Here is a 115,343-nt window from a genome sequence, read left to right as displayed (position 1 = left end):
AACATTGGCCATTGCCACATTACTGGGCATGTCTTTATACAGCCAGGCCAGCCTGGCGGAAGTCAGCGCCAACATCGGCGTAACCAGCAATTATCTGTGGCGCGGGGTCACACAGAGCGCCGACAAACCTTCGGTTTCCGGCGGCCTGGACTATACCGATGAGAGTGGCTTCTACGCAGGCACCTGGATAGGCTCCGTGGACTGGGGAAATGGCGGTGGAACCGAAATGGACTGGTACGCCGGATTTGGCGGCGAGGCGGGAGCCTTCGGCTACGACGTCGGTTATATCTATTACTACTACCCTGAAGAGGAGTATGACGACTCCAATTTCGGCGAAGCCTATTTCAACGGCACCTTTGGTGATTTTGGCTTTGGACTGGCCTATACCCTGAACAGCGATGCTGATGATGACGCCCCGTTTGGCCAGGGGGATCTCTATTACTACGCGTCTTACAGCTTTGCCCTGCCACAGGAATATTCCCTGGGACTGACCTACGGCTACTATGCCTTCGACGAAGACGAAGCAGTCTATGGAGACGTGGACTACGGTCACTTCCAGCTCGACCTGAGCAAGGGGGATTTCACTTTTACTCTGTCCAAGGCCGATGATGAATCCGGCGACGATGACACCAAATTTGTCGTCAGTTGGGGAACCAGCTTCTAATTTTCCTGTCACAAGCCAGGACAGCCATGCTGCCCTGGCCTTTTTCCACCTTGAGATTAACCGCACATTTTGTGCGCCAGGGGCAGTTGTTCAAACTTTCAACTAACGTATAATAATGCGAGTTGGATAAACTCTTCGGTAATCTTATGTCTGGCAAAATCAGGATGATGTTGACGGCGGCAACAGGCCTGACCCTGGCGTTGACGTGGTCTATATTGGCCCCTGCCTCTGAAGGTACCCTGGCGTGCAGTTGTAATTCAGGTATTGAGCTGGATCACAGCCTGCCCCTGAGTCACCCCCTCAACCGTTGCGCTACAGGCCAGCAGTCAGAAGTCAGTTGGTCATCCTGGCTGAAGGGCGGCAATGAGCTGACCCAGTTCCATTTTCTGGATTTGCTTGAACTGCTGTCCAGATATCACGATGAAGCCCAAGATCAGCAAACCTCTTCCTGATGCCTGATTCCAAACCTTCCTGGTTTCAAATCTTCAAAAGCGTGGCAGCCAGTGCCTTTGGGGTACAGAGCGATAAAAACCGTCAGCAGGATTTCGCACATCACTCTGCCCTGCCCTTTTTGTTGGTTGGCGTCCTGTTTGTGGTCCTGTTCGTTGTGAGTCTGATACTGCTGGTCAACAGCCTGGTTTAAGCTTCCGGCGCAGGACTGAACAGGGCCAGCAGTTCGTTGACCTTGCTGCGCTTGTGGCCTTTCTGACTGATAAAACGCCCCACCTTGAGCAATGACAACTCTGCTCCTGCATAGAGATCCCGGGTCTGCTCCGTATCGTGGTTGCTGATCAATACCCTGATGCCCTGTTCGGCCATGGCCCTGGCATGATCCGCCAACCGGCTCTGCTCCGCCATGGAGAAGCCATTGCTGGCATAGCTGGTAAAGTTGGCCGTGCGACTGACGGGGGCGTAAGGCGGATCGCAATAGATCACATCCCCTGGCCTGGCCATCTGGAAAACCTCGGCAAAAGGCTTGCAGGTAAACGTCATTCCCTGGGCTTTCTCGGCAAAACGATAGAGTTCTCTTTCGGGAAAGTAAGGTTGCTTATAACGTCCGAAAGGCACGTTGAACTTACCGGACAGGTTGTATCGGCACAAGCCGTTGTAGCCATGCCGGTTAAGATACAGAAACAGCAGGGAGCGGTGATAGGGATCGGCGCTTAGATTGAATTCCTCGCGCAGGGCATAGTATTGGTCGGACTGATTGTTCTGCGGTACAAACAATTGTCGGGCGTCATGCACATATTGTTGCGGGCGGATCTGCAAAATGCGATACAGGTTGACCAGGTCCGGATTGATATCATTCAACAGATAGTCAGGATAATGGGTATTGAGAAACACCGATCCGGCGCCGACAAAAGGCTCAATCAACCGGCTCCCCTCGGGTAACCGGCTGCTGATTTCATTGACCAGAGTGTATTTGCCGCCTGCCCACTTCAGGAAGGCGCGGCATTTCTTATTATCCATCCGGGGCCACTGCTACCGCACAAAGGCTGGATTGTAACTGAATATCCGGCCTTGTTGAGACAAAATTATTCCGGCTCCCGCAAGATCTCACTGCGGATCTGCCCCAGGGTCTTGGCGAAAGGACTGGCAGCCTGAACGGTCTGAGGCAACCCGGACACGGCAGCTCTGGCTTCCTCCAGACTGGCAAAGACCTGATTGCTAAGCAGAACATGCCAGGGACCGCCATACCTTTGGGTCTGGTAGCGCCAGGTCTTGTCTGCCAGTCCCAAATCCCGCACCGCTGCTGCCAGTACTTGTGGATCGCTGGCGGCGAAAAGCTGCAGCAGGTAACTGTTTTCCGGCAAGGCCAGCAGCTTCTGTTCGTCCCAGAGCCATTGATTGGGGGTGGGGACACTGTCATCTAGCTGCTGCCTGCCCGGTTCGGACGCCTCTGGCTCTTCAATAACCGGTGACGCGGGAAGCTGTGCAACGGGTTCGGCTGTTTGCGGCCCAGTCTCTTTGATTTCATTCAACGCCTGGGCTGCCGGCTCAGCTTCAGCCTTGGGTGATTCCTTTAATTTCTGCTGCATCTTCTGAACTTCTTCTGCCCAGTCAGTCACAGTCTGCCCCTCGTCTTCGACCTGGGTTGGAACGGGGTCGGGTCGCGACTCGACGGCGGGGGGCTGTTCTGTTGGCGCTGTTTCTGCAGCCTGGGTTGCTTGCGGGGCGGACAGTGGCCGCGTGTTTGGCGTCGGCGTCTTGGTTTGGGCACTGTCCGGCCACAACAGATTCAGAGATTGTGGATACAACCATATGAGCAGGGCAGCAAAACAGGTCAGAAAGGCAAACAGGATCAGGACGCGAAACCACACCCTGGCTGTTAGGGGGGCCGGTGCATCAAGGGGGGCAATCTGCCTGTTTGCCAGTCGCTGATTGAAGGCCTGGCGCTTCTGTGCAATCAATTGATCCAGTTCAGAGAGCTGTTTTTCTGCTGCGGCATCGAACTCCACGTTCAACAGCACGGGCTGTCCCGGCGACGGGAGCTTTTCCCGGGCCGCCAGCGCCCACGCCTTACTCCCCAGTAAAATAACACAGAAAGCCTTCCCCCTGGCAGACTGGTGCTGGACCATGGCCCACAGTTCCTGCACCAGGCCACCGGACAAATGCTCTGCGGCAGAAATGGCGATCATCACTGCCTGATCCTGCTGATCACAAATCTTCAACAGGGTCTGGGTCAGAGGACGTTTGCTGTCAAGGCGTACATTACCCACCAACTGGCTGATGAGCTGATGCCGGTACGCTGCATCTTCCCGGCCTTCTGCAGCCCTGAGCAACGCAATATTGGTAGAGGGGTCCTGTTCACCAAGGAACTCTGTTGCGAAAGCCTGCTGCCGGTTTCTGTCCTCGCCGGCCAGCAGCACCAGACCGGCAGCAAAGCTGGTCAGATGTTGCAGTCTTTTATGTAGGTCAATAAATGCCGCTTGCACTGCCTGGTTCCTTAACTGCCGGTCAGTATTCCACCGTTGGATTGACCGGATTAGGACGAAGCGTTCAGCAGATCTTTGAGGAGGGCTTCTTCCACTTCGTCTGTGACTACAGCGCTGCCTATCCCTGTGGGAATAACAAAACGGATCCTGCTGTCCTGCACTTTCTTGTCATGCTTCATATGCCGGACAAATTGCTCATAACCCATTCCCGTCGGCGCAGTCAGAGGCAGCTCAAAAGCACCCAACAGTGTTTTGACCCGCCAAACTTCTGACTCTGTCATCCATTCCTTACGCTGTGCCACTTCGCAAGCAAGAACAATGCCCGTTGCCACGGCTTCCCCATGCAGCCAATTCCCATAGCCTTGTTCGGCCTCAATCGCGTGGCCAAAGGTATGCCCCAGATTCAACAAAGCACGCAGACCATGCTCTTTCTCATCCTTGGCGACAATGTCTGCCTTGATTTCGCAGCAACGATGGATCATTTGCTGCAATAGTGCCTGATTCTTGCCCTTCAGACCCTGTTGATTTTCCTCCAGCCAGCGGAAAAAACTGTCATCATAAATCACCCCGTACTTGATGACCTCCGCCATGCCAGCGGCGAACTCCCGTTTGGGCAGGCTGCACAGGGTCATGGTATCGATAATGACGGCTCTGGGCTGGTAGAAAGCCCCAATCATATTCTTGCCCAGCGGGTGATTGACAGCGGTCTTGCCGCCCACCGAAGAGTCCACCTGTGAAAGCAGGGTGGTGGGCATCTGAATAAAAGGTATGCCGCGCTGATAACAGGCCGCCACAAAACCCGTCAGATCGCCAACCACTCCACCGCCCAGGGCGATGAGGGTCGTGTCGCGGGCAGCCTGAATCTCAAGCAGGTGGCTGATGATGGACTCGAAACTGGCCAGGGATTTGTATTGTTCACCATCAGGCAGGACCACAAATTCCACCGACACCCCATCCAGCATATCCCTGAGCAGGGCAGCATAAAGCACGTCCACCACCTGATTGGTAATGACCACAACCTTGTCTGTTTTCAGATACTGGCGTAGCAAATCGGGCTGGTGCAGCAGATTGGCACCGATATGGATGGGGTAGCTACGCTCACCCAGTTCAACTTGCAAAGTATTCATGAGCGCAGCCCTCCGATAGGACAGTGACTAGAGGCCGATTTTTTCGATAATCTGGGTGGCCACCGCACGGGCGCTCTGATCGTCCGTCTGCACCACATAATCGGCCACTTCTTCATAGAGCGGATTACGCTCTTCGGCAAGATTGCGCAGCACGGTTTCAGGATCATTGTTCTGCAGCAGAGGACGACGCTTGTCCCGCTGTGTGCGGGCCACCTGCTTGTCAATCGTTGTCTGCAGGTAGACGACAATACCTCTTGCCGCCAGCCGGTTGCGAACATTCTTGCTGATTACCGAACCACCACCGGTAGCCAGGACAATCCCCTGCATCTCGGTCAGGTCATTGATCACATCTTCTTCGCGCAGGCGAAAGCCTTCCTCCCCTTCCAGATCGAAGACCCAGGCAATGTCGGCTCCCGTACGGCGCTCAATTTCCTGATCCGAGTCATAAAAGTCGAGGTGAAGTTCGTCTGCTAGATGTTTGCCTATGGTGCTTTTACCGGCACCCATGGGCCCTACTAAAAAGATATTACGTTTTTCGGCCATGTCTGTTTATGTCACACAACTATAACTGGTTAAAAATGGATAAACTCAACCCCCGGTCGAATTTCAGGAGCGCGATTATCTCAGCTTAGTTGGCAAAGATGCAAGTCTTGATGCACCCGGCGGTATGCCGGGTGCAATGGGAAGTTGAGGCTGGCGCAACGCCGCTGAATCAGAGCGACTCCGTCATGATTCTGGGGGTAACGAAGATCAGCAGCTCACGCTTTTCGTTAAAGTCGCTGGTGTTCTTGAACAGGTTACCCACCACCGGCAAGTCGCCAAACAGGGGGATTTTACTCACCGCAGTGGTCTGATTCTGCTGGAAGATGCCCCCCAACACCACGGTTTCGCCGTTTTCCACCAGTACCTGGGTGGCAATCTCCTGAGTGTCGATAGCCACAGCTGGACCGGTCGAGGTCGAGACTGTGTCGCCACGGGTATCCTGAGTCACCACCAGATCCAGAATGATACGGTTGTCCGGGGTAATATGCGGGGTCACCTTGAGGCTTAACACTGCTTTTTTGAATTCCACCGAGGTGGCGCCGCTGGAGGTTGCCTGCACGTAGGGAATTTCTGTGCCCTGTTCGATATAGGCTTCATGCTGGTTAGCCACCGTAATACGCGGACTGGCGATGATTTCACCTTTGTTTTCCTGCTCCAGGGCGGAAAGCTCCAAATCCAGTATGGTCCCGTCAGCCAGTCTGGCGATATGGAAACCGATACGTCCTGCATTGGTGCCGGTTACCGGCAGATTAACGTTCAATCGGTTGGCCAATGAGGGGATCTGGCCCCCGCCAATGGTTTCGGCTCCTTCCAGAGAGCCGGATACACCATCCGAATCCTGCTGGTCACTGAATCCCCATCTGACTCCGAGCTGCTCGTCAACATTGTCGCGAACCGTGACCATACGTGACTCGATCAACACCTGTTTAATGGGAATATCCAGTTCCTTGACCATGATTTTGGCTTCTTCGATGGACTCCTGAGTGTCACGTATCAGCAGAGAGTTGGTCCTGTTGTCTACATTGACAGTGCCTCTCTGGCTGAGAATACCGCCCTCGCTGGACTTGAGAATGGTGGCCATTTCAGCCGCCTTGGCGTAGTTGATCTGGATAGTCTCAGACTTCAATGGCGCCAGATCCTGGACCTGTTGTTCCGACTGCAGGCGCTGTGTTTCCCTTGCTGCCAGTTCTTCCGCCGGCGCCACCAGCAAGATGTTGCCCTCCATGCGTTTATCCAGCCCTTTAATTTTAAGAATCATGCTCAGGGCCTGGTCCCAGGGGACATTACTCAGGTTAATGGTGACATTGCCGCTGACCGTATCGGTGGTGACCAGGTTGAAGCCATTGATCTGGGCAATCACCTGCAGTACCTGCCTGACGGGCACATCCTGGAAATCCAGGGAAATGGGCGCGCCGGTAAAGTCACTCTGCGCGGCGGCAGTGGCTTTGACAGCACCCCGGACCGGCTCCACCTCCACCACCAGATTGTTGCCGGACTTCTGGTGCCTGAAGGCCACTTCACCCTCGGTCACCATCAGTACCCTGGCGCTGTCCTTCTGTTGAAAGGTTTCCAGCCATTGTACCGGGGTGCCGAAATCCATTACGTCCAGCTTATAGAGCAGCTCGTCCTGTAAACGGGTACCAGGTAACAACAATTCCAGACCTCTGGGGGTTTTTGACAAGGCGGCATCAAAGTTCTCTCCGTCGAACTGAATAGACAGCCTGGCGCTGCCTTCTGCCCCCCGATGAAACTCCAGATCCGTCATCCGGTTTGTCATCAGCAGGTTCTGCTGAGCATCGGGATCTACCAGAGGCATATCCTGGGCCTGAGCCGACAGGGCTTTCATGCCCAGTGCAGCCAACAGCAAAAGGGTCAGTCCGGGCAGTAATCTGCTGCGCCGATTGAGTTTCTTATTAAAAATATACCGCTCAGACATTATTTTGCTCTCCTGCCGCTTGTGACATGGTCAAACTGGCTTGCTTTTCCTGCCAGCACCCCGTGCCATCGGGCAGCATTTCAGTGAAGAAAACCTTTCCATCGGATATCGATGTAATACGCCCAAAGAAGAGTCCCAGCCTGTCGCCGCGACCCGCCTTAAATAAACTGCCATCATTGGTCTGGATCAGGGCCCAGGTCTGATCATTCCTTGCAAAGAATCCTTTGACCGCCAGCGCATCCGTGCCGTAACGCTCCAGGGGCTGCTTGGTTCTGGAGAAGTCGGGCTGAAGACAATTCGCCTTGCTGGTCTGCACCGTTTCAGCAACGATTCCCCTTGGCCGCTGGAACGGACTTCTCAGTGTCCCGGCCTGATATTCGAATGCCGGGGTCTTGCTGAACTGGGGGTAGGGTTCAATACTGACGGGCGTGTTCTGCTGTACCTGCGCCACGAACTGCTGCAAATCGTCCAGTTGTGCCTGGCACCCGCTCAGCAGCAAAGCAGGCAGAATGATCATCCAGCGCCGGTTCATGGTGTCTGCTCCTGAAAACCTGTCGATGACGTTCTGTAGGTCTTGGCCTGGAGAGTCAGTCTGAGGTTGTTGCCCTCATTGGTCATATCAAAATCATGGACAGTGACAATCCTCGGCAACGCCGCCACATCGGACAGAAAGCGACCGAACTCATGGTAGCTGCCACTGACTTCCATCTGAATAGGCAACTCGGTGTAGAACTCCTTGGGGATCTCTTTCTGCCAGTTGAGCAACTTGAAGTTCAGTCCGGCCGAGGTACCCACGAAGGTGATATCATCCAGCAGACCTGGGGTTTCGTTGCTGGTCGGCAGGGACTTGAGCATGGAAGAAAAGTCCTGCTTTATCCTGGCCAACTGCTCCTCATAGGCGCTCAGGTTGACTGCAATCCGGTACTTGGCCTCATAGGTCTGCCGCAGCTCGATTTCCTTCTGCTCAGCACTTTCCAGTAAAGGCAGCTTGTCATTGACCAGCAGGTAATAACCCAGCACGCCAACCAGCACCACGGTAACCAGGGTGACGACCAGTTTGATTTCGGAAGGCCAGATGGCGACCTGTTCAAAATCAAGCTCGTTCATTTCCTTAAGTTTATTGAAATCAAACTTCATGATTTGCCTCCCTGGGGAGCCACGGCAATTTCTGGTGCAACGGTGGGGCTAATATTGAAGGTCAGTTTGAATTCACTGACCGCATCTGTCTTACTGGTGTCGGCCACAATGGAGGACAGATCGCCGGTGGTAAAGACCTTTGACATCTCCAGCCGGCGCATGAATTCAGACAGCCGGTTATTGGATTCACTGACGCCCAGGACTTCCAGGCGGTTGCCCTTGCGGTTCAGGCTGCGAAACGCGATACCGGGCGGCACAATCTGCGCCAGTTCATCCAGCACGTTGGGCGCGACATTACGGTTGGCCTGCAATTGTTCTATCAACGCCATCCGCTGCTCCAACTGGCGCTTCTGATCCTTGATGTCTTTGATCTTGGCGATCTGGGTGTCCAGCAGGCCAATCTGCTGCTGAAGGAAGTTATTTCTCTGTTGCTGGGCGGCGATCATACTTTCAACCACCGAACCTATGGTCCAGAACAGGGCCAGCGTCAGCAGGGCGACGGCAGCCAGCATCACCACATACTGAGTCTTTTGCTGTTGGCGTTGCGCCTCGCGCCAGGGCAACAGGTTTATATGTGCCATGGGCTGAAACTCCTGTCGGCCAGTCCGACTGCAATGGCCAGTTGTGGCGCCAGTTTCATCAGGGCGTCTGCATCCAGATTGTCCCTGATCTTCATATGACAGAGGGGGTTGAATACGTCTACCTTCAAGGACATCTCTTTTTCCAGTTCCTGGGCCAGGCCCGGCAGGTTGGCCCCACCTCCGCTGATCAGAATTCTGGCAGGCCGGTCGCGATTGGTTGAACTGACATACATCTGCAGTGCACGATTGAGCTGCTGCTGAAGATTGGCGACGAACACCGGCAGGCTCTGTTCCCGCCATCCTTCAGGCAATTCGCCCGCCACCAGTTGCTTGGACACTTCGAAGGGATCCATTCCCAGCACCAGGGACAAATCCCGCACCAGGTTATCCATACCGAAACCATGTTCCTTGCTGTAGATGACCCGGTCCTGCTGGACAACGGTAACGATCAATTGCGAAGCGCCCAGGTTGATACAACACAGGGGCGCACCCTCTTCTGGTTGATCTGCATAGTTAAGCAGGGCTGTTCCCAGCGCATAGCCGTCCACATCGACGACTTTCGGTTCCAGTTCCAGCTCGCGGAGCAGGGTCACGCGGCCATCGATCATATCTTTGTGCGCTGCGCTGAGCAGCACATCCACCTTGCCAACGTGGGTCTTACTTTCCCCCACTTCCTCAAAATCCAGGTACACTTCGTCAAGGGGATAGGGAATCAGGCTGTCAGCCTCCACCTCAATCTGGCTTTCCATTTCGAAATCCGTCTGGCCCGGATCCATAAAAACCACTTTGGTGATCACCGTAGAACCTGAGACGGCCACCGCGGCGGTCTTGCATTTGCTCTTCACTGACATCTTGGCCTTGCGAATTGCCGCACTGACTGCATCGAAATCTTTGATTTCACGCTCGGCAAAAGCGTTACCCTGGATGGGTTCACAGGCATAACCAATGATCTGGATCTGGCCGCCCGAATTGCTCAGCAGAACGGCCTTGACAGACCGGGTGCCGATGTCCAATCCCAGCATGGGCGAAACTTTTTTGCTGAACAACTGATTAAGCACGAGGGCTTCCTATTGTTTTTTGGTAAACTGCCAGGGAACCATTATTCACCAATTTTTAATACTTAATGGTTCTAATAACCGTACATAGGTATAAAATATAAGCCATTTCTTTAAAAATGCTCTGGTAACATCTGTTTTTGTGAAGTACGTCAAACCCTTAGTATTATTCTTTTTCACCTCTGCGCTGATCGGGATTATCTGCGTGATTTCCCTGTATTTTTACATCAGACCAGAACTTCCAAGCGTTGCCATATTAAAAGATGTGCGACTGCAAACGCCAATGAAAGTTTACTCGCAGGATGGGGTGTTGCTCTCCCAGTTTGGGGTGAAGAGACGCATCCCTTTGGAATTAAAAGACATACCTAAGCCATTAATCCAGGCGGTCCTCGCCACCGAAGACAGTCGTTTCTATGAACACCCCGGTGTTGATCTTATCGGCGTCGCACGGGCTTTCGTTAACCTGCTGACAACAGGTGAGAAAGGCCAGGGTGCCAGCACCATCACCATGCAGTTGGCGCGCAACTTCTTCCTCAGCCGGGAAAAGGCCTGGATGCGTAAGGTCAAGGAAACCTTTATTGCCTGGCATATCGAGAAATTACTCAGTAAGGATGAGATTCTTGAGCTCTACCTGAACAAGATAGAGTTAGGCCACCGGGCCTTCGGCGTCGGCGCCGCAGCGCAGGTTTACTTCGGTAAGGACATTAAGGATTTAACCCTGGCCCAGATGGCAACTATCGCCGGCCTGCCCCAGGCACCCTCGGTGTTGAATCCCATCAGTAACCTGTCCCGTTCACAGCAACGGCGCAGGATTGTCCTTGCCCGCATGCTCGATGAAGGATATATCAGTCAGGCCGAGTTTCAGCAGGCCGCCGGTGAAGACATTAAAGCACGCAAACATGGCGCCGAGATCGAGCTGAGCGCCCCTTACCTGGCCGACATGGCCTACTCGGAAATGATCACGCGCTATGGCAGGGAGGAAGCAGAAACAGGGGGATTCCAGGTTTATCTGACCGTTCCGTCCGATTTACAGCGCGCGGCCCAGCAGGCGGTAATCCGTAACCTGCACGACTATGATGAACGCCACGGCTATCGCGGCCCAATCAAGCGATTGTGGAACGCACCAGCGCCTGTCAGTGATGAAGTTGCTTCTGATGTTGCCGGGCCACTTACCGAAGAACCGCCGGCAGCCTGGAGCCAGCAACGGATGGCCGAATATCTGGCGGAACAGGCCAGTTACCATCCCCTGTATCCGGCCATCGTCACAAGGGTCGACGAGCAATCAATCCAGGTATTCAGCCAGCAGGGCGAAACCCTGCAGATTGGCTGGGATGGCCTGGCCTGGGCCAGGCCCTTTATCAGCGATACCGTGCAGGGCGATGAACCCAAAAACGCAGCGGACATCGTCAGCCCCGGTGCGCATATCTGGATTCGTTTCAATGACGAATTACAACAGTGGCAGTTGTCCCAATTCCCGGATGCCAGCGGCGCCCTGGTGGCTATGGACCCGGATAATGGGGCCATCCGGGCCATTGTAGGGGGTTACAGCTTCTACCAGAGTCAGTTTAACCGGGCGACGCAGGCCAAGCGTCAGGTCGGCTCCAACATCAAGCCGTTCGTCTATTCCGCCGCCCTGGAAAACGGCTATACCCTGGCCAGTATCATTAATGACGCTCCAATCAATCAGTTGAACCAGAGTTCCGGCACCGCCTGGCGGCCGAAAAACTCGCCGGAGGTCTACGACGGCCCTATCCGTATGCGGGTGGCGCTGGGCAAGTCCAAGAACGTCGTGTCGGTCCGCCTGCTTCGGGGGGTCGGGCTGGACCAGTTGATTCAACATCTGGCGAAGTTCGGCTTCAATCCCCATGACCTGCCAAGGGATGAGTCCCTGGCTCTGGGATCGGCTTCACTGACGCCCCTGGAAGTCGCCACCGGCTTCAGTATTATTGCCAACGGCGGATACGCCGTCCGTCCCTACTTTATCGACAGAATTGAGGATGAACGGGGAGAGATCCTCTGGCAGGCCGAGCCCGCCGTTGCCCCAGATCCGATGACCGCGCAGCCAGAGATGACGATGAGTGGACAGGATGAGGATGGGGAGCTGGTCTCCTCTGTACCCCCGTCCTACGCGCCGTCAGTTATCTCGGCACCGAATGCGTTTCTCACCCGTGAAATGATGCACACGGCCATAGAGGGCGGCGGCAACTGGAGTAAAAAAACCTACTGGCAGGGCACCGGCTGGCGGGCCAAGACCCTGATGAACCGGGAGGACCTCGCCGGCAAGACGGGCACCACCAACGACTCAAAGGATACCTGGTTCAGCGGCATGGGCGGTGGCCTGGTGGCTACCACCTGGGTTGGGTTTGATGATATGAGCCGCTCCCTGGGCCGTACCAGTCGGAACCAGCATCTGATCAACCGCAATCCACAGAAGTTTAACTGGATGGGCAATGCCATGGTCGGCGGGGAAGACGGCGCCAGGGTGGCCCAGCCCGCCTGGATCCGCTTTATGTCCCGGGCCCTGGAGGGCGTACCTGAACAATATCCCCCCGTGCCGGAAGGCATTGTGACGGTGAGGATAGACCGGAGCACGGGCAAACTGACCCAGCGGACCGATCACACTTCCAGGTTCGAATACTTTATAAAGGGAACGGAGCCACAGCAGTATGTGGACGAAGAAGAATTTGTCGATCCCTTCGAGCAGGACCTGCCGCAGGAACAAACCGAAGATATTTTCTGAGCGGAAATGCCGGCAGGAGAGCGGTGCCTCCCACTGGCCTCAACGCTTTGTCAGATGTTCATGATCAGCACTTTGGAATTTCGCTGGTAGTTGTACAGGCGTTTCTTGCCCTCGGGCAGTTCGTCCACCGTGGAAGGCAGAAAGCCCTGCTCCCGGAACCAGTGGCCGGTCACGGTGGTCAGCACAAAGATCTTCTGCAGGCCCAGCGACTTGGCCTGTGCGATTATCTCATTCATCATCCGCTCACCGCGATTGGATCCCTGATAATCCTTGTGGGTCACCACACAGGCCAGCTCGCCCATGCCTTCATCCACGTAGGGATAAAGGGCCGCACAGGCGATGACCATGCCATCCCGCTCAATCACGGTAAACTTGTGGATTTCGCTTTCCAGCAACTCCCTGGAACGCTTGACCAATACCCCTTTTTCCTCCAGTGGGTTGATCAGTTGCAATATACCGCCCACATCTTCAATATTGGCCTGGCGCAACTGCTCGTAATACACCTGTGAAATCAGCGTACCCGCCCCGTCCCGGGTAAACAATTCCTGCAACAGCGCGCCATCCTGGCGATAACTGACGCAATGACAACGTCCTACCCCGGCGTCCAGGCTGTTGGCGATGGCATTGAGCACATTGGCCTGGGGCCGGTAGTGGGGGTTGTCCAGCATGGCCTGCAGTCTGCGCCTGTCCAGGTTGCGCACCAGGGCCCCTTCCTCATTGAGCAGGCCTTCGGCTTCGGTAAAAATAATCAGTTTGTCGGCTTTGAGCTGGATAGCGGTCTGGGTCGCCACATCCTCATGGGACAGGTTAAACACTTCACCGGTGGACGAATATCCCATAGGGCCGAGCAGGACGATGGAGCCGTCATTGAGATGGTCATTCAGACCGTTGACGTCAATGCGTCTGACCAGACCGGTCAGCTCGTAATCCACCCCACCCTTTACGCCAATGGGCATGGCCACCACCAGATTGCCGGAACAAACCCGGATCTGGGCGCCGTGCATGGGCGAATTGGCCAGGCCCATGGTCAGCAGGGCTTCCACCTGGGAGCGAACAGATCCAGCGGCGTCTTTAACCGATTCGATGGTTTCCTTGTCCGTAATGCGGATCTCGTTGTGAAATCTCAGTGGCCTGTTGCGCAGGGCCTCGCGCTGGTCAATCTGCGGTCTGGCCCCATGCACCAGCACCAGTCGTACGCCCAGACTGTTCAATAGCGCGATGTCGCTGATGATATTGGCAAAGTGGGCTTCTTCGACGGCCTCGCCGCCAAACATCAGCACAAAGGTCTTGCCCCGGTGCGAGTTGATATAGGGGGCCGAATTGCGGAACAGCTTGACGCTGTCGTTCACAGATAGAACCATGCCTGTTCCTCCCTTATGGGTTCTGCTTAATGTCAATACTGGCCAGCTCCTGTTGCAACGCGGCAGTGACGGGTGCCTTGCCAGTCCCACCCAGGACATTGCGCTTGTCCACCAGGTACTCCAGTTGCAATACCTGATATACGTCTTCTTCGATCAGATCCGAAAACCCGCGCAATTGTTCAAGGGGCAACTCTTCAATGGCTTTACCTTCTGCCAGCGCCGCCAACACCACCTGGCCGGATATATCATGGGCGGTGCGAAACGGTACCCCCTTGCCAACCAGGTAATCGGCCAGTTCCGTGGCATTGGCATACCCCTGCTGGGCCGCCTGTGCGCAGCGGGCCGCATCCAGTTCAACACTGTCTACCACTTCGCAGGCGATCATCAGACAGATATGCCACTGGTTGACCGCATCGAAGGCACCTTCCTTGTCCTCCTGCATATCCTTGTTGTACGCCAGCGGCAGGCCTTTCATGGTGACCAGCAGTCCCTGGAGACTTCCGAATACCCGTCCGCACTTGCCACGAATCAGCTCAAGGGCATCGGGATTTTTCTTCTGCGGCATTAAGGAGGAGCCCGATGTCACCTGGTCCCCCAGGCGCAGGAATCCGGCCTCGCCCGAGTTGAAGAAGATCATGTCTTCGGCCATCCGCGACAGATGCATCATGCTGGTGCTGGCGCAGAACAGCAGCTCCAGTACGTAGTCACGGTCTGAGACGGCATCCAGGCTGTTCAGACAGGGTGAAGCAAAGCCAAGCTGTTCGGCGATTTCCTGTCTGTCGATGGCATAAGTCGTACCCGCCAGGGCGCCACTGCCCAGCGGACACTGGTCCATGCGGCGCATCAGATCGTCAAGGCGGCCCATATCGCGCTTAAACATCTCCACATAGGCCAGGCACCAGTGGGGATAGCGAAGGGGCTGGGCACGTTGTAAATGGGTATAGCCGGGCAGAATCACCTGCTGATGACGTTCCGCGGATTTCACCAGGCTGCGGTGCAACTGGCGCAGGTCCTGCTGCAATTGTGCACAATGCTCCTTAACCCACAGCCGGAAGTCGGTGGCCACCTGATCATTGCGGCTGCGACCAGTGTGGAGCTTGCGGGCCAGATCGCCCAGCTCGTCGATCAGTGCTGCTTCCACAAAACTGTGAATATCTTCTTCCTGACTGCCGGCAAAATCCAGTTCGCCGGCTTCGGCGCGCACCAGCAGACCTTTGAGGGCCCGCTCCATGCGGGCCTGTTCTTCGTCGCTCAGTACGCCTGCCCTGGCAATGGCCCGGGACCAGATGATGGATCCACGAATATCCTGGCTGGCCAGAATCTGATCGAAAGGCAGCGAATCATTCACCTGCCGGAACATCTGACTGCTGCCGCCCTGGAAACGTCCTCCCCAGAGCGCCATCAGTTGTTGCCCTTCTCTTTAAGGGCCTTGATGCGGCTTGACAGGCTGTACAGGCGGATAAAGCCTTCGGCGTGACTCTGATCATAGACATCGTCGGCACCAAAGGTGGCAAAGTCTTCTGAGTACAGAGAATTGGGCGAACGGCGCTGCACCACAGTGGCCTGTCCTTTGTAGAGCTTGACCACCACATCCCCGGTAATCTGACGAGCAAAAGCTTCGGCACCGGCCAGGATGGATTCACGCAGAGGGGTGAACCAGCGTCCGTCGTACACCAGATGGGAAAACTCCAGGCCCAGCTGCTCACGGAACTTCAATGAAGTCTTGTCCAGCACCAGATGCTCCAGGGCCTTGAACGCCGCCATCAGCACTGTGCCTCCGGGCGTTTCGTAACAACCGCGGGACTTCATGCCCACCAGGCGGTTTTCCACTATGTCCAGTCTGCCCACGCCATGGGCTGCCGCCAGTTTGTTCAACTCTACCAGCGCCTGGTAGGGGCTCAGTCTGTCACCATTAACCGCCACCAGACGGCCCTGATCAAAACTCAATTGGACACGATCGGCCCGTTCAGGAGCATCCTCCGGATCCACCGTCAGGGTCCAAACCTGTTTGGAAGGCTCGCACCAGGGATCTTCCAGCTCACCGCCTTCGTGTGAAATATGCCAGGCGTTGGCGTCGCGGCTGTAGATCTTGGTAGCCGAGGCACTGGTTTCAATCTTGCGCTTGGCCAGATAGTCGAGCAGATCCTCGCGGGAATGCATGTCCCACTCACGCCAGGGCGCAATGACTTTCAGATCAGGAGCCAGGGCGGCAAAAGCCCCCTCGAAACGCACCTGATCGTTGCCTTTGCCCGTACAGCCGTGGCACAAGGCATCGGCGCCCACTTTGCGGGCCACCTCCACCTGGGCCTTGGCGATAATGGGTCTGGCCATAGAGGTGCCCAGCAGATACTGGCCTTCGTAGACCGCCCCGGTCATGACAGTGGGATAGATATAGTCGCTGACGAAGTCTTCCTTCAGATCCATGATATGACATTCGCTGGCGCCGGTACGCAGCGCTTTCTGTTCCAGGCCTTCCAGTTCTTCATCCCCTTGTCCCACATCTGCGGCAAAGGCCACCACTTCGCAATCATAGTTCTCTTTCAGCCAGGGGATGATGGCCGAGGTATCCAATCCACCCGAATAGGCCAGAACGACTTTATTGATTTGCGGCTTCGACATCTTTTCTCCTTTGCCTAGCTGGCGGGTTGGCCAAGCAGGCTGATTAATATGGCATTCTGTGCATGCATCCTGTTTTCCGCTTGCCGCAGAAGAAGTGAGCATTCACTGTCAATGAGTTCACTGGTAATTTCCAAATCCCTGTGTGCCGGCTGACAGTGCATTACATGCCCGGCGCCGGTTCTTTCCATCAGAGCCCTGTTCAACTGATAGGGCATAAACACTTCCCTGGCCTGCTCTATGGGCGTCTTGTCACCCATGGAGACCCAGGTATCGGTATAGAGTACATCGGCCCCTTCAGCCGCCGCCAGATCCTGGCTGAAGACCAGCCGGCCACCGTTCTGGCTGGCCAGGTTCTCGGCCTTGTCGCGGATCCAGGCAGCAATCTCATGACCTTTTGGCGTGATGACCCGGACTTCTGTACCCAGGATGGCGCCCAACAACAATAGCGAATGCGTGACATTGTTGCCATCGCCTACATAGGCCAGGACGGGCTCTTGCACCTCGTTGTAGACTTCCTTGAGGGTCAGATAATCGGCCAGCGCCTGACAGGGATGGTACAGATCACAAAGTGCATTGATAACAGGCACCCTGGCGGTCTCCGCCATTTGTTCCAGGGTTTTATGGCTGTAAACCCTGGCGACGATAGCGTCAGCCCAGCATGCGAGGTTGGCCCCCATGTCATGGGCTGCTTCGCGTCCCGACAATTTACCGGCCTGGCTGTCCAGGTAGACCATATGGCCACCTAACCTGTTGATGCCTATGTCAAAACTGACCCGGGTCCGCAGGGAAGGTTTTTCGAACAAGGCCACGACGGACTTGCCCTCTAGCGTCCGCCCATAATCCTGCGGTTTTTGCTTAACCCGCAAGGCCAGCTCCAACAGGGCCTGCAGCTCGGCTTGGGGCCAGTCACAGAAAGTCAACAGATCCTTCTTCATCAGGGTCTCCACAATATAGGCCAGTGGCCGGTTCAGGTTATTCGGGATAGATACGGGTACCCGCAGACTGATTGTCTATCAGGCGCAGCAGTGCCTCCGGTTCTTTCCAACTGGCGATGGTGACCGGCTGTCCGATGCTGCTGGCCGCTGTCATGGCCGCTTCGACCTTGACCACCATGCCATCGCGGATGACCTGCTGTTCAATCAGCCTGGCGATCTGCGACGGATACAATTCGGCCAGCAGCCGCTTATCTGCATCCAGCACGCCGGGTACGTCCGACAACAGCAGCAGTTCGCCATGCAGAAGCTGGGCAATGACCGTGGCGGCCTGATCGGCATTCACATTCAGCAGGTTGCCGCCCTCATCGGCACCGATGGAGCTGATGACCGGCAAAAAGTTCTCGCTCAACAGCACCGTTAGCAGCGTCGCCTGATTGGGCGAGACGGATCCCACCGCCCCATATTTGGCGTCCATCGCCTGGCACCTGACCATGGCGCCATCGGTGAGCGCCAGGCCAACGGGATTCATGCCCACGGCAATAGCCTGGGCTACCAGCTGTTTGTTGGCAGTGCCGGCCAGGGCACCGACAATATAGGGCATCTGCTCCTGCGTGGTGACGCGCAGGCCGTCGATCTTGACCGTCTTGAGTTTCAGCGCCTGCATCCACTGTTCGACTATCGGGCCGCCACCATGCACCAGCACAACCGGACGCTTGTTGGCCAGTTGCCTGATCACGTCCAGCAGCAAACGGGCGGCGTCGGCATCGCCGATAAAGGCACCGCCTACCTTAACAATCAGGGGTTTCATTGCCTTTCCTCCATCAGCCCCAACGCGGCGGAGAAGCCGAATCTCAGGTTGGCGCATTGCAATGCCTGTCCGGCGGCGCCTTTTAACAGATTGTCGATGGCACTGGTGACCACCAGATGTCCGGAGGTTTCGTCCAGCTTCCAGTAAAGATCCACAAAGTTTGTGCCGGCCACTTCGTCGATTTTCGGCCAGCTTTTACGCAGACGAATCAGGGGATTGTGAGCGTAAGCCTGCTCATAGGCAGCCTGTACATCCTGTAACCGGACGCCGTCTTTCATCTTACAGGTGATAGTGGCCAGAATACCCCGTTTGAAATTGCCCAGATGGGGCGTAAAGATCACCTCTCTGCCCAGGTGGCTGGCGATTTCCGGCTGATGCCGGTGGCCCAGCACACCGTAAGCCTGCAGGCTGACCTCACAAAAGCTGCTGTTCAGGGCAGCCTTGCGTCCGGCGCCACTGACCCCGGAAACGGCGTTGATGACCGGCCATTGGGCGCCATCGAGCAGGTCCGCCTCATGCAGGGGTTTGAGCGCCGTCAGGGAGGCTGTCGGGTAGCAGCCCGGCACGGCAACCAGATCGGCTTCGCGGATTTGCGCCATGTTCCAGTCCGCCAGGCCGTAAACGGCTGTCTTCAACAGACCGGGTTGATGATGCTCGAATCCGTAATAGCGGGCGAAAACCGCTTGGTCCTTAATACGGAAGGCCCCGGACAGATCCATAACCACCGCCTGTTTGCCGACCAGCTGAGGCATCCAGTCGTGGCTGGCTTCATGGGGGGTGGCCAGGAAAACCAGTTCAAACTTGTGGCCCAGTTCAGACAGTTGCTGTTCATCCAGAGGAATCAGCGGATAATCCAACAGACCGGCATAGCGGCCGTAAAGCTCGCTGAGGGATTTGTTGGCGTCCTGGCTGCCTGCTGACACGTACAGCGTCGATAACTCAAACTCAGGATGTCGGGCGAGCATGGCGGCCAGTTCAGCCCCTGCGTAACCACTGGCACCCACAATAGCTGTTTTGATCATAATCCTGTGGCTTCTATGTCGGTTAAAACTATTAGTGTAGCGTATGGAGAAAGAGGTCCGTGGCGGAGGACCCGCCAGGACAAACAGCTAGCTTCGTCGCTCTGGCAGGGAAAAATTCTGTGTATTTAAAAACTGCTGCATTGGGTCAACGAGATGAACTAAAGTAACAACTGTGTGATACTCTGCCACTGGTTAGATATTTATTCAATATTTCAGCATATTTATTTTGTGAATAATTTATGAAAACCCTGCCTTTCCTGGATTTCTACAAACAGATCATTGCCATCCCAACTATCAGTGCGGTAGACGAAAAGTGGGATCAGACCAACCTGCCGCTGCTGCAGCACCTCGGGACCTGGCTGGAAGATTTCGGCTTCTCAATAAGTATTCAACCTGTACCCGGAGCCAGGGCCAAGTTCAACCTGCTGGCCAGGCTGGGCAGCGGTGAGGGGGGCCTGTTGCTGGCCGGTCATTCCGATACCGTTCCCTACGACGAAGGGCGCTGGCAGCATGATCCCTTTAAACTGACGGAGAAGGATCAGCGCCTGTATGGTCTGGGCACCTGTGACATGAAAGGCTTCTTCGCCTTTGTGCTTGAGGCGCTTAAGGAGATGCCCCTGGGCAATCTGCGAAAACCCTTGTATATCCTGGCCACCGCAGATGAAGAGACCTCCATGGCCGGGGCGCGCTTTTTTGCCCGGCAGAACCTGATCAAGCCGGATATGGCCATTATCGGTGAACCCACCGCCCTCCGACCTATCCATAAGCACAAGGGACATATGGCCCACAGCCTCGACATCCAGGGCCAGGCGGGTCATTCCAGCGATCCTGATCGTGGGGTCAACGCCATTGAAATCATGGTTCAGGCCATGGAAGAACTGCTAAAGCTCAAACAGCAACTGGCCGTTCAGTACCGGGACGATCAGTTTTCCGTGCCCCAGACCACCATGAACCTGGGCCATATTCACGGTGGCGACGGCGAGAACCGCATCTGCGGCCACTGCCGACTGAACTTTGACTTGCGTGCGGTGCCCGCCCTTGCCGACGATGACGCCATCCGCCGCATCGATGAGGCGCTGGCGCCACTTGGTAAAGCCTATCCCGGCAGGCTGAGCCGCACCCTGATGTATGACACGGTGCCGGCATTTGCCAGCCAGCAGCAAACCCGGTTATTCTCGCTGGTCGAAGAATTGACCGGCCACGCTGCCACCAGCGCCAACTATTGCACCGAGGCCCCCTTTATCAGCCAACTGGGCTGCGACACTCTGGTACTGGGGCCCGGTAGCATAGAGCAGGCCCATCAACCGGATGAGTATATCGACCTGTCTTATGTGCAGCCTACATTGAGGCTGTTGAGGCAGATGATTAACCAGGTTTGCCTGACACAGGGTCACTAAGTGGAGAGGGATTTGCCGACAGAAGCAGTAATTTTCGATATGGATGGCCTGCTGATTGATTCTGAACCCCTCTGGCGGCTGGCCGAACAGGAGATCTTTGCCACGGTGGGCATCAACCTGACCGAGGACATGTGCTTTGAGACCATGGGGCTCAGTACCCGCGAGGTGGTGGAATACTGGTACCGGCATTTTGACTGCGACCGTGGGGATATCGGGGAGGTTGCCGGCAGGCTGGAAGACCGGATGGTGGAAATGATACGAGAAGAAGGCGAGCCCCTGCCCGGTGTGTATGCCCTGCTGGAACATTGCCGGCAGGCGGGTCTGACCCTGGCAATTGCTTCAGGATCCGTGGACCGGCTGATCGAGGCGGTGGTCGAGCGGCTCGCTCTCAAGCCCTATTTCAGCCTGTATCACTCGGCACAGCACGAAGCCGCCGGAAAACCTGACCCGGCCGTTTATCTGGGGGCCCTGCGGCGCCTGGACCTGAAGGCCGGTCAGTGTGTGGCATTCGAAGACTCCTTACGGGGGGTGCAGTCCGCCAAAGCAGCAGGTCTGTATACGGTGGCGGTACCTGAGCCGGGCATCAACAGGCGGGAATTTGTTATCGCCGACAAGGTCCTGCACAGCCTGGAGCAGGCCCTGCAACTGCCCTGGCTGAACGGCAGAACCCTTAAGTTGCAACCCTGAGCGGAGGACAACATGAAAAAGACCCTGGCGCTTGTCGCCCATGATCACAAAAAGCCGGAACTGATCGACTGGGCCAAGGCCCACAAAACCATACTGGCAAAATACAAACTGGTGGCAACCGGCACCACCGGCGGCTTGCTAAGCGAAGCCCTGGATCTGCCGGTACTGAAGTACAAAAGCGGCCCGCTGGGTGGCGATCAGCAAATTGGCGCCCTGATTGCTGAAGGCTCCCTGGATGCCCTGTTCTTTTTCTGGGATCCACTCAATCCCGCCCCCCACGACCCGGATGTCAAAGCCCTGCTCAGGCTATGCTCAGTATGGAATGTGCCGGTGGCCTGCAATGAGGCCACCGCGGATCTGATCATCAGTTCACCCAGGTTTGATGACCCCAACCAGTATCGCAAGATCCCGGTTTATTAGCCCCGTCGGGCTGGGTGGCCGCCTTTGTGGCCACGCCCCTGCATTCTCTCCCTGTGCTGAGCCAACTGCTCACGCTGCTCGTCATTGAGTAGTTGATAAAACTGATGGCGAAAAGCCAGTTCCTGCACTGCCGAGCTGAGAAACCCGTCCTCATGGCGGCTGTATAATGCATTCCAGCTTGCTTCGCTGAATTCCCCTTGTTGCAACAAGGCCAGTTGAGCGGTTCTGAAAGCCAGATGGTTGGCCTGTTTCTGCTGCCGCTGTACCTCCTGTTCGGCCTGCAGGGCGGCCAGGGCCTGTTGCTGATCGTCATTCAGTTTTAGTCTGTCAATCATGTGTTCCCGATGCACCTGCCGGCTTGTGCGGGGAGCAAGGGATTGTACCTGGGCCTGCCAGGCCTGCTGCTGCCCGGCATTGAGCAGATTCCAGATCTGTTGCTGCAACAATGCCTTTTGCCACATTGCCTGACGCCTGTCTTGCTGTGTCCGCTGCAACAATAGGGTGGCTTGGTCAGGATCCCAGCTTTGGGCCTGCACCAGTTGGCTGATTGCCTGATGTTCCGCCTGCCGGTCGGGTTTTAAAGCCTGCCGCTGTGCTCTTTGTTGCTTGAGCAACTGGCGGATATCCTGGCGTTGCTGGCGGGACAAGTCGAGTTGCTCCAGCACCTTGTGAATCCCTTCCGGATCTTGGGGTGGGTGGGCCTGGGCCGGCCCAACCAGGATCAGGCCCAGGGTCAGGGCCATGAGGGACTTCTGCAGAGATTTCATACTTGCTCCTGTCATTCAACGAGTTCAGGAAGAGTCTAACCATTGCAATGCAAAGTAACGCAAAGGCAGTGTAAAGCTTGTGTAAATGAACCCTGCTGTGACTTTGACAATTCAGCCACAGGGATTAGCATCCAGTCATGCCCCACCGAGTTTCAAGCCATGGCCCAAAAATCCCTGCTTCTGATCGATGATGACACTGAACTGAGTGCGTTGCTGAAGAACTACCTCGAGCCCCAGGGCTACCGCCTGACGATGGCCCATACGGGCCCGGCCGGGCTGGATCTGGCCACTGGCGGGCAGCACTTCGACTTGATCCTGCTGGATGTAATGCTGCCTGAGACGGACGGGTTTGAGGTACTCAAAACCCTGCGCAGAACCCATCTGACACCGGTGCTGATGCTGACCGCCCGGGGGGACGATTTTGACCGTATCCTGGGCCTGGAGCTGGGCGCCGATGACTATTTGCCCAAGCCCTTCAACAGTCGTGAACTGTCAGCCCGGATCAAAGCCATCTGCCGGCGCATGGAACTGCTCCCTGCCAGCAGCCAGCAGCAATGTCTGGCGATCGATGAACTGTTGCTCGATCCCGCCACCCAGAAAGCCAGTGTACAGGGACGGGAACTGGCGCTGACAGGCACCGAGTTTGCCATGCTGCATCTGCTGATGGCCAATCAGGGCAAACTGGTCAGCAAACAGCATCTGAGCGAAAAGATCATGGGAAGGCGCCTATCGGCTTTTGATCGCTCCATCGACATGCATGTGAGCAACCTGCGCCGCAAACTGGCTGATGTCCAGCCCAAGGAGCGCATCCGGACCCTGCGGGGATCGGGGTATATGCTGGTGGAAATTCGGTGAGGGGATCCTGGCTGAGTCGGCTGAATCCGCTCAACTCTCTGTTTGGCAGGATATTTCTGTGGTTCTGGCTGACGACAGTGATCATGCTGGTCACCACCATCTGGATATCCCGGCAGATGACTGACCAGATCCGCTACGAGCCTGCCAGAAAGTTCCAACAGGAACGTTTGCAGCAAAGTGCCGACAAGCTGCAACGGCTGGCCGGTCGCAGACGCCATGATTCCGCCCAGTTGGATGAGCTGTTACGGCGTGTCGGCATGCGCGAGCATCTGGGTTTGATGCTGCTTTCCCCGGTCGACGGCAAGGCTCTGTTGAGCTTTCCCGGTTCAGACAGACTGGATCTTGCCCCATTTTGGGCCCTGCAGGACCAGCAGGCCGTTTTCAGTATTGACGGGCCAGTCTGGCAGTTTACCGGGCCCCGGGCCCTGATCCTGGAAGATAAGCGCTATCTGTTGTTTGTCGGCCGGTTCAAACCCCCAGGCCCCTTTTTGTTTGCCCGCCAGCAACCCTGGCTGATGGGGTTAGTGATACTGCTCACCAGCGCAGGGCTTTGTGCCCTGCTCGCCTGGTCTTTGCTAAGACCCATCGGCAATTTGCGTGAAGCTACACGCGCCATGGCCCGCGGCGATCTGCAGGCAAGGGCCGTTAAGGTAGCCTCCCGGCAGGACGAAGTGGGCCAACTGGGACGGGAATTTAACCATATGGCCGAACAGTTGCAGCGGCTCGTCGACAGCCAGAAACGTATCCTGGCAGATATTTCCCATGAATTGCGCTCGCCCCTGGCCAGACTGCAGGTCGCCATAGGTATTGCCCAGCAGGAAGGGAACGAAGACTCCGTTCACCTGTTGCGGATAGAGCAGGAAGCCGGCCGAATCGACCGGATGCTCGAAGATGTGCTGACCCTGGCCCGGCTGGATAGCGGTCAGCAACACCTGCACTGGGAGATCCAGTCGCTGGAGGCTTTGCTGGGTCAGTTGTGTGACGATATCCGCTTTGAAGCCCGGGCCTATGGCAAGGAACTGACCGTCCAATACCCGGGTGAGATTAAGGTCAGGGTGGACATTCGTCTGTTCCTCAGCGCCCTGGAGAATGTGCTGCGCAATGCCCTTAAATACGCAAGGGCGAGAATCGGGCTTACAATTACCGCCTCCGGCAACGGACTGGCTATTCGTATTCTGGATGACGGGCCAGGGGTGGCGGACGATCAGTTGTCGCGCCTGTTCGATCCTTTCTATCGGGTATCCAGCGCCCGCAATCGTGAGACCGGCGGCACGGGACTGGGGCTGGCCATCGCAGCTGGCGCCATTGCCTCCCAGGGTGGCACAATAGTGGCCAGCAACCGGGCAGAAGGGGGATTATGCGTGGCCATTCATTTAGCATCTGTCCAGTGGGACGCGGATTGATGTTCCAATTATTGACCCGTCACCTGTCCCTTCTGGTACTGTTAATCTTTTGTTCCGCGGTACAGGCGATGGACTACTATTTTTCTGATGAACAGACCCTGAGGGAAAACTATCCCACCCTGATTCAGGGCTTCTGGCACAACCAGGTTCAAACCGGCACCTTCAAGGGCCGGGAAGAACTGGATATCGCCTATGCATACAGTCTGCATCCTGAGGCACGGGGCACCATAGTGATCAGCAGCGGCAGGATTGAGGGTTACCTTAAGTATAAGGAGATACTGTTCGATCTTTACCAGAACCGCTATTCGGTGTTTATTCTCGATCACCGGGGGCAGGGCCTGTCGGAACGCATGAATGATCATGCCCATCAGGGTTATGTGCGCCACTATGATGATTATGTGGCGGATCTGAAGCAGTTTTATGACCAGATAGTCCTGCCAAACAGCCGGCATAAACCCGTTCTGCTGGGTCACTCCATGGGCAGCGCCATCGGCACACTGTATCTGTCAGCCTATCCGCAGGATTTCAGCAAGGCGGCGTTCAGCTCTCCCATGTACGGTATAAAGTCCCCTCTCCCTTTGTGGCTGGCCAGGGGCCTGGTCAGCTCCGGACAAAGCCTGAATCGCTGGTTTGCGTCACGGCCCTGGTATTTTATCGGCCAGGGGGATTATCTGGCGGTGCCATTTGCCATCAATACCCTGACTCACAGCAAAATCCGTTACCAGATCTTCCGTGACGAATACGAACAGACCCCGCGCCTGCAATTGGGCGGGGTGACCTTCGACTGGTTGCAGGCTTCACTGGATGCCCTGGACAGGCTGGAAGATCTTGCCCCAGAACTGCAAACCGAGATTCTGGTTCTGCAGGCTGGCGGTGATCTTGTGGTGGACAATGGCAGACAGGATCATCTTTGCGCCCTGATGCCTCGCTGCCAGCTACGGGTAATAGCCAAAGCCAGGCACGAGTTACTGATGGAGGCTGACCCCTATCGTACCGAGGCTATGACCCGGATACTGGATTTTTTTCAGGCAGAGTGACCGAGATGGGATCCTGATGGATCAACACTTCGGCCTCCGGGATCTGCCGGCTGACCGCCTCTTCCACTTTGACCGTAATGTCGTGGGCGTCCACCAGCTTGAGATTGTCATCCAGCTCCAGATGGAACTGAATAAAAATGGTCCGGCCCGACTGACGGGTGCGGATATCATGCACCCCATGCACTCTGGGGTCGGCCCTGACGATTTCCTCGATCTGGGCGCTGTACTCTTCGGGCAGCTCTTTGTCCATCAGGGTTGCCATGGATTGCAATCCAATATCCCGCGCGCCCCACATCAGGTACAGGGCTATGCCGATGGCAAACCAGCCGTCCATGGCCAGATAACCCTGACTGCTGAGCCACAACGCCAACAAGACGGCCAGGTTCATCAAGAGATCTGACTGATAGTGCAGGGAATCTCCTTTCAGGGCCACCGAATTGGTCCGCCGGATGGCCAGCCTTTGCACTGACACCATTACCAGTGTCATAAAAACACTGAAAATCGTCGCATAGACCGCCAACTCAGGGCGATTGAGGGCGGTGGGGTATTTCAGTTGATCCACACTGTGTAATATCAGCAGCAGAGCAGAACCGAAAATAAAGGCAGATTGGGCCAGGCCCGCCAGGGATTCAGCCTTGCCATGGCCAAACTTGTGGTCCTCATCCGGCGGCATCAGCGCATAACGAAGGACAAAAAAGTTAATCAGGGAAGCCGCCACATCAAAAAAAGAGTCGGTCAGGGAGGCCAGCATCACAGCAGAGTCGGTGCGATACCAGGCCCAGGTCTTGACCAGGATCATGCTCATCGCCGCCAGCAGGGTAAAAGAACTGGCCAACTTGACCCAGTAACCGTATTGATCTTTCTTTTTTGCTGTCATTGACCCGGATAGCTGCCTGTTTTGTTGATCAGAGTATAACCCGGAGATGCGTTGCGATGCAGTGGGGGAGTTAATACCAATCGGATTAGTATAAGATGTTATTCTTTGGCTTCAATCGGTTACCCTCGTTTATCATGCTTGACGTCCTGCTCTATCAACCGGAAATACCGCCCAATACAGGCAATATCATTCGTCTTTGCGCCAATACCGGCTTTCGTCTGCACCTTATTGGTCCGCTGGGCTTTACCTGGGATGACAAGAGATTACGCCGGGCGGGTCTCGACTACCATGAGTTTACCCGGGTGGGCCGTCATGACAGTCTTCAGAGCTGCCTAGAGCAGGTAGAGCCCCGGCGCCTGTTCGCCTGCACCACCAAAGGCAAAGTCCACTATGCACAGGTGGCATTTTCCAGGGGGGATGCCTTACTCTTTGGGCCAGAAACCCGCGGTTTGCCAATGGAGATTATCGAGTCTTTGCCCCCCCAGCAGAGGCTGCGCATACCCATGCTGGCACAAAGCCGCAGTATGAACCTGTCCAATGCGGTAGCGGTGATGGTGTTTGAAGCCTGGCGGCAACTGGGTTTTGAGGGTGCTCTGTAAAAGTTGGCAGAAAAATTCTACAGTTCAATCGCTTAAGTCAAATTTTCTCCTCACTGAGAACTGCCAACTTTCTTACTCGAACTTTTTTTCCCGACCCAGCAGGGCCAGTGCCGCATCTTTGGGCGACTTGCCCGCGTAGAGCACCTGATAGATCTGTTCGCTGATAGGCATTTCGACCCCCTGGCGTTTGGCCAGCAGATAGACTTCCTTGGTGTTGCGGTAACCTTCCACCACCTGCCCTATGCTGTCCATGGCCTGCTGGACTGTCATACCCTGGCCCAATGCCAGACCAAAACGCCGGTTTCGGGACTGGTTGTCCGTGCAGGTCAGGACCAGATCGCCCAGGCCGGCCATGCCCATAAAGGTGCTGGCTTCAGCGCCCATGGCAACACCCAGGCGGGTCAGCTCAGCCAGGCCTCGGGTAATCAGGGCTGTGCGGGCGTTGGCGCCAAAGCCGATGCCATCGGCCAGTCCGGCACCAATGGCGATGACGTTTTTTACCGCGCCGCCCAATTGGACGCCAATAAAATCACTATTCTTGTACACCCTCAGCGACTTACCGCAATGCAGCATATCGGCGATATCGTCGATTAGCTTGTCATCGGCAGAGGACAGGGAAATAGCCGTTGGCAGGCCCGCCGCCATCTCTTTGGCAAAGGTGGGACCAGACAATACAGCCAGGGAGATCTGGTCGCCTAATATACGACGGGCCACGTCCTGCAACAGGCAGCCGGTATCAGGCTCCAGTCCCTTTGTGGCCCAAAGTACCCGATGCCCGGGGCTGAGCATGGGCTTGATCTGCTTGAGCATGGCGGCAAACCCGTGACTCGGTACCACTACCAGAATATTGGGACTGGCGGCAATGGCTTTGGCAAGATCCACCTCGATGCGCAGGGCATCCGGAAAAGCCGCCCCCGGCAGGTAACGCTCGTTGACCCTGTCTCTGGCCATTTTGGCCATCTGCTTCTGGTCACGTCCCCACAAGGTGGTGGGAAACCCGTTTCTGGCAAAACAAAAAGCAAGGGCGGTGCCATACGACCCCGCCCCCAGTACCGTCATGCTCCGGACATTAGCTTGCATCAGGCCTCTTGGCTTTGTGCCGCCTGCTGAGCCTGGGCATTCTCGGCGCGCTTTTGCATATATGCGGCAAAGATGGCGTCAAAGTTTACCGGTGCCAGGTTCAGTTGCGGGAACGTGCCCCGGTTCACCAGATTGGACACACATTCGCGTGCATAGGGGAACAGGGTGTTAGGGCAGAAAGACCCCAACACATGAGCCTTCTGGGAATCGGCCATATCTGCCACCGTAAAGATACCAGCCTGTTGCACTTCCACCAGGAAGGCCGTTTCTTCACCCGCCTTGGCGGTGACAGTGACAGACAGCACGACTTCGTAATTGTTGTCGTCCAGTTTGCTGGTACGGGTATCGATATCCATCTTCACTTCCGGCTTCCACTCTTTCTGGAAGATGGCCGGGCTGTTCGGAGACTCAAAAGAAATATCCTTGGTGTAGATACGCTGAATGGCAAATTGAGGCTGCGTGGCCTGACCGTTTGCTGCAACGTCTGCGCCGTTGCCTTGTACTTCATCTGTCATGTTCTTTCCTAAGTGGTTTGTGGCCTAAGCGGCCAGTAATTCATCCAGCTTGCCCCGGGATTCCAGAGCCAGCATGTCATCGCAGCCGCCGATATGGGACATATTGATGAAAATCTGTGGCACAGTGTAGCCACCCTTTGCCCTCTGGATCATCTCATCGCGCAGTTCGGGCTGGCGATCGACAGGATATTCCTGATAAGCGACCCCTTTGCTGTCCAGCAGTTGTTTGGCGCGGACACAATAGGGGCAATATTGTTTGGTATAAATCTCTACCTTGGCCATAAGTCTCTCTGCAACTTTGCCCTGCCGACCTACTTGGCGATGGGCAGATTGGCGCTGCTCCAGGCATTCATGCCGCCCTTAAGGACAGACACCTGGCTGAACCCTGCCTTGAGCAACTGCGTTGCCGTGCGCTTGGCCGTCATGCCCATGGCACAGACCACAATAATGGGTTTGCTCTTATGGTTTTCAAGGGAAGAGAAATCCCCTTTGTTAAGTTTCTCGCTGGCGATCTGTTTCGCCCCCAGGATATGACCCTTTTTGAACTCATTCTGGGCACGGATATCCAGTACCAGGGCATCCTGCTTATTCATCAACATGGTCACTTCATGGGTGCCCAGTTCCTTGATAGGAGAAAACCGGCCACTGACCAGGCTGTAAACCAGCAAAACTGCCAGTGCCGCCCAGGCGCTGGACAGGAGATAATGATTACCGACAAATTCGATAAACTGCTGCATAGAATCGTTCGCCCTTGTACGTCAAACTGAATTCCGCCGCCGAAGGCAGGCAAAAAATGAGTGCAAAGTATATAGAAACTGCGCGCAGAAACCAGCCTCAGATTGGTGCCCGCCTCAGGGCGGGAGAAAATTCGTGACTAATAAATAACTTATTGGAATTGCGACGATTGCTATTAACTATTGGAATTGGCTGCTGGCCTCCCGTACCATTCAGGACGCCGAATTCAACAATATCCCTATTCAGCAAGGAGTTTTCCCATGAGTCAGCAAAAGCATCCCCTGGTATTGATCATTCTGGACGGCTGGGGCTATCGGGAAGACAGGCAGGACAATGCGATTGCGCAGGCCAATACACCAGTGCTGGACAAGCTGGGGAAAACCTGTCCCAAAACATTGATTTCAGGCTCAGGACTCGACGTGGGACTGCCAGAGGGACAGATGGGCAATTCCGAAGTGGGCCATGTCAATCTCGGCGCTGGCAGGGTGGTGTATCAGGATTTCACCCGTATCACCAAGGCGATTAAGGATGGCGACTTCTTCGACAATCCTGTGTTGGTGGACAATCTGGACAAAGCCATTGCCAAGGGCAAAGCGGTGCACCTGATGGGACTGATGTCGCCCGGGGGCGTCCACAGCCACGAAGATCACATCCTGGCCATGATCGAAATGGCCGCCAAGCGGGGCGCCAAACAAATTTATCTGCATGCCTTTCTGGATGGCCGCGACACCCCCCCTCGCAGTGCCAAAGCTTCCCTGGAAAAGGCCGATGCCCTGTTCGAAAAGCTGGGTGTAGGCAGAACTGCCAGCCTGGTGGGTCGCTACTATGCCATGGACAGGGACAATCGTTGGGACAGGGTTCAGGCCGCTTATGATCTGCTGACGCTGGGCAAGGCATCCTACCAGTCTGACAGTGCCGTGGCGGGTCTCGAAGCGGCCTATGACAGGGAGGAAAACGATGAGTTCGTTAAACCCACCCGGGTCGGGGAAGCCGTGACCATTGAAGACGGTGATGCAGTCTTTTTTATGAATTTCCGCGCCGATCGCGCCAGACAGATCACACGGGCTTTCGTGGAGGCGGACTTTGATGGTTTCCAGCGGCAGAAGATCCCTGCACTGTCCGGCTTCGTGATGCTGACTCAATACTCGGCCGATATCGATACCGACTGCGCCTACCCCCCCGAACCGCTGACCAATGTGATGGGCGAGTGGCTGGCCAAGCATAACAAGACCCAACTGCGTATCTCGGAGACAGAAAAGTACGCCCATGTGACTTTTTTCTACAGCGGTGGCCGGGAGGAGCTGTTCGAAGGAGAAGATCGTATTCTGGTGCCCTCTCCGGATGTGGCCACCTACGACCTGCAACCGGAGATGAATTCCACCGAACTGACAGACAAACTGGTCGCGGCCATCGAGTCGGGCAAGTACGATGTCATTATCTGTAACTATCCCAACGGCGATATGGTCGGCCACACCGGCGTCTTCGAGGCAGCCGTCAAAGCCTGTGAAGCCGTGGACCATTGCATTGGCCGGGTAGTGGATGCCTTACAACAGGTAGGAGGAGAATGCCTGATTACCGCCGACCACGGTAATGCAGAACAGATGAAAGACCATCAGTCGGGCCAGGCTCATACGGCCCATACCAGCGATCCCGTGCCCTTCATTTATGTGGGCCGTCCGGCCACAGCCAGGTCCGGCGGTACCTTAAGCGACGTGGCGCCCACCATGTTGCATCTGATGGGCATGGAACAGCCTGAAGAAATGACCGGTAAACCCATTGTGCAACTGTCTGACTAACTATGTTCTCCAACCTGGCACCCAAGCACTCCCGGTGGCATCCTGCATGCCTGATGCTACTGTGCCTGCTTGGCCTGCCCCTGTCCGCCCAGGAGCAGATTGACGAGCAACTCAAGAGCCTTCAGGCACAAATAAGGGAACGCCAGCAGGCCCTGGACGTTAAGCTGGCCAATGCCAAGGAACTGGAAAACACCCTGAGAAAGGCCGAAAAGCAGATTGCTGTTTTGATCAAGGATCTCAAGCAGACCCGCCGTCGTCTGGACAGTACCGAGCAGGAACAGAAGCGCTTGCAACGGGAGCAGGCGCAGCTCAGGCAGCAAATCTCACAGCAGCAGGATGCCCTTGCCGATCAATTGCACAGCGCCTATATGACCGGTCAGCATGATTTCAGTAAGATGCTGCTCAATCAGGAGGATGTCTCCAGACTGGAGCGCATGCTCAGATACTACGGCTATCTTAACCAGGCTCGTCTGGAGCAAATCCAGCACTTCACCGAGTTGGTCACCAAGCTTAAAAGTGTTGAGACCGACCTTGAAGGCAAACGCCGGGAGCTGGCCAATCTGGTGCAGGTCCAGGAAGCCCAGCGCCAGTTGGTAGCATCAGAGCAGGATAAACGAGAGGCGACGCTTAAAGAACTGGAGAGTCGCATCGACACGGATGCAGCGCAGATTGAGCAGTTGCAAATCAACGAACAGAATCTTATCCAGACATTGCAGCGGGCCGCCGAAATGGCCGCCCGTCAGCCTCAGGATCTCAAAGGCCTCGACGGCCTCAAAGGCAAACTTCTGCGCCCCACCGGGGGCAGGCTGCGGGATCTGTATGCCAAAAAACGTCAGGGGCAGATTCGATGGAAAGGCGTGTTGTTTGACGGCAGTCTGGGCGATTCGGTCCGGGCCATTCACCATGGCAAGGTCCTGTTTGCAGACTGGTTGCGGGGGTTTGGCCTGGTCACAGTGCTGGATCACGGCGATGGTTTTATGAGCCTGTATGGCTATAACCAGGCTCTGCTCAAGGACGTAGGCGAGCAAGTGGAAGCCGGGGAAGAGATAGCCCTGGTGGGCCAAAGCGGTGGTCAGTCCAGCCCCGCCCTGTATTTTGAACTGCGCCATAAGGGTGATGCCATCAATCCGGCCCAATGGATAAAGGATTGATACCCAAGACTGTCTTAGGATACCCCCTCTGCTTGGACATGGGGCGCAAAACTGGCATCCTAGGTAGGATAAAAAGATAGAGAATAAGAATTGCCCGCTTGAAACACTTTCTTTTAGCCATACTGCTGTGCCTGATCACGAATTCGACCACAGCCGGCAATATTGCCCTGATTATTGACGATATGGGCTACCGCAAGCAGGACGAGGCGGCCTTTGCTCTTCCTCCCCAAGTCACCTTCGCCATCCTGCCACATACTCCCTATTCCACCCGCTACTCCGTCCGGGCGTCAGAACAGGACCGGGAGGTAATGCTGCATATGCCAATGGAAGCTCTGGCAGGAAACCGGTTGGGACCGGGTGCCCTGACAGCGCAGATGACGGAACAGGCGATTACTCAGGAGCTGGGGCTCGCCCTGAACTCCGTTCCCCATGCGATTGGCCTGAACAACCATATGGGCTCCAAGCTGACCCAACTCAGTTCACCCATGCGCACTACCATGAATTTTCTGCAGACCCGGCAGATGTTTTTTGTCGACAGCCGCACCACCCGTTACAGCAAGGCTGAAAAAATAGCCGCCCTGCAGGGGGTGCCAAGCGCACACAGGCATGTATTTCTGGATCACTTCCAGGACGAGGCCCATATGCGGCAGCAGTTCAACCGCCTGATCCGTATCGCAAAAAAGTACCGCAACGCTGTGGGCATCGGCCATCCTTATGAAGAGACCCTCAGGTTTCTTCGCCAGGCGCTGCCAGAACTGGCAGGCCACGGCATCCGGCTTATTCCGATCAGTGCACTGATGCAGGAAAAGGCACTGGCCCTGGCGGATCAGCCCGTCTCCACCAATCATACGGAGTAAGGATTCCTGATGGACCTGCAAGGCAAACGAATCTGGCTGACCGGCGCCTCAATGGGCATAGGCGAGGCCCTGGCCCGGCAACTTGACCGGGCAGGGGCGCAGTTGATCCTCAGCGCCCGTTCTGAAGACAAACTGCAACAGCTTCGGGACAGCCTGAGCCACTCAGAACTGCACCAAATAGTGCCCCTGGATCTGTCCGTACCTCACAACCTGCCCCGGCTTTGCGACGAGACCCTTGGCACCGCTGGGCTGGACGTGCTGATCAATAACGGCGGTATCTCCCAGCGGGGGCTGGCCAGAAGCACGGCGCTGTCGGTCCAACGCCAGGTAATGGAAGTGAACTACTTCGGTACCATCGCCCTGACCCAGGCGGCCCTGCCGGCCCTGCTGAAAAACTGCGGTATGGTCGTTAATATCGCCAGTGTGGCGGGTAAGGTTGGTGGTCAGAGCATGTCCGGCTACTCCGCCTCCAAGCACGCCCTGATCGGCTACATGGATTGTCTGCGCGCCGAGGAAGCCCGTCATGGTCTCAAAGTGCTGAATGTCTGTCCTGGCTTTGTGCAAACCAGTATTTCAGTTAATGCCCTGACCGAAGACGGCCAGAAGTTTGGCAAGGTTGCCCGCTCCATCGCCTCGGGCATTACGCCATACCAATGTGCCGAAGCCATAGTCAGGGCCATGCAGCGGGAAAAGTACGAGGTGGTCATTGGCAAAGGATTGAGTGGCTGGGCGCCGACTATCAAACGCTGGTTTCCGACCCTGTTTACCCGCCTGGCAGCAGGTAAAAATATACGCTGATTCAAAGAGATAGAAGTTACTTTTACAGTCTTAGGTTGCCATTTGTTGAGAATGTTATATTATAACGTTCTCCTTAACGGTAAACCTGAGTAATGATGGCTCGCAGCAACACAAACAATCTGTTGGACAAAATGGGGATCTGGACTTCCAGCCTCTGTGCCCTGCATTGCCTGCTGCTGCCGATTCTGGTTCCGTTGCTGCCTTATGTGGGCGCGACCTTTTTCGCCGACAGCTGGTTTGAACGCAGCATCCTCACCGTTTCCCTGATGATAGGTTTCTGGGCCCTGCTGTCCGGCTTCTACCGTTATCACCGTCAGCTTTACCCCTTATACAGTCTGGTACTGGGTGGACTGATCTACTGGAACAAGGATATGTTTGGCGAAGCGTATGAGCCCTTCACCATCGCCGTGGGAGCTGTACTGATTATTGCCGCCCATGTAATTAACCTGAAGCTTTGCCAAAGCTGCCGTCAGTGCGACGACCACTAGAGCTGTTCGGGGACCTGGGGCTGAGTGACAACAGGCTGTCGCAGATGCGCGATGGCCCTGTCCGGCATGTTGGTAAAAATGCCGTCCACTCCCCAGGCCCTTAACATATCCATATCTTCCACTTCATCCACCGTATAGACATACACCTGCAGGCCCTTGTCCTTGGCGTCAGCCACAAAGGCCGGATTAACAAAATCCAAATAGATATGAATAGAAAAGGCCTGCAAAGTGTGGGCAAAAGCTGCGTAGTCGAGAGGACAGGAAGCCGTAAGGGCACCGGTCAGCAATTCGGGACGTATCTGTTTTATCTCGAAAAGCAGATGATGGTTGAAGGACGACAACAACAACTGGGAATAATCGAAACCCAGTTCCTGAACCGCTTTGTCCAGCAGCCTGAGGATCGGGATGACATGGGTGACGCCCTTCAGTTCGATATTCAGTGAGCACTGTCCACGCACCTCCTGCATCACTTCCCATAGGGTGGGAATGCGCTGGCCCTGGCCAGCATCCAGTTCACGCAATCTGGCCAGACTGAAGTCTGTCAATCTTCCGCGCACCTGAGTGGTGCGATGCAGCCAGCGATCATGAATGACCAGATGCTCATCTTCCACTTCGTGCACGTCGATCTCGATACCGTCCACCCCCATATTGATGGCCATTTGCATTGCCAGCAGGGTATTTTCGGGCGCCACCGCACTGGCTCCCCGATGAGCGATCACTAGCATGATATATCCTTAACGTTGTGCCGGATCAGGACGTTTTGAATGCAGTTTATTGGCGTTTATTGTTTCGTAAATCGCAGCACAGATCACTAACATTCCACCCACCAAGGTCTGCCAGTTCGGTTGTTCATTAAGCACCAGCATGGCCATGATGACGCCGTACAGGGGTTGCATACAGGCGACCAGAGAAAAGGTCTTGGCACGAAGGTGGATCAGGGTAAAGGCCACCAGTGCATGGGGGGCCGCCGTGCAGACAGTGCCCAGCAACAAGAGTAGCAGGTAAGTGTGCTGGGAAGCCTGATACAGCTCCTTTGAACCAAACCAGAGCAGGCAACAGACAATCACGAAGGTCTGGTAAGCCATAGCCTGGGCCCCACCGTAATGGGAAAAGTACTTTCGGTGCACCAGATTGCGCATGGCATACAAAAAGGCTGACAGTACGCCAACCGCAATGCCCAGGGTAACCTCATTGCCCAGGGACGCCTCAGGCACAATCAACCAGATACCCCCCAGCACCACCAGGGCACTGACAATATCCTGCCAGACCAGCCGAATCCCCTCAAAGAAAGGTTCCAGCAGCACCGTAATCACCGGAAAAGTGAACAGGGCAATCATGCCGACCGAAACGGAGGAGTATTGCATGGCGGCGAAGTAAGTCACCCAGTGCACTGCCATCAGCGCGCCGAGCAACAGGGCTATCCAGGCGTCCCTTTTACGGAAGAACTGCAGGTTACCGCCGGTCAGCTTGACCAGAAAAGCCAGCACTACAAAGGCGATCACCGCCCGGCCCAGGGTGATATCCAGGGCCGACAGTGGGATAATACGGGAGAACAGTGCCGTGGCACCCAGCAGGATGACCGCCAGGTGCAGCGACCAGAGACTCTTCTTGACGGGATCCACGTCAGGCTTTCAGGGTCGCAAAAGGACTGCCCAGACGAGTGACAAAGCCGGGACCGATATCGTCCAGTTCCAGCATATCCGCCTCGAACAACATCACCACAGTTGACCCGAGCTTAAACAGGCCCATTTCCTCACCCTTTTTCAGGCTGATGGCATTATGGCCACTGGCGGGATACTGCCAGCGTGTAACTTTGTTGCCGGTAGGCGGCGTGATGGTGCCGGCCCATTTGGTTTCTATACTGGCGACTATGGTGGCGCCCACCAGCACCATGGCCATTCGGCCCTTGTTCGTATCAAACAGACAAACCACCCGTTCGTTGCGGGCAAACAGGCCGGGCACATGCTCAGTGGTCAGGGGGTTGACAGAAAACAACTCTCCCGGCACATAAATCATGTCGGTCAAACGACCATCCATCGGCATATGGATACGATGATAATCCCTGGGCGACAGATAGATTGTCGCGAAAGTGCCGTCCTTAAAAGGCGGGCAGAACGACTCCTCGCCACCCATCAGGGCGTTGAGACTATAGTTGTGGCCTTTGGCCTGAAAAATACGATCCTGATCGATGGGACCGGCCTGGCTGACGGTGCCATCCACCGGATAAGCCAGGCGGCTTTCATCCTGCACGATCTCCCTGACCCCTTCTTTCAGGGGTCGGGTAAAGAACTCATTAAAGCTTTTGTATTTTGCCGGGTCCGACTGCTGCGCTTCCTGCATGTCCACTTTGAAGTGGCGAACAAAAAGCCTGATCAGCCAGGTGGTAATAAAGCCGGCTTCGGCGGCCGCCAGCCAGCCAGCCAGGCGAGAGACGGCATGTTTGGGAAGAAGATACTGTAGGCTGACCTTGATTGGCTGCACTATGTCATTCCTGCGTTGAAAGTCCGGGCGGATTGTACCCTAAGGGCCACTGGCAATTAAAATGGTAAAAGGATCTATCCTAGTCAAGCTTCTTGGTTCCGGTCACTGCGTCAAATGTCAGACACTGAGCCTGGCCTGCCTATTTGGGTGGCTTACTGTAGGAAGGGCGCTGTTCAGCCATTCCGGCCAGTATCTTGTGATAACTGTCGAACCGCTGCTGGCTGATCTGCCCTGTGCCGACGGCATCACGCAGCAGACAGCCGGGGTCATCCCTGTGTTTGCAGTCACGGAATTTGCAGCCGCCGAGAAACTCCCGGAACTCGATGAACCCCCAGGTCAGGCGCCCCTCAGGCAGGTGCCAGAGTGAAAACTCCCGCACCCCGGGAGAATCGATAAGACTGCCTCCGCCCGGGAAGCGTAACAGCTTGGCCGCGGTGGTGGTGTGCTGACCGAGGCCGGAATTGTCCGAGATGTCGCCAATGGCTTCTTCGGCGTCGGGCAACAACTGGTTGATCAGACTCGATTTGCCCACCCCTGACTGACCGACGAAAACACTGGTCTTGTCCTTCAGCAACGCCGCCAGCTCATCCATGCCCTGCCCGGATTTACAGCTCACCAGCAACACCCGGTAACCGATGTCGCGATACAGGGCCAGTTGCTCCTGCACCTCTTTGTGCTGCTGCTCATCGAGCATATCCACCTTGTTCAGCAGGATGATGGGTTCAATATGCACATCCTCCGCTGCCACCAGGTAGCGGTCGATAATATTCAGAGACAGGGCCGGCACGACCGCACTGACCACGATAATCTGATCGATGTTGGCGGCCACCGGCTTTATGCCGTCATAATAATCCGGGCGGGTCAGCACGGATTTTCTGTCTTCCACTGCTTCAATCACGCCGCTGACGGTCAGGGTCTGATCCTTGCCGGGACGAAACAACACCTGATCGCCACAGACCACCGAACTGATATTACGGCGCATATTGCAGCGATGCACTTTGCCCTGTTCATCTTCCACATCCGCATGCTGACCGAAACGACCAACCACCAGTCCCGCCTGAGACGGCATCAGGGTGTCGTCAGCCGGTCCACTGTCGCTGCTGGTAAGCCGTTTCTTCAGGTTGCTGGAAACCTGTCTTTTCTGCCTTTGTGTGAGCTTGTTTCTTTTTGCCACTGGGGTTCTGAATGCTTTATATTGGAGGCCGGATTACCGGGGACCAGATGGGCAATATATATCCGTCCGGTGCTCTAGTGTACCCTGGCCACCCGCAAATACCAAAATTTTAAGGTTAGTCAGCATGACTCAAAACAACAGTAACCTGGTGTGGATAGATATGGAAATGACCGGCCTGGACCCGGAAAAGGAAAGGGTGCTGGAAATCGCCACCATTGTTACGGACGCTCAGTTGAATGTGCTGGCGGAGGGTCCCGTGGTGGCAGTGCATCAGTCCGACCAAGTACTTAATGGCATGGACGAGTGGTGCACAAGGGTCCACGGAAATAGCGGCCTCACCCAGCGTTGCCGGGACAGTCAGCTCAGTGAAGCCCAGGCAACCCAGCTAACCCTCCGCTTTCTCGAGCAATGGGTGCCCAAGGGCGCCTCGCCCCTGTGTGGCAACAGCATAGGTCAGGATCGCCGTTTTATGGTCAGACATATGCCCGAGCTGGAGGCTTATTTTCACTACCGCAATGTGGACGTCAGCACTATTAAGGAGCTGGTCAGGCGCTGGAAACCGGAACTGCTGGACGGCTTCCAGAAGCAGGGCACCCACCAGGCCCTGGACGATATCCGTGAGTCCATTGCCGAGTTGCAGTATTATCGCCAGCATGTGTTCGCAATCTGAATGGTCAAAAAAACACCGGCAGGATGGGGTTTTCTAAAATACCACTTGCGTCTGACAGGTATTTTTGTAAAATGCGCCTCCGCTTGAGGTCGAAGCTTTTTTGACTCGAGTGTCAGGCAGAGTGCGGAACAAAGTTGTCTCAAACAATTTTGACCATCACCAGGCGATGCCCGAGGGACAAAACACAGGAGGTGTTTTGTAATAGCTCAGTTGAGCGGTCAGAACCGCTTAGTTTTGTTATTTGCCACAGGGAAGGTTCAGAGTGCGGGAATAGCTCAGTTGGTAGAGCACAACCTTGCCAAGGTTGGGGTCGCGAGTTCGAGTCTCGTTTCCCGCTCCAACTCTGAAAGCCTCATGGGAGGCAGATCAATTCTGTTCGGACACAGATGTCTAAGCGTCGGGTTCAACAGCCAAATGCGGGAATAGCTCAGTTGGTAGAGCACAACCTTGCCAAGGTTGGGGTCGCGAGTTCGAGTCTCGTTTCCCGCTCCAAATCTTACCTTATTTTTTAATCTTTAATTAGTCACTGTATCCGTCCATGGAGCTGAGTCCAGCCATTCATCCCTGAATGTCGTTCACCAGGCTGCTTTATGCCACCGGCATAAAGGTCCTGCTTCACCCCGCTCCAAATCTCATCTTAATTTATTAGTCTCTAAGTATTCACTGTATCCATCCGTGGAGCTGAGTCCAGGTCGGCCATCCGCGGCCTCCCGTTCAGACCTAGCCGAGCTGCGCGCCCTCGCTCGTCTCTAGACGGTCTTCACCCCGCTCCAAATTTTATCTTCTTTGTTTTACCAGTTTCCCTTCAAACCAACTCCCCTTAGATGCCGATCCAGACTTGTTATTCTGCGATAGAATAAAAAAATTTGCCGATGAATAACTATTCCTGACAACCTGCTATTTACAAACTTCCCCTATTCCTCTTACAAGCTGTTAAGAAATAGTCACTCTGGCCCCTGATAATCAGGAGGAGGGCAATTCTGCATAAACATTTTGATTACCTGCATTTTGATTCAAATCCATCCTACAGGACCCGTTGATCGTGAAATTTTATCGTGCTTATATGACACTAATTAGGATAAATAACATAATCACAATACCAAGAGGCAAAAAGCGAGTATGGGCACAAGACAACTATTCAAGCCAAACCTGCTGTCCTGGACGATAGCGTCATTAATGGCCGGCTCCTTACCAGTCGCCGCACAGGAAGAAGCAGCCCCTCAGGCAGAGGGCGGCATCGAGAAGATTCAGGTCACGGCGACCCGTCGCGCAGGAACGGTCCAGGACGTGCCGTTAAATATTACCGCCCTGAACGATGACGTGATCCGTGAACAGAATATCGGCGATCTCGAAGATGTCGCCCGCTGGGTCCCGGGTCTTACTGTAACCGACCAAGGTGGGCGGGAAGGGTCGCCGGTCATTGTGCGAGGTTTGAACACCACCTCGTCTGACAGAGCAACCGATGCCGGCACGGTAGCCAAATATCTGGGTGAAATTCCACTGAACATCAACCTGCGCCTGACCGATGTGGAGCGGGTGGAAGTCCTGATTGGTCCTCAGGGAACCTTGTATGGGGCCGGTACCCTTGGTGGGGCTATCCGTTATATGCTCAAAGCACCGGTGATGGACTTCACCGAAGGGGAGATCAGCGGCGATCTCTTTACTCTGGCCCACAGCAGTGATGTGGGGGGTGAAGCCGGCTTTGTATTCAATACCCCTATCATCGATGACGAGCTGGCGGTGCGTGCCAGTCTTAACTATTACGATCGCCCAGGATATGTGGATTACAACTATGTAGTGCGTGATCCTGGTGTTTCTCTGCCAGACCCGGACTGGTCAGATCCTGCTGCAGTTGAAGCCAATCTGCGTAAGGTGGAAGACGCCAATGACGAAAAGATCTTTACCGGCCGCGTGTCTCTTCGCTGGACACCCAATGAGGACCTGGACGCGACCCTGAATTATTTTTATCAGAGAGCGGAACATGAGGGTAACTCCATTGTTCAGTATCAGTCCATCAGTGATCTCAATCCTATCGGTGAATTGATTGGTCCCTATGAGTCGGCCTACCGTTACGAAGAGCCCAATGAGCGGGACGACGAATTGCTGAGTCTGGAAGTAAAATATGATTTGGGCTTTGCGGAGTTGGTCTCTGCCACAGGCTTCAGTAGCTATGACCAGGTTGGACAGCGGGATCAAACAGACTTGCTATACGATATTTACTCTGGCTATGCCGATTTTCCAGCCTTTGCCGCCTATACCCGGGATACCGGGGAAGATGAAGTCTTCACACAGGAAGTCCGTTTAGTCTCCCAGGGCGATTCTGACTGGAACTGGATAGTCGGTGCCTTCTATAACCATGCCGAGGGTAGCTCAGATGACCGGGAATACACCCCCGGGCTGACCGAGTTCTGGAGGGGCGCACCCGATGGCCAGCCCAATATTGAGCAGGACCTGGAATACATTGCCCTTAGCGATTTTAAAGATATCGAAAGGGCCCTGTTTGGTGAAGTGGGCTATCAGGCTACTGAGGATCTCAGCCTCACAGTCGGAGCACGTTTTTATGAGTATGATCTCTGGTCACAGTCTGGAAATGCCACCCCACTCTATACCAGTGAGCCTGTGGACAGTCTAAGTGATATTACCCTTACGCCTACCGGGGCGAAGGATAATGGCAACCTGCTTAAATTTAACGCCAGCTATAATCTGAACCGGGATGCCATGGTGTATTTTACGGTCAGCGAGGGATTTCGGTTAGGTGGCTCTAATGGACTGCGGGCCTGTACCGCTGAAGACTTTGAATCACCTCAACAGTCGGTATGTGCTTCACCCGGTGAAGAAGATTATCAGCCTGATACTACTACTAACTATGAGTTGGGTGTAAAGAGCACTTGGTTTAAGAACAAGGTCCATTTTAACGCTGCCCTGTTCAATGTGGAATGGGACGATGCACAAGTACAAACCACCTCGGCATTAGGGGCAGAAATCATTACCTCTAATGCTGGTAATGCACGCTCCCGGGGCATCGAACTGTCCACTCGTGCGATTCTGGGCGATAACCTGACAGCATATGCTACCTACTCTTACGCAGACGCTGAACTCACGAGCTACACAGAGGGACTGTTACTGCCACGTAGAGGAAGCAGATATTCCCCAGAGGTCCTCGAAGAAATCCTGCCTTATTACTCCGGTGAACCAGGCGACAGATTACCTGGAGCGCCGAAGCAGCAGTTCTCCATGGGGATCAGCTATGAACAGGAAGTGTTTGACGATAAGCTGCTGATTATTAACTATGGCTTGACTGCGCAAGGAGATGTGGTGACCAAGGTTGGTCAGAAGGCAGATGGCGAGGCTCTGCCAGGTTACGGACTGAGCAACCTGTCAATTAAGTTGGATGCAGATGAATGGTCCGTTACTTTGTATGCTGATAACTTATTTGATAAGTATGCATACAGTGGAACACGCCGGGATATGTCCTGGGCTGGAATGGGTCGCTATGATGACAGATCAGAAACCCGCCCAAGAGCATTGCCGGAACTTCAGCGGGTTTACGGGCATTTCCTGATTCCGCCGCGGACCGTAGGGGTGAAGTTCGACTACAAGTTCTAAATCACTACCGGTTTAGAAAAGGGCGCCATCTGAGCGCCCTTTATACTTTCAGCAAGCTAAGATACATATGAAATCAATCTCCGAATTGCATCATCAGGCCGTAGCGCTGATAAACAAAAAAGCCTACATCGACGCCCATCCTCTCCTGGTCAGCATAGTTAAACAGGATCCCAGGCATGCCGATGCCTATTTCCTGTTGGGCATCATCAATATGGAGATTGGTCAGGCTGAAAAAGCGGTAAAGCTGATTGAGAAAGCCAGGGGCCTGGATACGGATAACGAAAGAGAGTATCTGGTCTATCTGCTAAAAGCCCATTCGCTGACCCGAAACCGTCAGCAAGTGGAGCGTCTTGAGGCTGACTTTTCGCAAACTCCAACCCATGAACCATTGATGCTGGACACGGTTGGCGTCGCCCTGAGCACAGTGGGCATGCACAGAGAGGCTATGCCTTACTATCAGCAAGCCATCGACCTTGATGGTGACAAAGAAAGCTACCATTACAATTACGGCATCGCCGCCAAGTTCCTGGGACAGTTTGATAAAGCCAGACAAGCTTTTGAAAAAGCCATTGAGCTGAACCCACATTACGTCAAAGCCTATTTTGCTCTCACCGAACTGTCAGAACCGGCCAGCCACCTGTTGCCCGTTCTACACGACTTGCTTAAGCAACCCCGCAATGTGGACGAGCAGCTGCACCTGGCCCATGCCATTGCCAAAGAATATGAAAAGCAGAGCCGGTACCAGGATGCATTTAATATTCTGACAGAATACAAACAGCGTACTTTCGACAAGTTGAAATACGACCAAGCCGCAGAAGAAAAGCTGTTTGAAGCCTTGCACACAAAAGCTCAGATACCCTTGCAAGGGTCAGGCTGCCAATCTAACCAAGCAATCTTCGTTGTCGGCATGCCCCGCTCGGGGACCACTCTGATGGAGCGGATTCTGTCCTCTCATAGCATGGTGTGTTCTGGTGAAGAGTTACATGATTTTGCCATCGCGGTAAAAGCCTGTAGCACGAGCTCTTCTCCCCGGCTGCTGGACACCAACGTGCTCGAACAGGCGTACCAAAGCCAGTGGGCAAAAATTGGCGAACATTACATCGCCCGCACGGCTGCCCTGGCCAAATCCTGTCCCCGCTTTGTGGATAAGTTACCCTTTAACTTTCTCTATCTGGATCTGATTCGCCGCGCCCTTCCCAATGCCAAGATCATTTGCATGCTGAGAAATCCTCTGGACACCTGTATTGGTAATTTCAGACAGCTGTTTTCGTTGCAAAACCCTTTTACCGCCTATTCATTGGATCTGGATAGAACAGCGGAGTACTACGCCCGTTTCCACCGCTGGATACATGAGTTTGACTCGCTGGGACACCCGAATTTCAGGATAGTCAGTTACGAAGATTTGGTGTCCCGGCCGGAAGCACAGATACGCTCAATCCTCGATTTCTGCCACCTCCCCTGGCAAGCACAATGTTTACAGATAGAAAATAACCAGGCACCGGTATCCACAGCCAGTAAAGTTCAGGTTCGTGAACCGATCAACGCCCGGTCCGTTGGTCGCTGGCGTCGTTATCAGCCCCATACCGACAAGATCCAGGCATTTTTTGACAGGCAAGGCATTTCGACAAGCTAGCTTGTCAGTCTGCTGACTTATGCTATGCTGCCAACTGGTCTAACCAGATAAATAGAATCATGGCAGCGAGCAATCCCTTAAGAAAACTGGTCGACAGGGTCAATGGTTATCCCGTCTGGCTGAGAAACTGGATTATCACCCGGGTGTTCTGTCATAAGGTCAAACTGGCGGGTACCGCCGGACTGCAGATTCTGGGCACCGACGGTAAGTCGGTCACCTTCAGGCAGAAAAATCACAAGAAAGTGCAGAATCATATTGGCTCGGTGCATGCAGCGGCCATGGCCTTGCTGGCTGAATCGGCCACCGGCTTTATCCTGGGTATCAATCTGCCCGGTGACAAACTGCCCCTGATCAAATCCATGAATATCCGCTATCTGACCCGTGCTCAGGGTGATATGACGGCGGTGGCGTATCTGACTGATGAACAGATTGCCCGGATGCAAAGTCAGGACAAGGGGGATGTGATTGTGGCGGTCAAAGTCACCGATGCGACCGGTATCCAGACCATCGAATGCGAGATGAACTGGGCCTGGATCCCGAAGAAGCGTCCGACCTGACCTGTCCCTTACCTTCACGCATGGCTTATACCAATTGGTGAATGGTTAAAATGCCCCGGATAGATTAGAATCCGCGCCCATTCCGGCTTTTGGATTAAAAGAATGGGTACTGTTGAATTGCTGCTTATCGGGCTGGCTGTGCTGGCCTTACTCGGGGTCATTTTTGAGGAAGTCACCCATATCAGCAAAGCCAAGGTCACGCTGTTTACCGGTACCCTCTCCTGGGTCATTCTGTATCTCACTGCCCAGAACAGCCAAACGGCAGAAGCCGTAAACCATCATCTGCATGAAAATATTGCCGAAATCGCCACGCTCTGGTTGTTCCTGGTGGCCGCCATGACATTTGTCGCTTACCTGAACAAGAAACGCCTGATTGAGAGCCTGATGAACAAGTTGCTGCCATCACGCATGAGTGAGCGAAAACTGTTATTGATGACGGGTCTGTTCAGCTTCTTCTTTTCCTCCCTGGCCGACAACATTACCGCCACCCTGGTCTCTATCGCCATGATATTGCCGTTGGGTCTGTCCAAAGACAAAGTGGTGAAATTCACGGTACTGGCGGTGTTTGCCGTCAACTCAGGCGGCGTGGCGCTGATCACCGGCGATGTGACCACCCTGATGATATTCCTTGGCGGCAAAACCCAGATCCAGGATTTGCTGTGGCTAAGCCTGCCGGCGCTGGCCTCTGTGCTGCTGCTGACGGGCCTGTTGTCTTTCGGGATGAGCGGTCAGATTACCCTGAAGCGCAAACCGGTCTCAGTCAGTGGCGTGGACATATTGATCGCCTGTATTTTCCTGCTGACCATCATTTTAACCATCCTGGGTAATGTGATCTTTCATATTCCGCCCGTGCTCAGCTTCCTCTGTGGATTATCGGTGATGTTCCTGGTGGCGCACTTTCTGCGGCATGACAATGACGAGGATCCGATCCTCGATTACGTCCGCCGTATCGAGTTCGACACGCTGTTGTTCTTCCTCGGTATTTTGTTGCTGGTGGGTATGCTCAAGCAAATCCAGGTGCTGGAACTTTTGCTGAAGGTGTACGGCAACCTGCCACTGTATCAGGCCAATTTTGTGATGGGCGTACTGTCGTCCTTTATTGACAACGTCCCCCTGACGGCCGCCCTGCTGAAGGCGGATATTCAGATGGATCCGGCCTCCTGGCTGAGCCTCACCTATGCGGTGGGTGTCGGCGGATCCTTGCTGGTAATTGGTTCTGCAGCGGGCATAGTCGCCATGAGCAAGGTCCCCGGCCTGACCTTTGGTCGCTATGCCAGATTCAGTCTGATCCTGCTGCTGGCGTACAGCGTTGGTTATCTGCTGGTACAGTTGCTGGGTCGTTGGCTGTTCGGCGGATGAAAATTTTATGACCATTGACATTTTTTTGTTGACAGCCCCCCATTTTAAAACTATCTAGTCCTTGTTCACCGCCCCTCTTCCCGGGGCGCTGCTCATACCAATCTAATTGGTATCCATTCCTGATGTTGATGACTTTTTTATTGGGGATGCCCATCATGGCTAAACAAACGAGAGAACAACTGCTTAAACGTCAATTCCTTGATCCGAAGAACTATCCCTATGGCTTTTCCCGTTCCGGAGACTTCTCCATTGGCGAGAGCCAGGCGTTGAGCCGTTACGGTTGCCTGATCGCAGCCCTGGTGGATGGTCTAATCGAGCCGGAATCGGACGAGGATGAAGGAATTCTGGCGGCCGCCCGTGGCGACAAGCAGCCAGAAACCATGGCCGAGAAGGCGTGGTGCAAATACCAGAAACGCATTAATCGGCCCAAGACCGGCAGCATCTATGGCAGCAAGTCCAGAGGCATTGCCGACAGCGATGACCTGGGTGAAGACGCCGAGGTGGAGATCGAACTGGACGATTGATGGCGAGGGGGAGGCCTAGTTAACATAAAGTTAACCTATCCTCCCCGACTCTTAAAATTCCACAAAAACAAAATGTTTATCCTATTTTTCCCACATACTGGGATAAATATCTCACTTTTACCGACTTTCCTGTTTAAAGTCTCCTCCTGCTTCAGTATAGTGCCGACATGTCGGATCTCTGCTGTTTTAGCGCCGCTTTGCCACCACTCAAGGCAAGTTTGCAGAGCTTGAACAAGCATCCGGCACAATTCAACAGAGTTTGTGATGTGGCCTGAATGACAGAGCCTGGGGGAGACATGGGAGAGAGACAGGTAGAGATGATGTCAGGGGCCGCCATGGTGGTCAGGGCATTGAAAGACATAGGGGTAAAGCACGTGTTCGGTTATCCCGGCGGTGCGGTACTGGATATCTATGATGCACTTTACGCCCAGGAAGAGGTCCAGCATATTCTGGTTCGCCATGAACAGGCCGCCGCCCATATGGCCGACGGCTATGCCAGGGCTACCGGTCAGACAGGTACAGTGCTGGTTACCTCGGGACCCGGAGCTACCAATACTATTACCGGCATTGCCACTGCCTATATGGACAGCATCCCTATGGTCGTGCTGTCCGGCCAGGTTCCGTCCATGCACATAGGCGAAGACGCCTTCCAGGAAACCGATATGGTGGGCTGTTCCCGGCCCATCGTTAAACACAGCTTCCTGGTCAAACGGGCTATCGATATCCCCGACGCCATCGCCAAGGCTTACTATATTGCCAATACCGGCCGGCCTGGTCCGGTGGTGGTGGATCTGCCCAAGGACGTGGTCAATGTCCAGGAGTCCCACCCTTACCATTTTCCTGAAAAAGTGCAGATGCGCTCGTACAACCCCACCATCAAGGGGCATATGGGCCAGATTAAAAAGGCCCTGAAAACCCTGCTGGAGGCCAGGCGTCCCATCATGTACGTGGGTGGCGGCGCCATTGCCTGTGATGCCAGCAGCCTGGTGACCGAACTGGCGGAAAAGCTGCACCTCCCGGTGACTAACACCCTCATGGGCCTGGGTGCATTTCCCGGCACTCATGACCAGTGCCTCGGCATGCTGGGTATGCATGGCACCTTGCAGGCCAACAAGAGCATGCACAACGCCGACTGTATCCTTGCCCTGGGGGCCCGCTTCGATGACAGGGTGACCAACAATGTGCAAAAGTTCTGTCCCCACGCCACCATCATTCATGTGGATATCGATCCCGCCTCCATCTCCAAGACGGTCAATGCGCATATACCGGTGGTCGGCTCAATCAAGACGGTACTGACCCAGTTTTTTGAGCAGATGCATGAGATAGACGAGAATGAACGCAAGGAACAGCTGGCTGACTGGTGGGAGCAGATTCATGCGTGGCGTAACAGACAATGCCTGAACTACCAGCGCAGCGACGAACTGATCAAGCCCCAGCAGGTTATCGAATCCCTGTACAAGCACACCGGGGGCGACGCCTATGTCAGCTCTGACGTGGGACAGCACCAGATGTTTGCTGCCTTGTACTATCCCTTTGCCAAACCCAGGCGCTGGATCAACTCCGGAGGCCTTGGCACCATGGGCTTTGGCCTGCCTGCCGCCATGGGCGCCCAGTTCGCCCATCCGGAATCGGTGGTGGCCTGTGTGACCGGTGACGGCAGTATCCAGATGAATATTCAGGAACTGTCCACCTGCCTGCAGTACGGCCTGCCCATCAAAGTCATTTCACTGAATAACCGTGCCCTGGGCATGGTCAGGCAGTGGCAGGACATGATTTACAAGGGGCGTCACTCCCATTCCTATATGGAATCCCTGCCGGACTTCGTCAAACTGGCCGAAGCCTACGGCCATATAGGCATCAAAGTGGAAAAGCCGGAGGAACTGGACGAGGCCATGGCCCGGTGTTTTGCCGCCAAAGACAGACTGGTGTTTATGGATATCGCCGTGGATCAGAACGAACATGTCTACCCCATGCAGATTAAATACGGGGCCATGGACGATATGAGACTGAGCAAGACGGAGCGCACCTGATGAGACGTATTATTTCTGTACTGATGGAAAACGAGCCCGGCGCCCTGTCCCGTATCATCGGCCTGTTTTCACAGCGTGGCTATAACCTGGACTCCCTGTGTGTGGCGCCTATTGATGATTCCAGTCTGTCCAGGCTGACTATTACCACCGCCGGCGACGACAAGGTCATCGAGCAGATCACCAAACAGGTCAACAAACTCATTGATGTACTGAAGATTTCCGATATCACTGACGGCAGCCATATCGAGCGCGAACTGATGCTGATAAAAGTCGCCACCCGCAGCGAAACCGTGCGCGCCGAGGTCAAGCGAACTGTGGATATTTACCGCGGCCAGGTGGTGGACGTGACTCCCAAGACCTACACCATCGAACTGACGGGCACCAGTGACAAACTGGACTCCTTCGTGCAGACCATGGGCCTGACGGCGGAAATCGTCGAACTGTCCCGCACGGGAGTGTGCGGCCTGGCCAGAGGTGAGAAATCCATGCGGCCCTAAGCCGCATTCCCACCCTGGCCGACAGGCCACTGCTTACCCGTCATTCTTATCCCAATCGGATTCATCTTTAGTGCATTCAAAGCTGACCAGAAAGGATTAGTTCAAGGCGCGGTTGAAGGCTTAGTGGTTCTATGTCAAGAGGCTGGAACGCACAGATAATTCTTTCTGGACGCTCTCGACAACTGCTCCTGCGTTGTTCTACTTCACGCCATCCATGGCGCTCCCTGCGGGAAAAGCCAAAATGCCCGCTACCTGTGTTGCCCGTATTCGATTTAGCGCCACTAGACCTTCATACGGGCGCATTGGTATCGAACATTCTGGCTTTCGTTGAATGCGCTAAAGATGAGTCCGATTGGTATTATATGGAACTGAGCAGTTGCAAGGCCCTGATCAATTCTTCCTTGCTTTGCTCTGGCGCTCTCCCGGCGGTATCTATCAAGATTCTGCTTTCGGTCCAGGGATGATACTCACGCTGCGCTATATCAGACCATCTGGGCAGCTTCAGGGTCGCGATATCCGAGGCTCTGTTTTCAACCCGGGTTTGATGTTCCTGTTCATCCGAGCAGACAATTTCAATATCCACAAAGGGCACTCCGGCCTTGGTTGCCACATTATGCCATCCCAGTCGTGACGCTATAACAGGGTTTACCGAATCGGCCACGACAGCCTGGCCAAGCTTTAAATTATCCAAAGCCAGGGCAAAACCAATCTGGTAGCCGTGATCATAGATATCCTTGATGTGCTGGTCTTTCAATGACTGTTCAATAGTATCGATACGCAGATACAGTGCACCGATATGTCGCGCCAGATAACGTGACAGTTCGGTTTTTCCCGTACCGGGCAATCCGGAAAAAATATAAAGCAATGGGCACACTCCTTTAAATTCGAAACAGTAAGAACCGATGAAAGTAACCATCAGCCAATGCCAGTTAACTAGTGTTGACGCGTCAGCGTTTTCGCCTTGCTGCCGCCCTGCCATTCCAGTTGAATGCTGTCACCCTCAGACATGGCCTGCATGGTCCGGCGGATATCCGTACAGGAACCGGACACCGGCTGCCCATTGATCGACATCACTTTGTCACCAACCTTCAGGCCTGCCTCACTGGCCGGCGACTGATCCCACACCAGCGATACGGAAACCTCGTTTTCAAAATCCAGCCCGAAGCCATAGGCAGCCCGGTGATAAGGGCCCCCGTTGTATTGATCGAAATAGACCTGCGAATTGCGGCTATCCAGAGTGACTACAAAGTGTTGCAGCAAAGCCGCCCCCAGCAGACTTGGCGGAATCTCCCTGAGGGGCGCGGATATCGTGCCCAGTGGCATGTCACCTATCTGTAAGGACTTCAGTTCGACCTGCACTTGATCCCTCTTCGCCGCCAAGCCCCCCAGGGATCCACCCAGTGCGCCCTGTCCCCTGGTCGTTCCGGCCACTCCCTGATTACGTCTGGCGCCTTCAAAATCCGGCGGCGAAATCGTCATATAATCCGGGGACCCGGTATCCAGCATGGCTTTGCTGACCGCCTGCCTGGCGAGTCTGATGTCTACGAAAGGCGTATGGGGATAACCATAGGTGTGCAGAGGTTGCCGCTGTGCTCCCTTAATATGTTCCAGTTGGTTGATATCAGTGTGACAGCGCAGCATGCCGTCCGGCATATCCAGTTGCCAGGCGCACAAGGGCAAGACTTCAGAGCCCAGCACGCCGTCAAACAGGCACTGGGCAGTATGGGGAAAGTCTGCAACGAAGACCGGCACTTTGTGCAAGGTTATGCCCCCGAGCCCGAGATCTGCCTGCACAATGTCCGTGTCGACAACGGCCCCGTGGGCATCACGACCCTGCCTGCTGTCAATGACTTTGAGCTGCAGTTCTCCGGCCAGGGCTCGGCTAATCATTGAAGGTGAGCCGGTATCAAACAGAAACCGGCGGGGGCTTCCTCCAAGCATAACCTCGACAAACACTTTGTTTGCAGACCAGGTGACGGGCAAAGCGACAGCGAAGGACTTCTCCTCCACATAGGGTCCCTGGTCCATCCAGGCAGGCCTGACGCTGTCCGCAGCAATCTGGTGGCAGACCGGCAACAAGAGTAAGACCAAGATAAATCGGCAGACGGGCATAATGACATCCTTGTACAAAATATGAACTTATGACGTCAGCATACCGGTTTGGTTCGACAAGGTACGTCGCGGATTACAAATTGAAAACCTTAAGTCTGAATTTAAAGGCGGCGCAAACGCTCCGCCTTAGGCTCAGGCCTACTTGGTTTTCAACCTGTCCAGTTGTTCCTGCAACTGGGCGGCGCTGGCGGAGATTTCACTGGCGCTGTGCATGGAGGCCTCGGCCAGCTTTGCCACCTGCTCGGTGGCGTCACCGATGGATACCATGTTTTTGTTAATCTCTTCGCTGACAGCGCTTTGTTCCTCAGCCGCAGTAGCCATTTGCATAACCCGATCGGAAATATTGGTGATCTCGGCGACGATATTGCTCAGATCCTCAAATGCCTCCCGGGACTTGTCCGCTGCCGAACCGGCCCGCCGGCTGTTGGAATCGATCACCCCCACCGTGGTTTTGACTTCCTGCTGCAATCCGGAGATCAGGTTGCCAATCTCTTCCACGGAGCGGGCAGTCTTGGAGGCCAGTGCCCTGACCTCATCGGCCACCACCGAGAATCCCCGGCCATGATCCCCGGCCCGAGCTGCCTCAATAGCTGCGTTAAGGGCCAGCAGGTTGGTCTGATCGGCAATGGCGCCGATCACTTCCAGGATCTTGCGGATATCATTGCTGCGATTGGCCACCACCGACACCGCCTGGGAGGCCTGGCCCATATCCTCAGCCAGCTTGCTGACCTCCTCCACCGCAAACGACAAGGTCTGCTCGGTGGTATGTACCGACGCCTTGGCAGACTGGGCGCTATCGGCCGCTTCATTGGCATGCCTGGCCACATCACTGGCCGTGGTAGACATCTGGTTGATGGCCGTGACCACACTGTCGATTTCCTGATGCTGACGGCCGATTTGATCGCTGGTGTCACGGGCAAACCCCTGTGTCTGACCGGCATTGCCGGCCACCTGATGGCTGGCGGACTTGACCGAGTCCAGCAAGGCACAGATCTTTTCCTGGAACAGGTTGAATCCTTCGGCCAGAGCGATCAGTTCTGCATGAGTATTAACGGCCAGGTTATTGGTAAGATCCCCCCCCTGACCGGCCAGTTCTCGCATGCGGTTCGCCACCAGCCGCAGGGGCTTGACTATTCCCCGGGTAAACAATGAGACCACCACCAAAGACAAGGCCACCAGCACCAGGGCGATGAACAGTAGCTGGGCCAGCAGGGCGCCCACTTCACTCTGGATAGATTCTGAGACGTCACCCACCGGCGCCATGGCCGCCTCATAATCCACCCCCATGATCAGATGCCAGTCGGTGGAGGCGGTCCTGACCCTGACAGGGGCAGCTACATACAGATAATTGTCCAGTCTCAAGGTCTCTCCCGGCTGTGTCATCGCAAGCAGTCGCTTCGCTTCCTCCTGGCCAACCAGGTCGGCAAAGGGGCGAGCCAGCTTATCCCCTGCGCCTGCCGCGGCCACCAGCATGCCGTCCTGGCTGACCAGATAAACCCGCGACTTGCCGTTGTAGAGGGAGGCTGCAAGATCCTCTGCGCGGGTCTGCAGAATTGGCAGATTCATATCCGCTCCCACCACCCCTCGGAATGTCCCTTTGGCCATCACGGGCACCGTCAGGCTGGTCATCAATTCTTCGTAACCGGGCCGAATCTCATAGTTGTAGGGATTGGTAATACAGGGGCGACGCTTTTCCATGGCACAGAGATACCATTCAGCCGCCCGGAAACCGAATTCATCCAGCGTGGTATCATGCTTCTCAGCCGGGTCCTCAATGGGCACCTGGCTGATACGGCCATCCTGCTCGCGGACGAAATACACTTCGAATGTACCAACGCCCGCCACCGAGTGACTCGCATCGGCGCGATGCAGGCTGTCATCGTCATGGAAGCCACCTGCTTCAAACTGTGCATAAAGGGACGATGAGGGGCTGATCATCAGCGTATGTTGAACCAGTTGCTCAGCCTGGGCCCGGGTCAGGGAGTGACTATTGTGCGCTTCAATGGTCTGACTCAGCTGCATGGCCAGTGCCTTGGGATACTGGTAGACCGACTCAATGGCTGCTTCAATCTCTGCGGCATGCTCACCCGCCTGGCCACGCAGCCCCTGTACCACCTCCTTTTCCAACTGACTGGCAACCTGTTCCAGAATCAGTCGCTCCGACCGCCCAAGAGACCAGTTGGTGTAAAGCAAAAACGCCAGGGTTACCAGCGTCAGCATCAGGCCTACGGTAAACAGCAGTTTCAGGGAAAGGGACGCTTGTCTGATGGACGCAGGCGTCAAAGGAACAGAGGAAGATCGGTTATGCATGGGCTCACTACTTTTGTTATCGGGCGCCTCCGCTACCCTTGACGCGCACTAGGCGGATTATCCTCCCGCCACTTTTCCGTGAGTTTTCGCCAACTTGGGGACTGCAAAACTTCTATTTTTATCTGCTGAAAGAGCAGAACCGTCAACAGAAAGTTAATTTTTCTTTCAGGCCCCTCATAACTGGCTGCCCTGGAGCAACAGTTTTAAGACCATTATCTTCTAATTTTTAAATTTAAAATCTCATAATGGAATTAAAAGTCATTACTCTACGCCCGGCAACCCGCGAGCTGTCTGCGATGAGCTTACCCGGCGCCACCCTTAACAAGGTATTTACCCCCTGAAAACATTAAAAGCACAGACTTTCGGGCCGGTTTGAATAGCCTTAATGGGGCAAGAGTTTTCTTGCCAACGGGTAACAACCACAGAGGTGTAAGATGAAAAAATTAGTATTGGGTTCTTTGCTTGTCATGACCACCCTGAGCAGTACCGGCGCCATGGCATCGGTTGGCCAGCAGGAGGAGCAGTCGCGCTATGTATTCAGTGGCGATCTGGCCTTTGCCGATTTTTGTAAATCGGCGCTCAGGGACGATGTTTCGTTATTGCGCAGGACGGTATTCCAGCAAGTGGGCAGACTGGCCCCAAGCGAGAATGGCGTGTACCGCAGCCTGTTCCAACCGCAAAGCCTGACCTGCGCCGGACAGAGTCTGATGGAATTTTCCCAGTCCAGAAAGGCCGAGTCCGTCTATCAGTACCTGAAGGAGAAGGCAGACAAGTTATGAGGGAAGTATCACAAACCAGGCTGACCTGTCTTCGGGCGGGTCAGCCCGGTTTTTCCTGTTTCTCAAGACTCGGATTGAATACCTGTAGCCGGGGACGGCGCGGGATCAAGCTAAATGGAGACGAAGTGTCATGACGCATTCAGATCTCAGAGTTTTCCGCCTGCAGGCCAGGCCATCGGGAATTTTCACCCGGCTGAAGCTGAGGATGTTGGAGGTTTTGCATCATCCCGCCTTTCAGGGCTACGCCGCATCCTGCCTCAATGGTCGCCTGGTTGGTTGTGTCAGGCTCAGTCCAGCCAGCCGGACTGCAACGGCAACCTGAACAGCAGCGGCGCCATCTTTCGGTAATGGGGCGCATTAATCGCACAGTTCACATTCTTCATGTAATTCACTTTCCAGGGATCGTTGATCATCCAGATATCATTGCCCAGCAGGGCAATCCCCTCGATAGAGGCATTGTCCATCAATTCCCGCTCGGGGCAGCCGGGACCGCCGGCCGGCGCCCAGAATTCCATCTGCACAATGCGAGTGGGTCTGCGCCTGTCCAGATCAAGAATCCATAGCTGGTCGTCATTTCTCGCTGCGGCCAACAGATAGCCCTTACCCTCCCCCCCGGCAGCATACTCCAGGGCGTTGATGGGATGGTTACCCTGCACGGGACCAGGCAGCAACAGTCGCGCATCTTTTACCTCGGCAAATTCATCCGACTGCCAGAAATCCTCTGCCACGGCCAGGGAAAAAATCCTGGGTTGTGAGGCCTGATCCTTTTCAAGGGCCAGATACAGGGTACCGTCTGGAGTAAAAGCCAGCCCTTCTACACCGTCATTGGGAAAGTTGCCTACCCGGTATTCCCCGGCAAACCGCAAGGGGCGGATATGACTGACCAGCAAACGGTTATCGGCCTGCAGCTCGAGTCGCAACAGCAGCGTGGGAAACAAGGTGGAACCGGTATCGGCATATCGCCTGGCGCACTCCCCCCGCAACGGACTGTCGGAAGCGTCCTCGGTGACAGTGATGAAGACCCTGTCGTCACGGGGATCCACCACCAGGGCTTCCAGATCAGGGTTAGTGCCCACATAGTCAGCGAAGCAGGAGGTCGATAGTGATTCAGCCACAGAGATTGGCATGGATCCCGCCAGCAGATTGCCGCTGGTATCCAACTTATGCAGCCTCAGCCGCTGTGTGGCCATGGCGCTGCGATCCGACAGGGTAAGCAATTGGTTGCGCCAACGTACCAGCCCTGAGGGCTGAGGGTCGGCCATCACCTGGCCCTGGCTGTCTCGGATCCAGATGCCATCCACCTGCAGGGTCTGCCCGGAGACAGGTTCAGTCACACTGATGCAACCCGACAGGGAAATACACAGGCCAAAAAAGGTAAAGAGATATTTCACGGCATGCTCTCAATTCCGGATAAGCGGCCAAGTTAACGGGATTGTGGCCGGCAGGCAAGGTGCTGACAGAGGTTTAACCGCTTTGTCATATTAACCCGGCCGAGTTAAGGTATTGATCAATGTGTTATTTAATCGGATTTTCATGGCAGACAGACGGCAAACCCTGGCAGGGGAACTGAGCCGGGTAGACGGCTCTCTGGGGATCGGCAAACATCATAAAATGGCCCGTAACCCGTTCGTGTTCATGCGCGGGGCCGCCCAGTTGTTCTATGCCGACCTGGCCAGTGGCGAGCTCGTGCTGCCCCCGTCCCTGGCGTCGGTCCCCCTGACCACCATCATGGGCGACTGTCACTTGTCCAACTTCGGATTTCTCACCGAGGAAGGCTCCCACGGCGATCAGATTATCTTCTCACCAAATGATTTCGACGATGCCTGTTTGGGGCTGGCTGGTTGGGATCTGTTGCGTTTCTGCCTGAGCCTGAGTCTGTGCAGCGAGTATTGTCAGGGGGTCAGTCAGGGCCGCTACCAGGCGGATCCCAAGTACCTGAACAGACCCCCTGTTGATGAACGGCAGGCCGAGAAGGCCATGCAGGCATTTCTGGATGCCTACCTGAACATGTGCAAAGCCAGCGTCGATGCGCCCGAGTGCCGGATGCGTGCCATGGCGTTGTTCGAGAAACCCCACCTGCTCGCCAAACAACAGAAGAAAGCGGTGGCCAGGGCTGCCGGCGGCGAAGAGTTTGCCAGTAAGAGCGCTCTGGCCAAGGCTGTGGATATTGACGGCAGCCCCTTGAAGTTCAGAGACAGACCGGACAAGTTCAGACGTCCTGCACCAGACCGGCAGCAGGAAATTTACCGGGTTTTCTCCCCTTATATGGATGACGCCATCCTGGATGTGGTTGAGCGTCTTAATGCAGGTACCGGCTCGGTTAATATGCAACGCTACTACCTGTTGATCGGACCGCCTGATTACCAGGGCAGGGAGGACTTGCCCCTTTGCCATATTGTCGAGATCAAGCAACAGCGACAGGCCGCGCCCTTGCACCATTTTCCTGATCTGAGTCCGGTCAATGGGCTCAATCCGGCTCATCTGACCGTCATCTGTCAGCGTCGCATGCAACGACGCCCCGATCTGGTGCTGGATGAAGTGGAGTGGCGGGGCGCCCACTGGCTGATCCGCTCCCGCCACCATGCCAGGGTAGGCATAGACCCGGAGAGAGTCGGTCTGGGCGACAAGGCCGTTGCCGGCGGCTTCATTGACTATGCCATGGCCTGTGGCCAGGCGCTGGCGTTGGCCCATTGCCGGGGAGACCGGCGTTCGGTGCGCTTCGAGGTATCGATGGCAGAAGCGTTGCCAAGGGTCAGACAGGAACTTTTGAATTCGGTCACCTTCTATGCCCGGCAATGCCTGCAGGATTGCCAGTACTTACACGAGATGCTACAAGGCCAGCCATGACAGACATGCTTCCACTGATTCTGGCCGGCCCGCTGCTGCGCCACACCAACAGCGAGCAACTGACGTTCTGGCTGGTCACGTCGCGCCCCTGTACTTTCAGGCTCCAGGTTTGGAATAGCGGCCAACAGCTTATGGATACATCCCTGGACAAAAACCAACAGCAGGTTCAGGTCGGCCGGCACTGCTTCGTGCAATGGCTGAGTGTCAGACCTGACCAGCCGTTGCCGTTGGACAACTATCTGGAATACGACCTGCTGTGCGGCGACGACCAGCAGTCTGTAGCCGCACTGATCCCCGATCTTTGCTATGAGGGACAGGACAGGCCCGGTTTTATGCTCAAATCCCAGATCGATAACCTGCTGCACGGCTCGTGCAGGAAGCCCCATCATCCCAGTGCCGACGGCCTGCTACAGGTTGACAGGATGCTGGAAGAAAACCGCCGGGATCCGGAGCATTGCCCGGCACTGTTGTTGTTCTCCGGCGATCAGGTCTATGCCGATGATGTGGCCGGCCCCACCCTCTGTGCGATTCATCAGGTCATCGACAGACTGGGGCTGTTCGACGAAGTCTTCGATGGCGCCAATATCGCCGATACCCGTGCCCTGAAGCAAAGCCCTCACTGCTATTACCAGCGCGAGCAGCTGTTGCCTGCCAACAAGGCCAATGAAAAGCTGGTGGAGCGTTTTTTTGTCGGCGCCAGAAAGCCTATTTTCACCTCCTCGGGAGCCCATAACCACCTGATCAGCTTCAGCGAGGTCATGGCCATGTACCTGCTGGTCTGGTCGGATACCTGCTGGCAGGGCATAGACCTGCACAAGTGTCGCTCGGCAGTGCCTGCCCAGAACCAGCAGCAATACGATTGCGAACGCAAGCAGATTGAAGCCTTCACTCAGGGGCTGAGCCGGGTCAGGCGGGCCCTCGCCCATATTCCCAGCTATATGATCTTCGACGACCATGACATCACCGATGACTGGAACCTGACCCGTGGCTGGGAAGAGTCGGCTTATGGCCATCCTTTTTCCAGGCGTATCATCGGCAATGCCCTGATCGGCTACTGGCTGAACCAGGGCTGGGGCAATCAACCGGCTCGTTTTACCGCATTGCAGGAGAAGGCAGCAGCACATTTTTCCGCCGAGGGCCTGCAGGACCATGACCGGCTTATCGATGTGCTGTTGGAATGGCAGGACTGGCATTACCATCTGGATACCCAGCCGAAAATTATTGTCCTGGACACCCGCACCCATCGCTGGCGATCAGAAAGCAGCCCGGGTAAGCCGTCCGGGCTGATGGACTGGGAGTCGCTGACCGAGATGCAACAGGAGCTGATTGGCCAGCCTGCAGTAATTCTGGTCTCACCAGCGCCTGTATTTGGCGTCAAACTGATCGAAGCAGTACAAAAGATCTTTACCTGGTTCGGCAAGGCATTGGTTGTGGATGCGGAGAACTGGATGGCTCACCCCGGCGCGGCCAACGTCATTCTCAATATCTTCCGCCATCACAGGACGCCGCCGCATTTTGTCATCCTCTCCGGTGACGTGCATTACAGTTTCGTATATGACATTACCCTGAGATTTCGTCGTCACAGCCCGCAAATCCTGCAGATTACCGCCAGCGGCATCAAAAACAGCTTCCCGGCCACCTTACTGCGCTGGTTCGATCGCCTCAACCGCCTCCTTTACGGCAGTCGTTCACCCCTCAATGCCTTTACCAAGCGCCGCCGCATGCTGATCAAAAGACGCCAGCCCCAAGGGGAGGAAGGGGTATTGTACAACCAGAGCGGGATTGGTCAGGTGATACTGTCCGAGCATTTCGACCAGATCCGGGCCAGTGTCATCAGCCAGGATAAGACGGTGGAATTCAAATAGGCTGATTTGGGTTGCCTGCCATTGTGATCTAGGCTTGAGGGAGATAACGTCACAGACAAGGAAGCCCCATGCAAGCCCTGCTGCAAATCCTCGCTACCCTAAGCACCGGTCTGTTCTGCGGTGCAGCGGCCTATATCAACCTGGTGGAACACCCGGCTCGCATGGCCTGTGGCACAGAGCTGGCTTATTGTCAGTGGCAACCAAGCTATCGCCGGGCCACCCGTATGCAGGCTTCCCTGGCCCTGGCAGGCACCTTGTTTGGGTTACTCGCCTGGTGGCAGGGCGCCTCCATCGCCTACCTGCTGGGCAGCCTGGCTCTTTTTGCTGTGGTGCCCTTCACGTTTATCGTCATCATGCCAGTCAATAAAGCGTTGCAACAGGCAGATGTGCAAACCGAACGTACCCGGGTCACCTCCTTGCTGGCTCGCTGGGACAGGCTGCACGCCTTTCGTACCCTGTTCAGTCTGCTGGCCTTTCTGATCCTGATTGCCGGTTGATTCCAGGGTTCTTGCGGTCAGGATGATGAATGGTCCTGTCTGAGACGGGCCAGCAAGGCCACCAGCATGTCGGCGTGTCTGGATTCGGTGCGCCAAGAGGATACCGATATCCGAAATGCAGGACGTCCCTCCCACACTGAGGGCCCGAACCAGGTTCTGCCTGAATCCTGTGCAGCCTGCAGGATGGCCAGGGTTTCCTCATCCGTGTCGGCCCGGACCAGCACCTGATTCAGCACTACCTGATTCAATACCCGGTACCCTGCTGCAGACAAGCCCTCTGCAATCCGCCTTGCCAGGGCACAATGTCGTTCAACCATCTCAGCCACACCTTGTTTACCCAGGCCTTTCAGGGCGGCCCAGATTGGAATCCCGCGGGCCCGGCGGGAAAACTCCAGGCCCAGGTTCTTCTGAGCCGTGGGTTCCGCTCTGGCGTAATCGGCGTCGCTGTTCATGGCTCTTGATAACGCATCGGCATGGCGACAAATCACCATCGCGCCATCGTAGGGCGTGTTTAGCCATTTGTGAGCGTCCACCGTCCAACTGTCTGCCTGGTCGATCCCTTCGGTCAGGTCTCTGTGCAAACCGGAGGCTCTGGCCCATAAACCAAAAGCGCCATCCACATGAGTCCAGGCCCCGGCAGCTCGCGCTTTTGGCAACAGAAAGGCAAAGGGATCGAATCCTCCCGTGTTGACTTCCCCGGCCTGGAGGCATAACAGCGTCCGTTCATCCAGATCCGGAAAGTTATCCAGCTTTAGCCGGCCCTGCTCGTCGCAGGGAACTGTGATGATATTGTCCTGGCCGAACCCCAAAACCCGGAATACCTTGCGAAGGGTAATATGGATATTCTGCGGGCAGACAATCCGGATGGGGGGTGCACCTGACAGCCCATGTCTCGTTAAATCCCACCCCAGATGCTGGAGCAGCACCTCTCGTGCCGTCGACAGGGCCGTGAGGGCACAGGCGGTAGCGCTGGTACCGAAGCCCACGGCGCTGTTTCTGGGCAGATCCAGTATCTCCAGCAACCAGCGGGCGGCAACCTTTTCGATTCTGTCTGCCACAGGGGAATTGGCAAAGCTCGACGCACACTGATCCCAGGCCAGGGCAATGCGCTCGGCCGCTCCCGCCACCGGCAGACTGGAACCAATGACAAAACCAAAATAGTTGGCACCGGTGGATGCAACCGTAGCCGGCCCGCCCAGTTCGGAGAGTTGTTTTAATACCTCGATGGCATCTTGCCCCTCGTCGGGGAGCGGCTCGTCAAATCCTGACAGGGCCAGCAAAGCCTGCTCATCTGGAAATACGCGGCGGCCTTCCAGTGAGCGCAAATAGGCGGTAGCCTGTCGCTCGGCAAAGGCCAATACTTCAAATTCATCCGTCATGTCGCTGTCTGCAATCTGTTGTCACCTGACATCATGCTAGGATAGATAAAGATCAGGTAAAAACGACATTTAACCACCCTTATCATGAGTAAAACTCACAATGAAGCGGCTCCCCTCCCTGCAGACACTCCAGGCATTTGAAGCCTCCGTCCGCCATGGCAGCTTTACCGGGGCGGCAGACGAACTTCATCTGACCCAGGGTGCAATCAGCCGACATATCCAAAAGCTGGAAAATTGGCTGGGGGAGCCCCTGTTCGAGCGGCTGGGCCCCAGGATTCGCGCCACCACAGCGGCAGAGAGGTTAAAACAGAGTCTGAAAGAACCGTTGCAGGGTTTGTATCAGGCGCTGAAGTCACCGTCACAACTGCCTTCTAAGGATTCACTCTATCTTTCGACATTGGTATCCATCGCACAAACCTGGATCCTTCCTCATCTGAGTGACTTCAAAGGTCGTTTTCCACACATCGACCTGACCATTGCCACCGACTATCAGCTGATCAGTATTCCCCCGGCCAGCAAGATAGTGGCGCTGCGCTTTGGAAATTTCGATCATAAAGGGCTTTTCTGTGAGGAACTTTTACAGGAAGAAATGGTAGCCGTCGCCAGTGCTTCATGGCTTGAACGCTATGGACAGGATCCGGTCAGCTGGCCTGCCGGTGAACTGCTGATCCACCATGCCTCTCCCTGGCCGACCTCGCTCAAGACGGGTTCCGGACTCCTGCGGCTGCCTGTGGCCAAGGGAGTGCGCTTTAATGACGCCTATCTGTGTCTGCAAGCCGCCCAGCAAGGGCTGGGCATAGCCTGGGCCCGCTATCAGATGGCCAGACCGGCACTGGACAACGGCGACCTCAGGCTAGTGGGGTCACTTCGCCAGAAGAGCAACCGTTCCTACTGGTTGGCTTGTCGTGAAGAATTGCAAAATGATCTGGCCATAGGCTTATTCAGGCAGTGGCTGCGCGAAGTCATGCAGGCGAATACCAATCGGATTAACACGTTTTCTTGACAGATCCCCGTTGCTGGGCAACAAGTACTCAGGCTAACAACAATAAGAGGAAAACCTTATGTCTGCCACACCCATGCCTAAAGGAGTCAAAGTCTTTGCCTGGATTATGCTGGTCTGGAACCTGCTTGGTGTTGCCGCATTTTTCATGCATGTGACCCTCTCCCCCGACGCCCTGGCTCAACTGCCGGCTGAACAGCAAGTGCTGTATGAGAACATTCCTGTTTGGTCCACCCTGGCATTTGCCGTAGCCGTGTGCTGCGCGCTGGCGGCCAATATTCTGCTGTTGATGCGAAATGCCCTGGCCTTGCCGCTTTTTGTGCTGTCGCTATTGGGAATTCTGGTGCAGCAGTATTACAACTTCATGGTTGTCGACAGCCTGGGTGTGATGGGTCCGAGCTCGCTGGTGATGCCGGCCCTGATTATGATCTTTGCCCTGGCTCTGATTATCGTCAGTCACCGGGGAAAGCAGCAAAGCTGGCTTAGCTAGCAGCATGCATGGGGCAGTCACGACGGTATAGTGACAAAGAGTCTTCCCCCTCGGCAAACTGATAGGGGCCGGCGTAGTAAAAGCCGGCTTTTTCCAGCAAGCGGATAGACGGCTGGTTGTCGGGAACACAGAAGGCCATCAGGGTTTCCAGCCCCTGCTCATCCGCATTGGCCAGTACTGCATCAGCCGCTTCGCGCGCATAGCCGGCTCCCCGTCCAACGGGCAGAAAGGCGAACCCCAGATCAGGATGGGGAAGATTATCCCGCTTAAGCAGGCCACACAGGCCGATGGGCTGGTCGTTTTCCTTCAATGACACCCTCAACAGGCAATAGCCTTTATTCCGATACATGGCCCTGGGTCCTTCGTCGATATAGCGCCTGGCATCTTCCAGGTTATGGACGCCGCGATCACCGATATATTTAAGCCAGTCAGGATCGGTAAGCAGCTCCAGGATAAAAGAAGCATCCTGCTCTTCGAGCACGCGCAGGGATAATCTGTCAGTCTGGATAGACAAAGCCACGGGTTATCATCCAATAAAGGTACTAATAGCCCAGGTTAGCAGAGTCACTCCAGTTGCAGAACCTGGAAGGCGTCTGGCTGCTGGTTTTTCACGTTTACCACAGTGTCTGACCTCTTGGCGGTCGTCTGATTGTCATAAGCAGACTATCCGGCAAGAGACCCCGGTTTAGCAAACGGCTGAAATACTGCTGGCTTTTCGTTTGCTATAAAGATGAAAGCGTACCTGCGCGGGCTTGACGATCTGCCAGAGCCGTTTGTCTATCCGCTGACAGAGGGCCTGCTTAATGTAATTCTCCTGGTATCTGCTCTCCAACTTCAGTGGGCCGGGCATCTGCACATAGAAATGAATCATGTTTGCCGTCGGTCTCGCCCCTTTAAAACGCCAGTCCCCCGGCAGAAAGACGCCTCGAATCAGTCGTTCGGCTTCCCGCAACTGACTCTCGCTGATACTCAAAGCTACCTGGGCCTCTGCCGGAGGCTGTTCAGGCGACTCGACGCCACTGCTGGCAGACCAGTTGTGCCAGCTCCCCAGCAGAAGGATGGCCAAGCTAAAACCCAGCAGAATCAACCCCGCCTTTGGTGGTGTCCGCTCTTTTCTGCGCCTGCTGGGCCCTTTGCTGTTGGCAGATGCATACTTATCCCGGCTTTGCCGGAGTAATTCGCGGCGTTCTTCCCTGATATTATTCAGTAAGTCAGAGACAGTCAGTGGTTCATAGGTGCAACGAGGGCGGCTTGGTTTTCGGCTGGTCTGATTGCCAGATTTTTCAGTCACGGACATATTGTGGTTATCTTTTATTCTTATGGTGAATTCTTGCGTTTCCGGTACTCCCCAATAGGGAATACCCTTTAGTGTGAGTGCGGCCTGCTGAACTGGTGCAGTTGGCTATGGTCATGAAGAAGATTCTTTAATGCGGGACCTGTCTTATGGAAAGATTCGTCAGGTGTGCCGCTGAAACACCCCAGAATCCAGGGGTAACCTCCGGTCAGGTAGTAGCCGTATTGCCCCTCCACAGTCATACCATTGCATTGATCCAGATCCCCTTTGCCGACCTGATACTCATAGTCACCACGAAACTGGCCATCATAATTGTCGCTGGCAATCAGCCCCACGCCGGCTCCGGGGGTGCTATAGCCACTTACAGGCTGGCGGAGACCACCACTGTCCTTCAGGACATAGCTTGAACGGGCCGCCCGGATGGTACCGCCATCGTTAAAGCAGGGGCCATAGACAGGAAAACCGTCTGCGGCAAATCCGATGACAGGCGATTCGTTAGCGTTGGCTTCACAATCCAGGTCGAACAGGGCACGGGGATCGCCATGATAGTGGTAGGTACCGTCTGGCTGCGGGTGGGCATTGTGGCTGTCTGTACCAAAGGTATTCAACGACGACATGGGATCATAGCGCCAGGGATTATCTATCTGATCCTGGCCGCACCCGATCTTTTCCTGACCGGGAGTCTCATTGCCAATGTCGTAACAAGCCGCCGCCAGCAAATCGGCCGATACCCCGTTGAGAAAAATCACATTGGTGGTATCCAGAGACAGGGCAGTGCCGCTTCCTGCTCTGGCAGGTGAAACAGGTACAAGGTAAACCCCTTGTTGGACACTGACGGCATGGGCAAAATCAGCCGATTCATCGTTGAAGTCGTGGTTGGGGATCGCATTGACGGTAAATACACAATGAGCGCCGGCCAGGCTGATCGCCACTTCCCCCTTGAATATCTCAGTCCTTTGAATATCCATCACATTGGAAAAGTAAGTGCCAACATAGTCAGCGCAATTGCCACTGCGACTGACAAACTGAATATCGGTGATATCAACATCAAAAAGGGATGCGCTCACCTGCACATTGTCCTGTGTACTGTCCAGTTCACCATCATTTACCACCAAAGAAATCTGGTACTCGCCAGCCAGGTCCGCAGTGAATACCGGAGAAACTGAAGTTTGATTGCTAAGTCGGGCCTCGCTTCCTGGTGGCACCGCATCCAGCACCCAGTTAAAACTCAGACTGTCACCGTCTGCATCCATGCTGCCACTGCCATCCAGCATTACCTGCTGCCCAACAGAGACAGATATATCAATCCCTGCATCCGCCGCCGGGGCATTGTTTGGCGTTGGCGTTGGCGTTGGCGTTGGCGTTGGCGTTGGCGTTGGCGTTGGCGTTGGCGTTGGCAGAGTATCCTGTGAGGAATTACCTCCTCCACAAGCACCCAGAGCAGAAGCAATCAGCAGGGTGAGGGCGGCGGCCCCTGGCGGCGATGTCCGGATCTTAGCAAGCATGGCATTTTACTCCTTCAGCAATAAATCGGGCTTCGGATGTCGAGACACCCGGCCGCTGAGCTGTCAGAGCAAGAACAAGGCCAAAGTTTTTTTACTTTATTTTCAATAGCATACTACTATGTGAGGATGGTTTTCTTATAGCGCTTATAGAATGCAGGTCTCAGGAAGGCATATAGAAAGCCCAGCGCCGCTGGCCCTGCTTAATCAGTTTTCCCTCCTTGTGCAGCTTTTTCAGCAAGTAGGAAGCCCGTCCATGATCCACCTTTAACAGGGCCTGGGCCCTGTTATTATTCACCTTGCCCTGTGTGCGGGCATATTCCATCAGCATCTGTTCCTGGTTTTCGGTACTTATAGCCGGTGGTGGTGATTCCTCTGCAGGCGCGACAGCGGCCGGATGGTCCGATTGCATCACTCCGCTAGGAGGCTCAAGAAAATGCAGATGCCGCACCCCTATTGCCTGGCCACGGCTGGCAATCAGGGCGTATTCGATCAGATTTTTCAGTTCCCGCACATTACCTGGATAATGGTACTGACGCAGTGCCAGCATTGCCTCACGACTCAGAGTCACCCGCTCTCTGCCCATTTGCTGGCCCAGCAATGTCAGGAAATGCTCAACCAACAAAGGAATATCTGTCAGTCTTTCCCTTAAAGGAGGGAGCTGTATCTGATAACCCGCCAGACGGAAAAACAGATCCTGACGAAAAGTCTGATCGCGGATCTTGTTACGAAGATTGGCATTGGTGGCTGCCACCACTCTGACATTGACAAGCCTGCCCTTACGCCCGCCTATAGGGGTGACCAGGCCGTCTTCCAGCACTCTGAGGAGTTTGGTCTGCAGTGCCAGCGGCATGTCTCCTATCTCATCGAGAAACAAGGTGCCACCGTCGGCCTGCACGAAATAGCCACTGCGATCACCGCTGGCACCCGTGAAGGCCCCTCTCACGTGGCCAAAAAACTCGGCATCAGCCAGTTCCGCAGGGATAGCCGAGCAATTGACCGCCACAAAAGGCTTCTCCTTGCGCCTGCTGCCGTAATGAATGGCCCGGGAGATCAGCTCCTTGCCGGTGCCACTTTCCCCCAGTACCAACACGTTGGTGTCGGGGGCCTGTTGCAGACTGCGTACCTCCTCCAGTAAACGGGTAATTACGGGGCTGCGTCCGATAAAGGCATCGATCCCCCAGTGCTCCGCTTCCTGGCGGGTCAGGGTGGACAGGCGTTCATCAGCCAGTTGCAGTTCATTCTCTGCCCGCTGGCGCTTGTCCATCTGCTCCTGCAGTTCCAGATTCAACTGTTCCAGTTGCAGGTTTTTCAGTCTCAGCTCCTGCCGTTGCCTGTGGATGGTCAGATGCGCCTGGATCCGGGCAAATACTTCTTGGCGCTGAAAGGGCTTGCTGATGAAATCCACCGCCCCTGCCTCGAATCCTTTTACCTTGCTGTCGGTATCGTTCAGGGCACTCATAAAAATGATCGGGCAGTCACTGGTCTGCTGCATCTGCCTGAGTCGCCGGCAAACCTGGTAGCCGTCCATACCGGGCATCATCACATCCAGCAACACCAGATCCGGGGTATGTTCCAGTGCCAGTTCCAACCCCTGCTCGCCATCGGTAGCGACCATCAGCTCCAACCCGTAGTCGGACAGATAATTAACCAGTACATCCAGGTTGTCCGGTTTGTCGTCAACCAGCAAAACCAGGGGAGTCGCAGACATAGTGTCCTCTTTAGCTTAGGAATATAGGCTCTATAAGAATCTATAAGTAAAAATAGCATTCTATAAGAACTCTATCTCATATCAATTTTATTCCTAATACTAACCTACTGATCTTCTGTGTATTATTGGACTTGGCCGTGCTATTGCATTGGCATAGTGTGTTCAACGGCCCGACGATTTGCATTCTTTGAGAGTTTTGATGACCCAGACCAATGAATTGAAGCAGCCCACGGTTCTGGTGGTGGATGATACCCCCGCCAACATAGACGTACTGGTGGCACATCTGACCCAGGAAAACTTAGAACTGATAGTTGCCCTGTCCGGAGAGGAGGGATTGAGCCTCGCTCAGCAGCACAAGCCGGACCTTATCCTGCTGGATATCATGATGCCCGGCATGGATGGCTATGAGGTCTGCCGCCGGCTAAAACAGGATGCCGCCACCACAGATATTCCCATCGTGTTTCTCAGTGCACGGGACAGTGAATTAGACATGGAGAAGGGACTGAGTTACGGCGCCATCGATTACATCAGTAAACCTTTTTCTATTCCGGTTCTGAAGGCCAGGTTACGCAACCATCTGGCCCTGAAGCAAAAAGGTGACAGATTGGCGGAATTGGCCGGTACAGACGAACTGACCTCTCTGGTCAACCGCCGTCATTTCAATCAGGTGTTCCGGCAGGAATGGATGAGAGCCATACGCAATCAGTCTGAATTGTCACTGTTGATGATCGATGTGGACTATTTCAAAGCCTATAACGACAGTCTCGGCCATGCAGAAGGAGACAATTGCCTGAAAAAGATTGCTCAGGCATTGTTGCAGGGCCTGCGCGATCCGGCCGATATCGTGGCCCGCTTCGGTGGTGAGGAGTTTGTGGTGCTACTGCCCGATACGGACAGCGCGGGAGCCGCCCGGGTGGCAGAACGGTTACGAACGCTGGTGCAAAACCTTAAACTCCCTCATCCGGGGTCCGCTAACGGGGGGTTAGTCAGCATCAGCCTGGGTGGGGCCACTTGTATTCCGAATCATCACCTGACCGAGCTGGGGCTGCTGCAACAGGCAGACACACAACTCTATAAAGCCAAGGAGGGTGGCCGAAACCGGGTTTGTCTTGAAATGGCAGCCAAATCCCAATAAATCGGCGCGGCAAGCGGGCAAACACCTTTGTCCGCTCCAGAGACAGTCTTTACCCTTAAACACCAACCATTGTTGTAACGAGATCCCGATGAAAACTGAGATAGGCAGCTCTAAAAAATCCCGGTTGTTGATCCTCCTTCTGTTGGCCTGTCACTTCTGTCATCCATTGATGGCAGAAGAAATGGCCGAGCTGGAGGAGATGGCGCAGTTTATGGCCATGCTGGAAGAGGAAACCGAACTCGCCACCCACAGCAAAATGAACGCCGACTATGTGCCGGGTATGGTCAGTGTGTTGCATGGCGACGATCTGACTGAAAGAGGGGTACAAAACGTCGCCGCCGCCCTGAACCAGATCGCCGGTTTTTATTCTATCGTCAATAACAGCGGCGACATTGTCAATATCGTCAGGGGGGTAGGGGCCAGTGTCAACGGCAGCAATCTTAAAATACTGGTCGACGGGGTGGCCGTAAACCGTCCGGTGGATGCCTCTGCGGACTGGGTAATGCGCTTGCCCATCACGCAGGTTGAGCGTATCGAGGTGGTGCGGGGCCCCGGATCCGCCCTGTACGGCGAGTTCGCCTTTTCAGGCGTGGTAAACGTTATCACCCGTCGCCAGAACAGCCTATTGGTCAAAGCTGGCGATCAGGACTATCGCCAGTCTGATCTGCTGCTTAATCATAATTGGGAAAGCGGCCTCTCGGCGTCTTTGAACCTGTCCGCCTGGGATCAAAACGACAGCGGCAGAAAGACCAACCCGGACAATTTTGCCCAAAGTGGTCATGGTCATTCACCGGGCAATATCTATGACAGGGAGAAAGGCCGGCTGCTGTTGGCGCAGGGCGAATACCAGGGCTACCAGCTCATCCTGCAATATGCAGAACTGGAACGGGGCGGATGGTACGGGCGCAATGCTGCCATGCCATTTTCACTTGAACCCGGCTTGGAAACCGCTCAAGGCATCGAACTGAATAAGCGCTGGTCTGTTGGCCGGGGCTTCGAACTCGGCATGAATATCAGCAGCCTGCAAACCCGGCTGGATCATGCCACCTTCCTGCCCATTCCAGCCGGAATAACAGGACCAGGAGGGCGACCGATTCTGGAAGACCGATATGTCCGCGAAGGCAGTGAAGACTCTACCCAAAAGCTCGGGTTGGATTTGCATTGGCAGGCCTCGACCCACCATCATTTGTATGCCCAGCTCGCCTACGGCGTCAATCAGGTGGACAGTTCTTTCCTGAATACTTACGTCCCGGGTCAACCTGTCATATCAGGGCCAGAAGAACGGGTGCTTGTGATGGCAGGGGTGAAGCGACGGCTGACCAGCCTGACGATTCAGGATCAGTGGCAGGCCAGCGACCGGCTGGAAATCACCTTTGGCGCACGGCATGACCATTACGACGACTGGGGGCGCCGAACCACCCCACGCCTGGCTGCAGTATGGCGCCTGAGCGACAATCATATCCTCAAGGCACAATATGCAGAGGCCTTCCGGCCACCCACCCTGAAGGAAACTTATCCCGGCAGCCAATCCATCGTTGCCAGACCAGGCAGCGACCTCGTCGAGGAAGAGCTGACATCCAGTGAACTGGCCTACATCTATCGCGCGCCTGGACTCAGTTTCCGTTCCACCCTGTTTCACACCAAAGTGTCCGATCTGATTGAGTATTTCCAGAGGCCAGGGCAGCGGCCCCTGTGGCGCAACCACGGCGAGCTGGACACCCAGGGCCTGGAACTGGAGTGGCAGCAGGACATCAACCGCAACTGGCAATGGCTTGCCAATCTGTCTTATGTGGACGCCGAGGACCGCCTGGAGCAAGGAGAAGGCGAGCTGCTGGGCGCTGTCAACTGGCTGGGTAACCTCGGCATTACCTGGCGTTCCGATGCCTACGCAACGCACCAGTTATGGCTGCGGCATGTGGGGCAGCAGGAAGGGTGGGATATCACGCTTCGCACACCGGTCACCAGGGAGTTCGATGCCCATACCACTTTGGATTACAGCCTGACCATGGATAAATTGTTTAACCAGGACGGACTGAGCCTTACCGCCAGTATCAACAACCTGACCAACAAGGAGTACGACATTGTCCCCAATCCATTGCAGTATCCCCAGGGCCTGCCATTTGGAGGGCGCAGGGCTTATGTGCAATTGCAGTATCAATTCTGACAGGGAATGGGCCGGACGCTGAAAGCGCAGGGGGCCCCCAACCAATATGATTAGCCGCAGATACTGCATCGCCCTGTTAACGGTCCTAGCTGTTCTGTTAGTGCCCCTGCGCGTGCAAGGACTTTATCTGGCTGACGGCTATGGGGAGCATCGGGCCCATGTGGGCCTGAAACTATTCCGCACCCTGATAAGTTCAGACCTGGGCCTGCAGGACAAACTGAACGAACAGCAGGACCTGGTGCTCTACCTGACTTATGCGAGTTCCGATGAGGATGCGCAACTCTACCTCCAGGTGCTGCAGGATAGCTTCAATCTGCCGCAATCCCTCAACGCCAGAATCGAAATCATACCCTTGCAGGAGCTGCTGGCTTTGCCCGCAAGACAGATAGGGGGCGTCTTTATCACCCAGCAGCTCAATGAGGATGAGTTAAGCGCACTGGTCGAAAAGAGTATCGCCCAGTCCTTTGTCCTGTTTTCTCCCTTTGAAGGCGATGTGGAGCAGGGGGTGCTTGGTGGTTTGTCCGTACAGGCGACGGTCCGCCCTTACATCAATATGCACAGCCTGAAAAAGAGCGGTTTGCAGATTAAGTCCTTTTACCTGAAGGTAGCCCTGAAATATGAATAGCAGGCAGCTCAGGCGTTGGCTCAAGGGCCATAGTCATCTTACTCAGCATCTGCTCATTGCGGTGATCTTCCTGTCCCTGCTGGCGGTGTTCCTGTGGTCGCTGGACAGATACTGGCAAAACACCCTGCAACCCAGGCTGTACCTGGCCGCCAAGACCCAGGCCAGCATCCTGGCGCAATCCCAGGGTACAGTGCTGCTGGGCACTTTGGAGCACAGCAGCGCCCTGTCAGAAGAGCTGATGAGCACCATCCGTCAACTGCTGATCGTGGAAGACCCGGCTATTGGAGGGCCCTACATTCGCCATTTCAGCCTGGAACTGAACTACGACACAGTCAAGGCGCCTGCGGGCAGCCTGGATTACCGGACAGAGGGAGAGGCCTGTGTTTCCTGTTTCCGGGTGGATATTCCCCTGATTAACCATTTGGGTGAATTGCTTGGGATGGCGGTGTTCGACATCAGCGATGCCTATTTTCAGAGTCTCAGCACAGAAATGAAGTCCAAGCTGTACGCCGAATCCAGCATCGCCCTGATCTTGTTGGTGGCAGTCTGGCTGACTTTGGCGATCATGTTCCAACGGCTGAACTCGGCAAAGATGCTGATAGAAGCCTCGGACCAGGCCAAGACGCGCTTTATGGCCAACGTGACACACGAGCTGCGTACCCCACTGAACGCCATACTGGGTTACACCCAGTTGTACAGACAGAACAAGGAACTCATGGACCGGCATGGTCATGGCATAGAGACCATAGACAAAAGCGCCGAACACCTGCTGCTGATGATTAACGATATACTCGAGTTTTCGCGCGCAGATGGAGACAATCTCATCCTGCATGAACAGGAGGTCAACCTGCCCCTGTTTCTGCATACCCTGGTGGATATGAGCCGCATCAGTGCCGAGATCAAAAACCTGGAATTCAGCCATCACTTTTCCAGTGACCTGCCAAAAGTGGTACTGGCAGATGAAAAACGTCTGCGTCAGGTGTTGCTCAATCTGCTCAACAATGCAGTCAAGTTCACCCAGGCCGGTCAGATTGTCTTCTGTGTGGACCTGATCAGAAAATCCAGGACAAATCTGCACAAAATACGCTTCAGTGTCCAAGACACAGGTATAGGCATTGCCAAAGAACAACTCAGGAATATATTCATTCCTTTCCAGCAATTGGACAACGCTATCACCCGGGCCGAAGGCTCTGGATTGGGCCTGACGATCAGCCAGCGGCTGGTGAAATTAATGGGTTCGGATCTGCAGGTGCGCAGTAGGGTGCAACAAGGCAGTGAGTTCTGGTTTGAGCTGGAATTGGCCGTTGTCGATTCTGTGCACCACATTGAAGAAACACCGGCAACTGAGCCGTCGCCAACGCCCCTGATATGGCCACCAGTGGACACCCTCGCGCGCCTGGAAGAACTGGCCAGACAGCACAATGTATTGGGCGTGCGGTCACTGATGAAGGACCTCGAACAACAGGGCGAGTATCAGGGGTTTGTCGACAAGGTCCAGCACTTTGTACGCCAGTACAGATTCAAGCAACTGGTCATCTGGCTCAACAATCAATCAGCCAGATAGTATTCAATGGTGGAAACCACCCGCACGTTTTTTATGTGGGGGTTGTTCTTATCCCGGTCGGAAATACTGAACTGCCCCTGGGAAGCCTGGCGTATCTTGCCTACTTCACTGTTGGAGTCCCGGGCGAATTTCTCTGCCACGGCCCGGGCATTGATCGTCGCTTCCTCTATCATGGCCGGCTTGATTTGATTAAGACCGTTGAACTGGTACTCGGTCATATGCTCGTACTGATTGCCACCAAATACCAAGCCCTGCTTGCCCAATTCCACCAGGTCCTGCATGGCCGAGCGCACTGTGTCTATTTCCCCTGAGTACACTGTGACTACCTGGGTGGCCGTATAACGAAACTCGGCCCGCTCGCCGCCTCCCCACTGCTGGGCAGACTTGTCTGTGACCGAAGGTGCGCCGAAGCTGATTTCCTGTTCGCTTATGCCCTTGAGGGTAAGATAGGCACGAACCTTTTCCACGCCTTTTTCCATATCCAGATAGAGTTGTTCCAGATCGTTGCCGGCCTGGGTAAAAGCGATGGGCCAGATCACCACATCCGCCATCACCTCTCTTTCGGACAGGCCCTTGACGGTGACGGTACGCTCGTATTCCTTAACCCGGATAGCGGCATTGCCGAGCAGATAACCCAGCAGGGTCAGGCCTAGAAACACGCCGATGGCGAGCAGGTTGTTATTGCTGTTAATCATTTTTTGCATGGCAGATCCCCTATCGCTCAGACTTTACATCCTAATCTAGAAGTGGATTCTGGCAGAAATCCGGCAGGAAAAAGATAAAAGTTGTATCTGATACCACGCGAAACGGCTGAACTGAGGACGATCAGCCTGGGGCCGGTTATCCTCGAGGTGTTTCTTGGGCCTATCTCATGGTGACAAATTCCTCGGCGGAGGTGGGATGTATGGCTACACAAGCATCGAAGTCCGCCTTGGTGGCGCCCATTTTGATGGCCACACCAAAGCCCTGCAGGATTTCGTCCATGCCATGGCCGATGCCGTGTAAACCCACCACCGTTTCCTGTGGACCGGCGCAAATCAGCTTCATGCGGGTGACCTGACGATGACGGGTCAGGGCCGTGTACATGGCTGCGAAGCTGGAATGGTAAACTTTGACATTGGTCTGACCAAACTTCTCAATGGCCTGCGGCTCAGTCAGACCTATGGTGCCGATGGGCGGATGACTGAAGATCACCGTGGGTACGGTTTCATAGTCCATATGTGCCTGGGATTGATTATTGAACAACCGTTCAGACAACAGTCTGCCCGCTTTTACCGCCACCGGGGTGAGTTCCAGCTGGCCGGTATTGTCACCCACTGCATAGATACCCGGCACATTGGTGTTCTGGAATTTGTCCACCTTGATATAGCCGTTGTCATCCAGCGCCACGCCGGCCTTATCCAGGCCCAAATCATTATTGGCCGGTTCGCGGCCGATAGCCCAGATCAGGCAGTCCATCCGTAGGCTGCCACCGCTGCTGAAATGGGCCTCCAGGCTGCCATCCTTCAGCTTGTCCACCCTGACCACTTCCGAGTAAGTGTGCAGCCGGGGACCTTCCCCGTCCATCAACTCCATCAGGGTATCGCTGAGTACAGGATCAAAGCCGCGCAGCACCTTGTCGTAGCGCACCGCCAGGTGGGTGTCGCTGCCAAGGGCATGCATCACCCCGGCCAGTTCCACAGCGATATAACCGGCGCCTACCACCAGCACCCGTTTGGGCTGTTCTTTCAGCGCGAAGAAACCATCCGAATCGATGCCGTATTCGGCGCCAGGCACATCCGGCCAGACAGGTCGCCCGCCGGTGGCCACCAGGATATGTTTGGCCCGATACTGTCGTCCCTCTACCTCTACCGTATTGGCATCCACAAAACGGGCAAACCCCTGGATCCGGTGGATATCGTTGTTACCCAACACCCTGTCATAGGAGCCGTGTATGCGCTGGATATAGGCCTCGCGGCTGTCTACCAGGGTCTGCCAGTCGAATTTGTTCACTGACAGATCGAAGCCATAATCCGGGGCATAGAGTTTGACGGCTTCTGCCACCTGGGCGCCGAACCACATGGCCTTTTTCGGTACGCAGCCCACATTGACGCAGGTGCCACCAATGGCTTTGGCTTCCACCAGCGCCACCTTGGCGCCGTGGCTGGCTGCCCGATTGGCCGAGGCAATCCCGCCGCTGCCGCCGCCGATACATAGATAATCGAATTCTGTCATGGGTGGTTTCCAATTCCTGTTTGGCGAGATTGTGCCATGCCTTACTCTGAGGCTTAAGGGCAAAGTCTACCAGACAGGTCAAATACCCGTTTTCTTTCCCTGCCCCTGTTTTTTGGGCTCTCTTGATCCAGCGCAAATTTTAACCGACCGACCTATTGAAAGCGGTTCGCATTGCTCCTAGATTTTATTTGCAGTCAACAATGCATATGTAATCAAGTTCTTTCCAGGAGGTCATTATGAGTTTATTTCCCAGTCTCTTCGGCCACCAGAAGCCACAAGCCGTTACTTCCCTTCGCAGCCGTCTGGATAATGTGTTCGACGACTTTTTCCGGGATTGGCCGGAAACCAGTAATCGCTGGATGCGTCCGGCGGTGGATATGGCCGAAACCAAAGAAGGGTTGGAGATTAAAATTGATCTGCCCGATATGGATCGCAAGGATATCCAGTTGGAGCTGCACGGCGATCAACTGCTGGTTCAGGGGGAAAAGGAATTTAAGAAAGAGGATACACAGGATAAGGGCTATCATCTGCTGGAACGCAGTTATGGCTCATTCAGGCGGGTAATCCAGTTGCCCTTCAGCCTGGCAGACAACACCGAAGTACGGGCCAGCTATGATAAGGGCGTGCTGAGCGTGATGCTCCCCAAACCAGCCGAGGCCCAGCAGTCCACCAAACGGATAGAAATTAAGTAAGTCCCCCTATAGGCGCCTTTTCGGCGCCTTTTTTTACCGGCTTTGTTCCAGTGCTATTGAACTTGGCCAGGCTACCCTTATCTTGTAGGTTACATTTGCATTTAGCCCCAGAGGGAAACCTATGAGCCAATCAGCGTCTGCCGTTCAGGACCTACCCAACTTCTCGCAGATCAAACCTGCCGGTATTCAGGATAAGATCAGGAACGCCATCGAGCATTGCAAGAGTGAGATTGAACGACTGGTCAAACAGTCCAGCTTCAGTTGGGACAATCTTGTGGTACCTCTGGATGAAGCGGACGACAAGTTGAATAAGCTCTGGTCTCCCATCTCTCATATGAACTCGGTGGTCAGCAACGAGGAGCTGCGCGAAGCCCATGATGCCTGTCTGCCCCTGCTGTCCGATTACGGCACCTGGGTGGGCCAGAATCAGGAACTCTATCAGGCTTACAAAGCCATCAAAGACAGCGCTCAATACAGTGAACTGGATGAAGCCCAGCGTAAGGTCATCGACAATACCCTGCGGGACTTCGAGCTCTCCGGTGTGGCCCTGCCTGAGGAAAAGAAAAAACGCTTTGCCCAAATCCAGAGCCGGCTGTCTGATCTGTCCTCCAGGTTCAGCAACAATCTGATGGATGCCACCCTGGGCTGGACCAAGCATATTACCAATGAATCCCTGTTATCAGGCCTGCCGGAGTCAGCCCTGGAAGCTGCCGCTCAGGCTGCCCGGCAAAAAGATCTGCAGGGCTGGCTGTTTACCCTTGATATTCCCTCTTACCTGCCGGTGATGATGTATGCGGATAACCGCGAATTGCGAGAGGAACTGTATCAGGCTTACAGTACCCGCGCCTCGGACCAGGGCCCTAACGCAGGCAAATGGGACAACAGCGAAATTATGGAAGAGACTCTGACCCTGCGTCTGGAGCTTGCCCAGTTGCTGGGATTTGAGTCCTATGCTCATCGCTCCCTGGCCACCAAGATGGCGGATTCCCCTGAACAGGTCATCGGCTTTCTCGAAGATCTGGCCAAGCGTTCCAAGCCCCAGGCCGAGAAGGACCTGCAGGAACTAAGTGACTTTGCCCGGGAAGAGCATGGCATGGATGATCTCCAAGCCTGGGATTTGGCCTACTACAGTGAAAAGCTAAAAGAAGCCCGCTATGCCATCTCCGATGAGCAGCTGCGCCCCTATTTCCCGGAACACAAAGCCTTAAGCGGCCTGTTTGACGTGGTTAACCGTCTGTACCGGATGGATATCAGCGAGCGTAAGGGTCTGGATACCTGGCATAAAGATGTGCGCTTTTTCGATATCCATGACAAGAACGGTCAGTTGCGTGGCAGCTTCTATCTGGATCTCTATGCCCGAGCCCACAAACGGGGTGGTGCCTGGATGGATGTATGCCTGGACAGGCGGCACCGGGCCGGCGGCGAGCTGCAACATCCGGTGGCGTACCTGACCTGTAATTTCAACGGCCCGGTGGGCGATAAACCCGCCCTGTTCACCCATGACGAAGTGGTCACCCTGTTCCACGAATTCGGCCACGGCCTGCACCATATGCTGACCCAAATCTCCTCTCCCGGGGTGGCCGGCATCAGCGGCGTACCCTGGGATGCCGTGGAACTGCCCAGCCAGTTCCTGGAGAACTGGTGCTGGCAGGAAGAAGCGCTGAACTTCATCTCCGGCCATTACAAGACGGATGAGTCGCTGCCCAAGGACCTGCTGGATAAAATGCTGGCCGCCCGCAACTTCCAGTCCGCCATGCAGATGGTCAGACAACTGGAGTTCAGTCTTTTCGATTTTCACCTGCACAAAGACTATCAACCGGGCAAGAAAGGCCAGATCCAGACCATCCTGGATCGGGTCCGCGATCAGGTATCGGTGATCAAGCCACCGGCTTTCAACCGTTTCCAGCACAGCTTCGGCCATATCTTCGCCGGGGGCTATGCAGCGGGATACTACAGCTACAAGTGGGCCGAAGTATTGTCATCCGATGCGTTCTCACGCTTCGAGGAGGAAGGTATCTTTAACCCCAGGACGGGCCAGGATTTCCTTACTCATATCCTGGAGATGGGTGGCAGCAAAGAGCCCATGGAGCTTTTTGTGGCCTTCCGTGGCCGCGAGCCCCAGGTAGATGCGCTGCTGCGCCACAGCGGTATCATTGAAGAGTGACGAGAAAAATGGCCGGATTCTCATGACTTGTCACAGTTTTGTTACTAGTAACTCGTTACCTGTCACCCGTTACTCGTTACTTTCTATATAACAACAGGAATAACCCATGGAACATCTCGACCAGTTGGAATCCTTTGACGCCCTGTATCAGCGGGCCTGTGAACGAAAAGGAAAACAAGCCCTGGAGGCCATGCTGGGCAAACCCAGAACGGATGCCGAGCTCAAAGCCCTGGGCGATGACAGATATCTGGCCGAGATGACCAAAAAGATTTTTCAGTCGGGTTTTGTCTGGCGGGTGGTGGAGCAGAAATGGCCAGCCTTCGAGGAGCTGTTCTTCGGCTTCGATATCGACAAGGTCCTGCTCGTACCCGACGAAATGCTGGAACGAAAAGCCGCCGATCCGGCCATCATCCGCAACTTCAATAAGGTCAAAACCATCCGCGATAATGCCCTGATGATCGATGCCGTGCGCAGACAGCACGGCAGCTTCGGACAGTTTATCGCCGACTGGCCATCTGACAATATCATCGGCCTGTGGGCCTACCTGAAAAAACACGGCGCCCGCCTGGGCGGCAACACCGGACCCTACGCCCTGCGTTTTGTCGGCAAGGACACCTTCCTGCTCAGCAACGATGTGGAGAGTTATTTCCGCCAGCGCAATATTATCTCAGGCGCCGTCACCTCCAAGGGCAGCCTGCAGAAGATCCAGGACTGTTTTAACCTGCTAAAAGAACAAAGCGGCCGCTCCTACCAGGAACTGAGCCGTATTATTGCTTTCAGCACGGGAGATAACGTTCCAACTGAGACATAGTCCCTGTTGAGCCAAATAGCCGTACCCCAGATAGATTCTTATCAAACAAGCTTGCCGTAATGACCTTGCTAGAATTAGTTGTTGTATTTTATAAATAACTTACATTTTGAAGGAGGACTCAATTGGTGATGAACATCCATTACTGTATAGTCGGAGTAACCATTATTTATTAGGTAACGATCCATTTTCGGCTTGGCATATATTAATAAATGACCACCGCAGCCACCGTAACCTCCAACATAAATATCATATCGATGAAGTTTAACTTCAGGGTCATAAAACACGTCGTTACCATAGTCACTGAAAGTCGACACATCGTAATTACTGAGCATACCGATTTCAGAACGTTTGATATTTAACGTTTTGACATTTGTACATGCGGATAAAAGTATCAACAAGTAGATGGCGGCAAATATTCGCATTATTTCTCTGTAAATCTATCGAATGACCTGGATGCCCACTTTCCCGGGGTTCTGCCAAACTTAAGTGGTAACCATTTAGGGAGACAGTCCATGTCAGATTTCAACTATTTCTATGACATTAATTTAGACAAATTATCAGTTCAGTATCCACCGCGAAGACAGCCATGGCAAGCCGCTTATCCACAAGCGCGGGACCTGCGCCAAGTTATTGAAGGAGATGGCCAATTTGCCTGTGGATAAATCTCTAGCCCCTTTTAAACTTGCCCCGATCAGTTACACTAGCGACCGCAATCCAACCCGGCCGCATCCAGTACACGAGCTGTTCCAGCGGCTCGGCCCAGCCGGGCAGCCCGACAGGAGTTCTTATGAGTGAACCTAATTCCGACAGGCCCCAGGAAATATCCCCTGCAGGCCCACAGCAAGTGGGGGAGGAGCAGACCCATTTCGGCTTCAAGACAGTGGAAAAAGCCCGCAAGGCCTCTATGGTGGCGGATGTCTTCCATTCGGTGGCCGGCAAATATGATCTGATGAACGATCTGCTGTCCATGGGCGTACACAGGTTATGGAAGCGTTTCACTATTGACTGCAGTGGCGTACGACCGGGCCAGCGGGTGCTGGATCTGGCTGGTGGCACCGGCGATCTTGCGGCTAAGTTTTCCCGTCTGGTGGGGCCGACCGGTCAGGTCGTTCTGGCAGATATCAACGAAGCCATGCTTAAGGTAGGCCGCGATAAGCTCAGGGATAAGGGTATCCTGGTCAATATGGACTATGTGCAGGCCAATGCCGAAAGCCTGCCTTTTCCGGACAACCATTTTGACTTGATAACCATTGCCTTTGGCCTGCGCAATGTGACCGACAAGGAAAAAGCCCTGGCGTCCATGTTCCGGGTGCTGAAGCCCGGCGGACGGTTGCTGGTTCTGGAGTTTTCCAAACCCCAGATTGAGCTCCTGAGTAAGGCTTACGATCTCTATTCATTCCATGTACTGCCGAAGATAGGTCAACTGGTGGTGGGTGATGGTGAGAGCTATCAGTATCTGGCCGAGTCCATCCGTATGCACCCGGATCAGGAGACCCTGAAGACCATGATGAGTGAGGCCGGTTTTGAGCAGATTACCTATCACAATATGACAGGCGGCATTGTTGCCCTGCACCGGGGTTTTAAGTTCTGATGCCTGCCCCCCAGTTGATGGTGTCGGCATTGGAGCTGGCACTGAACAAATTGCTCCACCTGGATCCTTTGAGCGGGCATCGCCTGCAGCCATTGGCGGGCAAGCGTCTGCGCATTCAGGTACGGGAGTTACCCTGGCCCCTGACCTTTGCCTTTTCTGATCAGGTGGATCTGCTGCTGGATGAAGATACGGAAGTGGATTGCAGCATGAGTCTGTCCCTGTCCACCCTCAAAGACATGCAGGATGTCAGTCAGATTGGCCAGTTGATACAGCAACAGCGCTTGTCCCTGCATGGAGACATGCATACGGCACAAAGCTTCAGTAATCTGCTCAAGGAACTGGATATCGACTGGGAGGAACAGCTTTCATGCTATGTTGGCGATGTGCTGGCCCATCAGACTTTGCAGTTTTTTCGTTCAGCCCGGATTGATACTCGGCAACGGCTGGAACGCCTCAGGCAGATGCTCAGTGACGGCGCCCTGCAGGAGAAGAAGTTGGCCGCCCACCCCCTGGCGCTGGAAGATTTCAGCGAACAGGTCAGTCAACTGCGGGGTGACGCGGCACGCTTTGAGGCCAGACTGACCCAACTGGAACAAATAAAGGCAGGAAAATAGTGCGGTTAACCCGTCTTTACACCATCAACAAAACGCTGTTGCAGCATGGCCTGGATGAACTGATCCCCTCCAGATGGCTGCCCTGGTATGCCAAACTGGTCAGAAGCAGCGCCTTCTGGCTCCGCAACAAATATCCCGACAAACCCAGGGGCCAGCGGCTGCGCCTGGCATTGCAATCACTGGGGCCGGTGTTCGTTAAATTTGGCCAGATGCTCTCCACCCGGCGTGATCTGATGCCACCGGACATCGCTGAAGAACTGGCCCTGCTGCAGGACAAGGTACCGCCCTTTGACAGTGCCATTGCCACACAAACCATTGTCAATTCACTGGGCCTTGGCAGCATCGACGAACTCTTCGAGGATTTTGCTGCCAAGCCTCTGGCTTCCGCCTCCATCGCCCAGGTCCATACGGCCAGACTCAAGCCCCATAATGCCGAAGTCGTGGTGAAGGTGACCCGCCCGGATATCGAAGACACCATCCATGCCGATCTGGAGCTGATGTATACCCTGGCACAGATGGTCAGGCGCTGGTTGCCTGACGGCAAGCGGCTGCGCCCGGTGGAAGTGGTGCGGGAATATGAGAAAACCATACTCGAAGAACTCAACCTGCTGCAGGAGGCCTCCAACGGTATCCAGTTGCGGCGCAACTTCGAAAATTCATCCTCCTTGTATATCCCACTGATTTACAGTGATTATTGTCGTCACAACGTGATTGTGATGGAACGCATCAGAGGCATACCTGTGGCCGACATCGACGCGCTGCTCGCCCAGGGTACGGATATGAAAAAGCTGGCCGAACGGGGCGTGGAGGTGTTCTTCACCCAGGTTTTCCGGGACAGCTTTTTCCACGCGGATATGCATCCGGGTAATATTTTTGTGTCCACCGAAAATCCCGCCGATCCTCAGTACATCGGCATCGACTTCGGCATTGTCGGCACCCTGAACAGGGAAGACAAACGCTATCTGGCTGAAAACTTTGTTGCCTTCTTCAACCGGGACTACCGCAAGGTGGCCGAGCTGCATGTAGATTCGGGCTGGGTGCCCCCAGAAACCGATATCGATGAGTTTGAAGTGGCCATCCGCACCGTCTGCGAACCCATTTTTCAGAAACCGTTGGCCGAGATCAGCTTCGGTATCGTGTTATTGCAACTCTTTAATACAGCCCGGCGTTTCAATATGCAGGTGCAGCCCCAGTTGGTATTGTTGCAAAAGACCCTGTTGTATATCGAAGGCCTGGGTCGCCAGCTTTATCCGCAACTGGATCTGTGGCAAACCGCCAAGCCTTTTCTGGAGAACTGGATGAAGGAACAGATAGGCTTTAAAGCCCTCTACAAGAAAGTTAAAGCCAACCTGCCCTACTGGTCGGAAAAAATGCCCGAGGTGCCGGATCTGTTATTCGATACCCTCAAGCAGATGAAACAATTACCCCATCAGCAGCAAAAATGGCTGGAGCAGTTACAACAGCAGCAGGATCGCCAGCATCGCAGTCGCCGCTATCAGATGCTCGGCAGCACCTTAACCGTGCTGGGGGTGCTGGTGCCCATCTACCCGGTCAGCGCCTGGTATGGGGCAGCCCTGGCAGCGCTCGGGGTCCTGTGCTGGATACGCGGCTGGGGTTTGCGCTGAGCCATAGCTCAGTGCTGGCCAAAATAGCCTTCAACCCGCAATCCCACCCCGTAGGACGGCTTGAACTCTTCCTCCCGGCTCCAGAGGACAAAGGGCTCCACCTCGAAAAACAACCATTCCCGCAGCGCATTGCGCCGCCAACGTATGCTTACCAGGTATTCCTCATCCCGATAATTGGGCCGGCTGTTGCCTTCCACAAACAGACCGTAGATAACGGCGGTTTTTTCGTTCCACTGCAGGTACTGATGAAAACCGTGCTGCCAGATCCAGTCATTCTCCTCATCGCGAAAATAGAAGTGATTGTCGAAACGAAACAGTCCGTCCGGGCTGGTCTGATGCTCGTATTGGGCCATCAGATGGCTGCCAAATCTGTCCTGGGTGTAGTAGTACACTGAGGCTTCCACATGGATATTATTGATCTCCGTGAGGGAAAAGGTCTTGCGCACCTCGGATTTTACGTAGGGCTGGAGTTTGCGCCCTATCCCCACCCGGTGGGAGACGTCCAGATCATCAGACTGCTTCAGCCGCCAGCGCAGGGCCACGCTGAACCGGTTGCGATTGTCGATGGCTTCGTTGCGCGCCGCTTTGACACTGGATGAATCTTCCCTGTCATCATAATCGGAAAAAATCAGATCGGTCTGATGCTTCATATTCGGCAGGCTGACGCGCACCCGGAAGCGGCTTTCGAACTCGTTCAGTTCCCGGGACCTGGGCTCCCATCCCAGCCTGATCCTGGCTTCAGCCCGGGCTTCCTCATCCAGATCCAGGGATTCATCGGCAAAGAACTGATCGAACCAGCGGGCGGTGGCATTGATAGAATCCGACAAATTCACCTGTAAATCATCCAGCCAGGGCGCCGGAGGCGGCGACTCTGCAGGGGGGTGCTGCGCGTCCTGTGCTTGCAGGGGGCAACAAAACAAAATTAGCAGTAGCAACCCTCTCAATGACCTTTCCTTTTTCAGCATCTTGCTTCAAGCATGACCAGAAATATCTGCTTAATCAAATCCAGTGACCTTTGCAACAAGCTACGTATAATACCAAGCTGATTAATCTTTAATGCAATCACATCTGCCCGGAAAAGATTAATCAACTCGATACATGACGGGCATTTATTTCGTTAAGGAGTAGAACATGGGTGGCATCAGCATCTGGCAATTACTGATTATCTTCGCGATCATCGTATTGCTGTTTGGCACCAAGAAGCTGCGCACCCTGGGTAGCGATCTCGGCTCAGCTGTTAAGGGCTTCAAGAAAGCCGTCGACGACAAGGACGCAGAGCAGGACGAGGACGAGGACAAGGACAAGGACGCCGATTTCGAACAGCGGAAGATGGAAAACAAGTCGGAATCGGCGCAGCCGTCGCAGGCCGACAAGCGTAAGCAAGACAACTAAAAATGTTCGATATCGGCTTTTGGGAGTTACTGGTGATAGGCATTGTCGCCCTGCTGGTGTTGGGTCCTGAAAGGCTTCCCGGCGCTATCCGGGCGACCAGCCGCACTCTGTCCAGCGTGCGCTCCATGGCCAGCAGCTTCAAACAGGAAGTGGAGCAGCAACTCAAGTTGCAGGAGTTGCATGAAAACCTCAAAAAAGCCGAACAACAAAATCTGGAGAATCTGTCCCCCGAACTGAAGCAGTCGGTAGACAAGCTTAAAGCGGCGGCCGATTCGGTGAAAAAACCCTACGACAAGAAACCGGCTGCGCCGGCATCGGATGCCGGTAACGGGAAGAAGCAGCCCTGATGTCAGATTCCCAGTCTCTGTTCAGTCATCTCGTCGAGCTGCGCAGCCGCCTGCTTAAAGCGCTGCTGGCGGTGATGCTGGTCTTCCTCTGCCTGGCCTATTTTGCCCAGGATCTTTATCACTGGCTGGCCACGCCGCTGCTTAGGGTCATGCCGACCGGTGCCCAGATGATTGCCACCGATGTGGCATCGCCTTTTTTCGCACCTTTCAAGCTGACCCTGGTGTTCTCCTTCTTTGTGGCTATCCCTGTGGTGCTTTACCAGATCTGGGGATTCGTTGCTCCGGGCCTGTACCGCAATGAAAAACGCCTGATCGCACCGCTGTTGTTTTCCAGCACCTTGCTGTTCTATGCAGGCATTGCCTTTGCCTATTTTGTGGTCTTTCCGCTGGCCTTTGCGTTTTTTACCAGTGTGGCACCGGAGGGGGTGACCATCAGTACCGATATCAACAGCTATCTGGACTTTGTCCTTAAGCTGTTTTTCGCCTTTGGCCTGTCATTCCAAATTCCCATCGCCATCGTGCTGATGTGCTGGACCGGCGTCACCAGCCCGGCCCAGTTGCGGGAAAAACGTCCTTACGTGGTGGTGGGGGTATTTGTGATTGGCATGCTGCTTACCCCACCGGATGTGATTTCCCAAACCCTGCTGGCCGTGCCCATGTGGCTGCTGTTTGAACTCGGAGTGCTGGTGGGTGGTCTGTATTATCGTCCCGAAGAGGACGAACCCGATCAGGATTCATCAGAAAATCAGGATACTCCATGAAGTTGAAATACCTTATTGCCCTTCCCTTTGCCTGCCTGTCGCTGACTTCTCAGGCCCAGACCCTGGCGGAAGCCGTGCAGGCCTGTAGTCAGACGGACAACAGTCTGAAGCGACTGGTCTGTTATGACCGTGTGGCCAAAGATATGCGCCAGTACGACAGAACCGATGTCCCCCTGGTTCGCGCACCCAGCCAGCCTCATCCCGCAGCGCCTCAGGCAGGTCAGGTCCAGACACCACAACCACCAATGGCCAGCCAGGACCCCGTCGATAAGTTCGGCATGGAACACAAGGCTTATACCGAAGGGGGTGCCGACAAGATTCTGGTCAGTATTCAGGACAAGAGCAAAGACAGGTATGGCAAGTGGACACTGACACTGAGCAATGGCCAGATCTGGAAACAGGACGATTCGCAGAACTACTATTTTCCAGATGGCCAGGTTTACATTGAGCGTGGTCTGTTCGGCGCGTTTTATCTGGGTACGGAGGAAAGCAACCGCAGGATGCGGGTGGAGCGCCTGAAATAAACCATGACCTGGTTCGATGTCGGCGTCAACCTGACCAACAACAGATTCCAGGCTGATCTGCAACAGGTCATGGAGCGCGCCCGGCAAGCGGGCGTGGCACAAATGCTGATCACCGGTACCGATGAAGCGGACAGCGAACAGGCGCTGATGCTCGCCGACCAGTGGAACTGTTTGTCCACTGCCGGTGTGCATCCTCATTATGCGGCCGGGGTCAGTGAGGCGTACCTCACCAGGATCAGACAACTTGCCGGGGCCGACAGAGTCAGGGCTATCGGCGAATGTGGACTGGATTTCAATCGCAACTTCTCTCCAAAGGAGGAGCAGCTGCGAGTTTTTGAGGCTCAGCTTGAGCTGGCAACCGAGCTCAGGTTGCCGGTGTTCCTGCATGAGCGGGATGCCTTCGCCGAGCAGATTCGCCTGCTCAGGCGGTATCGCCCGGCACTTACCGGCGGAGTGGCTCATTGCTTTACCGGTGACAGGGCACAGATGGAAGCCTATCTTGAGCTGGATCTGCATATCGGCATTACCGGCTGGTTGTGTGACGATCGTCGCGGCCAGTCCTTGCGCGAAGCAGTCCTGCATCTGCCACTGGACAGATTATTGCTGGAGACCGACGCGCCCTACCTCGCTCCCAGACATGTCAGACCCAGAATAGAACGGAACGAACCCTGTCATTTGCCCGTTGTCGGCAGCGAACTGGCAGCCCTGACCGGCCAGGAGCCGGTTACTATCGCCCAGCACAGCTATGACAATGCCTGCCGCCTCTTCAAACCAGGTCACCAGGCCCATGACCAGACTTAGCGCTTCACAGGTCAGGCACCATTGGCTGTGGCTATGTGGCGCCCTGGCCTTGATGTTGGGCACTTATCTGGCCGTGCAAATGCTGCTGGCCGTCAGCGGCACTCAGCCACAGCAGCGTATCAGCCGCGGAGTGGAATTTCTGCCTGATGCCACCTCCCGCATGCAGGTTCAGGACATGCTGGACAATTCGAGCCTGCACTGGCAGACGGAACAGAGCGATCTGCTCTCCTACGGCATGCAGAAAGTCCCTTACTGGTTCCGCTACCAGTTGCCCAGACTGGACAGCCGGGAGAAGTGGCTGCTGGAAATTGACTATGCCCTGCTGGATAACCTGGAAGTCTGGTTTTTCGACGATCAGGGGCTGCTCAGCGAATATGCCACGGGAGACAGCTTACCTTTCCGGGCCAGGACCATCAGGAGTGAAAAGTTCCTGTTCCCGGTACCCCAGTCTCCCGGCCCGGTGGACCTGCTTATCCGCGCCCAGAGCTCAGGATCCCTCAAACTCCCCATCAACCTCTGGCAGGCCGAGCATTATTTGGTCTACAGCGGAGAGCACAGCCTGATGATGGGCATCTTCTTCGGCTTTCTGGCAGCCATGGGGTTAAGCAATTTCTTTTTCTTTCTCACCACCCGGGCAGTCAACTTCCTGGTTTACTGTGGTTATGTATTCTGCCTGGGACTCACCCTGCTGACCCTGCACGGACTGGCCTACAAATACCTGTGGCCGGAAAACATCTGGCTGCAGGGTCGCAGTGTGGTGCTGTTCGCCAGCGCCACCATGCTGTTCGCCGCCATCTTCAGTCGTGAGCTGTTGCCGGTCAGGCGCTTCAGTATGGCACTGGACAGGGGCTTACTGATGGTGGCCGGGCTGTTTCTGATGATCCTGCTGCTGGGGCTGCTGCTGCCCTACTGGCTGACCATCAAGGTTTTCCTCATTGTCCTTATCATCGCCATATTCTTTATCTGCGGCATCGGCTTCTGGCTGTGGAGCAAGGGGGTCGTGGTGGCACGTCTGTATACCCTGGCCTGGGTCGCATTACTTTCCAGTGCCCTGATTGCGAGCCTGGAGAACCTGAACCTTTTGGATCTGGATATACGCTCCCATTACCTGCTGATGTTTGGCGCCACCGTGGAAACTGTGCTGTTGGCGCTGGTGCTGGCCATCAGTTACAACCAGCAGCGGCAGGATCTGTTTGAAGCCCAGGAGCGCATGTTGCACAAGGAACGGCAGTTACGTGAGGCCCAGCAACAAGCCCAGGATGACCTGGAGTACAAGGTTCAGGAGCGCACCCTGGAACTGGAAATTACCCTGCGGGAATTGTCCCAGAGTAATCGTGAGCTGGAAGAGCGCAATACGCTGGACGCCCTGACGGGGATCCGCAACCGGCGCTATTTCGACAAGAAGTACGTCGCAGAAGTCCGTCGTAGCCGCCGAGAGCAGACCCTGCTGACCGTCGCTATGCTGGATATCGACCATTTCAAGAGCATCAATGACCGGCTGGGTCATTTGGTGGGGGATGAGTGCATCCGGGCCGTGGCCAACCAGATCCGTCTGCACTTGCGTCGTCCCGCCGATGACGTATGCCGCTATGGGGGTGAGGAGTTCGCCCTGTTGTTACCCAATACCGACGCCGAGGGGGCAGCCGTTCTGCTGGAGGCCATACGTCAGGATATCGGCGCACTGCAGGTACACACCCCTGCCGGACCGGTCAGCCTCACCATCAGCGTCGGGTTTTCCACCGGAGCCGTGCACATGGACGTGGACGACAATGAGTTGCTGGAGCAGGCCGACCAAGCCCTGTACCGTGCCAAGGCAGGCGGCCGAAACCAGGTACAAACCTATAACAAAGAGTCAGGAGTCGCCTAATGTCTGCCTATCCACTGTATCGCCCGCGCAGGCTGAGAAAAAAGCCCTTTACCCGTCGCCTGGTAGCGGAGTCGACGTTGCAGGTCGCCGATCTCATCTATCCCATGTTCGTGCTGGAGGGCAAGAATCGCACGGAATCAGTCGCCTCCATGCCCGGTATAGACCGCATGTCCATCGACCTGCTGATCAGGGAGGCTGAGGAACTGCTCAGATTGGGTATTCCGGCCGTTGCCCTGTTTCCCGTTACCCCGGCTGAGCTCAAGTCCGACTGTGCCAGCGAGGCGTTCAATCCCGAAGGTCTGGCGCAAAAAGCCATCCGGGCCCTCAAGGAGTTTGTACCAGAGTTGGGGGTTATTTCAGATGTGGCCCTGGATCCCTTCACCTCCCACGGCCAGGACGGTCTGATGGACGAGTCGGGCTATATCAGCAATGACGAGACTTGTGAGGTACTGGTTAAGCAGGCCTTGTCCCATGCCGAGGCGGGCGCCGATATCGTCGCCCCTTCAGATATGATGGACGGGCGAATCGGCCTGATCCGTGAGGCCCTTGAACGGCAGGGCCATGTGAACACCTGCATTATGGCGTATTCGGCCAAGTATGCTTCCAGTTATTACGGTCCATTTCGCGATGCAGTGGGTTCGGCAGCCAATATCAAGGGCGGCAACAAGCTGAGTTATCAGATGGATCCCGCCAACACGGACGAAGCCTTGCGGGAGATCGCCCTGGATATTGATGAAGGTGCCGATATGGTGATGGTCAAACCCGGCATGCCTTACCTGGACGTGGTGCAGCGCTGCAAGCAGGAATTCGGCGTGCCTACCTTTGCTTATCAGGTCAGCGGCGAATACGCCATGCACAAGGCCGCCTTTGCCAACGGCTGGCTGGCTGAAGAGCCGGTAATCCTGGAATCTTTGCTGGCCTTCAAACGGGCCGGTGCCGACGGTATCCTGACCTATTTCGCCAAGCAGGCAGCAGAAATACTTGGGAAGTAACCAGTGACAATGTACGAGTAACCTGCCACTGGTTACTCGTCTCATATCACTGAATAACCAGCCCCCAACCCACCTTGTGGTGCAACCAGCGTTCGTTGGCAAGCTCCGCATCCAGCAGGGGGTGAGCCTTCAGCCAGCCAGTGGGGAAGGTGAGGGTGATTTCCTCTTCGTTCAGTTTAAGAGCGATATCCGGTATGAGATTATCGCGGCGGCGGATGGACAACACCACAGCGAGGCGCAATATGCGGCACAACAGCCTTAACAGAGAGCCCACTTCCTGCTGATATCCTTCGAAACGGTCAAGCTCAATGTCCTGTCGATGGCAGTGGACCAGGTCACGGATGGCCTCACGCTGCAATTTGGTATAACCCCCCATATTCACATGGCCGAGGATGTAGCTGCCATGCTGATGACTGAGTTTGAAATCAATATGCAGGCCGATTTCATGCAATTTGGCGGCGGCCAGTAAGATCCCTTCTGCGTCCATCTGGCAAGCCACCGCAGATTTTGGCAACTGATGAAAAAGGTGCAGGGCCACTTCGGCCACCCGCTGGGATTGCTCTTCCTCAATATGAAAACGATTGATCAGGGAATCCAGGGTCTGCTGACGCACGTCATTGTGGTGGATGTTCTCCAGCATGCCATAAATCAAGCCTTCTCTGAGGGCTCCCCCAGATATCTGCATTTGTTCTATGCCCAGTTGCTCGAACAATACCGTCAGTATCGCCAGACCGCTTGGAAATACCTGGCGCCTGGCATCGGACAGACCATGTATATCCAGGCTGTCCAGATGAGCGCAGGCCACGCACTGGCCGATCATATCTTTCAGATAATCCAGGCGGATGGAATCGTTGATGCCCTGAGCGACCAGTATCTCGGTCACGGCCTGCGGCGTGCCGGAGGCTCCCAGGCACTGACGCCACTGAAAGCGGGTAAAATTCTTTGCAACCGGGGCAATCAGTTGGGTGGCCGCAGCCATCGCCTTGTCAAAATTGGCCTGGCTAAGCTCGCCGCCCTGGAAGTAACGCTCCATAAAGGTCACACACCCCAAATCCAGACTGACCAACTGCCTGGGTGTGAAATCCTTGCCCAGGATGATCTCGGTGCTGGCACCGCCTATATCGATGACCAGGCTGTTACCCTGGTTGGCCGAGGTATAGGCTACCCCCAGATAAATCTGACGGGCTTCCTCTTCACCACTGATAACGCTGATGGGATGGCGCAGGATTTTCTCGGCTTTAACCAGAAAGGTTCCGGCATTGCGTGCCAGTCTTAAGGTTGCGGTGGCCACCGCACGGATATTGCCCGGAGGAATGTCTTGCAGGCGTTCGGCAAAGGTTTCCAGGCATTTCCAACCGCGCTCCATGGACAGTTCGTCCAGATCCAGATTCTGATCCAGACCGGCTGCCAGGCGGACTTTTTGTTTGACCTTGCCGACAATGTGAACACAGCCGTGACTGACCCGCACTATCACCAAGTGAAAGCTGTTGGATCCCAGATCCACGGCCGCGTAATACTGCTGGGGCTGCAGACTGGCTGACACGGACTCTTTGTTCATCGATTACGTTGGCTTCGGCCCCTGGGCTTACCTTTACTCAGGTTTTTACCACTTTGCATGCGTTTTTTATATTGATGCCGGGGCGGCTTCACGTCATCCAGTAATGCCGAAGGATCATAGTCGGTCACCGGAATGGAATGCCGGATATAGTCTTCAATGGCCGGCAGGTTCAAGGCATACTTCTCGCAGGCGAAACTGATGGCATGGCCGCTCTTGCCGGCACGACCTGTACGGCCGATACGGTGTACATAATCCTCGGCATCGTCGGGCAGATCATAGTTGAATACGTGGGTGACTTTCTCTATATGCAGGCCCCTGGCCGCCACATCGGTGGCCACCAGCACATCGGTCTTGCCCTTGCTGAAACTTTCCATGATCTGCAAACGTTTCTTCTGCGGCACATCGCCACTGAGCAGGCCAACCCGGTGGCCGTCGGCCTGCAGCCAGTCAAAAATGTTCTCGCAGCTGTGTTTGGTGTTGGCAAAGACGATGGCCTTCTCCGGCCATTCTTCCTCCAGCAGAGTCAGCAACAGCAGCATCTTGTCCTCATTGGACGGATAGAACAGCTCCTCCTGGACCCGGCTGGCCGTTCTTTGCTGCGGTTCCACCTGCACATGGACGGGATTGTTCATATGCTCGTAAGCCAGTTCCTGTACCCGCATAGACAAGGTGGCGGAGAACAGCATGCTCAGACGCTCACTGGGGGTCGGCATCCGGCGGAACAGATAACGTATGTCCTTGATAAAACCAAGGTCGAACATCCGGTCTGCCTCATCCAGTACTGACACCTGAATGTTGGCCAGACTGAATATGCCCTGCTTGTAATAGTCGATGATGCGGCCTGTGGTACCAATAATGATATCCACGCCTTTTTCCAGCACTTCCCGTTGACTCTGGTAGCCTTCGCCCCCATAAATCAGTCCAAGGGACAGGCCCGTGTGCTTGCTGAGCAATTCAGCATCATTGTGGATCTGCACCGCCAGTTCCCTGGTGGGAGCCATGATAATGGCGCGCGGCTGCTTTTTCTCTGCCTGCGGATTGCTGAGCAGGTAGTGGAAGGTCGCCGCGAGAAAAGCGATGGTTTTACCGGTTCCGGTCTGCGCCTGTCCTGCCACGTCCTTGCCTTCCAACAGATGCGGAAGGCTCAGGGCCTGGATGGGGGTACAATGTTGGAAGTTGGCTGCGGAGAGAGCCTTAATGACGTCCGCATGCATCGGCAGGTCTGAAAAATGCGTATCAGTTAAATGAGTCGTTTGCATAGCTTATAGCTTATCAGTGCTTGCATTAAAAAACAGTTTCTATATAAATAGCCACTATCGCCTGCCCGGCCTTTTTGCCGAGGCAGCCAAAGTTTGGAGAAAAGAATGAGCGACAAAATTATCCAGTTATCTGACGACAGTTTTGAGGCAGATGTAATCAATGCCGAAGGTCCTGTGCTGGTTGACTTCTGGGCAGAGTGGTGTGGCCCATGCAAAATGATCGCGCCGATTCTAGATGAAGTCGCTGGCGAATTCGAAGGCAAGTTAACAGTTGGCAAGCTGAATGTCGACCAAAATACTGAAACACCGCCAAAATACGGTATTCGCGGCATTCCGACCCTGCTGCTGTTCAAGGGCGGTAATGTGGCAGCCACCAAGGTGGGCGCCCTGTCCAAAACTCAGCTGACAGAATTCCTTAAAGAGAATATCTGATTGACCGCAGCCCGGCTTTTGTCGGGCCCCTCGCCCCACTTTCCCGTCAATACAATCAATTAGGCGCAAAAGGCGACGAAAGATAACTAGACGCTGTTCATTTTTGGTGCTAACTTAGATTTTGTTCTTCATGTGAAACATTGTCGTTTCGACCGCAAAGCGCTGTAAATCAAGCTTTTGCAAAGCCTCAACTGGCTCTCGTAGCGGATAGCGCATGGAGCGCAGAACACAATCCCCGCGTCACTCCGACGCAATCTGACGTTTAGACTCTTTTTTAGTCCTAACACACTTGCATTAAAGAGCTTTTTCAATCATTAAGACCCACCGATATGAACCTAACGGAACTCAAAAATAAACCCGTCAGCGAGCTGGTAGAGCTGGCAGAACAAATGGGCCTGGAAAACATGGCCCGGGCTCGAAAACAAGACATCATCTTTTCCATCCTCAAAGCCCACGCCAAAAGTGGCGAAGACATATTCGGTGATGGGGTGCTGGAGATATTGCAGGACGGTTTCGGCTTTCTGCGCTCGGCCGATTCTTCTTATCTGGCCGGGCCCGATGATATTTATGTCTCCCCCAGCCAGATTCGCCGCTTCAATCTGCGCACCGGGGATTCGATTTCAGGAAAAATCCGACCGCCAAAAGACAGCGAACGCTATTTTGCCCTCCTGAAGATCAGTGAAGTCAACTTCGACCGCCCGGAAAATTCCCGCAACAAGATTCTGTTTGAAAACCTCACTCCGCTGCACGCAAAAGAGCGTCTGCGCATGGAGCGGGGCAATGGCAGTACCGAAGATATTACTGCGCGGGTGCTGGATTTGGCCGCACCCATTGGTCGCGGTCAGCGTGGCCTGATCGTAGCGCCACCCAAGGCGGGTAAGACACTTCTGTTGCAGAATATCGCCCAGAGCATCGCCGCCAACCATCCTGAATGTGTACTGATGGTGCTGTTGATTGACGAGCGTCCAGAAGAAGTGACCGAGATGCAGCGTCTGGTCCAAGGAGAGGTCATCGCTTCAACCTTCGACGAGCCTGCCAGCCGACACGTCCAGGTTGCCGAGATGGTGATCGAAAAGGCCAAGCGCCTGGTGGAACACAAGAAGGACGTGGTTATCCTGCTTGACTCTATCACCCGTCTGGCCCGTGCCTACAATACGGTGATCCCGTCCTCCGGCAAAGTACTGACCGGTGGTGTGGATGCCAATGCCCTGCACAAACCCAAACGCTTCTTTGGCGCAGCCCGTAACGTGGAAGAGGGCGGCAGTCTGACCATTATCGCCACCGCATTGATTGATACCGGCTCCAAGATGGATGAAGTCATCTATGAAGAGTTCAAGGGCACCGGTAACATGGAGCTGCACCTGAACCGCAAGATTGCCGAGAAACGCGTGTTCCCGGCCATCGATTACAACCGTTCCGGTACCCGCCGCGAAGAGTTGCTGACGACCCAGGATGAGCTGCAGAAGATGTGGATCCTGCGTAAGATTGTGCATGAAATGTCGGAAATCGATGCGATGGAGTTCCTCATCGACAAGCTGTCCATGACCAAAACCAACAACGAATTCTTCGACGCCATGCGACGGCAGAAGAGCTAAAGTAAAAAGGCGCCGATTGGCGCCTTTTTCAATTCAGGAGTTTGCTTCCGGTTAAAGATGTCGCTGATACAGATTGTTGATCAGCTTGTCTTCCAGCTCGAAACGTTCTTCCATAGCCTGGCCCAGTTGGGAAAGATGGCGATCGAATCCCGTCAAATCCTGCTCTTCCTCGATTTCGGCATAATGATCGTTAAAGCTCAGGGCTTCATCCGTAGTGCCGGAAATCTGCGGATAGATTTCGTCCGCCAGGGCACAACCGTTAGCGGCACTGCCATTGACTATCTGATCATAGAACTCGAAGTGTCCGGCTGACACATAGTCCATCAGCAATTCACAGAAGGCCTCAATGGAATTCTTGGTGGGCAGGGCCTGTTTGTCCCCTTCAAAAGGAGGTAAACCGGCCAGCCGGCAATACTCGACCAACAGTTGTTTGCGGGCATTCAACCAGTTGTCTATGGCGCTGTGGGAGCCGCCCCACTTCTGTTCTGCTTGTTCGATTTTTCTCAGCATCAGATTACTCTCCTGCTCCAGCCTGTCCTGTATGCCTGCGGATAAGCGCCAGTATATCAAATTGCCCACACAGGGACAGCATAACCCATTGCCCGGGCTCATCTGGTCGGTTGAGGAAGTAATTTCGTGCCTCTCAGGGGCTTTGGCTGTCGAAGCGCTTTTCTAATAGGTACACTAGCCGGACTAGAGAAATATTGGTTGTTGGATACTCTTATGAAACTCACCCCCTCCGCAGACGAACTGGCTTACTGGCTAATCCTTCACCAGGACAAGGTGGTCCAGTTGGGTGAAGAACCCGGCCTGCTGAAGTGCCACTGGTCCGCCCTGGACTTTGCTGCGGCCTATGCGGGGGAAATCATCAAGATCGGCGAGTATCGCCAGCACAATTGTTATTTACTGGACCTGGGCAGTGAGTCACCCGGCAGCCCCCGGACGGAGCTGGTTGGGCTGCGCGCCACCCTGATGACCCAGTCCTCAGACGCCTATCAGCTGATTGCCAGGGGCTGGCAGCTGGCTCACTTTCTGCGTACACACAGATACTGTGGTCAGTGTGGGCGCAGTATGCATCTGGTGGACTGGGAGCTGGCCATGCTCTGTCATGGATGCGGTCATCGCTGCTATCCGCGTATCTCACCCTGTATTATTACAGCCATTCGCAAGGACAAGCAGATACTGCTGGCACAGGGAAGACACCATAAAAGCGGCATGTTTTCCACCCTCGCAGGGTTTGTGGAAAGTGGCGAGAGCCTGGAACAGGCCGTCCACCGGGAAGTGATGGAAGAGGCCGGCATTGAAGTTAAAAACCTGCGTTATTTTCGCAGTCAGCCCTGGCCCTTTCCCCACCAGCTCATGGTGGGTTTCCTGGCCGATTATGCCGACGGCGAAATCAAAGTGGATGGCGAGGAAATCATCGAGGCCCATTGGTTCAGTATGGACGAGCTACCTTTAATCCCACCTGCTTTTTCCATTAGCGGGCAATTGATTGAGGCCACCCGCCAATTGATTGAGGGCTGATCTGGCCAGCGACATCCCTGCTACCGGAGCATGTCGACCGCCCCTCAGCCGCTGTATGCACAGTCTGATAACCCCAGATCCGCCAGCACCTCTTCCAGATGAGCCCGGGCCTCGTCACTCGGGCCGGGGTAATCACCGGCGATGGGCACGTTTCCCATATAGCCGATATCCCGGGTTCCTACCGGGGAGCAGAAAAACGCCGCCAATACCAGACTGCGCAACCGCCCGAATGCACCGGCAATCTGCCTGAAGGGTTCGGCAGTGTGCTCGTTGTCGTAGGCGATATCATCCACAATGGCCAGTTGCTGCTGCGGGTCAAGGGCAGCGAAGTTGGCGTTGAAGCGAAGTGTCGCCTCGTCATCTATCCAGGCCAGAGCATGCAACAGGGTGACGCGATCCTGCTGCTGAACCGAATAGGGTGCACTGACCCACTCATCAATCACATCAGGCACATGCACCTGTGACGCACTGGGAACTGAACCCTCGCGAGGCACGATAATGTCTGAAAGTATGGCTACCAGTTCCAGTTGTGCCGCCGTCAGGGTTTTTGGCCAAGGCGATTCAGGCGGTATCAGCAGATTCGGATCCTGACCATAGCCCCTTGCAGTGATCGGCGCCAACTTCAAATCAGGCCAGTGGCCGGCGCCACTTTGGGCGGTATGGGTCCAGTCGCCGCATCCACTGACCATACTGACGGTTGAACTGGCAACCAGCAGGCCGAGCCATTTGAGAGATTCACGCCGGGTCATGCCCGACTGATAATGGTGCGAATGCTGTTGTTCCGTCATCTCAGAGCATCCCTTTGTCCAGTTGGCCGGCCAACCAGGTGGCGTTGCGCATGGTCAGCGTCATAATAGTCAGGGTGCAGTTTTTGTGAGGATTGGAGGCGAACACCCCGCCATCCATGACAAACAGGTTGTCACAGTCCCAGGTCTGCCCCCACTGGTTGGTAACAGAATCCGACGCTGAACTTCCCATCCGGGTGGTGCCCACTTCATGGATGATTTCACCGCCTTTGGAGATAGCCTTTTCGGCTGCGGGCACATCCCCCACTGTCGCGCCCATGGTTTCCAGCAGCAGTCTGGCCGTTTTCAGGCCATGTTCAACCTGCCTTAGCTCATTTTCGGACCATCTGAAATGGAACTTTGGCACCGGAATCCCCCACTTATCCTGCACCTTGTCGTCAATCTCCATATAAGCACCGGGGTTGGGCAACATTTCTCCCCGCAGTGCAAAGCCAACATAGGCCCCATAATGATCCCTGACGTCCTGCTTAAGTGCCGGTCCATAGCCTTGCAGATTCCCCCCCACCCAGGCACCGGGTTGGCTGAAGCCGTTGCTGATCTCGAAGTGATAGCCGCGGGGAAAGTCCAGATCTCCTTTTTCCTGCATCTTATGTCCCCACCAGGGGATAAACAGGTGATTGGCCGTATGGCCGTCCTCATTGTACCTGGGACGCCCCTTCAGGGCCGGGATCAGGGCTCCCAGATAAGCACCGGTGGAGTCCATCAGGTTTCTGCCGACCTGGCCACTGGAGTTAGCCAGCCCCTTGGGAAACTTACGACTCTTGGAGTTCAGCAGGATGCGGGCTGATTCGCAGGCACTGGCGGCCAGGATAACAACACGGGCCGTCAGTTTGTGCTCCTCTACGGAGTGCTTGTCCACGTAGGTCACACCCACTACCCTGCCGTTATCGTCCACATCCACCGACTTCACCATGGCCTGGGTAATCACCTGCAGATTACCAGTAGCCCTGGCCATAGGGATCAGCGAGGTAGTGGTCTGAAATGCCGCGCCTATAGAGCAGCCACGTCCACAGGGGGTGGCATAGAAGCAGGCGGCCCGATCATCTTTGGGCCGGGTCAGCACTGCCCTGTGCATGGGCGCCACGGGAATCCCGTGTTTCTTCGCTGCAGCCGCCACCAGCAATTCAGGGATCCTGGGTTGTGGCGGGGGTTGCAAGATGCCCTCGGGGGAAGGCGGCATATCGTCCAGGCCGGTATTGGTGCCGCAAACTCCCACCAGTTCTTCGGTCTTGTCATACCAGGGCGCAATGTCCTGATACTCAAAAGGCCAGTCTGCGCCCAGACCGTCACGGCTCTTGCCTTTAAAATCATGCTCACTGAAACGCAATGAATAGCGCCCCCAGTGATTGGTACGGCCACCCAGCATGCGGGCCCGCCACCAGAGAAATTCAGAGTTACTGGCGGTGGTATAGGGTTCGTGCGGTACCTGCCAACCGCCGTCCACCGTGGCATCGTAGAAACCGAAATTCTTGTCCCGGGTCGAAGCACCCATCAATGGCGCTTCGCCATTGGTCTGGAACATGGGGGTTTCGGTCTTGGGGTCATAATCACGGCCAGCTTCCAACATCAGAACCTTGTGTCCCGCCTTAGCCAGGGTATAAGCGGCCATCGCCCCGCCAGCTCCGGAACCCACCACCAATACCTCATGCCTGAAAGCCGGCATTGTCAGAGCTCCCTAATCTTAATGTTCCTGAACCACACAGGGTCACCATGATCCTGCAGACCTATATGGCCCCGTTTGTTCTTCGCAAACCCTTTCCAATCGGCGAACTTGCTGTTTGCCACCAGCACCTTCCAGGTACTGCTGCCGATTACGATACTGGCGGTCACCACCCCATTCTGCCAAATCTGCAGATGGTTATTCTGCAATCTTATGGTGGTATGATTCCATTCGCCGGCTGGCTTGTGCGAGGATTGGGGGGAAGCAATCATATCGTACAGCGACCCCGATAAATGTGAGTCGATCTGGTTGTCAGAATGCCTTTCATTGTCCAGAATCTGTACTTCCGGCGCATGGGCATAGATAGCAGTGCCTGTCTCATCTGCCAGGAAGAAGATCCCGCTGTTGCCCCCTTCCGATATTTTCCATTCCAACTGCAGTTCGAAATCCCCGAAGCTCTCCCGGGTGATGAGGTCGCCTCCCCCTTTACCGCTCAGCAGCATAGCGCCGTCTTCCACGATCCAATTGGGGTTTAGAGTTTGGCTCTGGTAATTGCGCCATCGGGAAAGGTTCTTGCCGTCGAAGAGCGGCGTCCAGCCGGCGGTCCTTTCTTCGGCGCTCAACCGGCTATCTGCGCCATACACGCCCACGGACAGGGAGACAGTCAGCAGCAATACCGGGAGACTCAGCCTTGTAAACATCCGTCCCTTACTCCTTAAATTATGAAGGGTTGCAGCCATTTTTATTATTGATCAGCACAGACCTGACTTTTCCAGGCCTTCAGGCATTTCGTTAATAAGCTGTAAACAGAATAGGGGCAAAACTTGGCCGGGTGGTAGAAGAAATTCGGTTGACAATGCAATAAATTCGGCGTTTATATTCCCGCCACAGACATCGGATATCAGGTTCATACTCTAGTTGTGGCGGCATATAACATCTTGGAAGAGGCGGGCGTAAAAAAGATAATTGCGGCGTTTGACCTGCTCCCAGACATCCTCTTCTGGGTCAAGGATACCCAGAGCCGGATCATCTATGGCAATCAGGAATTTGTTAAACATCTGGGATACAGGTTTCTGGAGCAGGTACTGCATAAAACCGATTTCGACTTCTCGCCCCACCATCTGGCCCATCAGTTTGTGACCGACGACAAACGGGTCCTGGAAGGACATCAGGTGACCGACAGGCTGGAACTAAATCACACTGCCTCCGGCGAACTGGGCTGGTTCTCGACGTCCAAACGGGTACTGACAGACGAGCAGGGCCGGATCATCGGCACCTACGGCATGACCCGGCATCTGGAGAAAACCTCAAAAACCCTCTCCAATGTGCATGCGGTGGACGCCCCCGTCCAATATATACGGGAGCATTTCAACAAGAAGATCAGCATCGAGAAACTGGCCGATCTGGCCCATCTGTCCGTCAGCGCCCTGGAGCGACGATTTAAGAAACACCTGGCCAAGACCCCTAAACAGTTCATCAACGAAACCCGCCTGGAAAACGGCAGGAAGATGTTGTTGGAAAGCCGCCTGGCCATCGCCGACGTCGCCTATCAGTGCGGATTCTCCGATCCCAGTTATTTCAGCAAACAATTCCACAACCTGTTCGGTGAAACTCCTTCGAAATTACGCAAGGCCGTCACCCGGTAGCCAACTTAGGGCGTGCTTGTCTTTCAATTTGGCCTCTGTTGAGAGCAAAAAAGCTATTCAATCAAGGCGCCAATAACGCCGTTTAGTCATCTAAACAAGTTGGGAGCAACGCAGAGTGAATGCTTTTTAGCCTCACCCCTCCAGACTGGCAGCTTGGTATCAGCTCATTCACCGGTTTTTGTCCGCCTGGATATCAAGGCAAAACGGAAATAAAAAAGCCTTACCCCGAAAGGTAAGGCTTAAATATTTTTAGCGTGGAGGTCCCGTATGCCGGGCTTCTTTTATTTGGATTTCACTAGCGCAGTGGTTTTATAGCAGACTTTTTGCAAACTGTGCAAGCTTTCATACCTCAAACGGGATGAATGACATAACAAGCACTCATCTCCGCGCCAATTCTGGCCTACAGGGCAATTCCCACTCCCTATTCTGTATTTAGCCGAATCCGGCTGGTAGAATGCGCGCACTTTCTGCTTTAACGAGAATGCGCATGCAGGCCCTTAAAAATGACAGGTATTTACGCGCCCTGTTGAAACAACCCGTGGATATGACACCAGTATGGATGATGCGTCAGGCGGGTCGCTACCTGCCTGAATATCGTGCCATTCGCGCCGAGGCCGGCGACTTTATGTCCTTATGTAAAAACCCTGAACTGGCCTGCGAAGTGACTCTGCAGCCCTTGCGTCGCTTCGAGCTGGATGCGGCCATTCTGTTTTCCGATATTCTGACCATACCCGACGCTATGGGCCTGGGGTTATATTTTGAAAGCGGCGAAGGCCCGAAATTTGAGCGGCCGCTGCGCACTGAGAGTGCGATTAAAGCCTTGTCGGTTCCGGATCCTGAAGATGAACTGGGTTATGTGATGGATGCCGTGCGCACCATTCGCAAGAACCTGACGGGTCAGGTGCCACTGATCGGTTTTTCAGGCAGTCCCTGGACACTCGCCACCTATATGGTCGAAGGCGGCTCTACCAAGAGTTTCAACATTATCAAGAAGATGGCATTTTCCGAGCCCGGAACCCTGCATCTGCTGCTGGATAAACTGGCCGATTCCGTAACCCTGTACCTGAATGCCCAAATAGCTGCAGGTGCGCAGTCGGTGATGATTTTTGATACCTGGGGAGGCGTGCTCTCTCCCCGCGACTATCAAGACTTCTCCCTTCAGTACATGCATAAGATAGTGGACGGCCTGACCCGCGACAATGAAGGCCGCCGGGTACCTGTTACCCTGTTCACCAAAAACGGGGGAATGTGGCTGGAGGCCATCGCCGCAACGGGTTGTGACGCCGTGGGTCTGGACTGGACCATCAATATTGAGGAAGCCAGGGCCAGAGTCGGCGACAAGGTTGCCCTGCAAGGCAATATGGATCCGTCCATGCTCTATGCGCCACCGGCGCGCATCGAAGAGGAGGTGCAGCAGATTCTGGCAGGTTTTGGTCAAGGGTCGGGGCACGTCTTTAATCTGGGACATGGCATTCACCCTGATGTGCCGCCCGAAAACGCCAAAGTCTTTGTTGAGGCGGTGCATAGCTACAGCCGGCAGTATCACGAGACCTGAGTGGGCCAGTTGGCTAAAAGCTCCCTAAGCAACTGCTCAGGCATCCCTGGGCAGCCCTTTCTCGATACTTCGAATCAACCTGCTGGTCAGCCGGTCAGGCCCGGTCACGGCTTTTTCTGCCTGCTGGCTCAGTGCCCAGTCAATATGCTCCAGCACCATGTCGCTAACTTGTGCCTTCTTCGCTTCCAGTGCCTGAACCACCGCTTCTGAGTATGGTGCATTGCCCAGCGCGACAGCAATGTTTCGCAGCCAGCGCTCGTGGCCGATACGGCGTATTGCCGAACCTTCGGTTTGCTTGAGAAAAGTCTGCTCATCCCAGTTGAATAACTCAAGCAATTGCCTGCCCTTTAGCTGCTGACGGGGATGGAAGTCCCCTTCAGCGGTGATACTGGCATAACGGTTCCAGGGGCAGATAAGCTGACAATCATCGCAGCCGTAGATACGGTTGCCCAGCAAAGGGCGAAATTCCTCGGGAATGGCGCCTTTTAGCTCGATGGTCAGATAAGAAATACAGCGTCTGGCGTCCACTATATAGGGTTCAACGATGGCATTGGTCGGGCAAATGGTCAGGCAGGCCGTGCAACTACCGCAGCCTTCTTCAATGGGCTCATCCACCGGCAGGGGAAGATCGATAAACAACTCGCCAAGAAAAAACCAGGAGCCGGCTTCCTTACTCAATGTCAGGGAGTGCTTGCCGGTCCAGCCGATTCCGGCTTTCTCTGCCAGCGCATGTTCCAGGACCGGCGCCGAGTCCACAAAGGGCCGGTAACTCAATTCAGCGGTAGCCTGGCGAATCTTTTCACCCAATTGCTTGAGGCGCTGGCGCATCAGTTTATGGTAGTCACGACCCAAGGCATAGCGACTGATATAGCCGGTAGCCGGATTGTTAAGATCCCGGGCAAAGCTGGCGTCCGGTGGCAGATAGTCCATCCTGACACTGATCACACGCAAGGTCCCGGGTACCAACTCGGCAGGACGGGCGCGCTTCATGCCGTGCTCGGACATATAACGCATTTCGCCGTTCATCTGCTTGTCCAGCCATCGCCTGAGGTGGTCCTCATGACGTGTAAGATCCACATCGCAGATCCCCACCTGTTGGAAACCTAGCGATTTTCCCCAGCTCTTGATACTTTCAGATAAGCGCCTGAGTTCACTGTCGGAGGGATCGGCCATTGAATACGTTTACTACCCTGAAGATGATGCCCAGCATAGCACAGAAAGTTTTCAGCACGGAGCAGGTGAAGGCCACCGAGCCTGTGGCAGCACAGATAGCAGGTATCAGTCTGTATGAGCTGATGGAAAGGGCTGGCCTGGGGGTATTCGATGAACTCCAACTGCACTTTCCCCAGGCCAGAAGATTGCTGGTATTGGTTGGTCATGGCAATAACGGCGGGGACGGCTTTGTGCTGGCCAGGCTGGCCAGGCAGGCAGGCATTGAGGTCACCCTGGTGGAAATTGGCGAACAGGCAAAGTTCAGCGAAGATACCCGGGCGGCCTGTCAGCGCTGGTTGGATAACGGCGGTCAGAATCACCGATGGCCGCATCCCCTGCATGGCTATGATTTGGTGGTCGATGCCATGCTGGGGACCGGCATTCAAGGAGAGGTTCGCAGTCCCTACCGGGAAGTCATCGACAAGCTGCAGGAAGTGGAATCCGCTATTCTGAGTATCGATGTACCCTCGGGCCTCAATGCCGATACCGGCAGTCCTGGCGGGACCGCCGTGCAGGCCACGCGCACGGTAACGCTGGTCGCCATCAAGCCGGGGCTGGTAACGGGCCGGGGCAGGCAGTATACAGGTAAGCTGTCACTGGCCAGATTGGGGATTGGCGCAACCTTTGACAAGCTGGCGGCGCCTTTTGCCAGTTTAATCCGTCTGGAAGATCTCCCGCCGCTGCCACCCAGACCGGCCAACAGCCATAAAGGCATGTTTGGCCGGTTACTCTGTATCGGGGGCAATCAGGGCATGCCGGGCTCCATGCGCTTATGTGCCGAAGCGGCCCTTCGCACCGGCGCGGGGCTGGTCAAAGTATTGTGCCATCCGCAGAGCCAGAACGTGGTTGTGCAGGGATGTCCCGAACTGATGCTGGCCGATCCGGAAGAAAACCCACAGCAACTGTTTGACTGGGCGAGTTGCTTTGCCATCGGCCCGGGGCTGGGTCAGGATCCCTGGGCCCAGGAGTGGCTCAATGCTTTGTTGTCTTACCAACAGCAGCACCACAAACCCATGGTGTTGGATGCCGATGCCCTGAATCTGGTGGCTGCCAGCAAGAACAAGAAACTGCCGGGCAATACAGTATTAACTCCCCATCCGGCGGAAGCCGGCAGACTGCTGGGTCTGTCCGCCGCTGAAATTGAGCAGGACAGATACAAAGCGCTGGACAGAATGGTGCAACTATACAGCGCCAGTCTCATTCTCAAAGGCGCAGGTAGTCTGGTGTCGGCCAATCAGGAACGCTATGTCATTTGTGACGGCAACCCCGGCATGGCCAGCCCCGGCACCGGCGACCTGCTCACCGGAGTGATTGCCGGATTGCTGGCCCAGGGCATGGACACCGGCCATGCAGTGCTCAGGGCGGCCTGTCTGCACGGGGCAGCCGGCGATATGGCCGCTGAAGATGGCGGAGAACGTGGTATGATCGCAAGCGATTTGTTGCCCTTTATCCGTCGACTGGTTAATCACTGAATGAAGAAGTCTTTTGAACTGGAAAATGAACAGGCTACCGCCGAGTTGGCCAGACAACTGGCCGGGGCTTGCCACCAGGCCACTGTCATTTATCTGCATGGCGATCTGGGGGCAGGCAAGACCAGCTTCTGTCGCAGTTTCATTCAAGCCCTGGGATATGCAGGACGCGTCAAGAGTCCCACTTATACCCTGGTGGAGCCTTATGAGGTGGGTAAATGGCGGATATTCCATTTCGATCTGTACCGGCTGGCCGATCCAGAAGAGCTTGAATTCATCGGTATCCGGGATTATTTCGAGCCAGACTGCCTGTGCCTGATAGAATGGCCGGAAAAAGGGGCAGACAACTTGGCTCCAGCGGATTTGCAGATTAACATAGACTTCAATGGCTCTGGCCGAACTATTACCTTGCTAGCCCTGTCTGAGTGGGGAGAGGCATTACTAAAACAATTATAAAGCGCGCATGGCACCAAAACGACTCATTACATGGATAGCCACCCTGACCCTGCTGATGGTCAGTTCTCTTACCTGGGCGAAGAACCAGGTGGAAGGAGTGCGTATCTGGCCGTCGCCCACCAATACCCGGGTGGTCTTTGATATGCAAGCTGCCCCCCAGTACAGCTATTTTACTCTCAACAATCCCACCCGGCTGGTGGTCGATTTAGCCAACACTGCCAAAACCCTGAACTTCGAAGGCATTCCCAACGAGAGCAAACTGATTAAGCGCCTGCGGTACAGCAGCCCCAAGGACAAGGCCTCCATCCGTGTGGTGTTTGATCTCAATGAGGCAGTGGATCCGCAAATCTTTGCTCTGCCCCCCACCGCCCCCTATGGGGACAGGCTGGTGATCGACCTTGGCAGCAAAACCGACACACCGGCCCAGATGATTAAACGCCAGAGCCAGGATCAGGACAGAAAGATCGTGGTGGCCATTGACGCCGGTCATGGCGGTGAGGATCCCGGCTCTATAGGTTACGCCGGCAGCTATGAAAAACATGTGACCCTGAGTATTGCCAGGATGTTGGCCGAACGCATTGATAGAACACCCGGCATGCAGGCCGTGATGATCCGTAGCGGCGACTATTATATTCACCCGAACAAACGCGCCGACATGGCCCGGCAGCAGAAGGCCGACCTGTTTATTTCCATTCACGCAGATGCCTTTACCACGCCCCAGCCCAGCGGGGCATCTGTCTGGGTATTGTCCATGCGCCGGGCCAACTCTGAGTTGGGGCGCTGGCTGGAAAACAGCGAGAAACATTCTGAGCTGTTGGGCGGCGCCGCCGAAGTCATCCAGGACACTGCCAGTGAACGCTACCTGACCCAGGCACTGTTGGATATGTCCATGGATCATTCCCTGTCCACCAGTTACGAAATCAGCCGTGAGGTGCTCAAGGAAATGGATAAGATCACCAAACTGCATAAGAGCGTGCCCCAGGCGGCCAGTCTGGCGGTGCTGACTTCACCTGATATCCCCTCCATACTGGTAGAAACAGGGTTTATTTCCAATCCCACCGAAGAGAAAAATCTCAACTGGGCCAAGTTCCGGGAAAATATGGCAGATTCCATTTATCAGGCCGTCGAAAGATACTTCAAGCGTATGCCCCCCGATGGCACCCTCTGGGCCAGACTGAAGCGGGAAAACCGCACGCACAAAGTCAGCCCCGGAGAATCCCTGTCCCTGCTGGCCCAGCGCTACAATGTGCAGGTCAGCGATTTAAAGGCGGCCAACAATCTGGATACTGACATGGTCCGCATCGGTCAGGTACTGACCATCCCCAACTGACAAGCCTATAATATTTTGCCAATTCAAATACTGCCCGCTCAACTTGCCAACCAGATTGCCGCTGGGGAAGTGGTCGAAAGGCCCGCTTCAGTTATCAAGGAACTGGTGGAAAACAGCCTCGACGCAGGCGCCGACCGCATCGAAGTGGAAGTGGATAAAGGCGGGCATAAACGCATCCTGATCAGAGACAATGGCAGTGGCATAGGGAAACAGGAGCTGACCCTGGCACTGAGCCGCCATGCCACCAGCAAGATTCATTGTCTGGATGATTTGGAACAGATCATAAGTCTTGGATTTCGCGGCGAGGCCCTGGCCAGTATCAGTTCTGTGTCCCGCCTGACCCTGACCTCCAAGCCGCAGGCTCAGCCTGAAGCCTGGCAGGCCATCGCCGAAGGACGGGACATGCGGGTCCGGCTTATCCCCGCAGCTCATCCCGATGGTACCAGCGTCGAAGTGCTGGATCTGTTCTTCAATACGCCAGCCAGGCGCAAGTTTCTGCGTACCGAAAAGACCGAATTCCAGCATATTGACGAAGTCATCCGACGTATCGCCCTGTCCCGCTTCGACACGGCTTTCAGTCTTAAGCATAACGGCAAGCTGCTGCGTCAGTATCCCAAAGCGGCCAGTCAGGCGGCCAGACAGAAACGGGTTGCCCTGGTGTGTGGACAGGGCTTTGCCCAACAGGCGCTGACCATCAGCAGTGAGCTGCAGGGCCTGTCACTGCATGGCTGGCTGAGCCTGGAACCCGCGAGCCAGCCGGATCAACAGTATTTTTATGTCAATGGCAGGATGATGCGGGACAAGCTGATTCACCATGCCATACGCCAGGCCTTTGAAGGGTGGCTGCCACAGGAGGCCCACCCCGCTTTTGTGCTTTACCTGACTCTGGACGCCCGTGAAGTCGATGTGAATGTGCATCCTGCCAAACACGAAGTACGCTTTCATCAGGCCAGGCTGGTGCATGACTTTATCTTCCGCGCTTTGCAGGATGCGCTGGAACAGCCTGCCCCAGAACAAACGCCCGCCACCCTCTCGTCAACCAGGTCGGTGCAGGTGGCTGAACCCCGCCATGACTATATTCGTCCCCTGCAATCTAAAACAGTCACAGGTACAAGTAGAGACTTGAATGGGAGCAGGCAACCAGTTGCCTCACGGGCCGTCAAGAGTTATCAACAACTGGTCACCTCCTCGTCTGCACCCCGCACGCAGGAACAGTGGCTGCTGATCAGGGGACGCTACCTGCTGCTGAGCGCAGAGGACAACTGCTACCTTGTGCCCCTTTACCGGTTGGAGCGGAACAGGCTGGCCAACCTCCTGGATCACGAGCCAGTCAGTCAGCCATTACTGATGCCGGTGGCAATCCCCTGCGACGAAACACTGGCGGCAGCGTTCAGCCGGCATCAAGAGGCGTTACCCGCCCTGGCACTGGATATTCAGATGCACGCCCGCCGGCTGCTGGTCAAACAGGTTCCGGCTGGATTGCGCCAGCACGATTGGTCAACTCTCCTGCCCCCCCTGCTATCGGCCCCGGCACAACACCTCAAAGAGCGTCTGTTGGAGTTACTGGCCAATGCACAGAAAAACTACACCGCTGAGCAGGCCGCCACCCTGTGGCAATGGCATAGTGACCATGAGGACCCGGAAATAACTCTCAAACAATGGGGCCGCAGGATCCCACTGGAAGACTGGCTGCATGACTGACTCAGGCCACCTGCCCCCGGCTATTTTTCTTATGGGTCCGACTGCCTCGGGTAAGACAGATCTGGCTATCCGCCTGGTGCAGACCATGCCCTGTGAGATCATCAGCGTCGATTCGGCGATGATCTACCGGCACATGGATATAGGCACGGCCAAACCCAATGCCGAGGAGCTTAGTCTGGCTCCGCACCGACTGATAGATATCCTGGATCCGGCCCAGGTGTACTCCGCCGCCGATTTTCGCGCCGACGCCCTGCGCGAGATGGCCGATATTCACGCCAGGGGTAAGATCCCCCTGCTGGTTGGCGGCACCATGATGTACTTTAAAGTGTTGCTGGAGGGGCTCTCTCCCCTGCCGGGTTCGGACGCAGAGGTGCGCGAGGCGATAGAAAAACAGGCGAGTGAACAGGGCTGGCAGGTGCTGCACGATGAGCTGGCACGCCTGGATCCTGTCTCGGCTCAGCGCATTCATCCCAATGATCCTCAGCGTCTGACCCGGGCCCTGGAAGTGCTGCGTCTGACAGGCAAGAGCCTCACCGAGTTAACCCGGGAGAAAAGCCCACCGTTACCTTATAGGGTATTCCAATTTGCCATATCCCCCGCCGACAGGGCTGTGCTCCATGACAGGATTGCCCTGCGATTTGATCAGATGTTAAGCCAAGGCTTTGAAGAAGAAGTAAAAAAACTTCACAGCAGACATGATCTGCATCTAAACTTGCCCTCTATAAGGTGTGTCGGTTATCGGCAGATGTGGGAGCATCTGGACGGAAGGTACGACCACAAGGAAATGCGCTTTCGCGCTATAGTGGCGACCAGACAACTGGCCAAACGCCAATTGACCTGGTTGAGAAGTTGGCAGGATATCCACTGGATGGATACCTTTGCCGGAAATAATCTGGAGTGGCTGACTTCCCGGTTAAAATGACCCCGCACTGCCCGCAGGGCAGCTATACAGAGGGTGCAAAAGCTGTATAATCGGGAAGCTGGCTAGAATAGATAAGAAAAATAAAAGGATACTACAATGGCTAAGGGCCAATCACTGCAAGACCCATTTTTGAATGCCCTGAGAAAAGAACGTGTTCCGGTATCTATTTACCTGGTAAACGGCATTAAGCTGCAAGGTCAGGTGGAGTCTTTCGATCAATTCGTGATTCTGCTCAAGAATACTGTCAGCCAGATGGTGTATAAGCATGCCATCTCTACCGTTGTGCCGTCGCGTCCTATTCCCATGGTTGCGAATCCTCAGTCAAGCCCGGATAATGACGAGGATTAATCATCCCATCAGGAGATAATGCTTGTTTGACCGTTATGAAGCAGGTGAGCAGGCTGTACTGGTACATTTAGAATTCCCCGACGAAAGCAGCAGAGAGGATTTGCATGAACTGCAAATGCTGGTTTCGTCTGCCGGTGTCCAGGCCGTCGGTCTGGTGACCGGCACGAGAGCCTCACCCACTGCCAAACTCTTTGTCGGCACCGGTAAGGCAGACGAGATCGCCCAACAGGTGAAAGCTTTGGGCGCAGACGTCGTGATCTTCAATCATGCTCTTACCCCCTCACAGGAACGTAACCTGGAAAAGCTCTGCCAATGCCGGGTGTTGGATCGGACCGGTCTGATCCTGGATATTTTTGCCCAGCGCGCCCGGACCCATGAAGGTAAGCTTCAGGTGGAACTGGCACAGCTAAAACATATTTCGACCCGGTTGATTCGTGGCTGGACCCACCTGGAGAGACAGAAAGGGGGGATAGGTCTGCGCGGGCCGGGTGAGACCCAGTTGGAAACCGACAGACGATTGCTCAGAGCCAGGATCGACCATATCCTTAAACGCCTGCAGAAAGTACAAAAGCAGCGAGAGCAGGGACGCCGGGCCAGGACCCGCGCAGAGATTCCGACTGTCTCGCTGGTGGGCTATACCAATGCCGGTAAGTCAACGCTGTTCAATACCCTGACTTCTGCCGGCGTCTACGCGGCGGATCAGTTGTTCGCGACCCTCGATCCCACCCTGCGCAAGATTCAGTTACAGGACGTGGGACCAGCTATTTTGGCCGATACGGTTGGATTTATCCGCCACCTGCCCCATGATCTGGTAGCGGCGTTTAAGGCCACACTGCAGGAAACCCAGGAAGCCGACCTGCTGCTGCATGTGGTGGACTACGCCGACGAACAGTACAAGGACAACATCGACCAGGTAAATCTGGTGCTGGATGAAATAGAGGCCGGCGACGTCCCGCAATTAATGATTTGTAACAAAATTGACCAGTTACCCGGCGTCGAACCCCATATCGATCGGGATGAGGAAGGAAATCCGGTACGCGTCTGGATTTCCGCCCAACAGGGGCTGGGTATGGATCTGCTGCTCCAGGCTCTGACCGAAAGTCTGGGTCGCAGCATGGTGGAATTCAGTTTGCGCATTCCACCTAAAGAAGGAAAACTGCGCGGAGCGCTCTATCGCATGAAGTGTATCTCGTCCGAGACTTATGCCGAAGACGGCGACTGGCTGGTGGATGTACGCATGCCGGTGAAAGATTGGCACCAGCTTGAGAAGCATGTGACCTCGAACCTGACGTCTTACGTAATCAATAAGCATTAAGCTTTTGAAGCAGCGATTTCGGATACCATTTACCTATCAATACGGAGAAAGACATGGCTTGGAATGAGCCTGGAGGCAATAACAACGACCCCTGGAAGAATCGCGGCAGCCGCGATCAGGGGCCGCCTGACCTGGATGAAGTTTTCAAGAAATTCTTCGATAAGCTGGGTGGTTTCGGCGGTGGTGGCAAAAAGTCATCCGGCAAGGGATTTGGCGGCGTAGGCCTGGGCCTGATTGCCGGCATCCTGGTAGTGGTCTGGTTTATCAGCGGATTCTACACCCTTAACGAAGCGGAACGTGGCGTGGTCCTGAGGTTTGGCCAGTTCCACAGCTTTGAAGAACCCGGACTGCGTTGGAAGCCCACCTTTATTGACAAGGTGTATCCGGTGAATATCCGGTCTGTCCGCACCATGCCCTCCTCCGGCTTTATGCTTACCGGGGATGAAAACGTGGTCAGGGTGGACATGGAGATCCAGTATCGGGTTACCGACCCCTTCAAATACACCTTTTCCGTGGTGGAGCCTGATGAAAGTCTGCGTCATGCGCTGGACAGCGCCATCCGTTACGTAGTCGGCCATTCAAAAATGGACAACGTGCTGACCAAGGGACGGGAAGAGACCCGCCAGAAGGTCAGGGATGAACTGGTCAGTATTATCACGCCTTATGATATGGGGGTTGAAATACTGGATGTTAACTTTAAGGATGCCCGTCCTCCGGAAGAGGTAAAGGCCGCCTTCGATGACGCCATCGCCGCCCAGGAAGATGAACAGCGCTTTATCCGTGAGGCAGAAGCCTACGCCCGGGAAATCGAACCCCGCGCCCGGGGCCAGGTCAATCGTATGGCCCAGGAAGCCCAGGCTTATAAAGAGAGGGTCATTCTCGAAGCCCAGGGTGAAGTGGCCCGCTTCGAAGAACTGTTGCCCCAGTACGCGGCGTCACCTGAAGTGACCCGTCAACGACTCTATCTGGAAACGCTGGAAGAAGTGTATGGCAAGACCAGCAAGATCCTGGTCGACAACCAAGGCAGCGGCAATATGATGTATCTACCGCTGGACAAGATCCTGGAACGCCAGAACAATGCTGTGCAACCTCCGGTATCCAGTAACACCCTGGACGGTCTGAGAAGCAACACCCAGACCCAGTCTTCCAGTGACAATAATGGCAGTACGGGTTCACGTACCGACAGATTCCGCAGTGGGAGGGACTAACAGATGAGAAACCTCAGTATCGTTCTGATCATCGTACTGGTCATCCTGGGCTTCGGTTCCATCTTCGTGGTGGAGGAAGGCTATCGTGGCATCGTCATCCAGTTCGGTAAGGTGCGGCGTGATGACCAGACTGACCAGACCATCGTCTATGAGCCCGGTCTGCATTTGAAACTGCCCTTTATCGATACCGTTAAGAAGCTGACCTCCAAGGTGCAGACACTGGATGATGGCGCAAACCGCTTTGTCACGGCAGAGAAGAAGGATTTGATCGTCGATTCCTACGTTAAATGGAAAATCAATGACTTCGCCAAGTACTACCTGGCCACAGGGGGCTTCAAGGATCGGGCCGAAACCCTGCTCAAACAAAAGGTCAACAATGGCCTGCGTAGTGAGTTTGGTAACCGCACCATTCCCCAGATCGTCTCAGGTGAGCGTTCTGAGCTGATGGACAAGGCCATGAAACAGTCTGCCGAAAGCGCACAGGAACTGGGCATCGAGATTGTGGATGTGCGGGTCAAGCAGATTAACCTGCCGCTGGAGATCAGTAACTCCATCTTCCAGCGCATGCGGGCTGAGCGGGCTGCCGTGGCCAGGGAGCATCGCTCTCAGGGTCAGGAGCAGGCTGAGATCATCCGTGCGGATATCGACGCCCGGGTGACGGTGATGCTGGCAGAGGCGGAACGCAACGCCCGTAAGCTCCGTGGTGAAGGGGATGCGGAAGCAGCAAAAATTTACGCTGACACCTATTCCAAAAGCCCGGAGTTCTATGCCTTCCTGCGCAGCATGGATGCCTACCGCAACAGTTTCAACAATAAGCAGGATGTGTTGATTCTGGAGCCTGACAGTGACTTCTTCCGCTATATGAACGACACCCAAGGCAAGAAGAAATAAACAAAAGGGGCCCTGCGGGGCCCTTTCGCCATTCTGCAAGGGCAAGATGAAATCCTATCAACACCTTTACCAGCGTTTTTTAAGTGCCAATGCAGGTAAGCAGCACTTCGCCTGCCACAGCCACCATTACTGGCCAGATGTCACCCGCCAGGCGATGCTGCAATATTGGGATGATTCTGCCTCCCTGGCAGATGACAAGTGGGATGTGATTTTCGGCAAGAAAGTACCAGCCGTGCAGCAGCATATCGCCGGCATACTCAATACCCAGCAGCCCGGTCAACTGGTGTTTGCGCCCAATACCCACGAGCTGCTGTACCGCATTTTAAGCTGCCTGGACTGGAGTCGGCCCCTGCGTATTCTGACCACCGACAGCGAGTTTCACAGTTTCAACCGCCAGATAGACAGGCTCGCTGAGCTGGACAACCTGGTGGTTGAGAAGGTTCCGACCCTGCCCTTTGCAGACTTTGAACAACGATTTGCTGAGACGGCCGCCGCCCGAGACTGGGATCTGATTTTTGTCAGCCAGGTTTTTTTCAACTCGGGGCTGGCGGTCAGAGACCTTGGGGCATTGGTGGAGGCGGCGCCACCACAGGCGATTTTTGTTATCGATGGCTATCACGGCTTTATGGCCCTGCCCACAGACCTGTCATCCGTCGCCGGAAGAGCATTTTATCTGGCCGGCAGCTATAAATATGCCCAGGGCGGTGAGGGCTGCTGTTTTGCACATGTCCCGGCCAATTGCGATTTACGGCCACTGTACACCGGCTGGTTTGCCGAGTTTGGCGAACTGGATCAGGCTAAGGACGGTCGGGTCAGTTACAGCACCGACGGCATGCGCTTTGCCGGGGCGACAATGGATTACAGTGCTTTATACCGATTATTGGCGGTGCTGGAATTGTTTGCGCAACAAGGGCTGACAGTGGAGAAAGTCCACCAGCATGTACAGCGTTGCCAGCAGCACTTCCTGGGCATGCTGGACAAACTGGACCACTCCCTGCTGAACCGGGCTGCCTTGGTGCAGCATGATGCCGACTATCACGGCCATTTTCTGACCTTCAGGCTGCAAAGCCCGGAACAAGTGCAAGCTCTGCACCGCCATCTGAAGTCCCACGGTGTGATGACAGATGCCCGGGGCGACAGACTCCGGTTTGGTTTTGCCCTGTACCATGATCCTGGCCAATATGATTTGCACTGCCTGGAGGGTCTATGAGCGAAGTCCTGTGGTTGGCACTGGCTATGGTCCTGGTACTGGAAGGCATAGGGCCCATGCTCTTCCCCAAGAAATGGCAACGCTATATGCAGCAGCTATCCGGGCAACCGCCAGAACAATTGCGGACCATGGGAGGCGTGATGGTGACCATCGGTTTGGTAGCATTGTTTTACCTGCTTAAATAGCCTGGTAATGGCCGGTTTCCCTTCCTGTCCTGCCTATTCCATCAAAACAGATGATCTGGCTGGTTGAAATTTGATAGAATCCCCGCCTAATTTTCTGACCACTTTTTAATCCATGGCAAAAAACGTTGTAGTGCTCGGCACCCAATGGGGTGATGAGGGTAAAGGTAAGGTTGTAGACCTGTTGACCGACAAGGCAAAGTACGTGGTTCGCTACCAGGGTGGACACAATGCAGGTCATACACTGGTGATCGATGGCGAGAAAACCGTCCTGCACCTGATCCCCTCTGGCATTCTGCGCGACAATGTGACCTGTGTCATCGGTAATGGCGTGGTACTCAGCCCAGAAGCGCTGATGAAAGAGATCAGGATGCTGGAAGAGCGTGGCGTCCCGGTGAAGGAACGCCTGGTGATCAGCGAGGCCTGCCCATTGATTTTGCCTTACCATGTGGCGCTGGATCTGGCCCGTGAGAAAGCCCGGGGTAATAAGCCCATCGGCACTACCGGTCGCGGCATCGGTCCGGCCTATGAAGACAAAGTGGCCCGTCGTGGTCTGCGGGTAGGTGATCTGTTCTGTCAGGACACCTTCGCCGCCCGTCTGAAAGAAATTGTCGAGTTCCATAACTTCGCCCTGACCCAGTATTACAAGGTGGAAGCCGTGGATTACCAGCAGGTGCTGGATCAGACCCTGGCCATCGCAGACACTATCAAAGCCATGGTGGCCGATGTGCCGGATATGCTGGACAAGGCCCGTCTGCGTGGCGATGCCATTATGTTTGAAGGGGCCCAGGGTACGCTGCTGGATATCGACCACGGCACCTACCCCTATGTGACCTCCTCCAACACCACAGTGGGCGGTGTGGCCACCGGTGCCGGGTTCGGACCGCTGAACCTGGACTATGTGCTGGGTATCGTTAAAGCTTACACTACCCGTGTGGGATCAGGTCCTTTCCCCACGGAACTGGACTGCGAGGTGGGTAATCATCTGGGCACCAAAGGCCATGAGTTTGGCGCCACCACCGGACGTAAGCGCCGTACCGGCTGGTTCGATGCAGTGGCCATGAAGCGCGCCGTGCAGATCAACAGCATCAGCGGCTTCTGCCTGACCAAGCTCGATGTACTGGATGGCCTGGAAACCCTGAAGCTCTGTGTCGGTTACCGGGATGCCAGCGGCAATGTGCAGAGCGTTCCGCCCATGGCCGCCGACGGTTACGAGAAAGTCACCCCGGTGTATGAAGAGATGCCCGGCTGGAGCGACAATACCGTTGGTGTGACCTCACTGGATGGCCTGCCCCAGGCTGCCCGCAACTACATTAAGCGTATCGAGGAACTGACCGGAGTACCGGTGGATATCATCTCTACCGGCCCGGATCGGGTGGAGACCATTATTCTGCGCCATCCTTATGATGCCTAGTGAGTGAGGGGTAAGGAGTAAGGAGTAAGGAAAAAACCAATCTCCCTATTACTCTTCCTGACATTCAATAAAAAGCCCTGCTAATCAGCAGGGCTTTTTAATATGGACAGGGTGTGGGGTGACACGATCTCCTCACCCCTTATTCCTGTCTCCTCACGATCAATCTCACACCCGTTCAAACACCGTGGCAATCCCCTGACCCAGACCAATACACATGGTGGCCAAGCCCACCGACTTGTCGTTGGCTTCCATCAGGTTGATCAAGGTGGTGGAGATACGTGCACCGGAGCAGCCAAGCGGGTGGCCCAGGGCGATGGCACCCCCGTTTAGGTTGACCTTTTCGTCATAGCTATCCAGCCAACCCAGCTGTTTGACACAGGACAGGGCCTGGGCGGCGAAAGCTTCGTTAAACTCGGCAATCTCGATATCGTCCATGCTCATGCCAGCGGCTTTCAGCGCCTTTTTGGTGGCCGGTACCGGACCAAAGCCCATGATAGCGGCATCACAGCCGGCCACTCCCATGG

110 protein-coding genes and 2 tRNA genes (2 of these 112 only partly in view) are annotated in these 115,343 nt (G+C 55.0%); 66 read left to right on the top strand and 46 right to left on the bottom strand.

Annotated features, from left to right (window positions below; genetic code table 11):
* The 3 genes from J0A66_RS01115 to J0A66_RS01105 all read left to right on the top strand — a co-directional run.
* Window positions 1-664, top strand: the 3' portion of a protein-coding gene (locus J0A66_RS01115) for a TorF family putative porin (RefSeq protein ID WP_206571924.1). The gene continues 14 nt to the left of window position 1, outside the view; the window shows 664 of its 678 coding nt (coding positions 15-678); the start codon falls outside the window, past its left edge; it ends in the stop codon at window positions 662-664.
* A gap of 146 nt (window positions 665-810) precedes the next feature.
* Window positions 811-1,116: a hypothetical protein gene (locus J0A66_RS01110; protein WP_206571923.1), complete on the top strand. Its 306-nt coding sequence runs from the start codon at window positions 811-813 to the stop codon at window positions 1,114-1,116.
* On the top strand, window positions 1,116-1,307 hold the full coding sequence (locus J0A66_RS01105; RefSeq protein WP_206571922.1) for a DUF2970 domain-containing protein: 192 nt from the start codon (window positions 1,116-1,118) through the stop codon (window positions 1,305-1,307). The genes J0A66_RS01110 and J0A66_RS01105 overlap by 1 nt, the downstream gene beginning before the upstream one ends.
* On the opposite strand, the gene J0A66_RS01100 is transcribed toward J0A66_RS01105, so the two are convergent.
* The 9 genes from J0A66_RS01100 to pilM form a co-directional block, all read right to left on the bottom strand.
* Window positions 1,304-2,134 (bottom strand): Dam family site-specific DNA-(adenine-N6)-methyltransferase, encoded by an 831-nt coding sequence (locus J0A66_RS01100; protein WP_206571921.1) that lies wholly within the window; start codon window positions 2,132-2,134, stop codon window positions 1,304-1,306. The genes J0A66_RS01105 and J0A66_RS01100 overlap by 4 nt on opposite strands.
* Before the next feature lie 65 nt (window positions 2,135-2,199).
* Entirely contained in the window at window positions 2,200-3,600 is a 1,401-nt protein-coding gene (locus J0A66_RS01095; RefSeq protein ID WP_206571920.1) for an SPOR domain-containing protein, read from the bottom strand.
* A 50-nt stretch (window positions 3,601-3,650) separates the two neighbouring features.
* The gene (gene aroB, locus J0A66_RS01090) at window positions 3,651-4,727 is read right to left on the bottom strand and encodes a 3-dehydroquinate synthase (RefSeq protein ID WP_206571919.1); all 1,077 of its coding nucleotides are present in this window, start codon (window positions 4,725-4,727) and stop codon (window positions 3,651-3,653) included.
* 27 nt (window positions 4,728-4,754) lie between these two features.
* Window positions 4,755-5,270 carry a shikimate kinase AroK gene (aroK, locus tag J0A66_RS01085; protein ID WP_206571918.1) on the bottom strand — a complete coding sequence of 172 codons (516 nt, stop codon included), beginning with the start codon at window positions 5,268-5,270 and terminating at the stop codon, window positions 4,755-4,757.
* 169 nt (window positions 5,271-5,439) lie between these two features.
* On the bottom strand, window positions 5,440-7,206 hold the full coding sequence (locus J0A66_RS01080; RefSeq protein WP_206571917.1) for a type IV pilus secretin PilQ: 1,767 nt from the start codon (window positions 7,204-7,206) through the stop codon (window positions 5,440-5,442).
* Window positions 7,199-7,738 (bottom strand): pilus assembly protein PilP, encoded by a 540-nt coding sequence (locus J0A66_RS01075; protein WP_241263938.1) that lies wholly within the window; start codon window positions 7,736-7,738, stop codon window positions 7,199-7,201. Before J0A66_RS01075 ends, J0A66_RS01080 begins: the two co-directional genes overlap by 8 nt.
* On the bottom strand, window positions 7,735-8,343 hold the full coding sequence (locus J0A66_RS01070; RefSeq protein ID WP_206571916.1) for a type IV pilus inner membrane component PilO: 609 nt from the start codon (window positions 8,341-8,343) through the stop codon (window positions 7,735-7,737). Before J0A66_RS01070 ends, J0A66_RS01075 begins: the two co-directional genes overlap by 4 nt.
* Window positions 8,340-8,924, bottom strand: a complete 585-nt coding sequence (locus tag J0A66_RS01065; protein ID WP_206571915.1) for a PilN domain-containing protein — start codon at window positions 8,922-8,924, stop codon at window positions 8,340-8,342. The genes J0A66_RS01070 and J0A66_RS01065 overlap by 4 nt, the downstream gene beginning before the upstream one ends.
* A complete protein-coding gene (gene pilM / locus J0A66_RS01060; protein ID WP_338143850.1) occupies window positions 8,912-9,982 on the bottom strand; it encodes a type IV pilus assembly protein PilM in 1,071 nt (356 codons plus the stop codon). The genes J0A66_RS01065 and pilM overlap by 13 nt, the downstream gene beginning before the upstream one ends.
* Window positions 9,983-10,121: 139 nt before the next feature.
* On the opposite strand from pilM, the gene J0A66_RS01055 reads away from it, so the two are divergent.
* Complete coding sequence (locus tag J0A66_RS01055) at window positions 10,122-12,719, top strand: PBP1A family penicillin-binding protein (RefSeq protein ID WP_206571914.1); 2,598 nt, start codon at window positions 10,122-10,124, stop codon at window positions 12,717-12,719.
* 50 nt (window positions 12,720-12,769) lie between these two features.
* Here J0A66_RS01055 and argA read toward each other — a convergent pair whose 3' ends face one another.
* Genes argA through argC form a run of 6 tightly spaced genes read right to left on the bottom strand, consistent with a single transcriptional unit; the run spans window position 12,770 to window position 19,464 of the window.
* Window positions 12,770-14,080 carry an amino-acid N-acetyltransferase gene (argA, locus tag J0A66_RS01050; protein WP_206571913.1) on the bottom strand — a complete coding sequence of 437 codons (1,311 nt, stop codon included), beginning with the start codon at window positions 14,078-14,080 and terminating at the stop codon, window positions 12,770-12,772.
* 13 nt (window positions 14,081-14,093) lie between these two features.
* Window positions 14,094-15,482: an argininosuccinate lyase gene (gene argH, locus J0A66_RS01045; protein WP_206571912.1), complete on the bottom strand. Its 1,389-nt coding sequence runs from the start codon at window positions 15,480-15,482 to the stop codon at window positions 14,094-14,096.
* Complete coding sequence (locus J0A66_RS01040; RefSeq protein WP_206571911.1) at window positions 15,482-16,699, bottom strand: argininosuccinate synthase; 1,218 nt, start codon at window positions 16,697-16,699, stop codon at window positions 15,482-15,484. Before J0A66_RS01040 ends, argH begins: the two co-directional genes overlap by 1 nt.
* 14 nt (window positions 16,700-16,713) lie before the next feature.
* The gene (locus J0A66_RS01035) at window positions 16,714-17,634 is read right to left on the bottom strand and encodes an ornithine carbamoyltransferase (RefSeq protein WP_206571910.1); all 921 of its coding nucleotides are present in this window, start codon (window positions 17,632-17,634) and stop codon (window positions 16,714-16,716) included.
* Window positions 17,635-17,671: 37 nt separating this feature from the next.
* Window positions 17,672-18,442, bottom strand: a complete 771-nt coding sequence (gene argB, locus J0A66_RS01030) for an acetylglutamate kinase (protein WP_206571909.1) — start codon at window positions 18,440-18,442, stop codon at window positions 17,672-17,674.
* Window positions 18,439-19,464 carry an N-acetyl-gamma-glutamyl-phosphate reductase gene (argC, locus tag J0A66_RS01025; RefSeq protein ID WP_206571908.1) on the bottom strand — a complete coding sequence of 342 codons (1,026 nt, stop codon included), beginning with the start codon at window positions 19,462-19,464 and terminating at the stop codon, window positions 18,439-18,441. Before argC ends, argB begins: the two co-directional genes overlap by 4 nt.
* Window positions 19,465-19,703: 239 nt before the next feature.
* On the opposite strand from argC, the gene argE reads away from it, so the two are divergent.
* The 3 genes from argE to J0A66_RS01010 are packed head-to-tail and all read left to right on the top strand — an operon-like array spanning window position 19,704 to window position 21,968.
* A complete protein-coding gene (argE, locus tag J0A66_RS01020) occupies window positions 19,704-20,861 on the top strand; it encodes an acetylornithine deacetylase (RefSeq protein WP_206571907.1) in 1,158 nt (385 codons plus the stop codon).
* A gap of 12 nt (window positions 20,862-20,873) precedes the next feature.
* Window positions 20,874-21,548, top strand: coding sequence for a hexitol phosphatase HxpB (hxpB, locus tag J0A66_RS01015; protein WP_206571906.1), 675 nt, complete (start codon window positions 20,874-20,876; stop codon window positions 21,546-21,548).
* 12 nt (window positions 21,549-21,560) lie between these two features.
* Complete coding sequence (locus tag J0A66_RS01010) at window positions 21,561-21,968, top strand: methylglyoxal synthase (RefSeq protein ID WP_206571905.1); 408 nt, start codon at window positions 21,561-21,563, stop codon at window positions 21,966-21,968.
* On the opposite strand, the gene J0A66_RS01005 is transcribed toward J0A66_RS01010, so the two are convergent.
* Window positions 21,965-22,735 (bottom strand): Spy/CpxP family protein refolding chaperone, encoded by a 771-nt coding sequence (locus tag J0A66_RS01005; RefSeq protein ID WP_206571904.1) that lies wholly within the window; start codon window positions 22,733-22,735, stop codon window positions 21,965-21,967. The genes J0A66_RS01010 and J0A66_RS01005 overlap by 4 nt on opposite strands.
* Window positions 22,736-22,894: 159 nt before the next feature.
* Between J0A66_RS01005 and J0A66_RS01000 the strand changes: the two genes are divergently transcribed.
* The 3 genes from J0A66_RS01000 to J0A66_RS00990 are packed head-to-tail and all read left to right on the top strand — an operon-like array spanning window position 22,895 to window position 26,030.
* A complete protein-coding gene (locus tag J0A66_RS01000; protein ID WP_206571903.1) occupies window positions 22,895-23,590 on the top strand; it encodes a response regulator in 696 nt (231 codons plus the stop codon).
* Entirely contained in the window at window positions 23,587-24,993 is a 1,407-nt protein-coding gene (locus J0A66_RS23665; protein ID WP_206571902.1) for an ATP-binding protein, read from the top strand. Before J0A66_RS01000 ends, J0A66_RS23665 begins: the two co-directional genes overlap by 4 nt.
* A complete protein-coding gene (locus tag J0A66_RS00990) occupies window positions 24,993-26,030 on the top strand; it encodes an alpha/beta fold hydrolase (protein WP_241263936.1) in 1,038 nt (345 codons plus the stop codon). The genes J0A66_RS23665 and J0A66_RS00990 overlap by 1 nt, the downstream gene beginning before the upstream one ends.
* On the opposite strand, the gene J0A66_RS00985 is transcribed toward J0A66_RS00990, so the two are convergent.
* Window positions 25,993-26,907: a cation diffusion facilitator family transporter gene (locus J0A66_RS00985; protein WP_206571901.1), complete on the bottom strand. Its 915-nt coding sequence runs from the start codon at window positions 26,905-26,907 to the stop codon at window positions 25,993-25,995. The two genes, J0A66_RS00990 and J0A66_RS00985, sit on opposite strands and share 38 nt — an antisense overlap.
* 134 nt (window positions 26,908-27,041) lie before the next feature.
* Between J0A66_RS00985 and trmL the strand changes: the two genes are divergently transcribed.
* Window positions 27,042-27,506, top strand: coding sequence for a tRNA (uridine(34)/cytosine(34)/5-carboxymethylaminomethyluridine(34)-2'-O)-methyltransferase TrmL (gene trmL / locus J0A66_RS00980; protein ID WP_206572316.1), 465 nt, complete (start codon window positions 27,042-27,044; stop codon window positions 27,504-27,506).
* Between the two features lie 72 nt (window positions 27,507-27,578).
* Here trmL and gpsA read toward each other — a convergent pair whose 3' ends face one another.
* From gpsA to J0A66_RS00960, 4 genes are read right to left on the bottom strand one after another with little or no spacing between them, the layout of a single operon-like run.
* On the bottom strand, window positions 27,579-28,586 hold the full coding sequence (gene gpsA / locus J0A66_RS00975; RefSeq protein ID WP_206571900.1) for an NAD(P)H-dependent glycerol-3-phosphate dehydrogenase: 1,008 nt from the start codon (window positions 28,584-28,586) through the stop codon (window positions 27,579-27,581).
* Window positions 28,586-29,101: a protein-export chaperone SecB gene (gene secB / locus J0A66_RS00970; protein WP_206571899.1), complete on the bottom strand. Its 516-nt coding sequence runs from the start codon at window positions 29,099-29,101 to the stop codon at window positions 28,586-28,588. Before secB ends, gpsA begins: the two co-directional genes overlap by 1 nt.
* 24 nt (window positions 29,102-29,125) lie before the next feature.
* On the bottom strand, window positions 29,126-29,383 hold the full coding sequence (grxC, locus tag J0A66_RS00965; protein WP_206571898.1) for a glutaredoxin 3: 258 nt from the start codon (window positions 29,381-29,383) through the stop codon (window positions 29,126-29,128).
* A 29-nt stretch (window positions 29,384-29,412) separates the two neighbouring features.
* Window positions 29,413-29,838: a rhodanese-like domain-containing protein gene (locus tag J0A66_RS00960; RefSeq protein WP_206571897.1), complete on the bottom strand. Its 426-nt coding sequence runs from the start codon at window positions 29,836-29,838 to the stop codon at window positions 29,413-29,415.
* Window positions 29,839-30,096: 258 nt separating this feature from the next.
* On the opposite strand from J0A66_RS00960, the gene gpmM reads away from it, so the two are divergent.
* From gpmM to J0A66_RS00935, 5 genes are all read left to right on the top strand, one after another.
* Window positions 30,097-31,632 carry a 2,3-bisphosphoglycerate-independent phosphoglycerate mutase gene (gene gpmM / locus J0A66_RS00955; protein WP_206571896.1) on the top strand — a complete coding sequence of 512 codons (1,536 nt, stop codon included), beginning with the start codon at window positions 30,097-30,099 and terminating at the stop codon, window positions 31,630-31,632.
* Between the two features lie 53 nt (window positions 31,633-31,685).
* Window positions 31,686-32,783 (top strand): murein hydrolase activator EnvC family protein, encoded by a 1,098-nt coding sequence (locus J0A66_RS00950; RefSeq protein ID WP_206571895.1) that lies wholly within the window; start codon window positions 31,686-31,688, stop codon window positions 32,781-32,783.
* A gap of 98 nt (window positions 32,784-32,881) precedes the next feature.
* Entirely contained in the window at window positions 32,882-33,640 is a 759-nt protein-coding gene (locus J0A66_RS00945) for a divergent polysaccharide deacetylase family protein (protein ID WP_241263935.1), read from the top strand.
* A gap of 9 nt (window positions 33,641-33,649) precedes the next feature.
* Complete coding sequence (locus tag J0A66_RS00940; RefSeq protein ID WP_206571894.1) at window positions 33,650-34,438, top strand: SDR family oxidoreductase; 789 nt, start codon at window positions 33,650-33,652, stop codon at window positions 34,436-34,438.
* Window positions 34,439-34,533: 95 nt separating this feature from the next.
* On the top strand, window positions 34,534-34,926 hold the full coding sequence (locus J0A66_RS00935; RefSeq protein ID WP_206571893.1) for a MerC domain-containing protein: 393 nt from the start codon (window positions 34,534-34,536) through the stop codon (window positions 34,924-34,926).
* Here the strand turns inward: J0A66_RS00935 and J0A66_RS00930 are convergent.
* The 4 genes from J0A66_RS00930 to rsgA form a co-directional block, all read right to left on the bottom strand.
* Window positions 34,923-35,651: a glycerophosphodiester phosphodiesterase gene (locus tag J0A66_RS00930; protein ID WP_206571892.1), complete on the bottom strand. Its 729-nt coding sequence runs from the start codon at window positions 35,649-35,651 to the stop codon at window positions 34,923-34,925. The genes J0A66_RS00935 and J0A66_RS00930 overlap by 4 nt on opposite strands.
* A gap of 9 nt (window positions 35,652-35,660) precedes the next feature.
* Window positions 35,661-36,548, bottom strand: a complete 888-nt coding sequence (locus J0A66_RS00925) for an EamA family transporter (protein WP_206571891.1) — start codon at window positions 36,546-36,548, stop codon at window positions 35,661-35,663.
* A gap of 1 nt (window position 36,549) precedes the next feature.
* Window positions 36,550-37,410, bottom strand: a complete 861-nt coding sequence (asd, locus tag J0A66_RS00920) for an archaetidylserine decarboxylase (RefSeq protein ID WP_206572314.1) — start codon at window positions 37,408-37,410, stop codon at window positions 36,550-36,552.
* A gap of 136 nt (window positions 37,411-37,546) precedes the next feature.
* Entirely contained in the window at window positions 37,547-38,581 is a 1,035-nt protein-coding gene (rsgA, locus tag J0A66_RS00915; protein WP_206571890.1) for a small ribosomal subunit biogenesis GTPase RsgA, read from the bottom strand.
* Between the two features lie 124 nt (window positions 38,582-38,705).
* Here rsgA and orn point away from each other — a divergent pair, with 124 nt between their 5' ends.
* From orn to ilvN, 10 genes are all read left to right on the top strand, one after another.
* Window positions 38,706-39,251 (top strand): oligoribonuclease, encoded by a 546-nt coding sequence (gene orn, locus J0A66_RS00910; RefSeq protein WP_206571889.1) that lies wholly within the window; start codon window positions 38,706-38,708, stop codon window positions 39,249-39,251.
* A 264-nt stretch (window positions 39,252-39,515) separates the two neighbouring features.
* Window positions 39,516-39,591: transfer RNA gene (locus J0A66_RS00905), tRNA-Gly, on the top strand.
* Between the two features lie 76 nt (window positions 39,592-39,667).
* Window positions 39,668-39,743, top strand: a tRNA-Gly gene (locus J0A66_RS00900).
* A 627-nt stretch (window positions 39,744-40,370) separates the two neighbouring features.
* Complete coding sequence (locus tag J0A66_RS00895; protein WP_206571888.1) at window positions 40,371-42,857, top strand: TonB-dependent receptor; 2,487 nt, start codon at window positions 40,371-40,373, stop codon at window positions 42,855-42,857.
* Window positions 42,858-42,924: 67 nt separating this feature from the next.
* Entirely contained in the window at window positions 42,925-44,490 is a 1,566-nt protein-coding gene (locus J0A66_RS00890; RefSeq protein ID WP_206571887.1) for a tetratricopeptide repeat-containing sulfotransferase family protein, read from the top strand.
* A 59-nt stretch (window positions 44,491-44,549) separates the two neighbouring features.
* Window positions 44,550-45,047 (top strand): DUF4442 domain-containing protein, encoded by a 498-nt coding sequence (locus J0A66_RS00885; RefSeq protein ID WP_206571886.1) that lies wholly within the window; start codon window positions 44,550-44,552, stop codon window positions 45,045-45,047.
* Between the two features lie 102 nt (window positions 45,048-45,149).
* Window positions 45,150-46,406, top strand: a complete 1,257-nt coding sequence (gene nhaD, locus J0A66_RS00880; RefSeq protein ID WP_206571885.1) for a sodium:proton antiporter NhaD — start codon at window positions 45,150-45,152, stop codon at window positions 46,404-46,406.
* Between the two features lie 155 nt (window positions 46,407-46,561).
* Window positions 46,562-46,930: a MaoP family protein gene (locus J0A66_RS00875; protein WP_206571884.1), complete on the top strand. Its 369-nt coding sequence runs from the start codon at window positions 46,562-46,564 to the stop codon at window positions 46,928-46,930.
* Window positions 46,931-47,226: 296 nt separating this feature from the next.
* Window positions 47,227-48,960 carry an acetolactate synthase 3 large subunit gene (locus tag J0A66_RS00870; protein ID WP_241263934.1) on the top strand — a complete coding sequence of 578 codons (1,734 nt, stop codon included), beginning with the start codon at window positions 47,227-47,229 and terminating at the stop codon, window positions 48,958-48,960.
* The gene (gene ilvN, locus J0A66_RS00865; protein ID WP_206571883.1) at window positions 48,960-49,457 is read left to right on the top strand and encodes an acetolactate synthase small subunit; all 498 of its coding nucleotides are present in this window, start codon (window positions 48,960-48,962) and stop codon (window positions 49,455-49,457) included. Before J0A66_RS00870 ends, ilvN begins: the two co-directional genes overlap by 1 nt.
* 358 nt (window positions 49,458-49,815) lie before the next feature.
* Here ilvN and J0A66_RS00860 read toward each other — a convergent pair whose 3' ends face one another.
* From J0A66_RS00860 to J0A66_RS00850, 3 genes are all read right to left on the bottom strand, one after another.
* Window positions 49,816-50,331: a P-loop nucleotide/nucleoside kinase family protein gene (locus tag J0A66_RS00860; RefSeq protein WP_338143858.1), complete on the bottom strand. Its 516-nt coding sequence runs from the start codon at window positions 50,329-50,331 to the stop codon at window positions 49,816-49,818.
* 59 nt (window positions 50,332-50,390) lie between these two features.
* Entirely contained in the window at window positions 50,391-51,569 is a 1,179-nt protein-coding gene (locus tag J0A66_RS00855) for an aspartyl protease family protein (protein ID WP_206571881.1), read from the bottom strand.
* A 138-nt stretch (window positions 51,570-51,707) separates the two neighbouring features.
* The gene (locus J0A66_RS00850) at window positions 51,708-53,879 is read right to left on the bottom strand and encodes a methyl-accepting chemotaxis protein (RefSeq protein WP_206571880.1); all 2,172 of its coding nucleotides are present in this window, start codon (window positions 53,877-53,879) and stop codon (window positions 51,708-51,710) included.
* Window positions 53,880-54,313: 434 nt separating this feature from the next.
* On the opposite strand from J0A66_RS00850, the gene J0A66_RS00845 reads away from it, so the two are divergent.
* Entirely contained in the window at window positions 54,314-54,658 is a 345-nt protein-coding gene (locus J0A66_RS00845; protein ID WP_206571879.1) for a hypothetical protein, read from the top strand.
* 287 nt (window positions 54,659-54,945) lie between these two features.
* Here the strand turns inward: J0A66_RS00845 and J0A66_RS00840 are convergent, their stop codons facing one another.
* Window positions 54,946-56,049, bottom strand: coding sequence for an esterase-like activity of phytase family protein (locus J0A66_RS00840; protein ID WP_206571878.1), 1,104 nt, complete (start codon window positions 56,047-56,049; stop codon window positions 54,946-54,948).
* A gap of 142 nt (window positions 56,050-56,191) precedes the next feature.
* Here J0A66_RS00840 and J0A66_RS00835 point away from each other — a divergent pair, with 142 nt between their 5' ends.
* The 3 genes from J0A66_RS00835 to J0A66_RS00825 all read left to right on the top strand — a co-directional run bounded on the left by J0A66_RS00835 (window position 56,192) and on the right by J0A66_RS00825 (window position 59,867).
* The gene (locus J0A66_RS00835) at window positions 56,192-57,505 is read left to right on the top strand and encodes a DUF2252 family protein (RefSeq protein ID WP_206571877.1); all 1,314 of its coding nucleotides are present in this window, start codon (window positions 56,192-56,194) and stop codon (window positions 57,503-57,505) included.
* On the top strand, window positions 57,502-59,370 hold the full coding sequence (locus tag J0A66_RS00830; protein WP_206571876.1) for an alkaline phosphatase D family protein: 1,869 nt from the start codon (window positions 57,502-57,504) through the stop codon (window positions 59,368-59,370). The genes J0A66_RS00835 and J0A66_RS00830 overlap by 4 nt, the downstream gene beginning before the upstream one ends.
* Before the next feature lie 68 nt (window positions 59,371-59,438).
* Window positions 59,439-59,867: an anthrone oxygenase family protein gene (locus tag J0A66_RS00825; protein ID WP_206571875.1), complete on the top strand. Its 429-nt coding sequence runs from the start codon at window positions 59,439-59,441 to the stop codon at window positions 59,865-59,867.
* 17 nt (window positions 59,868-59,884) lie between these two features.
* Here J0A66_RS00825 and J0A66_RS00820 read toward each other — a convergent pair whose 3' ends face one another.
* Window positions 59,885-61,246: a pyridoxal phosphate-dependent decarboxylase family protein gene (locus J0A66_RS00820; RefSeq protein WP_206571874.1), complete on the bottom strand. Its 1,362-nt coding sequence runs from the start codon at window positions 61,244-61,246 to the stop codon at window positions 59,885-59,887.
* A 100-nt stretch (window positions 61,247-61,346) separates the two neighbouring features.
* Between J0A66_RS00820 and J0A66_RS00815 the strand changes: the two genes are divergently transcribed.
* Entirely contained in the window at window positions 61,347-62,249 is a 903-nt protein-coding gene (locus tag J0A66_RS00815; protein WP_206571873.1) for a LysR substrate-binding domain-containing protein, read from the top strand.
* Between the two features lie 58 nt (window positions 62,250-62,307).
* The gene (locus tag J0A66_RS00810; protein WP_206571872.1) at window positions 62,308-62,736 is read left to right on the top strand and encodes a hypothetical protein; all 429 of its coding nucleotides are present in this window, start codon (window positions 62,308-62,310) and stop codon (window positions 62,734-62,736) included.
* Here J0A66_RS00810 and J0A66_RS00805 read toward each other — a convergent pair.
* The 4 genes from J0A66_RS00805 to J0A66_RS00790 form a co-directional block, all read right to left on the bottom strand.
* Window positions 62,729-63,256, bottom strand: coding sequence for a GNAT family N-acetyltransferase (locus tag J0A66_RS00805; RefSeq protein ID WP_206571871.1), 528 nt, complete (start codon window positions 63,254-63,256; stop codon window positions 62,729-62,731). The genes J0A66_RS00810 and J0A66_RS00805 overlap by 8 nt on opposite strands.
* Before the next feature lie 165 nt (window positions 63,257-63,421).
* Window positions 63,422-64,033 (bottom strand): hypothetical protein, encoded by a 612-nt coding sequence (locus J0A66_RS00800; protein WP_206571870.1) that lies wholly within the window; start codon window positions 64,031-64,033, stop codon window positions 63,422-63,424.
* 68 nt (window positions 64,034-64,101) lie between these two features.
* Window positions 64,102-65,535, bottom strand: coding sequence for a YHYH protein (locus J0A66_RS00795; RefSeq protein ID WP_206571869.1), 1,434 nt, complete (start codon window positions 65,533-65,535; stop codon window positions 64,102-64,104).
* Between the two features lie 160 nt (window positions 65,536-65,695).
* The gene (locus J0A66_RS00790) at window positions 65,696-67,243 is read right to left on the bottom strand and encodes a sigma-54-dependent transcriptional regulator (protein WP_206571868.1); all 1,548 of its coding nucleotides are present in this window, start codon (window positions 67,241-67,243) and stop codon (window positions 65,696-65,698) included.
* Window positions 67,244-67,442: 199 nt separating this feature from the next.
* Here J0A66_RS00790 and J0A66_RS00785 point away from each other — a divergent pair, with 199 nt between their 5' ends.
* From J0A66_RS00785 to J0A66_RS00770, 4 genes are all read left to right on the top strand, one after another.
* Window positions 67,443-68,378, top strand: coding sequence for a diguanylate cyclase domain-containing protein (locus J0A66_RS00785; protein WP_206571867.1), 936 nt, complete (start codon window positions 67,443-67,445; stop codon window positions 68,376-68,378).
* 88 nt (window positions 68,379-68,466) lie between these two features.
* Window positions 68,467-70,542, top strand: a complete 2,076-nt coding sequence (locus J0A66_RS00780; RefSeq protein ID WP_206571866.1) for a TonB-dependent receptor plug domain-containing protein — start codon at window positions 68,467-68,469, stop codon at window positions 70,540-70,542.
* A gap of 46 nt (window positions 70,543-70,588) precedes the next feature.
* Window positions 70,589-71,167: a hypothetical protein gene (locus J0A66_RS00775; protein ID WP_206571865.1), complete on the top strand. Its 579-nt coding sequence runs from the start codon at window positions 70,589-70,591 to the stop codon at window positions 71,165-71,167.
* The gene (locus J0A66_RS00770) at window positions 71,160-72,731 is read left to right on the top strand and encodes a sensor histidine kinase (protein WP_206571864.1); all 1,572 of its coding nucleotides are present in this window, start codon (window positions 71,160-71,162) and stop codon (window positions 72,729-72,731) included. The genes J0A66_RS00775 and J0A66_RS00770 overlap by 8 nt, the downstream gene beginning before the upstream one ends.
* On the opposite strand, the gene J0A66_RS00765 is transcribed toward J0A66_RS00770, so the two are convergent.
* Both J0A66_RS00765 and gorA read right to left on the bottom strand, forming a co-directional pair.
* Entirely contained in the window at window positions 72,716-73,435 is a 720-nt protein-coding gene (locus tag J0A66_RS00765) for an SIMPL domain-containing protein (RefSeq protein ID WP_241263933.1), read from the bottom strand. The two genes, J0A66_RS00770 and J0A66_RS00765, sit on opposite strands and share 16 nt — an antisense overlap.
* Window positions 73,436-73,595: 160 nt before the next feature.
* Window positions 73,596-74,945: a glutathione-disulfide reductase gene (gene gorA / locus J0A66_RS00760; protein WP_206571863.1), complete on the bottom strand. Its 1,350-nt coding sequence runs from the start codon at window positions 74,943-74,945 to the stop codon at window positions 73,596-73,598.
* Between the two features lie 236 nt (window positions 74,946-75,181).
* On the opposite strand from gorA, the gene J0A66_RS00755 reads away from it, so the two are divergent.
* The 3 genes from J0A66_RS00755 to J0A66_RS00745 all read left to right on the top strand — a co-directional run bounded on the left by J0A66_RS00755 (window position 75,182) and on the right by J0A66_RS00745 (window position 78,612).
* On the top strand, window positions 75,182-75,637 hold the full coding sequence (locus tag J0A66_RS00755) for an Hsp20/alpha crystallin family protein (protein ID WP_206571862.1): 456 nt from the start codon (window positions 75,182-75,184) through the stop codon (window positions 75,635-75,637).
* A gap of 121 nt (window positions 75,638-75,758) precedes the next feature.
* A complete protein-coding gene (prlC, locus tag J0A66_RS00750) occupies window positions 75,759-77,801 on the top strand; it encodes an oligopeptidase A (protein ID WP_206571861.1) in 2,043 nt (680 codons plus the stop codon).
* Between the two features lie 106 nt (window positions 77,802-77,907).
* Window positions 77,908-78,612, top strand: a complete 705-nt coding sequence (locus J0A66_RS00745; protein ID WP_206571860.1) for a DNA-3-methyladenine glycosylase I — start codon at window positions 77,908-77,910, stop codon at window positions 78,610-78,612.
* Window positions 78,613-78,686: 74 nt separating this feature from the next.
* On the opposite strand, the gene J0A66_RS00740 is transcribed toward J0A66_RS00745, so the two are convergent.
* Entirely contained in the window at window positions 78,687-79,034 is a 348-nt protein-coding gene (locus tag J0A66_RS00740) for a hypothetical protein (protein WP_206571859.1), read from the bottom strand.
* A 365-nt stretch (window positions 79,035-79,399) separates the two neighbouring features.
* Here J0A66_RS00740 and ubiE point away from each other — a divergent pair, with 365 nt between their 5' ends.
* From ubiE to ubiB, 3 genes are read left to right on the top strand one after another with little or no spacing between them, the layout of a single operon-like run.
* Window positions 79,400-80,203 carry a bifunctional demethylmenaquinone methyltransferase/2-methoxy-6-polyprenyl-1,4-benzoquinol methylase UbiE gene (gene ubiE, locus J0A66_RS00735; protein WP_206571858.1) on the top strand — a complete coding sequence of 268 codons (804 nt, stop codon included), beginning with the start codon at window positions 79,400-79,402 and terminating at the stop codon, window positions 80,201-80,203.
* Complete coding sequence (locus J0A66_RS00730) at window positions 80,203-80,817, top strand: ubiquinone biosynthesis accessory factor UbiJ (protein ID WP_206571857.1); 615 nt, start codon at window positions 80,203-80,205, stop codon at window positions 80,815-80,817. The genes ubiE and J0A66_RS00730 overlap by 1 nt, the downstream gene beginning before the upstream one ends.
* Entirely contained in the window at window positions 80,817-82,442 is a 1,626-nt protein-coding gene (gene ubiB, locus J0A66_RS00725; RefSeq protein ID WP_206571856.1) for a ubiquinone biosynthesis regulatory protein kinase UbiB, read from the top strand. The genes J0A66_RS00730 and ubiB overlap by 1 nt, the downstream gene beginning before the upstream one ends.
* 8 nt (window positions 82,443-82,450) lie before the next feature.
* On the opposite strand, the gene J0A66_RS00720 is transcribed toward ubiB, so the two are convergent.
* Window positions 82,451-83,386 carry a hypothetical protein gene (locus tag J0A66_RS00720; protein ID WP_241263932.1) on the bottom strand — a complete coding sequence of 312 codons (936 nt, stop codon included), beginning with the start codon at window positions 83,384-83,386 and terminating at the stop codon, window positions 82,451-82,453.
* A 187-nt stretch (window positions 83,387-83,573) separates the two neighbouring features.
* Between J0A66_RS00720 and tatA the strand changes: the two genes are divergently transcribed.
* The 7 genes from tatA to hemB are packed head-to-tail and all read left to right on the top strand — an operon-like array spanning window position 83,574 to window position 89,126.
* The gene (gene tatA / locus J0A66_RS00715; protein ID WP_206571855.1) at window positions 83,574-83,834 is read left to right on the top strand and encodes a Sec-independent protein translocase subunit TatA; all 261 of its coding nucleotides are present in this window, start codon (window positions 83,574-83,576) and stop codon (window positions 83,832-83,834) included.
* Window positions 83,835-83,836: 2 nt separating this feature from the next.
* A complete protein-coding gene (tatB, locus tag J0A66_RS00710; protein ID WP_206571854.1) occupies window positions 83,837-84,181 on the top strand; it encodes a Sec-independent protein translocase protein TatB in 345 nt (114 codons plus the stop codon).
* The gene (gene tatC, locus J0A66_RS00705) at window positions 84,181-84,942 is read left to right on the top strand and encodes a twin-arginine translocase subunit TatC (RefSeq protein WP_206571853.1); all 762 of its coding nucleotides are present in this window, start codon (window positions 84,181-84,183) and stop codon (window positions 84,940-84,942) included. The genes tatB and tatC overlap by 1 nt, the downstream gene beginning before the upstream one ends.
* Window positions 84,939-85,466 carry a hypothetical protein gene (locus J0A66_RS00700; protein ID WP_206571852.1) on the top strand — a complete coding sequence of 176 codons (528 nt, stop codon included), beginning with the start codon at window positions 84,939-84,941 and terminating at the stop codon, window positions 85,464-85,466. The genes tatC and J0A66_RS00700 overlap by 4 nt, the downstream gene beginning before the upstream one ends.
* Before the next feature lie 3 nt (window positions 85,467-85,469).
* Complete coding sequence (locus J0A66_RS00695; protein WP_206571851.1) at window positions 85,470-86,267, top strand: TatD family hydrolase; 798 nt, start codon at window positions 85,470-85,472, stop codon at window positions 86,265-86,267.
* Window positions 86,254-88,134, top strand: a complete 1,881-nt coding sequence (locus J0A66_RS00690; RefSeq protein ID WP_241263931.1) for a sensor domain-containing diguanylate cyclase — start codon at window positions 86,254-86,256, stop codon at window positions 88,132-88,134. The genes J0A66_RS00695 and J0A66_RS00690 overlap by 14 nt, the downstream gene beginning before the upstream one ends.
* A complete protein-coding gene (hemB, locus tag J0A66_RS00685) occupies window positions 88,134-89,126 on the top strand; it encodes a porphobilinogen synthase (RefSeq protein WP_206571850.1) in 993 nt (330 codons plus the stop codon). The genes J0A66_RS00690 and hemB overlap by 1 nt, the downstream gene beginning before the upstream one ends.
* A 46-nt stretch (window positions 89,127-89,172) precedes the next feature.
* Here the strand turns inward: hemB and J0A66_RS00680 are convergent, their stop codons facing one another.
* Together J0A66_RS00680 and rhlB are read right to left on the bottom strand one after the other, a co-directional pair.
* The gene (locus tag J0A66_RS00680) at window positions 89,173-90,684 is read right to left on the bottom strand and encodes a Ppx/GppA phosphatase family protein (RefSeq protein ID WP_206571849.1); all 1,512 of its coding nucleotides are present in this window, start codon (window positions 90,682-90,684) and stop codon (window positions 89,173-89,175) included.
* Window positions 90,681-91,943, bottom strand: a complete 1,263-nt coding sequence (gene rhlB, locus J0A66_RS00675) for an ATP-dependent RNA helicase RhlB (protein WP_206571848.1) — start codon at window positions 91,941-91,943, stop codon at window positions 90,681-90,683. The genes J0A66_RS00680 and rhlB overlap by 4 nt, the downstream gene beginning before the upstream one ends.
* Before the next feature lie 105 nt (window positions 91,944-92,048).
* Between rhlB and trxA the strand changes: the two genes are divergently transcribed.
* Together trxA and rho are read left to right on the top strand one after the other, a co-directional pair.
* Entirely contained in the window at window positions 92,049-92,375 is a 327-nt protein-coding gene (gene trxA / locus J0A66_RS00670; protein ID WP_206571847.1) for a thioredoxin TrxA, read from the top strand.
* A 329-nt stretch (window positions 92,376-92,704) separates the two neighbouring features.
* Complete coding sequence (gene rho / locus J0A66_RS00665; RefSeq protein ID WP_206571846.1) at window positions 92,705-93,970, top strand: transcription termination factor Rho; 1,266 nt, start codon at window positions 92,705-92,707, stop codon at window positions 93,968-93,970.
* 51 nt (window positions 93,971-94,021) lie between these two features.
* Here the strand turns inward: rho and rsd are convergent, their stop codons facing one another.
* A complete protein-coding gene (gene rsd / locus J0A66_RS00660; RefSeq protein WP_206571845.1) occupies window positions 94,022-94,480 on the bottom strand; it encodes a sigma D regulator in 459 nt (152 codons plus the stop codon).
* Between the two features lie 213 nt (window positions 94,481-94,693).
* On the opposite strand from rsd, the gene nudC reads away from it, so the two are divergent.
* The gene (nudC, locus tag J0A66_RS00655) at window positions 94,694-95,494 is read left to right on the top strand and encodes an NAD(+) diphosphatase (RefSeq protein ID WP_206571844.1); all 801 of its coding nucleotides are present in this window, start codon (window positions 94,694-94,696) and stop codon (window positions 95,492-95,494) included.
* A 44-nt stretch (window positions 95,495-95,538) separates the two neighbouring features.
* On the opposite strand, the gene J0A66_RS00650 is transcribed toward nudC, so the two are convergent.
* From J0A66_RS00650 to J0A66_RS00640, 3 genes are read right to left on the bottom strand one after another with little or no spacing between them, the layout of a single operon-like run.
* Window positions 95,539-96,282 (bottom strand): gluconate 2-dehydrogenase subunit 3 family protein, encoded by a 744-nt coding sequence (locus tag J0A66_RS00650; protein ID WP_206571843.1) that lies wholly within the window; start codon window positions 96,280-96,282, stop codon window positions 95,539-95,541.
* Between the two features lies 1 nt (window position 96,283).
* Window positions 96,284-97,963 (bottom strand): GMC family oxidoreductase, encoded by a 1,680-nt coding sequence (locus J0A66_RS00645; protein WP_206571842.1) that lies wholly within the window; start codon window positions 97,961-97,963, stop codon window positions 96,284-96,286.
* Window positions 97,964-97,965: 2 nt separating this feature from the next.
* Window positions 97,966-98,661, bottom strand: coding sequence for a 3-keto-disaccharide hydrolase (locus J0A66_RS00640; protein ID WP_206571841.1), 696 nt, complete (start codon window positions 98,659-98,661; stop codon window positions 97,966-97,968).
* Between the two features lie 219 nt (window positions 98,662-98,880).
* On the opposite strand from J0A66_RS00640, the gene J0A66_RS00635 reads away from it, so the two are divergent.
* Together J0A66_RS00635 and hemE are read left to right on the top strand one after the other, a co-directional pair.
* The gene (locus tag J0A66_RS00635) at window positions 98,881-99,606 is read left to right on the top strand and encodes an AraC family transcriptional regulator (RefSeq protein WP_338143849.1); all 726 of its coding nucleotides are present in this window, start codon (window positions 98,881-98,883) and stop codon (window positions 99,604-99,606) included.
* A 487-nt stretch (window positions 99,607-100,093) separates the two neighbouring features.
* On the top strand, window positions 100,094-101,161 hold the full coding sequence (gene hemE, locus J0A66_RS00630; protein WP_206571840.1) for a uroporphyrinogen decarboxylase: 1,068 nt from the start codon (window positions 100,094-100,096) through the stop codon (window positions 101,159-101,161).
* 36 nt (window positions 101,162-101,197) lie between these two features.
* Here hemE and queG read toward each other — a convergent pair whose 3' ends face one another.
* Window positions 101,198-102,334, bottom strand: coding sequence for a tRNA epoxyqueuosine(34) reductase QueG (gene queG, locus J0A66_RS00625; protein WP_206571839.1), 1,137 nt, complete (start codon window positions 102,332-102,334; stop codon window positions 101,198-101,200).
* Here queG and J0A66_RS00620 point away from each other — a divergent pair.
* From J0A66_RS00620 to J0A66_RS00565, 12 genes are all read left to right on the top strand, one after another.
* Entirely contained in the window at window positions 102,334-103,845 is a 1,512-nt protein-coding gene (locus J0A66_RS00620; RefSeq protein ID WP_206571838.1) for an NAD(P)H-hydrate dehydratase, read from the top strand. The genes queG and J0A66_RS00620 overlap by 1 nt on opposite strands.
* A complete protein-coding gene (gene tsaE / locus J0A66_RS00615; protein WP_206571837.1) occupies window positions 103,846-104,298 on the top strand; it encodes a tRNA (adenosine(37)-N6)-threonylcarbamoyltransferase complex ATPase subunit type 1 TsaE in 453 nt (150 codons plus the stop codon). It abuts the gene before it with no gap.
* A gap of 7 nt (window positions 104,299-104,305) precedes the next feature.
* The gene (locus J0A66_RS00610) at window positions 104,306-105,628 is read left to right on the top strand and encodes an N-acetylmuramoyl-L-alanine amidase (RefSeq protein ID WP_206571836.1); all 1,323 of its coding nucleotides are present in this window, start codon (window positions 104,306-104,308) and stop codon (window positions 105,626-105,628) included.
* Between the two features lie 15 nt (window positions 105,629-105,643).
* Window positions 105,644-107,329 carry a DNA mismatch repair endonuclease MutL gene (mutL, locus tag J0A66_RS00605; RefSeq protein ID WP_206571835.1) on the top strand — a complete coding sequence of 562 codons (1,686 nt, stop codon included), beginning with the start codon at window positions 105,644-105,646 and terminating at the stop codon, window positions 107,327-107,329.
* A complete protein-coding gene (gene miaA, locus J0A66_RS00600) occupies window positions 107,322-108,251 on the top strand; it encodes a tRNA (adenosine(37)-N6)-dimethylallyltransferase MiaA (protein ID WP_206571834.1) in 930 nt (309 codons plus the stop codon). The genes mutL and miaA overlap by 8 nt, the downstream gene beginning before the upstream one ends.
* Window positions 108,252-108,347: 96 nt before the next feature.
* Window positions 108,348-108,599 carry an RNA chaperone Hfq gene (gene hfq / locus J0A66_RS00595; RefSeq protein WP_206571833.1) on the top strand — a complete coding sequence of 84 codons (252 nt, stop codon included), beginning with the start codon at window positions 108,348-108,350 and terminating at the stop codon, window positions 108,597-108,599.
* Between the two features lie 22 nt (window positions 108,600-108,621).
* The gene (gene hflX, locus J0A66_RS00590; RefSeq protein ID WP_206571832.1) at window positions 108,622-109,914 is read left to right on the top strand and encodes a ribosome rescue GTPase HflX; all 1,293 of its coding nucleotides are present in this window, start codon (window positions 108,622-108,624) and stop codon (window positions 109,912-109,914) included.
* A gap of 53 nt (window positions 109,915-109,967) precedes the next feature.
* Entirely contained in the window at window positions 109,968-111,122 is a 1,155-nt protein-coding gene (gene hflK / locus J0A66_RS00585) for an FtsH protease activity modulator HflK (protein WP_206571831.1), read from the top strand.
* A gap of 3 nt (window positions 111,123-111,125) precedes the next feature.
* On the top strand, window positions 111,126-112,013 hold the full coding sequence (gene hflC, locus J0A66_RS00580; RefSeq protein WP_206571830.1) for a protease modulator HflC: 888 nt from the start codon (window positions 111,126-111,128) through the stop codon (window positions 112,011-112,013).
* Window positions 112,014-112,059: 46 nt separating this feature from the next.
* Window positions 112,060-113,223, top strand: coding sequence for an aminotransferase class V-fold PLP-dependent enzyme (locus J0A66_RS00575; RefSeq protein ID WP_206571829.1), 1,164 nt, complete (start codon window positions 112,060-112,062; stop codon window positions 113,221-113,223).
* Complete coding sequence (locus J0A66_RS00570) at window positions 113,220-113,408, top strand: DUF2065 domain-containing protein (protein ID WP_206571825.1); 189 nt, start codon at window positions 113,220-113,222, stop codon at window positions 113,406-113,408. The genes J0A66_RS00575 and J0A66_RS00570 overlap by 4 nt, the downstream gene beginning before the upstream one ends.
* 112 nt (window positions 113,409-113,520) lie before the next feature.
* The gene (locus tag J0A66_RS00565; protein WP_206571824.1) at window positions 113,521-114,819 is read left to right on the top strand and encodes an adenylosuccinate synthase; all 1,299 of its coding nucleotides are present in this window, start codon (window positions 113,521-113,523) and stop codon (window positions 114,817-114,819) included.
* A 165-nt stretch (window positions 114,820-114,984) separates the two neighbouring features.
* On the opposite strand, the gene fadA is transcribed toward J0A66_RS00565, so the two are convergent.
* A protein-coding gene (fadA, locus tag J0A66_RS00560) for an acetyl-CoA C-acyltransferase FadA (RefSeq protein ID WP_206571823.1) crosses the window boundary here: on the bottom strand, window positions 114,985-115,343 show its final stretch. Its footprint extends 805 nt past the window's final position; the window shows 359 of its 1,164 coding nt (coding positions 806-1,164); its start codon lies off the right edge, out of view; its stop codon occupies window positions 114,985-114,987.

Origin of the sequence: Bowmanella dokdonensis (assembly GCF_017254865.1) — a bacterium.
Classification (GTDB): Bacteria; Pseudomonadota; Gammaproteobacteria; order Enterobacterales; family Alteromonadaceae; genus Bowmanella; species Bowmanella dokdonensis.
This window is presented reverse-complemented; position numbering and strand designations above follow the sequence as displayed.

Coding starts and splice junctions, on each gene's coding strand:
- J0A66_RS01080 (WP_206571917.1), bottom strand. CDS start 7,206: ATGTCTGAGCGGTATATTTTTAATAAGAAACTCAATCGGCGCAGCAGA.
- J0A66_RS00830 (WP_206571876.1), top strand. CDS start 57,502: ATGACAGACATGCTTCCACTGATTCTGGCCGGCCCGCTGCTGCGCCAC.
- J0A66_RS00740 (WP_206571859.1), bottom strand. CDS start 79,034: ATGCGAATATTTGCCGCCATCTACTTGTTGATACTTTTATCCGCATGT.
- J0A66_RS01105 (WP_206571922.1), top strand. CDS start 1,116: ATGCCTGATTCCAAACCTTCCTGGTTTCAAATCTTCAAAAGCGTGGCA.
- secB (WP_206571899.1), bottom strand. CDS start 29,101: ATGACAGATGAAGTACAAGGCAACGGCGCAGACGTTGCAGCAAACGGT.
- J0A66_RS00835 (WP_206571877.1), top strand. CDS start 56,192: ATGGCAGACAGACGGCAAACCCTGGCAGGGGAACTGAGCCGGGTAGAC.
- J0A66_RS01100 (WP_206571921.1), bottom strand. CDS start 2,134: ATGGATAATAAGAAATGCCGCGCCTTCCTGAAGTGGGCAGGCGGCAAA.
- J0A66_RS00950 (WP_206571895.1), top strand. CDS start 31,686: ATGCTACTGTGCCTGCTTGGCCTGCCCCTGTCCGCCCAGGAGCAGATT.
- prlC (WP_206571861.1), top strand. CDS start 75,759: ATGAGCCAATCAGCGTCTGCCGTTCAGGACCTACCCAACTTCTCGCAG.
- J0A66_RS01000 (WP_206571903.1), top strand. CDS start 22,895: ATGGCCCAAAAATCCCTGCTTCTGATCGATGATGACACTGAACTGAGT.
- trxA (WP_206571847.1), top strand. CDS start 92,049: ATGAGCGACAAAATTATCCAGTTATCTGACGACAGTTTTGAGGCAGAT.
- tatC (WP_206571853.1), top strand. CDS start 84,181: ATGTCAGATTCCCAGTCTCTGTTCAGTCATCTCGTCGAGCTGCGCAGC.
- J0A66_RS00680 (WP_206571849.1), bottom strand. CDS start 90,684: ATGAACAAAGAGTCCGTGTCAGCCAGTCTGCAGCCCCAGCAGTATTAC.
- J0A66_RS00940 (WP_206571894.1), top strand. CDS start 33,650: ATGGACCTGCAAGGCAAACGAATCTGGCTGACCGGCGCCTCAATGGGC.
- hflK (WP_206571831.1), top strand. CDS start 109,968: ATGGCTTGGAATGAGCCTGGAGGCAATAACAACGACCCCTGGAAGAAT.
- J0A66_RS00695 (WP_206571851.1), top strand. CDS start 85,470: ATGACCTGGTTCGATGTCGGCGTCAACCTGACCAACAACAGATTCCAG.
- argA (WP_206571913.1), bottom strand. CDS start 14,080: ATGGTTCTATCTGTGAACGACAGCGTCAAGCTGTTCCGCAATTCGGCC.
- J0A66_RS00800 (WP_206571870.1), bottom strand. CDS start 64,033: ATGTCCGTGACTGAAAAATCTGGCAATCAGACCAGCCGAAAACCAAGC.
- tatB (WP_206571854.1), top strand. CDS start 83,837: ATGTTCGATATCGGCTTTTGGGAGTTACTGGTGATAGGCATTGTCGCC.
- rho (WP_206571846.1), top strand. CDS start 92,705: ATGAACCTAACGGAACTCAAAAATAAACCCGTCAGCGAGCTGGTAGAG.
- J0A66_RS00870 (WP_241263934.1), top strand. CDS start 47,227: ATGGGAGAGAGACAGGTAGAGATGATGTCAGGGGCCGCCATGGTGGTC.
- J0A66_RS00795 (WP_206571869.1), bottom strand. CDS start 65,535: ATGCTTGCTAAGATCCGGACATCGCCGCCAGGGGCCGCCGCCCTCACC.
- J0A66_RS00890 (WP_206571887.1), top strand. CDS start 42,925: ATGAAATCAATCTCCGAATTGCATCATCAGGCCGTAGCGCTGATAAAC.
- J0A66_RS00960 (WP_206571897.1), bottom strand. CDS start 29,838: ATGCAGCAGTTTATCGAATTTGTCGGTAATCATTATCTCCTGTCCAGC.
- grxC (WP_206571898.1), bottom strand. CDS start 29,383: ATGGCCAAGGTAGAGATTTATACCAAACAATATTGCCCCTATTGTGTC.
- J0A66_RS00855 (WP_206571881.1), bottom strand. CDS start 51,569: ATGCCCGTCTGCCGATTTATCTTGGTCTTACTCTTGTTGCCGGTCTGC.
- J0A66_RS00640 (WP_206571841.1), bottom strand. CDS start 98,661: ATGTTTACAAGGCTGAGTCTCCCGGTATTGCTGCTGACTGTCTCCCTG.
- gpsA (WP_206571900.1), bottom strand. CDS start 28,586: ATGCAAGCTAATGTCCGGAGCATGACGGTACTGGGGGCGGGGTCGTAT.
- ubiE (WP_206571858.1), top strand. CDS start 79,400: ATGAGTGAACCTAATTCCGACAGGCCCCAGGAAATATCCCCTGCAGGC.
- J0A66_RS00845 (WP_206571879.1), top strand. CDS start 54,314: ATGAAAAAATTAGTATTGGGTTCTTTGCTTGTCATGACCACCCTGAGC.
- J0A66_RS00610 (WP_206571836.1), top strand. CDS start 104,306: ATGGCACCAAAACGACTCATTACATGGATAGCCACCCTGACCCTGCTG.
- J0A66_RS01040 (WP_206571911.1), bottom strand. CDS start 16,699: ATGTCGAAGCCGCAAATCAATAAAGTCGTTCTGGCCTATTCGGGTGGA.
- J0A66_RS00690 (WP_241263931.1), top strand. CDS start 86,254: ATGACCAGACTTAGCGCTTCACAGGTCAGGCACCATTGGCTGTGGCTA.
- J0A66_RS01035 (WP_206571910.1), bottom strand. CDS start 17,634: ATGAAGAAGGATCTGTTGACTTTCTGTGACTGGCCCCAAGCCGAGCTG.
- J0A66_RS00930 (WP_206571892.1), bottom strand. CDS start 35,651: ATGCTAGTGATCGCTCATCGGGGAGCCAGTGCGGTGGCGCCCGAAAAT.
- rsd (WP_206571845.1), bottom strand. CDS start 94,480: ATGCTGAGAAAAATCGAACAAGCAGAACAGAAGTGGGGCGGCTCCCAC.
- J0A66_RS00790 (WP_206571868.1), bottom strand. CDS start 67,243: ATGTCTGCGACTCCCCTGGTTTTGCTGGTTGACGACAAACCGGACAAC.
- J0A66_RS00990 (WP_241263936.1), top strand. CDS start 24,993: ATGTTCCAATTATTGACCCGTCACCTGTCCCTTCTGGTACTGTTAATC.
- J0A66_RS00985 (WP_206571901.1), bottom strand. CDS start 26,907: ATGACAGCAAAAAAGAAAGATCAATACGGTTACTGGGTCAAGTTGGCC.
- trmL (WP_206572316.1), top strand. CDS start 27,042: ATGCTTGACGTCCTGCTCTATCAACCGGAAATACCGCCCAATACAGGC.
- J0A66_RS00765 (WP_241263933.1), bottom strand. CDS start 73,435: ATGCAAAAAATGATTAACAGCAATAACAACCTGCTCGCCATCGGCGTG.
- J0A66_RS00775 (WP_206571865.1), top strand. CDS start 70,589: ATGATTAGCCGCAGATACTGCATCGCCCTGTTAACGGTCCTAGCTGTT.
- tsaE (WP_206571837.1), top strand. CDS start 103,846: ATGAAGAAGTCTTTTGAACTGGAAAATGAACAGGCTACCGCCGAGTTG.
- J0A66_RS00875 (WP_206571884.1), top strand. CDS start 46,562: ATGGCTAAACAAACGAGAGAACAACTGCTTAAACGTCAATTCCTTGAT.
- hemB (WP_206571850.1), top strand. CDS start 88,134: ATGTCTGCCTATCCACTGTATCGCCCGCGCAGGCTGAGAAAAAAGCCC.
- J0A66_RS00755 (WP_206571862.1), top strand. CDS start 75,182: ATGAGTTTATTTCCCAGTCTCTTCGGCCACCAGAAGCCACAAGCCGTT.
- J0A66_RS00815 (WP_206571873.1), top strand. CDS start 61,347: ATGAAGCGGCTCCCCTCCCTGCAGACACTCCAGGCATTTGAAGCCTCC.
- nhaD (WP_206571885.1), top strand. CDS start 45,150: ATGGGTACTGTTGAATTGCTGCTTATCGGGCTGGCTGTGCTGGCCTTA.
- J0A66_RS00730 (WP_206571857.1), top strand. CDS start 80,203: ATGCCTGCCCCCCAGTTGATGGTGTCGGCATTGGAGCTGGCACTGAAC.
- miaA (WP_206571834.1), top strand. CDS start 107,322: ATGACTGACTCAGGCCACCTGCCCCCGGCTATTTTTCTTATGGGTCCG.
- J0A66_RS00825 (WP_206571875.1), top strand. CDS start 59,439: ATGCAAGCCCTGCTGCAAATCCTCGCTACCCTAAGCACCGGTCTGTTC.
- hemE (WP_206571840.1), top strand. CDS start 100,094: ATGCAGGCCCTTAAAAATGACAGGTATTTACGCGCCCTGTTGAAACAA.
- argB (WP_206571909.1), bottom strand. CDS start 18,442: ATGAAACCCCTGATTGTTAAGGTAGGCGGTGCCTTTATCGGCGATGCC.
- J0A66_RS00575 (WP_206571829.1), top strand. CDS start 112,060: ATGAAATCCTATCAACACCTTTACCAGCGTTTTTTAAGTGCCAATGCA.
- queG (WP_206571839.1), bottom strand. CDS start 102,334: ATGGCCGATCCCTCCGACAGTGAACTCAGGCGCTTATCTGAAAGTATC.
- argE (WP_206571907.1), top strand. CDS start 19,704: ATGAAAACCCTGCCTTTCCTGGATTTCTACAAACAGATCATTGCCATC.
- gorA (WP_206571863.1), bottom strand. CDS start 74,945: ATGACAGAATTCGATTATCTATGTATCGGCGGCGGCAGCGGCGGGATT.
- J0A66_RS00785 (WP_206571867.1), top strand. CDS start 67,443: ATGACCCAGACCAATGAATTGAAGCAGCCCACGGTTCTGGTGGTGGAT.
- J0A66_RS01075 (WP_241263938.1), bottom strand. CDS start 7,738: ATGAACCGGCGCTGGATGATCATTCTGCCTGCTTTGCTGCTGAGCGGG.
- J0A66_RS00645 (WP_206571842.1), bottom strand. CDS start 97,963: ATGCCGGCTTTCAGGCATGAGGTATTGGTGGTGGGTTCCGGAGCTGGC.
- aroB (WP_206571919.1), bottom strand. CDS start 4,727: ATGAATACTTTGCAAGTTGAACTGGGTGAGCGTAGCTACCCCATCCAT.
- J0A66_RS00570 (WP_206571825.1), top strand. CDS start 113,220: ATGAGCGAAGTCCTGTGGTTGGCACTGGCTATGGTCCTGGTACTGGAA.
- J0A66_RS00820 (WP_206571874.1), bottom strand. CDS start 61,246: ATGACGGATGAATTTGAAGTATTGGCCTTTGCCGAGCGACAGGCTACC.
- J0A66_RS00565 (WP_206571824.1), top strand. CDS start 113,521: ATGGCAAAAAACGTTGTAGTGCTCGGCACCCAATGGGGTGATGAGGGT.
- J0A66_RS00885 (WP_206571886.1), top strand. CDS start 44,550: ATGGCAGCGAGCAATCCCTTAAGAAAACTGGTCGACAGGGTCAATGGT.
- J0A66_RS00810 (WP_206571872.1), top strand. CDS start 62,308: ATGTCTGCCACACCCATGCCTAAAGGAGTCAAAGTCTTTGCCTGGATT.
- hflC (WP_206571830.1), top strand. CDS start 111,126: ATGAGAAACCTCAGTATCGTTCTGATCATCGTACTGGTCATCCTGGGC.
- J0A66_RS00780 (WP_206571866.1), top strand. CDS start 68,467: ATGAAAACTGAGATAGGCAGCTCTAAAAAATCCCGGTTGTTGATCCTC.
- rhlB (WP_206571848.1), bottom strand. CDS start 91,943: ATGCAAACGACTCATTTAACTGATACGCATTTTTCAGACCTGCCGATG.
- gpmM (WP_206571896.1), top strand. CDS start 30,097: ATGAGTCAGCAAAAGCATCCCCTGGTATTGATCATTCTGGACGGCTGG.
- J0A66_RS01070 (WP_206571916.1), bottom strand. CDS start 8,343: ATGAAGTTTGATTTCAATAAACTTAAGGAAATGAACGAGCTTGATTTT.
- J0A66_RS01065 (WP_206571915.1), bottom strand. CDS start 8,924: ATGGCACATATAAACCTGTTGCCCTGGCGCGAGGCGCAACGCCAACAG.
- tatA (WP_206571855.1), top strand. CDS start 83,574: ATGGGTGGCATCAGCATCTGGCAATTACTGATTATCTTCGCGATCATC.
- J0A66_RS00770 (WP_206571864.1), top strand. CDS start 71,160: ATGAATAGCAGGCAGCTCAGGCGTTGGCTCAAGGGCCATAGTCATCTT.
- J0A66_RS01010 (WP_206571905.1), top strand. CDS start 21,561: ATGAAAAAGACCCTGGCGCTTGTCGCCCATGATCACAAAAAGCCGGAA.
- ilvN (WP_206571883.1), top strand. CDS start 48,960: ATGAGACGTATTATTTCTGTACTGATGGAAAACGAGCCCGGCGCCCTG.
- argC (WP_206571908.1), bottom strand. CDS start 19,464: ATGATCAAAACAGCTATTGTGGGTGCCAGTGGTTACGCAGGGGCTGAA.
- J0A66_RS00700 (WP_206571852.1), top strand. CDS start 84,939: ATGAAGTTGAAATACCTTATTGCCCTTCCCTTTGCCTGCCTGTCGCTG.
- J0A66_RS00850 (WP_206571880.1), bottom strand. CDS start 53,879: ATGCATAACCGATCTTCCTCTGTTCCTTTGACGCCTGCGTCCATCAGA.
- J0A66_RS00745 (WP_206571860.1), top strand. CDS start 77,908: ATGGAACATCTCGACCAGTTGGAATCCTTTGACGCCCTGTATCAGCGG.
- J0A66_RS00935 (WP_206571893.1), top strand. CDS start 34,534: ATGGCTCGCAGCAACACAAACAATCTGTTGGACAAAATGGGGATCTGG.
- J0A66_RS01110 (WP_206571923.1), top strand. CDS start 811: ATGTCTGGCAAAATCAGGATGATGTTGACGGCGGCAACAGGCCTGACC.
- orn (WP_206571889.1), top strand. CDS start 38,706: ATGACTCAAAACAACAGTAACCTGGTGTGGATAGATATGGAAATGACC.
- hfq (WP_206571833.1), top strand. CDS start 108,348: ATGGCTAAGGGCCAATCACTGCAAGACCCATTTTTGAATGCCCTGAGA.
- J0A66_RS00895 (WP_206571888.1), top strand. CDS start 40,371: ATGGGCACAAGACAACTATTCAAGCCAAACCTGCTGTCCTGGACGATA.
- J0A66_RS00650 (WP_206571843.1), bottom strand. CDS start 96,282: ATGACGGAACAACAGCATTCGCACCATTATCAGTCGGGCATGACCCGG.
- aroK (WP_206571918.1), bottom strand. CDS start 5,270: ATGGCCGAAAAACGTAATATCTTTTTAGTAGGGCCCATGGGTGCCGGT.
- J0A66_RS01005 (WP_206571904.1), bottom strand. CDS start 22,735: ATGAAATCTCTGCAGAAGTCCCTCATGGCCCTGACCCTGGGCCTGATC.
- nudC (WP_206571844.1), top strand. CDS start 94,694: ATGAAACTCACCCCCTCCGCAGACGAACTGGCTTACTGGCTAATCCTT.
- argH (WP_206571912.1), bottom strand. CDS start 15,482: ATGGCGCTCTGGGGAGGACGTTTCCAGGGCGGCAGCAGTCAGATGTTC.